At 41.4% G+C, this 115,343-nt stretch carries 106 protein-coding genes and 3 riboswitches (2 of these 109 running past the window's edge); of the genes, 62 read left to right on the forward strand and 44 right to left on the reverse strand.

Annotated elements, in window-relative coordinates:
* Together AC623_RS02350 and AC623_RS02355 are read right to left on the reverse strand one after the other, a co-directional pair.
* Nucleotides 1–511, reverse strand: partial view of a peptidoglycan bridge formation glycyltransferase FemA/FemB family protein gene (locus AC623_RS02350; RefSeq protein WP_049660182.1) — the 5' portion only. Its footprint begins 332 nt before the window's first position; only the first 511 of its 843 coding nucleotides appear in the window; it begins with the start codon at nt 509–511; its stop codon lies off the left edge, out of view.
* A 63-nt stretch (nt 512–574) separates the two neighbouring features.
* Nucleotides 575–1,486 (reverse strand): NAD-dependent epimerase/dehydratase family protein, encoded by a 912-nt coding sequence (locus AC623_RS02355; protein WP_049660185.1) that lies wholly within the window; start codon nt 1,484–1,486, stop codon nt 575–577.
* A 330-nt stretch (nt 1,487–1,816) separates the two neighbouring features.
* Between AC623_RS02355 and AC623_RS02360 the strand changes: the two genes are divergently transcribed.
* The 9 genes from AC623_RS02360 to AC623_RS02405 all read left to right on the forward strand — a co-directional run bounded on the left by AC623_RS02360 (nt 1,817) and on the right by AC623_RS02405 (nt 11,201).
* A complete protein-coding gene (locus AC623_RS02360; RefSeq protein ID WP_049660187.1) occupies nt 1,817–3,253 on the forward strand; it encodes an oligosaccharide flippase family protein in 1,437 nt (478 codons plus the stop codon).
* Nucleotides 3,254–3,404: 151 nt separating this feature from the next.
* Nucleotides 3,405–4,793: a sugar transferase gene (locus tag AC623_RS02365; RefSeq protein WP_049660188.1), complete on the forward strand. Its 1,389-nt coding sequence runs from the start codon at nt 3,405–3,407 to the stop codon at nt 4,791–4,793.
* Between the two features lie 391 nt (nt 4,794–5,184).
* Complete coding sequence (locus AC623_RS02375; RefSeq protein ID WP_049660194.1) at nt 5,185–5,919, forward strand: YveK family protein; 735 nt, start codon at nt 5,185–5,187, stop codon at nt 5,917–5,919.
* Nucleotides 5,909–6,616 (forward strand): CpsD/CapB family tyrosine-protein kinase, encoded by a 708-nt coding sequence (locus AC623_RS02380; RefSeq protein ID WP_049660196.1) that lies wholly within the window; start codon nt 5,909–5,911, stop codon nt 6,614–6,616. Before AC623_RS02375 ends, AC623_RS02380 begins: the two co-directional genes overlap by 11 nt.
* Nucleotides 6,617–6,714: 98 nt before the next feature.
* The gene (locus tag AC623_RS02385; RefSeq protein ID WP_049660197.1) at nt 6,715–7,488 is read left to right on the forward strand and encodes a tyrosine-protein phosphatase; all 774 of its coding nucleotides are present in this window, start codon (nt 6,715–6,717) and stop codon (nt 7,486–7,488) included.
* 107 nt (nt 7,489–7,595) lie between these two features.
* Nucleotides 7,596–8,810, forward strand: a complete 1,215-nt coding sequence (locus AC623_RS02390; RefSeq protein WP_049660199.1) for an O-antigen ligase family protein — start codon at nt 7,596–7,598, stop codon at nt 8,808–8,810.
* A 7-nt stretch (nt 8,811–8,817) separates the two neighbouring features.
* Complete coding sequence (locus tag AC623_RS02395) at nt 8,818–9,732, forward strand: glycosyltransferase (protein WP_049660201.1); 915 nt, start codon at nt 8,818–8,820, stop codon at nt 9,730–9,732.
* Nucleotides 9,733–9,860: 128 nt separating this feature from the next.
* Nucleotides 9,861–10,832, forward strand: coding sequence for a polysaccharide deacetylase family protein (locus AC623_RS02400; RefSeq protein ID WP_082174509.1), 972 nt, complete (start codon nt 9,861–9,863; stop codon nt 10,830–10,832).
* Between the two features lie 96 nt (nt 10,833–10,928).
* On the forward strand, nt 10,929–11,201 hold the full coding sequence (locus tag AC623_RS02405) for a hypothetical protein (protein ID WP_049660203.1): 273 nt from the start codon (nt 10,929–10,931) through the stop codon (nt 11,199–11,201).
* Between the two features lie 54 nt (nt 11,202–11,255).
* Here AC623_RS02405 and AC623_RS02410 read toward each other — a convergent pair whose 3' ends face one another.
* The 3 genes from AC623_RS02410 to AC623_RS02420 form a co-directional block, all read right to left on the reverse strand.
* Entirely contained in the window at nt 11,256–11,771 is a 516-nt protein-coding gene (locus AC623_RS02410; RefSeq protein WP_049660207.1) for a cupin domain-containing protein, read from the reverse strand.
* 29 nt (nt 11,772–11,800) lie between these two features.
* Nucleotides 11,801–13,000, reverse strand: a complete 1,200-nt coding sequence (locus AC623_RS02415; protein WP_049660209.1) for a NupC/NupG family nucleoside CNT transporter — start codon at nt 12,998–13,000, stop codon at nt 11,801–11,803.
* A 486-nt stretch (nt 13,001–13,486) separates the two neighbouring features.
* A complete protein-coding gene (locus AC623_RS02420) occupies nt 13,487–16,531 on the reverse strand; it encodes an efflux RND transporter permease subunit (protein ID WP_049660213.1) in 3,045 nt (1,014 codons plus the stop codon).
* A gap of 396 nt (nt 16,532–16,927) precedes the next feature.
* Between AC623_RS02420 and hemG the strand changes: the two genes are divergently transcribed.
* Nucleotides 16,928–18,313 (forward strand): protoporphyrinogen oxidase, encoded by a 1,386-nt coding sequence (hemG, locus tag AC623_RS02425; protein ID WP_049660216.1) that lies wholly within the window; start codon nt 16,928–16,930, stop codon nt 18,311–18,313.
* A 279-nt stretch (nt 18,314–18,592) separates the two neighbouring features.
* A complete protein-coding gene (locus AC623_RS02430) occupies nt 18,593–18,793 on the forward strand; it encodes a cold-shock protein (RefSeq protein WP_049660218.1) in 201 nt (66 codons plus the stop codon).
* 55 nt (nt 18,794–18,848) lie between these two features.
* Here AC623_RS02430 and AC623_RS02435 read toward each other — a convergent pair whose 3' ends face one another.
* Nucleotides 18,849–19,694 carry an STAS domain-containing protein gene (locus AC623_RS02435; RefSeq protein WP_049660220.1) on the reverse strand — a complete coding sequence of 282 codons (846 nt, stop codon included), beginning with the start codon at nt 19,692–19,694 and terminating at the stop codon, nt 18,849–18,851.
* A gap of 149 nt (nt 19,695–19,843) precedes the next feature.
* Between AC623_RS02435 and AC623_RS02440 the strand changes: the two genes are divergently transcribed.
* A complete protein-coding gene (locus tag AC623_RS02440) occupies nt 19,844–20,032 on the forward strand; it encodes a hypothetical protein (protein WP_049660222.1) in 189 nt (62 codons plus the stop codon).
* A gap of 143 nt (nt 20,033–20,175) precedes the next feature.
* Nucleotides 20,176–21,171, forward strand: coding sequence for a zinc-binding dehydrogenase (locus AC623_RS02445; protein WP_049660225.1), 996 nt, complete (start codon nt 20,176–20,178; stop codon nt 21,169–21,171).
* Nucleotides 21,172–21,234: 63 nt separating this feature from the next.
* Here AC623_RS02445 and AC623_RS02450 read toward each other — a convergent pair whose 3' ends face one another.
* A complete protein-coding gene (locus AC623_RS02450; RefSeq protein WP_049660227.1) occupies nt 21,235–22,032 on the reverse strand; it encodes an arylamine N-acetyltransferase family protein in 798 nt (265 codons plus the stop codon).
* Nucleotides 22,033–22,291: 259 nt separating this feature from the next.
* Here AC623_RS02450 and AC623_RS02455 point away from each other — a divergent pair, with 259 nt between their 5' ends.
* The 3 genes from AC623_RS02455 to AC623_RS02465 all read left to right on the forward strand — a co-directional run bounded on the left by AC623_RS02455 (nt 22,292) and on the right by AC623_RS02465 (nt 26,260).
* A complete protein-coding gene (locus tag AC623_RS02455; RefSeq protein ID WP_049660229.1) occupies nt 22,292–23,686 on the forward strand; it encodes a M28 family peptidase in 1,395 nt (464 codons plus the stop codon).
* A 268-nt stretch (nt 23,687–23,954) separates the two neighbouring features.
* Nucleotides 23,955–24,416: a DinB family protein gene (locus AC623_RS02460; protein ID WP_049660233.1), complete on the forward strand. Its 462-nt coding sequence runs from the start codon at nt 23,955–23,957 to the stop codon at nt 24,414–24,416.
* Nucleotides 24,417–24,844: 428 nt separating this feature from the next.
* Nucleotides 24,845–26,260 carry an amino acid permease gene (locus tag AC623_RS02465; protein WP_049660235.1) on the forward strand — a complete coding sequence of 472 codons (1,416 nt, stop codon included), beginning with the start codon at nt 24,845–24,847 and terminating at the stop codon, nt 26,258–26,260.
* Nucleotides 26,261–26,343: 83 nt separating this feature from the next.
* Here the strand turns inward: AC623_RS02465 and AC623_RS02470 are convergent, their stop codons facing one another.
* On the reverse strand, nt 26,344–27,084 hold the full coding sequence (locus AC623_RS02470; protein WP_049660237.1) for an IclR family transcriptional regulator: 741 nt from the start codon (nt 27,082–27,084) through the stop codon (nt 26,344–26,346).
* Between the two features lie 159 nt (nt 27,085–27,243).
* Here AC623_RS02470 and AC623_RS02475 point away from each other — a divergent pair, with 159 nt between their 5' ends.
* The 3 genes from AC623_RS02475 to AC623_RS02485 all read left to right on the forward strand — a co-directional run bounded on the left by AC623_RS02475 (nt 27,244) and on the right by AC623_RS02485 (nt 30,674).
* Entirely contained in the window at nt 27,244–28,116 is an 873-nt protein-coding gene (locus tag AC623_RS02475; RefSeq protein ID WP_049660240.1) for a dimethylarginine dimethylaminohydrolase family protein, read from the forward strand.
* A gap of 108 nt (nt 28,117–28,224) precedes the next feature.
* Entirely contained in the window at nt 28,225–28,986 is a 762-nt protein-coding gene (locus AC623_RS02480) for a dimethylarginine dimethylaminohydrolase family protein (RefSeq protein ID WP_049660243.1), read from the forward strand.
* 71 nt (nt 28,987–29,057) lie between these two features.
* Nucleotides 29,058–30,674, forward strand: a complete 1,617-nt coding sequence (locus AC623_RS02485) for a M20/M25/M40 family metallo-hydrolase (protein ID WP_049660244.1) — start codon at nt 29,058–29,060, stop codon at nt 30,672–30,674.
* A 163-nt stretch (nt 30,675–30,837) separates the two neighbouring features.
* On the opposite strand, the gene AC623_RS02490 is transcribed toward AC623_RS02485, so the two are convergent.
* The 8 genes from AC623_RS02490 to AC623_RS02520 form a co-directional block, all read right to left on the reverse strand.
* A complete protein-coding gene (locus AC623_RS02490) occupies nt 30,838–32,031 on the reverse strand; it encodes an MFS transporter (RefSeq protein WP_082174307.1) in 1,194 nt (397 codons plus the stop codon).
* Nucleotides 32,032–32,257: 226 nt separating this feature from the next.
* A complete protein-coding gene (locus AC623_RS02495; protein WP_049660246.1) occupies nt 32,258–32,602 on the reverse strand; it encodes a hypothetical protein in 345 nt (114 codons plus the stop codon).
* Nucleotides 32,603–32,699: 97 nt separating this feature from the next.
* The gene (locus tag AC623_RS02500) at nt 32,700–33,542 is read right to left on the reverse strand and encodes a prohibitin family protein (RefSeq protein ID WP_049660248.1); all 843 of its coding nucleotides are present in this window, start codon (nt 33,540–33,542) and stop codon (nt 32,700–32,702) included.
* Entirely contained in the window at nt 33,514–33,675 is a 162-nt protein-coding gene (locus AC623_RS21680) for a hypothetical protein (RefSeq protein ID WP_197090935.1), read from the reverse strand. The genes AC623_RS02500 and AC623_RS21680 overlap by 29 nt, the downstream gene beginning before the upstream one ends.
* Before the next feature lie 157 nt (nt 33,676–33,832).
* Nucleotides 33,833–35,077 (reverse strand): PucR family transcriptional regulator, encoded by a 1,245-nt coding sequence (locus AC623_RS02505; RefSeq protein WP_049660251.1) that lies wholly within the window; start codon nt 35,075–35,077, stop codon nt 33,833–33,835.
* A gap of 123 nt (nt 35,078–35,200) precedes the next feature.
* The gene (gene putP / locus AC623_RS02510) at nt 35,201–36,682 is read right to left on the reverse strand and encodes a sodium/proline symporter PutP (RefSeq protein WP_049660253.1); all 1,482 of its coding nucleotides are present in this window, start codon (nt 36,680–36,682) and stop codon (nt 35,201–35,203) included.
* 189 nt (nt 36,683–36,871) lie between these two features.
* Nucleotides 36,872–38,419, reverse strand: a complete 1,548-nt coding sequence (pruA, locus tag AC623_RS02515) for an L-glutamate gamma-semialdehyde dehydrogenase (RefSeq protein ID WP_049660257.1) — start codon at nt 38,417–38,419, stop codon at nt 36,872–36,874.
* A 132-nt stretch (nt 38,420–38,551) separates the two neighbouring features.
* On the reverse strand, nt 38,552–39,520 hold the full coding sequence (locus AC623_RS02520; protein ID WP_049666171.1) for a proline dehydrogenase family protein: 969 nt from the start codon (nt 39,518–39,520) through the stop codon (nt 38,552–38,554).
* A gap of 386 nt (nt 39,521–39,906) precedes the next feature.
* Here AC623_RS02520 and AC623_RS02525 point away from each other — a divergent pair, with 386 nt between their 5' ends.
* The 4 genes from AC623_RS02525 (at nt 39,907) to uvsE (ending at nt 43,566) form a co-directional block, all read left to right on the forward strand.
* On the forward strand, nt 39,907–41,556 hold the full coding sequence (locus tag AC623_RS02525; protein WP_049660261.1) for a PhoX family protein: 1,650 nt from the start codon (nt 39,907–39,909) through the stop codon (nt 41,554–41,556).
* An 11-nt stretch (nt 41,557–41,567) separates the two neighbouring features.
* The gene (locus tag AC623_RS02530; protein ID WP_049660265.1) at nt 41,568–41,762 is read left to right on the forward strand and encodes a twin-arginine translocase TatA/TatE family subunit; all 195 of its coding nucleotides are present in this window, start codon (nt 41,568–41,570) and stop codon (nt 41,760–41,762) included.
* An 87-nt stretch (nt 41,763–41,849) separates the two neighbouring features.
* Nucleotides 41,850–42,596 (forward strand): twin-arginine translocase subunit TatC, encoded by a 747-nt coding sequence (gene tatC / locus AC623_RS02535; RefSeq protein ID WP_049666174.1) that lies wholly within the window; start codon nt 41,850–41,852, stop codon nt 42,594–42,596.
* A gap of 85 nt (nt 42,597–42,681) precedes the next feature.
* A complete protein-coding gene (gene uvsE, locus AC623_RS02540; RefSeq protein WP_049660267.1) occupies nt 42,682–43,566 on the forward strand; it encodes a UV DNA damage repair endonuclease UvsE in 885 nt (294 codons plus the stop codon).
* Between the two features lie 44 nt (nt 43,567–43,610).
* Here uvsE and AC623_RS02545 read toward each other — a convergent pair whose 3' ends face one another.
* Nucleotides 43,611–45,272 carry a glutamine--tRNA ligase/YqeY domain fusion protein gene (locus AC623_RS02545; RefSeq protein WP_049660269.1) on the reverse strand — a complete coding sequence of 554 codons (1,662 nt, stop codon included), beginning with the start codon at nt 45,270–45,272 and terminating at the stop codon, nt 43,611–43,613.
* Between the two features lie 137 nt (nt 45,273–45,409).
* Here AC623_RS02545 and recQ point away from each other — a divergent pair, with 137 nt between their 5' ends.
* On the forward strand, nt 45,410–47,548 hold the full coding sequence (recQ, locus tag AC623_RS02550; protein ID WP_049660271.1) for a DNA helicase RecQ: 2,139 nt from the start codon (nt 45,410–45,412) through the stop codon (nt 47,546–47,548).
* Between the two features lie 178 nt (nt 47,549–47,726).
* On the forward strand, nt 47,727–48,104 hold the full coding sequence (locus tag AC623_RS02555) for a DUF2512 family protein (RefSeq protein WP_049660274.1): 378 nt from the start codon (nt 47,727–47,729) through the stop codon (nt 48,102–48,104).
* A gap of 518 nt (nt 48,105–48,622) precedes the next feature.
* On the opposite strand, the gene AC623_RS02560 is transcribed toward AC623_RS02555, so the two are convergent.
* Nucleotides 48,623–49,450 (reverse strand): TrmB family transcriptional regulator, encoded by an 828-nt coding sequence (locus AC623_RS02560; RefSeq protein WP_049660275.1) that lies wholly within the window; start codon nt 49,448–49,450, stop codon nt 48,623–48,625.
* Nucleotides 49,451–49,592: 142 nt separating this feature from the next.
* On the opposite strand from AC623_RS02560, the gene AC623_RS02565 reads away from it, so the two are divergent.
* The gene (locus tag AC623_RS02565; protein WP_049660276.1) at nt 49,593–50,222 is read left to right on the forward strand and encodes a homoserine/threonine efflux transporter; all 630 of its coding nucleotides are present in this window, start codon (nt 49,593–49,595) and stop codon (nt 50,220–50,222) included.
* Between the two features lie 199 nt (nt 50,223–50,421).
* Here AC623_RS02565 and AC623_RS02570 read toward each other — a convergent pair whose 3' ends face one another.
* A complete protein-coding gene (locus tag AC623_RS02570) occupies nt 50,422–50,784 on the reverse strand; it encodes a DUF948 domain-containing protein (protein WP_049660277.1) in 363 nt (120 codons plus the stop codon).
* A 278-nt stretch (nt 50,785–51,062) separates the two neighbouring features.
* Here AC623_RS02570 and AC623_RS02575 point away from each other — a divergent pair, with 278 nt between their 5' ends.
* On the forward strand, nt 51,063–51,659 hold the full coding sequence (locus tag AC623_RS02575) for a DNA-3-methyladenine glycosylase (protein ID WP_049660279.1): 597 nt from the start codon (nt 51,063–51,065) through the stop codon (nt 51,657–51,659).
* Between the two features lie 26 nt (nt 51,660–51,685).
* On the opposite strand, the gene AC623_RS02580 is transcribed toward AC623_RS02575, so the two are convergent.
* Both AC623_RS02580 and AC623_RS02585 read right to left on the reverse strand, forming a co-directional pair.
* Nucleotides 51,686–52,603 carry a DMT family transporter gene (locus AC623_RS02580; RefSeq protein WP_049660281.1) on the reverse strand — a complete coding sequence of 306 codons (918 nt, stop codon included), beginning with the start codon at nt 52,601–52,603 and terminating at the stop codon, nt 51,686–51,688.
* 81 nt (nt 52,604–52,684) lie between these two features.
* Entirely contained in the window at nt 52,685–52,897 is a 213-nt protein-coding gene (locus AC623_RS02585) for a hypothetical protein (protein WP_049660283.1), read from the reverse strand.
* A gap of 138 nt (nt 52,898–53,035) precedes the next feature.
* Here AC623_RS02585 and AC623_RS02590 point away from each other — a divergent pair, with 138 nt between their 5' ends.
* A complete protein-coding gene (locus AC623_RS02590) occupies nt 53,036–53,602 on the forward strand; it encodes a general stress protein (RefSeq protein WP_231603338.1) in 567 nt (188 codons plus the stop codon).
* A 1,034-nt stretch (nt 53,603–54,636) separates the two neighbouring features.
* Here the strand turns inward: AC623_RS02590 and AC623_RS02600 are convergent.
* A complete protein-coding gene (locus tag AC623_RS02600) occupies nt 54,637–56,631 on the reverse strand; it encodes an alkaline phosphatase family protein (RefSeq protein WP_049660287.1) in 1,995 nt (664 codons plus the stop codon).
* 162 nt (nt 56,632–56,793) lie between these two features.
* Between AC623_RS02600 and AC623_RS02605 the strand changes: the two genes are divergently transcribed.
* Nucleotides 56,794–57,963: a DEAD/DEAH box helicase gene (locus tag AC623_RS02605; protein WP_049660290.1), complete on the forward strand. Its 1,170-nt coding sequence runs from the start codon at nt 56,794–56,796 to the stop codon at nt 57,961–57,963.
* Nucleotides 57,964–58,120: 157 nt separating this feature from the next.
* On the opposite strand, the gene AC623_RS02610 is transcribed toward AC623_RS02605, so the two are convergent.
* The 3 genes from AC623_RS02610 to AC623_RS02620 all read right to left on the reverse strand — a co-directional run bounded on the left by AC623_RS02610 (nt 58,121) and on the right by AC623_RS02620 (nt 62,583).
* The gene (locus AC623_RS02610) at nt 58,121–60,058 is read right to left on the reverse strand and encodes a SpoIIE family protein phosphatase (protein WP_049660291.1); all 1,938 of its coding nucleotides are present in this window, start codon (nt 60,056–60,058) and stop codon (nt 58,121–58,123) included.
* 28 nt (nt 60,059–60,086) lie between these two features.
* A complete protein-coding gene (locus AC623_RS02615) occupies nt 60,087–60,752 on the reverse strand; it encodes a diphthine--ammonia ligase (protein WP_049660293.1) in 666 nt (221 codons plus the stop codon).
* Between the two features lie 274 nt (nt 60,753–61,026).
* Nucleotides 61,027–62,583, reverse strand: a complete 1,557-nt coding sequence (locus AC623_RS02620) for an ABC-F family ATP-binding cassette domain-containing protein (protein WP_049660295.1) — start codon at nt 62,581–62,583, stop codon at nt 61,027–61,029.
* A 308-nt stretch (nt 62,584–62,891) separates the two neighbouring features.
* Between AC623_RS02620 and AC623_RS02625 the strand changes: the two genes are divergently transcribed.
* Nucleotides 62,892–64,205, forward strand: a complete 1,314-nt coding sequence (locus AC623_RS02625; RefSeq protein WP_049666180.1) for a hemolysin family protein — start codon at nt 62,892–62,894, stop codon at nt 64,203–64,205.
* Between the two features lie 65 nt (nt 64,206–64,270).
* Here AC623_RS02625 and AC623_RS02630 read toward each other — a convergent pair whose 3' ends face one another.
* On the reverse strand, nt 64,271–64,720 hold the full coding sequence (locus AC623_RS02630) for a C40 family peptidase (RefSeq protein ID WP_049660297.1): 450 nt from the start codon (nt 64,718–64,720) through the stop codon (nt 64,271–64,273).
* A gap of 258 nt (nt 64,721–64,978) precedes the next feature.
* A complete protein-coding gene (locus AC623_RS02635; RefSeq protein WP_049660299.1) occupies nt 64,979–67,189 on the reverse strand; it encodes a GDYXXLXY domain-containing protein in 2,211 nt (736 codons plus the stop codon).
* Between the two features lie 182 nt (nt 67,190–67,371).
* On the opposite strand from AC623_RS02635, the gene AC623_RS02640 reads away from it, so the two are divergent.
* Nucleotides 67,372–69,534, forward strand: a complete 2,163-nt coding sequence (locus AC623_RS02640) for a DNA topoisomerase III (RefSeq protein ID WP_049660301.1) — start codon at nt 67,372–67,374, stop codon at nt 69,532–69,534.
* Between the two features lie 140 nt (nt 69,535–69,674).
* Entirely contained in the window at nt 69,675–70,583 is a 909-nt protein-coding gene (gene metA, locus AC623_RS02645) for a homoserine O-acetyltransferase MetA (RefSeq protein ID WP_049660303.1), read from the forward strand.
* Nucleotides 70,584–70,681: 98 nt separating this feature from the next.
* Here the strand turns inward: metA and AC623_RS02650 are convergent, their stop codons facing one another.
* Entirely contained in the window at nt 70,682–71,467 is a 786-nt protein-coding gene (locus AC623_RS02650) for a carbon-nitrogen family hydrolase (RefSeq protein WP_049660305.1), read from the reverse strand.
* 97 nt (nt 71,468–71,564) lie between these two features.
* Between AC623_RS02650 and AC623_RS02655 the strand changes: the two genes are divergently transcribed.
* Both AC623_RS02655 and AC623_RS02660 read left to right on the forward strand, forming a co-directional pair.
* Nucleotides 71,565–72,761 carry a pyridoxal phosphate-dependent aminotransferase gene (locus tag AC623_RS02655; RefSeq protein ID WP_049660307.1) on the forward strand — a complete coding sequence of 399 codons (1,197 nt, stop codon included), beginning with the start codon at nt 71,565–71,567 and terminating at the stop codon, nt 72,759–72,761.
* Between the two features lie 103 nt (nt 72,762–72,864).
* A riboswitch (SAM riboswitch) is annotated at nt 72,865–72,974 on the forward strand.
* 80 nt (nt 72,975–73,054) lie between these two features.
* Nucleotides 73,055–73,597 carry a methyltransferase domain-containing protein gene (locus AC623_RS02660; protein WP_049660308.1) on the forward strand — a complete coding sequence of 181 codons (543 nt, stop codon included), beginning with the start codon at nt 73,055–73,057 and terminating at the stop codon, nt 73,595–73,597.
* Here AC623_RS02660 and AC623_RS02665 read toward each other — a convergent pair.
* On the reverse strand, nt 73,578–74,390 hold the full coding sequence (locus AC623_RS02665) for an aminoglycoside N(3)-acetyltransferase (protein WP_049660309.1): 813 nt from the start codon (nt 74,388–74,390) through the stop codon (nt 73,578–73,580). The two genes, AC623_RS02660 and AC623_RS02665, sit on opposite strands and share 20 nt — an antisense overlap.
* 156 nt (nt 74,391–74,546) lie before the next feature.
* Between AC623_RS02665 and pabB the strand changes: the two genes are divergently transcribed.
* Genes pabB through pabC form a run of 3 tightly spaced genes read left to right on the forward strand, consistent with a single transcriptional unit; the run spans nt 74,547 to nt 77,414 of the window.
* On the forward strand, nt 74,547–75,971 hold the full coding sequence (gene pabB / locus AC623_RS02670; protein ID WP_049660311.1) for an aminodeoxychorismate synthase component I: 1,425 nt from the start codon (nt 74,547–74,549) through the stop codon (nt 75,969–75,971).
* Entirely contained in the window at nt 75,968–76,555 is a 588-nt protein-coding gene (gene pabA / locus AC623_RS02675; protein WP_049660313.1) for an aminodeoxychorismate/anthranilate synthase component II, read from the forward strand. The genes pabB and pabA overlap by 4 nt, the downstream gene beginning before the upstream one ends.
* Before the next feature lies 1 nt (nt 76,556).
* Entirely contained in the window at nt 76,557–77,414 is an 858-nt protein-coding gene (gene pabC / locus AC623_RS02680) for an aminodeoxychorismate lyase (RefSeq protein ID WP_049660314.1), read from the forward strand.
* 114 nt (nt 77,415–77,528) lie between these two features.
* Here the strand turns inward: pabC and AC623_RS02685 are convergent, their stop codons facing one another.
* Together AC623_RS02685 and AC623_RS02690 are read right to left on the reverse strand one after the other, a co-directional pair.
* Entirely contained in the window at nt 77,529–78,500 is a 972-nt protein-coding gene (locus AC623_RS02685; protein ID WP_049660316.1) for a YsnF/AvaK domain-containing protein, read from the reverse strand.
* Nucleotides 78,501–78,586: 86 nt separating this feature from the next.
* Nucleotides 78,587–79,105 carry a general stress protein gene (locus tag AC623_RS02690; RefSeq protein WP_049660319.1) on the reverse strand — a complete coding sequence of 173 codons (519 nt, stop codon included), beginning with the start codon at nt 79,103–79,105 and terminating at the stop codon, nt 78,587–78,589.
* Between the two features lie 151 nt (nt 79,106–79,256).
* Here AC623_RS02690 and rraA point away from each other — a divergent pair, with 151 nt between their 5' ends.
* Complete coding sequence (rraA, locus tag AC623_RS02695) at nt 79,257–79,751, forward strand: ribonuclease E activity regulator RraA (protein WP_049660321.1); 495 nt, start codon at nt 79,257–79,259, stop codon at nt 79,749–79,751.
* Between the two features lie 142 nt (nt 79,752–79,893).
* Here the strand turns inward: rraA and AC623_RS02700 are convergent, their stop codons facing one another.
* A complete protein-coding gene (locus AC623_RS02700) occupies nt 79,894–81,168 on the reverse strand; it encodes an MDR family MFS transporter (protein ID WP_049660322.1) in 1,275 nt (424 codons plus the stop codon).
* Between the two features lie 94 nt (nt 81,169–81,262).
* Nucleotides 81,263–81,829, reverse strand: a complete 567-nt coding sequence (locus AC623_RS02705; RefSeq protein WP_049660324.1) for a biotin transporter BioY — start codon at nt 81,827–81,829, stop codon at nt 81,263–81,265.
* Nucleotides 81,830–81,929: 100 nt separating this feature from the next.
* On the opposite strand from AC623_RS02705, the gene bioD reads away from it, so the two are divergent.
* A complete protein-coding gene (gene bioD, locus AC623_RS02710) occupies nt 81,930–82,661 on the forward strand; it encodes a dethiobiotin synthase (protein ID WP_049660327.1) in 732 nt (243 codons plus the stop codon).
* Nucleotides 82,639–84,000 (forward strand): adenosylmethionine--8-amino-7-oxononanoate transaminase, encoded by a 1,362-nt coding sequence (gene bioA / locus AC623_RS02715; protein WP_049660329.1) that lies wholly within the window; start codon nt 82,639–82,641, stop codon nt 83,998–84,000. The genes bioD and bioA overlap by 23 nt, the downstream gene beginning before the upstream one ends.
* Nucleotides 84,001–84,102: 102 nt before the next feature.
* Here the strand turns inward: bioA and AC623_RS21335 are convergent, their stop codons facing one another.
* Nucleotides 84,103–84,276 (reverse strand): hypothetical protein, encoded by a 174-nt coding sequence (locus AC623_RS21335; RefSeq protein WP_156186988.1) that lies wholly within the window; start codon nt 84,274–84,276, stop codon nt 84,103–84,105.
* Between the two features lie 191 nt (nt 84,277–84,467).
* A riboswitch (cobalamin riboswitch) is annotated at nt 84,468–84,610 on the forward strand.
* Nucleotides 84,611–84,745: 135 nt separating this feature from the next.
* On the opposite strand from AC623_RS21335, the gene AC623_RS02720 reads away from it, so the two are divergent.
* Genes AC623_RS02720 through AC623_RS02780 form a run of 13 tightly spaced genes read left to right on the forward strand, consistent with a single transcriptional unit; the run spans nt 84,746 to nt 95,194 of the window.
* Complete coding sequence (locus AC623_RS02720) at nt 84,746–85,720, forward strand: ABC transporter substrate-binding protein (protein WP_049660331.1); 975 nt, start codon at nt 84,746–84,748, stop codon at nt 85,718–85,720.
* Nucleotides 85,683–86,744 (forward strand): FecCD family ABC transporter permease, encoded by a 1,062-nt coding sequence (locus tag AC623_RS02725; RefSeq protein WP_049660334.1) that lies wholly within the window; start codon nt 85,683–85,685, stop codon nt 86,742–86,744. Before AC623_RS02720 ends, AC623_RS02725 begins: the two co-directional genes overlap by 38 nt.
* Nucleotides 86,741–88,210 (forward strand): adenosylcobinamide amidohydrolase, encoded by a 1,470-nt coding sequence (locus AC623_RS02730; protein ID WP_049660337.1) that lies wholly within the window; start codon nt 86,741–86,743, stop codon nt 88,208–88,210. The genes AC623_RS02725 and AC623_RS02730 overlap by 4 nt, the downstream gene beginning before the upstream one ends.
* Nucleotides 88,207–89,172 (forward strand): adenosylcobinamide-phosphate synthase CbiB, encoded by a 966-nt coding sequence (gene cbiB / locus AC623_RS02735; protein WP_049660340.1) that lies wholly within the window; start codon nt 88,207–88,209, stop codon nt 89,170–89,172. The genes AC623_RS02730 and cbiB overlap by 4 nt, the downstream gene beginning before the upstream one ends.
* Nucleotides 89,147–90,217: a threonine-phosphate decarboxylase CobD gene (gene cobD / locus AC623_RS02740; protein ID WP_049660341.1), complete on the forward strand. Its 1,071-nt coding sequence runs from the start codon at nt 89,147–89,149 to the stop codon at nt 90,215–90,217. The genes cbiB and cobD overlap by 26 nt, the downstream gene beginning before the upstream one ends.
* Nucleotides 90,199–90,783 carry a bifunctional adenosylcobinamide kinase/adenosylcobinamide-phosphate guanylyltransferase gene (locus tag AC623_RS02745; protein WP_049660343.1) on the forward strand — a complete coding sequence of 195 codons (585 nt, stop codon included), beginning with the start codon at nt 90,199–90,201 and terminating at the stop codon, nt 90,781–90,783. The genes cobD and AC623_RS02745 overlap by 19 nt, the downstream gene beginning before the upstream one ends.
* Nucleotides 90,780–91,652, forward strand: a complete 873-nt coding sequence (locus tag AC623_RS02750; protein WP_053104059.1) for a cobyric acid synthase — start codon at nt 90,780–90,782, stop codon at nt 91,650–91,652. Before AC623_RS02745 ends, AC623_RS02750 begins: the two co-directional genes overlap by 4 nt.
* Entirely contained in the window at nt 91,643–92,440 is a 798-nt protein-coding gene (locus tag AC623_RS02755) for an adenosylcobinamide-GDP ribazoletransferase (protein WP_231603341.1), read from the forward strand. Before AC623_RS02750 ends, AC623_RS02755 begins: the two co-directional genes overlap by 10 nt.
* Complete coding sequence (locus AC623_RS02760; RefSeq protein WP_049660345.1) at nt 92,398–93,024, forward strand: histidine phosphatase family protein; 627 nt, start codon at nt 92,398–92,400, stop codon at nt 93,022–93,024. The genes AC623_RS02755 and AC623_RS02760 overlap by 43 nt, the downstream gene beginning before the upstream one ends.
* Nucleotides 92,976–93,422 (forward strand): bifunctional adenosylcobinamide kinase/adenosylcobinamide-phosphate guanylyltransferase, encoded by a 447-nt coding sequence (locus tag AC623_RS02765; RefSeq protein WP_049660348.1) that lies wholly within the window; start codon nt 92,976–92,978, stop codon nt 93,420–93,422. The genes AC623_RS02760 and AC623_RS02765 overlap by 49 nt, the downstream gene beginning before the upstream one ends.
* Nucleotides 93,419–94,018 (forward strand): cob(I)yrinic acid a,c-diamide adenosyltransferase, encoded by a 600-nt coding sequence (locus AC623_RS02770; protein ID WP_049660352.1) that lies wholly within the window; start codon nt 93,419–93,421, stop codon nt 94,016–94,018. Before AC623_RS02765 ends, AC623_RS02770 begins: the two co-directional genes overlap by 4 nt.
* Nucleotides 94,008–94,496, forward strand: a complete 489-nt coding sequence (locus AC623_RS02775; protein WP_049660354.1) for an ECF transporter S component — start codon at nt 94,008–94,010, stop codon at nt 94,494–94,496. Before AC623_RS02770 ends, AC623_RS02775 begins: the two co-directional genes overlap by 11 nt.
* The gene (locus tag AC623_RS02780) at nt 94,493–95,194 is read left to right on the forward strand and encodes a hypothetical protein (protein ID WP_049660356.1); all 702 of its coding nucleotides are present in this window, start codon (nt 94,493–94,495) and stop codon (nt 95,192–95,194) included. The genes AC623_RS02775 and AC623_RS02780 overlap by 4 nt, the downstream gene beginning before the upstream one ends.
* Nucleotides 95,195–95,320: 126 nt before the next feature.
* Here AC623_RS02780 and AC623_RS02785 read toward each other — a convergent pair whose 3' ends face one another.
* The 3 genes from AC623_RS02785 to AC623_RS02795 all read right to left on the reverse strand — a co-directional run bounded on the left by AC623_RS02785 (nt 95,321) and on the right by AC623_RS02795 (nt 97,320).
* Complete coding sequence (locus AC623_RS02785) at nt 95,321–95,920, reverse strand: TetR/AcrR family transcriptional regulator (RefSeq protein WP_049660359.1); 600 nt, start codon at nt 95,918–95,920, stop codon at nt 95,321–95,323.
* 14 nt (nt 95,921–95,934) lie between these two features.
* Nucleotides 95,935–96,651, reverse strand: coding sequence for an MBL fold metallo-hydrolase (locus AC623_RS02790; protein WP_049660360.1), 717 nt, complete (start codon nt 96,649–96,651; stop codon nt 95,935–95,937).
* Nucleotides 96,652–96,744: 93 nt separating this feature from the next.
* Nucleotides 96,745–97,320, reverse strand: coding sequence for a beta-class carbonic anhydrase (locus AC623_RS02795; RefSeq protein ID WP_049660363.1), 576 nt, complete (start codon nt 97,318–97,320; stop codon nt 96,745–96,747).
* 666 nt (nt 97,321–97,986) lie between these two features.
* Here AC623_RS02795 and AC623_RS02800 point away from each other — a divergent pair.
* The 5 genes from AC623_RS02800 to AC623_RS02820 all read left to right on the forward strand — a co-directional run bounded on the left by AC623_RS02800 (nt 97,987) and on the right by AC623_RS02820 (nt 102,729).
* Nucleotides 97,987–99,186 carry an ABC transporter substrate-binding protein gene (locus AC623_RS02800; RefSeq protein ID WP_049666186.1) on the forward strand — a complete coding sequence of 400 codons (1,200 nt, stop codon included), beginning with the start codon at nt 97,987–97,989 and terminating at the stop codon, nt 99,184–99,186.
* Nucleotides 99,187–99,270: 84 nt separating this feature from the next.
* Nucleotides 99,271–100,152 carry a branched-chain amino acid ABC transporter permease gene (locus tag AC623_RS02805; RefSeq protein ID WP_049660366.1) on the forward strand — a complete coding sequence of 294 codons (882 nt, stop codon included), beginning with the start codon at nt 99,271–99,273 and terminating at the stop codon, nt 100,150–100,152.
* 5 nt (nt 100,153–100,157) lie between these two features.
* A complete protein-coding gene (locus tag AC623_RS02810; RefSeq protein WP_082174310.1) occupies nt 100,158–101,210 on the forward strand; it encodes a branched-chain amino acid ABC transporter permease in 1,053 nt (350 codons plus the stop codon).
* A complete protein-coding gene (locus AC623_RS02815; protein ID WP_049660367.1) occupies nt 101,210–101,995 on the forward strand; it encodes an ABC transporter ATP-binding protein in 786 nt (261 codons plus the stop codon). Before AC623_RS02810 ends, AC623_RS02815 begins: the two co-directional genes overlap by 1 nt.
* Nucleotides 101,995–102,729, forward strand: coding sequence for an ABC transporter ATP-binding protein (locus tag AC623_RS02820; RefSeq protein WP_049660370.1), 735 nt, complete (start codon nt 101,995–101,997; stop codon nt 102,727–102,729). The genes AC623_RS02815 and AC623_RS02820 overlap by 1 nt, the downstream gene beginning before the upstream one ends.
* A gap of 126 nt (nt 102,730–102,855) precedes the next feature.
* Here AC623_RS02820 and AC623_RS02825 read toward each other — a convergent pair whose 3' ends face one another.
* Entirely contained in the window at nt 102,856–103,176 is a 321-nt protein-coding gene (locus AC623_RS02825; protein WP_049660372.1) for a thioredoxin family protein, read from the reverse strand.
* A gap of 95 nt (nt 103,177–103,271) precedes the next feature.
* Here AC623_RS02825 and queF point away from each other — a divergent pair, with 95 nt between their 5' ends.
* Nucleotides 103,272–103,772, forward strand: coding sequence for a preQ(1) synthase (queF, locus tag AC623_RS02830; RefSeq protein ID WP_049660373.1), 501 nt, complete (start codon nt 103,272–103,274; stop codon nt 103,770–103,772).
* A gap of 251 nt (nt 103,773–104,023) precedes the next feature.
* Here the strand turns inward: queF and AC623_RS02835 are convergent, their stop codons facing one another.
* The 4 genes from AC623_RS02835 to AC623_RS02845 form a co-directional block, all read right to left on the reverse strand.
* Complete coding sequence (locus tag AC623_RS02835; protein ID WP_049660375.1) at nt 104,024–104,224, reverse strand: cold-shock protein; 201 nt, start codon at nt 104,222–104,224, stop codon at nt 104,024–104,026.
* Between the two features lie 384 nt (nt 104,225–104,608).
* Nucleotides 104,609–104,785: a hypothetical protein gene (locus tag AC623_RS21685; RefSeq protein WP_197090936.1), complete on the reverse strand. Its 177-nt coding sequence runs from the start codon at nt 104,783–104,785 to the stop codon at nt 104,609–104,611.
* A 209-nt stretch (nt 104,786–104,994) separates the two neighbouring features.
* On the reverse strand, nt 104,995–108,444 hold the full coding sequence (gene metH / locus AC623_RS02840) for a methionine synthase (protein WP_049660376.1): 3,450 nt from the start codon (nt 108,442–108,444) through the stop codon (nt 104,995–104,997).
* The gene (locus tag AC623_RS02845; protein ID WP_049660377.1) at nt 108,422–110,287 is read right to left on the reverse strand and encodes a bifunctional homocysteine S-methyltransferase/methylenetetrahydrofolate reductase; all 1,866 of its coding nucleotides are present in this window, start codon (nt 110,285–110,287) and stop codon (nt 108,422–108,424) included. The genes metH and AC623_RS02845 overlap by 23 nt, the downstream gene beginning before the upstream one ends.
* 88 nt (nt 110,288–110,375) lie before the next feature.
* A riboswitch (SAM riboswitch) is annotated at nt 110,376–110,487 on the reverse strand.
* A 145-nt stretch (nt 110,488–110,632) separates the two neighbouring features.
* Here AC623_RS02845 and AC623_RS02850 point away from each other — a divergent pair.
* Both AC623_RS02850 and AC623_RS02855 read left to right on the forward strand, forming a co-directional pair.
* A complete protein-coding gene (locus tag AC623_RS02850; RefSeq protein WP_049660379.1) occupies nt 110,633–111,535 on the forward strand; it encodes an EamA family transporter in 903 nt (300 codons plus the stop codon).
* A gap of 77 nt (nt 111,536–111,612) precedes the next feature.
* Complete coding sequence (locus AC623_RS02855) at nt 111,613–112,695, forward strand: nitric oxide synthase oxygenase (protein WP_049660382.1); 1,083 nt, start codon at nt 111,613–111,615, stop codon at nt 112,693–112,695.
* A gap of 51 nt (nt 112,696–112,746) precedes the next feature.
* Here the strand turns inward: AC623_RS02855 and mreBH are convergent, their stop codons facing one another.
* Together mreBH and AC623_RS02865 are read right to left on the reverse strand one after the other, a co-directional pair.
* The gene (gene mreBH / locus AC623_RS02860) at nt 112,747–113,754 is read right to left on the reverse strand and encodes a rod-share determining protein MreBH (RefSeq protein WP_049660384.1); all 1,008 of its coding nucleotides are present in this window, start codon (nt 113,752–113,754) and stop codon (nt 112,747–112,749) included.
* Between the two features lie 264 nt (nt 113,755–114,018).
* A complete protein-coding gene (locus tag AC623_RS02865; RefSeq protein ID WP_049660385.1) occupies nt 114,019–114,528 on the reverse strand; it encodes an acyl-CoA thioesterase in 510 nt (169 codons plus the stop codon).
* 186 nt (nt 114,529–114,714) lie between these two features.
* Here AC623_RS02865 and argF point away from each other — a divergent pair, with 186 nt between their 5' ends.
* Nucleotides 114,715–115,343: the 5' portion of an ornithine carbamoyltransferase gene (gene argF / locus AC623_RS02870; RefSeq protein ID WP_231603344.1), read on the forward strand. Its footprint extends 325 nt past the window's final position; only the first 629 of its 954 coding nucleotides appear in the window; the start codon lies at nt 114,715–114,717; its stop codon lies off the right edge, out of view.

Here is a 115,343-nt window from a genome sequence, read left to right on the forward strand (position 1 = left end):
AAGAAGCAGAATAGAGCATGATGGCCCTTTGCCCATCAAAAATATAACCATGATAACAGAGTGGTTTATTCTCATGCTTTACCGCGGCAATGACGAAAGAATTTTTATCACGCAGTGCTTGGAGTTTATCGGGAAGACAAGGAGGAATTTTCTTCGCTTTTGCAAATTTATTAAAAAATTGAGCAAATTCTTTAATGTCTTGGTCAGTAGGATTGCTAAGTTCGGAATAAGTTAATCCTTCTCTGATAGCCCTATTTATTTTGTATCGTGTGTTCTTGTGAAAATCATAAAAAATATCATTTTCTTCCTTCCATAAATCTATAACAAGAGTCCTGAAGGTTCTGTGTAAAATGAAAGGGGTTTTCTCATCAGAAAGTAAGGGTTTTTGCGCTCCAGAAACTTGGAGACAGGAATGAAGGTGAAGATCTCCTGCCTCTACGATAGCTCCTGATTTGTTGCTAAATGTTTCCACAAATTGAAAAAACATGCGCTTATAGAGAATAGTAAGCATTTTGACACTCCTTATATCTTTTTCATTGAGACTGTAAGCGAGAAAGCAGAAGGGTTTGTTGGATTATGTGGTTTTATAGTAATGTATTGTTTTTATTAATCCCTCCTTTAATGAATATGTAGGACTCCATTCAAGCTGCTGTTTAGCTTTTTCATTATTAAGAAGGCTGTGCAAAATATCCCCTGGCCGTTCTCTTTTATAAATAGGATCTAAGTCTTTATCCATTAATAATTTAAGTTCGTTACACAGTTCATTAATCGAAATGCTAGAAAAGTTTGAGATGTTTAATACCTGCCTATCAGCTTTTGATAAGGCTGCTATATTGGCAGCAGCAACATCTTTAACGTAAATAAAATCCCGTGTCTGTAAACCGGAGCCCAAAATAACAGGAGGCTGATTGTTAAGCAGGGAATGAATAAAAGTAGGTACTACCCCACCTTCTGATTTAAAGCTTTGCCGATCACCATAGACGTTAGAATAGCGAAGAATTGTATAGTTAAGTCCATATATTTGTGAAAAAAGTTGAAGATAAGTTTCAGAGACACTTTTGGAAAGGCCATAGAAAGATATAGGGTGTACACGAAGGTCTTCCTGGCTGTCGGACATTCCGACAGTTCCATATACGGCGGACGAGGAGGAATAGATGAATTTGCTAATGTTATATTTCATACAGATCTTGAGCAACAATAGTGTTCCGATAATATTAATATTTGCATCATAGACAGGATCGTTCATTGATTGCTTCACATCTATTTGGGCTGCCAGATGAAAAACATAATCAGGTTTTTCATGTTCAAAAACTTCCTCCAATTGAGGATCTAGGATGTCTAGTTGATACATTTTAGCTTTCTCATTTACATGTTTCGATTCCCCGATGAGCGAGTCAATAATAACGACTTCAAACCCTTTCTCGATTAATAAATCCACAATATGTGAACCAATAAAACCGGCTCCTCCCGTGACTAATGTCTTCAAACAGACTCCCCCATTCGTATTGTCTAGTTGAAATGTACTTCGGATAAATTGTATGCATCACGCATAGGAGGAATGACATGAAATAAGGATAAATGGTCCTGGTTAGTTTTGTGGGAACGGGTAGAAATATATATAGTTACTTAAAGGAAGTTGTTTCAATTAATGTAAAAAGTTATGGGTGTATTGATCGGTTGTTACAGCATATACACAAATGTTCTTATTGTTTTATTTCAAAAAAGATAGCATTTTTATCTTTTTATGAGAGTAAAGATGACTAAAGGTCTGTTCGTAATATAAGAAAAAAGAAAGGTGCTATTCAGGTGATGAGAGATGGGAGCTGAAAGAAAAAACTCTATTAGTAAAAACGTATTTCATTTATTTTATAGCACGGCTTTTTCTAGTGGGCTGAATGCTCTCTCACTTGTGATTTTAGCGAGTTATCTTGGGTCTCAAAGCTATGGAATGTTTAGTGTTGCACTTGCTTTTGCTCTAATTATGGGCTATTTCACTGACACTGGAATAAGTGTAGCAGCACTTCGGGAAGGAGCAAAGAGAGGGGTAAGTGTGCCTGCCGTTATTTCTTCGTATATCAAAATCAGGCTTGCGCTGTTAGGAATAACGTTGATTGGGGGTTTCTTTCTTATTCAATTGCTCTATCAGGGGAGCACAGAACTAATACGAATGATGTATTGCTTGATTTTTCCTATGGTAACAGGACTGGCTATGCAGGGCATCAGCGTTACTTATTTTCAATTAACAGAGGAAATGCAATATCTAGGGTTCATTCGAATCAGCTCCGCTTCACTTTTGATCATTTTTATTTGCTTAGGTATGACTTTTTCAATGGAGCCAAATGTCATCTGCTTCTTGTATGGGAGCTCTTATTTACTAGCAGGAATAGGAGGATTATGCTTAACCGCTATGAGGGTCACTATACGCTTTAGAAGCGCTTTTCATAAAGGGCTGTTAAAGAATATAGTGCCCTTTATTATAAGTGGCTTACTGATCGTTATTCTGCCTCAGTTAGGGCCAATTTTGTTGGAAAAGACCCTAACCTTGAAACAAGTTGGCTTGTTTGCTGTAGCTTATCGCATTCCTTCCGCTTTATATCAAATTCCGGGTGTATTGGCAGGAGCCTTTTATCCGGCTTTATTTAAAAGCTATAACGGCAAGGGAGCGACAGAGCATTTACAGTTAAATCTTACACAACTAAAAATAATGGCATTACTAGGTGTAACAATGATGGTTCCATTATATTACATGCCGGAAATTATCATCAGTGTCCTATTTGGTGACAAATGGCTATCAGCGTCTATTGGCCTGCGAATTTTATCTTTTTTGCTTTTATTGCAGAGCATCAATATAGCTTTGGCTGATGGGATGACGACAAGAAACTTGCAATCCCGACGAACAATTGTTCAGGCTATGGCTGTAGTAGGCGGAATAGGACTTTACACTTTTTTCAGTCAGAAGTATGGGGTCACAGGAGCGGCTTTCGCAGGAGCAGCTATTGAGCTTCTTTCTTTAGCCGGTTTCTGGTTATTAAATCCGGCAAGAGTAACAATAGCTAAAAAAGCTTTGCTTCCTTACCTCTCTTTTTTCGCCCTTATATTCGTTGTTATTACATACTTTTTTTCTAAGTGGCCATTTCTGGCTGCCATTCTCCATTTGCTATGCCTTCTCTTTTTTGCTGCCTCAGATAGAGAATTATCACACAAACTAATAAGTATTATGCTTAAAAAGCTGCATTTTAAAAAAAGAGGATAGGATACGAGAAAAAAGATGACCAGCCAAAAGAAACTATATCATGGCAGCTTTTCTGTATAGCATTCAAGTGCATATTTCCTTCCTAGCAAAGGCTTTTCTGCCGCTTAATGTGGAGTAAAGCCAAATAACAAAATAGAAAAGAGGAATGTTAATGATTAGCAGCGTTGAAGGTCGTGTTTGTAAGACCATGCTCATTTTATCCGATCTTGCTCTTGTTCATCTGGGCTATTTAATTGCATATTCGATCTTGTATAACTCTTTCATCCATGCTCAATACATAAACATAGCCCCTTGGATTTCAGGAATGTTTTTTCTGATTTTCTATTTGTTTAACCTTTATACAGATTGGAAAAGAACAAACTTTCGCCAGATTGTATATACCATTGTGCTATCAATCGGGATATTTACCATTTTAACTATAGGAGCTGCCAATTTTTATTCCCATTCCATTTTTTCATTAAAAGCGGTTATGCTTGCTTTTGTTGTTCAAACAATTCTGCTTATTGTAAGTCGTTTCTCCATTTGGCAAACTGCGAGAACCATATATGGAAAGAAGAAAGTGTTAATTATTGCTGAAAATGAAAAAATTGGTTTATTTTTAGCTGATAAAGTGCTTTCTCATAATAAAGGATGGTTCATCATCAGCAGCTTTCTGACTTTAAGTAAAAATCATAAACTGCACAATCGTTTAAAAGAGACGGATATTGTGCTTATTAGTCCTACAATAGAAAAAAAGCAAAAAAGCGAACTTATCGGTTTATGTAATGAGCATGGAAAGGAGGTACTCATTGTACCTGAACTTTTCGAAATATTTGTCCAGGGGTCTGGGGTTCAGCAAGTGGATGACATGCTTGTATTCTCTATCCGACCAGCGAAGTTTAGTTTAATTCAGCGTGCAGTTAAACGGGGGTTCGACCTTATGGCAGCTACAATTCTATTAATGATTGCTAGTCCCATTATTATTTTCTTATGGATACTGATTCCACTAACTTCTAGGGGGCCGGCTCTCTTTAAGCAAGAGCGCATTGGAAGGGATGAAGAACCCTATCAAATTTATAAATTCAGAAGTATGGTACAAGATGCGGAGAAAAACACAGGCCCCATATTGGCAACAGTAGATGATCCGCGAGTCACAAGAATCGGCAGGATGATTCGGTCCACGCGTCTAGATGAATTGCCGCAACTATTCAATGTTCTTAAGGGAGAAATGAGTTTAGTTGGACCGAGACCTGAAAGAAAGTTTTTTATTGATCAATTCACTCAGGAGGTAACCAATTATACTCAGAGATTGACTGTAAAACCAGGTGTAACTGGTCTGGCACAAGTAATGGCGAAATACAACACTACTGTTGAGGATAAGCTGCGATTCGATTTAATGTATATCCGCCATTATTCACTGACGTTGGATATTAAAATTTTCCTCCAGACCATCCGGGTAATGATCCAAAGGGAGCAAGCTGAAGGTGTAGAAGAGAAGAATGAACAGCGGGAGGAACAGTTATTACAATTGTTAAGAGAAAATAAGGCTGTAGGCCAATAAGTACAAAGACTAGCAAGCATGTGCAGAGCTCTCTTTAAAGAAAAGATTATGGAGGAAATCCTTCAAGTCATTTCTTCTTTAAAGATTATTTTCTCCCCTGCTATAAGCATAAAATTACTGGTTATTGATACGCCAAGCTCCATCATTATAGTAAATCTGCTTGTCACAGGTATTTTGGCGATTCTTGTGCATAGATACACAGCAGTCTTGCATAAAATTCAATAGTTAGTATGTCTCATGCATCAGTAAGGCTATTTTCCTCATACTTACTAATGCTCAACATCTATTTTAAGGATTTTGCTAGCGTTTAGAATAATCGGGAGCCAATTTTCGGATTCCGGTACTAAATATAATAATAGAAACGCGAATCATCTACTATTGGGAGGAGACCATGGACGAAACCATTACTCTGCATGATTTAGTAGGCACGCTCCGCAAACATTTAAAGTTGCTTTTATGTATTGCCTTTGTATCTGCTCTAGCTAGCGCCATCATTAGTTACTTTGTTCTTACACCGATTTACCAGTCAACAACGCAACTACTTATTAATCAGACAAAGACGGATCAGCAGCCTTATAATCCGATGGAAGTTCAGGCAAATCTCCAATTAATTAATACGTACAATGTAATTATTAAAAGCCCGGTAATTTTGGAAAAAGTAGCAGACAACTTGAACTTAAAATTAACGGTAAAAAAGTTGAGCAATAAAATTACCGTACAAAACGAAAAGGATTCTCAAGTGGTCAATGTATCTGTTGAAGATCCTGATCCAAAGCAAGCTGCAGCGATTGCTAATGAGATAGCTGCAGTTTTTCAAGAAGACATTGTCAACATTATGAACGTAGACAATGTCAGCATTCTGGCAAAAGCGGAAGCAACGAAAGGCATTTCGCCTGTGAAGCCGCAGCCATTATTAAACATCCTTATTGCATTTATTATTGGCTTAATGGCAGGTATAGGAGTAGCTTTTTTGCGGGAATATTTAGATAACACAATCAAAACGGAACAGGATGTAGAACGCTTACTGGGGTTATCCGTGCTTGGAAGCGTAGCACCAATTACTGTTCAAGAAGCTATGTTAGAGACAAATAAAATCGCGGCAGGAGGTGAACGCAGTGAGGCTTAGAAGAAAAGAGAGGAAAAAGGCAGCGCGAGGTTCAGCTTTGAGAAAACTAATCGTTCAAACTAACCCAAAGTCGCCGATCTCCGAACAATACCGGTCCATACGCACAAGCATTTCCTTCTCCAGTGCAGACCAGTCTGTTCGCTCTCTGATGATCACTTCCGCCGGTCCCGGTGAGGGGAAATCAACAGTTGCTGGGAATCTTGCTGTTGCATTTGCACAGCAAGAAAAAAGAGTCTTATTAATTGACGCGGATATGCGCAAGCCTACAGTCCATTACACTTTTAACTTAGCAAACTATAATGGTTTAACGAATGTATTGACAAAACAAATGGAGCTTTCTCAAACAGTAAATGAAACAGATATTCCTTTTTTACTTGTCTTAACCTCTGGACCAATTCCGCCGAATCCCGCTGAGCTGCTTGGTTCGAAAGCAATGGATGATTGTTTGGAAGAGGCCTGCGAAAATTTTGATATAGTGATTTTTGATACCCCGCCACTGCTGGCTGTTACTGATGCCCAAATATTGGCGAACCGGTGCGATGGTACAGTGATGGTTATTAATAGCGAAAAAACAGAAATTAACGATGCTTTAAAAGCAAAAGAGCTTTTGCAATCAGTTCAAGCAAAAATAATTGGGACCATCCTCAATAATAAGAAGATGAGTAAATCGAATTATTATTACGATAGTGATGAGTGAAATTTAAAACAGCGTTTTAGAAGGAGGCAACAGCCGCGTTTACCAGTAGTTTCACAAATTTACTATAAGTCATAATAATCGCAGGAGGAGACGATAAAGTGATCGATCTTCATTGTCACATATTACCAGGTTTGGATGATGGGCCGGCAACACTAGAAGAGAGTTTAACGATGGCGGAAGAGGCGGAGAAAGAAGGGATTACAACAATTGTGGCTACCCCTCATCATAAAAATGAATCGTTTTATAACGTGAAGAAAGCAGTCACAGCCAGTACAGCCGTTTTAAATAAGGAGTTAAAGTCAGCAGGTATAAATGTTCAAATTCTGCCTGGTCAGGAAATCCGCATTTACGGAGAAATAATCAGAGATTTAGGAAATGAAGAGTTGTTGACGCTTGGTGGAAACCCATTGTATCTTTTGATCGAGTTTCCCTCTAATTACGTTCCCCGATACACAGAACAGCTGTTTTTTGATATTCAAATGAAAGGCATCATCCCCATCATTGCTCACCCGGAACGAAACAAAGAGTTCATTCAATACCCAGATAAGTTATACAGGCTTGTAAAAAACGGAGCCGCTACACAAATTACCGCGGCCTCCTATGCGGGGCGATTCGGAAAGAAGATCCAACGATTCACAGACAAGCTTATTGAGGCTAATTTAACACACTTTGTTTCATCAGATGCTCATAATGTAAGCAGCCGTGGTTTTCACATGGCAAAAGCATATGAACGCTTACAAAAAAAAGCAGGGACTGACTTTGTGCATTACTTTCAAGAAAACGCTGAGCGGATTGTGAACGGTCAGCATATCCACAAAGAGCCGCCAGAGAGGATCAGCATTAAAAAAAGTTTTTGGGCTTATTTTAAATAATGATATCGTTGCTGATTCGTTCCCTTCAGATTATTTCTTAGGTGACAAAACAGACTTTTTTGCAGAGTCTGAAAAAATCCAATGACTAAACAAGTGGGTAGATCAATATGCATGTTTTATTAAAAAACGTGAAGTTTTCTTTTATTTGTCTCATCCTTCTTTTAGGACTCTTAAGCTATGTTCAGCCTATCGTACAAATGATTTCTTATTCTATCATAGCCTTGGTTATGGGAGTATTCTGTTTTTTATTAATGAAGGATACGTCCAAACAAGAGTTTAAATATTTAATTCATCAACAAGTTATAATTATTGCACTCTTGTATGTGATTATTTTCATTCAACTGATCAACAGTATAAGAGGAGACTTAGACGCTGTCAGCACATTAAAACTAATGTTTTATCCAATTAGTTTTTTTTACAGTTGTTTGTTCGTACCCTGGTTTATATTAAAGGCAAAGATGGAAATGAAGTTTTTACACCTGTTAATCTACACAGGGCTATGCTTAAGTATATATACGCTTATATATTCCATTATCATGACCGGCGGCTCTTTAAATATTCCTTCTTTACAAACTGCTCAATTTCTCTATATTCACCCACTCATTGACTCAAATTACCAGGGAGCGGTTGTTTCAATAAGCAGCGTTTTATGTCTTTATATGCTGTTTATAAAACGTCGGCTGAAGATTATTTATGCTCTCTTTTTTATAATAAACTTTTTTAATCTGATTATTTTATCTTCTAGAGCTTCTATGTTGGCAGTAATCATATGTTTATTCCTATTAATCTTATTATTAGGCTCCAAATTATTGAAGGTATTAACAGTGTTAACGGGAGTCTCTCTTATAGCCTTTTACCCGCTTTTAAAAAATTTCATCTATGCTAACAGTATTTTATACAACAATATTTTTGATGCTGAGAGAGGCAGTACTGGGAGGCTAGAGATTTGGGGAGAGATCTGGAGAAGAGTTTCCCATAGCCTTTTGACAGGCATTGGCACCAATAAAATTGAAGTAGAAGTTGCAGGTTATTATGTGCAATCTTCTCATAATTCCTTTTTAGACTTTTTAATGGTAAATGGTTTGGTGGTTTTTTGTTTATATGTAGTCATTTTTATGATTGCTGTATTCAAATCCATATTAAAAATTAAGTACAACCCATTTTTTTTCGTGTTGATTTGTATATTGGTCATAATGAATTTTACTACTCACAATATTGGCGGTGTATCTTATATTCCTCAAATATTAGGGATTTTATTAGGATTAATTTATATTCCGAAAGAATCAGAAGAAAAACAATGGGTGCTTTTGAATAGGAGGTGAGGAGTTTATGGATGTTTTACTTATTCACAAAAATAAAGCTTATTTACCGGAAGTTCCTGCTTATAAAGAGTATTTTAATAAGAACTCTCCATTCAATTTTCATGATATCAACGACATTGGAGAAAGAGATCTGCACGATTTTAAAGTATTGTGGACTTTCATGGGAATAGATAAATTGCGACGGCTTAATCAAAATCAAATTATTATACACGAATATAACTCCTTGTCTGTTGGCAAATATGCACCTTTAAAAGATTTTCTAAAGAAGCATTTAAATATTCAACCAAATTTAAGAATATTTCTTAATCATCAAGTGAGGGAAAAATATAATTTTTCTGAAAGTACTCCCTATTTGTATAGGGACATGGGCGTACATGAAAGTTTTTTTGTAGCAGAGAAAGCGAAGAAAGAATATGATTTTACTTACGTAGGGGTCATATCAAAAGAAAGAAAAACCTACAATTTATTAAATTATTTTAAATACAAGCTGAAAAAACAAACCATACTTTTGATTGGTCAGCCCCCAGATGACATTTATCAGGAGTTCAAGCAGTGTTCGAATATCATATTTACGGGCCGTATAGCGTATAGACACGTATCCTCCTTAGCTTCAAAAGCAATTTATGGGATTAATTATATACCGGATAGTTATCCTTTTAATTTGCAAACCTCGACTAAACTTATTGAATATTTTGCCATGGGATTAAAAGTGGTAACTACAGATTATCAATGGGTGCAATGCTTTGAAAAGAAAAATAACATTAAAATATTTAAAATTAATGAAAATCTAGATAACTTTAATATGCACTCTATAAATAATTTCGATCATCAACAAGTGGACGTTACTAACTATAGATGGGAGAAAATAATTGAAGAATCTGGAATTATTCAGTATTTGAATAGGGTGGTATGCCAGGATTAGCTATATTAGAGAACTTATCAATTATATTTAAGTGGAAAATTAATAGGGATGGGGTGTAGATCGTGAATTTGCATGGCACACTTGTCATTTCTCTTGATTTTGAGCTTTATTGGGGTATCCATGATGTAATGGACGTTGATGAATACCGGGAAAATTTACTTGGAGTGCATGAAGCGCTTCCTAGAATTCTGGACATTTTCGAAGAATATGGTATTCATGCGACTTGGGCAACGGTGGGATTTCTCTTCTTTCATTCAAAAGAAGAATTGATGGATGATCTTCCATCTGTCAAGCCGAATTATACATCTGAAAATTTTTCTCCTTATGGAAAGCTCTTGTCAATCGGTCGGAATGAGGCAGAGACACCGCTGTATTTCGCACCGTCTCTTATTGAAAAAATTGTTGCGAGTCCTAATCAGGAATTAGGAACCCATACGTTTTCTCATTATTACTGTCTTGAGTCAGGCCAAAGCTTAGAAGAATTTGAAGCAGATTTAAAAGCAGCTATTTGTATAGCAAAAAAGTATAATCACACGCTGAATACTCTTATTTTCCCACGCAATCAGGTAAATAAATCATACTTAGCTTTATGCAAGAAACATGGAATTATTGCTTTTAGGGGCAATGAGTCTCATTCAGTATATGAGGCAAGCCCGTTCAAACGCAATCAGACCTTTGCTAAGAAATTGGTTAGATTAGCTGACTCATATATCAATTTAACCGGACATCATATCTATTGTGCTGCTAATCTAGAGCGATGTCCGATTATAAATATTCCATCAAGCCGATTCTTGCGTCCTTTTTCGTCCTCATTAAAAGCGCTGGAGCCTTTGCGTTTAAAAAGAATTACTGACAGCTTAACTCAGGCAGCAAAAGATCATAAAATATTTCATTTATGGTGGCATCCGCACAACTTCGGAAAAAATATAGATGAGAATATGGACTTTTTAAGGGGAATTTTAGATCACTATCGGTATCTGCAACAAAAGTATGAAATGAGAAGCTTACATATGAGTGAAGTAGCTAAGCTAATTGCTAAACGATCAGGCAGTAAGAGGAATATGTTCCCGCTTATTAAAGATCTTACACCAATAAGTTGAAAATTTTTCTATAGGCTATTCTTATGTATAAACGAGAAGGTAGATTGCCATAGTAAGGACATATCACTAGTAGAAGCCAAGAGGGAGGTCTTTACGATGGATCATACAAAAGCCAGCTGGAAAAATGAAAATGTAATTTCACAATTGCGCAATTCGGTAGATAATGTCATAGCCGCCATGGGCCAGGCGCAATCAAACCCTTCAGAGCAGGCGATTCAGCAAGCGCAAAATACGATCAATCAAGCAGAGGATGCTTTAGCGAACGCTCTTGAAAAAAGCGAACAAATTGAACCGATTCACCGGCTTCAAGAGCAATTGAATCGAAACAAGCAGCAGTTCGATCAGCTGAAGCCAAACCATTCGTCTTAGGCAGACAACATGAAAGGACGGTTTCTCCATAAAGGAGAAACCGTCCTTTCATTGTTACTCTGGAATTTTTTCGTAGGCTAGTTTCACAATAATATCCTTGTGTTCAGGATATTGCTGCAAAAGTTTGTCTTGAGTAAATAATTCAAAGTCTGTAAAGTCGAACCCTGGTGAAACCATACAGCCGACTAAAGAATACGTATCTTCTTCCATCACGGATGAACCGAAAATAGCGTTTTTCGGCACAAGCGCCTGTGGAACTTCCCCTTTTTCTAAATGAATGCCTAATTTAATTTCTTCATATTCTCCATTTTCATGAATGATATGAATGGTTAAAGGACTTCCAGCATGAAAATACCATAATTCATCAGACTTTAAACGATGAAAGTGGGAAACATCATTGGATGTCAGGAGAAAATAAATGCTCGTATAAAGCTTTCGCTGCCCTTCGAAATGAACGCTTAATTCCTTATCGGTGATTTGCTCCCCGGATGCAAATGTGCTTCTGTAATAGCCTCCTTCTGGGTGAGGAGCAAGTCCCAACTTTGAAACAAATGATTGCCATTCAGTCATAGTACAATGAACCTCCTGTTGTTGTCTCATTACCAAACGAATAATCCTATGATCATCGCAGTTAAGCTAGAGACTAGAATACCACTAAATAATAGCCGCCATGTATTATTGGCGATAAAAGCCGTTCTCTCTTCCCCGAAGAGCGAACGGATACTGCCGAGGATGATCCCGATAGTCGGGAAGTTACAAAAAGAAATAAGAAAGGCTGAAATAACAGCTTCTGTATGAGCATTTAACGTTGCAAGTACAGGTTTTAAATGAGTCATCGCAATAAATTCATTCGCTGCTAATTTTTCTCCCATAAATTGAGCCACTTTAAAGACATGAGGCCATTCAACTCCCATTAAGAAGCTTAACGGAGAAAAAATCACAGCAAAAATGTTTTCAAGTGAGAGCTGGCTATGAATGAGTCCTAATGCACTGTTGGCAGCGGTGATCAGCGAGACGAAGCCGATAAGCATCACCGCAATGATTAGAGCCAGCTTTCCTCCGGTTAACATACTATTTGAAATCACATCAAAGAAATTTCCTTTTTCTGTTTTAGAGGGAGCGTAGACAATATCTTCTTCTTTTGAAACTGTATAAGGGTTTAACAGTGAGGTAATCATTAAGGCCCCAATGGCATTTAATGGGATAGCCGTTAAAACATACTTTGCATCCAAAAGCTGCAAGTAACCGCCAAGCATGGCTGCACTTACACAAGACATGCTAATCATCGAGATCGTTAATAGTCTAGTGTTATTCATTTTATTTATTTGTTCACGGGTAACGGCCAATGCTTCGTTGTTTCCTAAAAACATGACCTGAATCGAATAAAAGCTTTCAAAGCGGGGAGTTTTAGTGAATTTAGAAAAGAACCAGCCGATTCCGTTGATGATGAACGGTAAAATCCCGAAGTAAGTTAAGATATCAAAAAACGTCACGACAAAAATAATTGGCATTAGGACGTTCATGAAAAAAGTGAAGGCTGAACTATCAATAGGCGCCAAGCTTCCAAATACAAAATTGACTCCGACCATAGAGCTATTGATGAGCCACAGAAAAAAATCAGAAATTAATGTAATGCTCTTTCCGCCGATATTAGTCGACAGCATAAACCAAGTAACGGCCAACTGCAGGACGAACAATATGATAATTGGCTTAACATTTATCTTCGCCCGATTAAGTGAAAAGAGATAAGCAAGGCCTAATACCACCAAAATTCCAACTACATTAATAATAAAATACATTTTTTTACTCCTTTTATTAATAAGTGTGTGTATTTCTTCGATGCCTAAAAAGTATAATGTATTCTTTTAGAAACCGCTGTGCTACTTTAGAGCGATAAATCATAGGAGTGTGTTAGTGGTAAATAGGAAATTTGTACAAGCAAGGAGGCGGCTTCATTTCACTGCCTGCTTAGTATGTAGGTTAATTTTTATACTTCTGTAAAATGGAGATATCGGTATGTTATTTAGTGCTCTTTATTAGGGTGTTCAATTTATCTGAATGGCAAACTATATTAAATTTCCATTTGGTGAGGTTTTTTGGAGTAATAAACTCTTCCCGTTATAAAGCTTCCTTTATCCTTTTAAACTGATAGAGAATCTTGAGTTTTTTGATTGTGGATGGACACTAACAAGGGGTATAAAGTCAGGATAGTTGTATAACTGTGCCTGTTTTAAAATAGGTAAAAGCCCCTGTACCGTTTTAATTGGGTAAGGGGCTTTTAGTGATTAGATTACATATTTAGAAAGGGAAGGATCGTCTCCCTGCTCTTTTTCATCTTTTGTTTTGTGGCGTCTGCTAGTAAATAAGCGGTATACAGCTGGTATGAGCAGCAATGTGATAAAAGTTGCAAACAGTAGACCGCATATAATGACCGTTGCCATCGGGGCTTGGTAGTTGCCGGAAGTGCCGGATGCGAGAGCTAAAGGAAGCATGCCGCCAACTGTCGTTAATGTAGTCATGAAAATAGGTCGAATTCGGTTTTTTCCTGCTTCTACAAGAGCTGCTTCGACAGAGAAGCCTTCTTTGCGAAGCTGGTTCGTACGATCAATAAGGAGAATCGCATTATTTAACACAATTCCAATGAGCATGATGCTGCCGATTCCTGACATGAGATTTAGTTCTCTTTGGGTAATAAACAGTCCTAGAAGAACCCCGGTAATTGTCATTGGAATAACAGACATAACAATGAGCGGGTGGCCTAAATGGTTAAATTGAACGGCCATTACTACATAGACGAGGAAAAGCGCAATCGCGAGGACGAGAGCCATATCCATCATTAATTCTTGCTGCTGCTCAAGATCACCTGCGACAGAGACTGTATATCCTGCTGGTGCTTTAAAGTTTTTAATGAGTTTCTGAACATCGCGATTAACCGCTCCAAGATCTTTTCCTTCTGTATCGGCTGAGATAGAAATGAAGCGTTCACCGTTAGCATGAGAAATTTCATTAGGTGTTTCTACATTCTTTAATTCTACAAAATCAGATAATGTTTGTTCTCCGTTTTTGCCAGGCACTTTTACATCTAACAGGGAAGCTTGCGTATCGGTCTTTTTCGCCCACTTCATAATCAAAGGCACATTCTGGTCCTCGATTTTCATTTCACCGACAGGCATTTGTAAGAGAGCTTGCTCAATTAACTGTTTGATTTGCTGCTCTGATAATCCAGCTTTTTCGATCTCTTGCTTTTTGAGAGCAACTACTTTCTCTTGAGACGTGCGCTCCATCGAGTTTGTGACCCCGACGATTCCATCAATTGAATAAAGCTCTTTCATAAAGTCATTTGCAACAGTTTGCAGCTCGTTGAAGTCTTCTCCTGTAATATCGATTTGAACAGGTGAGCCGCCACCGCCGCCCATAGCGCTTTGAACATTTTCAATTGGTTCTGTTTTTTGGAGGCTTCGCAGTGATTTTAAAATGTCCTCATTGACTTCTTTTTGTTCTTTTGTAATGTCATCGCCCTTTGTCATGTTGATGATCGTATAGAACATTCCGCCATTATCCATTACGTAGTTGGAGTCCACATCGTCAACTGAATGCAGTTTTTCATTTATTTGCTCTGCGACTTTTTCTTTTTCTTCAATTGAGAGTCCCGTTTCTAGATTCACCATCAGTTCGGTATAACGATTATACATATCAGGCATGATTGTCATCGGAATCTTTGTTGTCAAAGTTAATGAACCAGCAAATAGGATGAAAAAGATAACGATGACGGCAAGGCTGCGGCGCTTTTTCTTGATCGTCCAAGCGACCATCCGGCTGTAGTTGCGCATGACAGGTCCTTCTTTAAGCGTCTTTTTCGGACTGCGGAGTGTCATTAATTTTTCCGAGAGAGACGGAATAAGAGTAAACGCTACGATAACAGAGCTGATCAGTGTAATAGCGACTACTGTAGACAACATAATCATGAACTGCCCCATTTCGCCGCCGATCAATCCTATCGGCAAAAATACTACAATGGTTGTTAGCATGGAGGCAATGACAGCTGCCGCCACTTCTTTTGTTCCTGTTAACACGGCTTCAAGATTGGCTAAGCCGAGCTCTTTCTTTCGGTAGATTGACTCGAGAATAACGATGGATGAGTCCACCATCATTCCGATTCCGAGTCCAAGTCCGATTAACGTTAAAATATTGAAACTATAATCAAACATCCACATAGCTGCAAAGGTAAGTAAAACAGAAGTTGGGATCGATAGGCCAATAATAAAGGTAGCCCGCAGGTTGCGTAAGAAAATTAAAAGCACAGCAATTGCGATGACGCCGCCAATGAGAATATTATCTGTTACGCCATCAAGAGATTCTTTTACATAGTCAGCCTGTGCGACGATTTCATTTAATTCAAAGCCTTTAACGAGGTGTTCATCTTGAATCCGTTTAATCTCTGCCCGTACCGCTTCCGCCATTTCAATTTGCGTAACGTCCGATACACGGCCGATTTGGACAAAAATAAAATCCTTTGTGCCGTTCTTCCAGACGAAAGAAGAGTTTTCTAAAGGCTGCAAGGAAACGTTTGCCACTTCTTTCAATTTAATAAAGCCAGTTGGAGTGGGAAGGCTTATGTTTTTGAGATCCTCCATGCTTGTTAAGGTTGTATTCCAACGCAGAGAAGGGGAGTCCTTGTCGCCATTTAATGCACCTAAAGTCGCTTCGTTGTTTGCCAGCTGAATGGCTTCAACCACCTGCTGGATAGTGAGTCCATTCTTTGTTAGCCTTTCACGGTTAAATTCAATAACCGCTTCGTGCTCCAGCATTCCTGAAAGGGAGACATCTCTTACTTCCGGCAATGCTTCTAAGCGGGGTTCTAACACATCTTTAGCAAAAGCAGACATTTCTTTCATGTTTCCGCCGGACACATCCATGAAAAACTCGTAATTCTGGCTCGTTCCGTATTGTCCTGATGAGATATCCGTAATACCGGGAACGTCTGATTTTAAGGAATTGGCGATGGACTCAACTTCCTTATATAATTCTTTTCCACGTCCACGTTCGAAGGTGATTTGAACAGAACTGCGGCCGATATTTGTCGTTGACTGAGTCTTTTCGATGCCGTCAATGGCTTCGAGCTTTTGTTCTAACGGATTCGTAATGGTCCGTTCAACCTCAATGGCAGACAGTTCTCCCGCATTAATTTCCACATAGGCGCCATCCATCCCAATGGAGGGCAGCAATTCTTTGTCTAACTTAAGAACCGAATATCCTCCGATGATAGCGATTAAAACTGTTAATAATCCGATTAAAATTTTCCTTTGAACGATAAATTTTATGAGATCCACAATCATTCTCCTTTGATTTTGATTTTATAATGAACACCCCAAGTTTTAATGATATGCACAAGAACGAGAAGGATTACTCCAGCGCTGTAATCCATCGAAAGCTGTTTCTATGAAAAGTGATAAGACTTAGCAGTATGTAATGGAATAGGGTGTAACTTATGTTTCCATCTTATCCCTGTTATGGGATCTTCATAATGAACTGGAGACAGATCTTTTTCTAAGACTTTAGACTGAGAGCTTCGTAAAGAAAAACAGATTAAAGGCAGCGTAAGTGTTTCTTTTTTATTCACAAATAAAAGAAAATGACGCCGCGTGCTAGCAACAAATGATTCAATGAAAGCTCAGTGTGGTACACTAAAAGAGAGTGAAAACGGATCATAATAGAGGTGTGCATAAGTGAAAACAGTCTTAGTCATCGGCGGTGGCGTTACAGGCCTATCCGCTATGTACGAGTTGCATAAATGGAAGCAAAAAAATCAATCAGATGTAAGGCTGGTACTGGCAGAAGAGACCGCGGAGCTTGGCGGTAAGATCCGAACGGTGAAACACGACGGCTTTATTATGGAAGCGGGAGCAGATTCGATCGTGACCCGTAAGGCGAGCGGTATGTCATTTATTGAAGAACTCGGTTTGCAAGAGGAAGTGGTCTACAACGCAACCGGGCGCTCGTTCATTTATACAAATGGGGAATTAAAGCCAATTCCGGCTGATGCTGTATTTGGCATTCCTGCAAGTATTGAGTCACTGGCAAAGAGTACACTAGTATCAGCAGAGGGAAAGGTAGAAGCGCTGAAAGACTTCTATGTAAAAAATGAAACCTTTACAAAGAATGATTCTGTCGGTGCTTTCCTTGAATACTTTCTTGGAAAGGAATTAGTGGAAAAACAAATTGCTCCTGTTCTCTCAGGTGTATACTCAGGCAAGTTAAGTGATTTAACGATTGCGTCTACGCTTCCTTATTTACTCGAGTATAAAGAACAGTACGGCAGTATTATTAAAGGATTGGAAGCTAATAAAGAAAAGTTCCAAAGCAGCGGCAAAAAGTTTTTTTCTTTTAAAAGCGGCTTAGACAGACTGATTGAATCCTTTGCCAGCAAGCTGGAAGAAGTAGAGATTTGGAAGAATGCGAAAGCAGCTAAAGTTGAAAAGATCAGCAGCCGTTATCGCGTATCTTTTACAAACGGGGAAGCGCTGGAAGCCGATTGCGTAGTGCTCAGTATTCCTAATACAGCGGCTGAAAAACTATTTGATGATGAACAGTTAGCCAAAGAGTTTGCCAGCTTAAAAAACAGTTCGATGATTAGCGTCTATGCCGGCTTTGATGTACCTGACAGTCTTCTCCCGGAAGATGGAACAGGTTTTATTACAGCGAATAATGATGAGCTGTCATGCAACGCTTGTACATGGACGAGCCGGAAGTGGGAGCACACGTCAAAAAGCGGCAATTTACTCGTTCGCTTATTTTATAAAAGCAGTCATCCATCATTTGCTGCTTTGCAGAAAATGAATAAAGAAGAGCTGCTTCAAGTAGCCATGGAGGACGTTCGCCAAGGTCTAGGCATGAAGCTTGAGCCAATTGTAAGTGAAGTAACGAACTGGTCCGGCAGTATGCCAAATTATTTGATTACCCATCCGCAAACGGTAAAAGCACTTGAAGAGCAGCTAGCGGCTTCTTATCCAGGTGTGCTGCTTGCCGGCTGTTCTTATTATGGCGTGGGAATCCCAGACTGCATCGAAAACGGAGAAGCAACAGCCGAAAAAATTATTAGATGTCTCTCATAAGAAAGGAGCCTGCCAACACGTTTGTGTTGGCAGGCTTTTTTAGGCGCTGTTCAAGATGAATACTGTTTTTTTTAGCGGCTGATTAAAGCGGAAAGTGTTCGTCTGCAATGAAAATCAACAACCAAGTAAAAGGAGTTTTTTTAAAATCATCTTTGTTGGGAACAGCCTCACTTTCCGAATGCATATTTTTTTGTTAAATAAGAGTTTGAAAAATAAATAATGGGATACAATAAGTACGTAAGATTAATTTGCTATTTAAATGCTAGGAGGCAACAAAAAATGGAACACGGAAAAGTAAAATGGTTTAACAGCGAAAAAGGATTTGGATTTATTGAAAGAGAAGACGGGGAAGATGTATTTGTTCATTTCTCAGCTATTCAAACTGAAGGATACAAGACTTTAGATGAAGGCCAAGAAGTGACATTTGACGTTGAGGAAGGCCAACGTGGCCTGCAAGCGGCAAATGTAACTCCGGTATGATTCATTTAATCCATATAAAAACAGACTCAACAGTGTGTGGAGTCTGTTTTTTCATTTACCGGGCTTCTATTTTTTTAAAGCCTAGATTTTTTAATGCTTCTTGAAGATTAACGCAAGGGTTGAGTTCATCAAAGTGAATACCGAGATTCACAATCGTTTGGGCAATTTCGGGCCGAATACCCGTTAAAGTAGCCTTTACCCCTGTTAATTTTAAAGCCCGAATGACTTGAAATAACTGGTCAGCGACCATCGTATCGATGATGGGAACTCCAGAAACGTCGATGATCATATGAGATAAGTTCATACGGGCGCCCTCATTCAAGGCAACCTCCATGACCAATTTGGCTCGGTGTGTATCAATGGCTCCTACGAGCGGAATCGCTGCGACTCCTTCTGCGACCGGAACGACCGGGACGGACAATTCTTCTAGAGCGGTGTAGGCAACTTTCATAAGCCGCTCATTATGAGCCTCATAGACTTCACCAATAACTTTGAACACTTGGTCAATTAAAGGATCGATCATTTTGGACACATCAAGCATTGTAATCGCTGCAAACTTTCGCTGTTCCAATTCCTCTGTGAAGACATCCCAAATGACGGTACGATAAGTGGCTACTTCTCTTAGAAGATTATTTAAGGATATATTATATTGGATGGCCAATTCCGCTGTTCTTCTCCCCCATTTTTTAACTTCTTGGGCGATAAGTTCCGTATCTTCGTACAATGCTTTTCCGAAACATACGATTAATTGGGCTCTGTATTTTCTGCGTTCCGCAAGAGTAGCGTTATTCTTTACCCCTGTTTTTTTATTTTCAGCTGCAATGGTTCCTTCGATTCTCTGTGCCAACGTCAGATGGTTATCTACAATTTTCTTACCTATGTACCGTAGTTCATCCTTCATTCATGATACCTACCCTTACATTAGTCTTGTTTTCATTATAATCCATTTTTAACAAATAAACAGAAATCCTTCATTTTTTATGGAAATAGTTTAAGATAGAAGATAGTAGCTTCATATACAGAAAAAACTAGTAAAGGGGGGAGGGGCGAATGGCTATAATTGTTGTGTTTATTGTGTTGTTATTAATAGCTGGGGCTTACGCGACTGTTTTTATTAGCACAAAAGGAGACGAGGAGTATAGAAAGGCAACGAAGGGAAATATTGCTCGTTTATCATGGATTTATGTTGTGGTCATAACACTTTCCCTAGCAGCGGTAGGCGTTTATATTGTTCTCTAACAAAAGGCTTGTGATGGGACCTCGATCAGTCTATTGTACCTATAAGGCAGGGGGATAGCTCAGAAAACAGTCTAGCTCGTCTGCTGCGAAGACGGGTTTTTATTTTCTCAAAGAAAAGAAGCCATTTTCAAGGAGGGATTGAAGTGAAAGCAGTTGTTCATGAGAAAGTATCGGGGATGGAAGGACTTACATGCAGGGAAATAGAGGAAATTCAACCGAAGGCCGGAGAAGTGCGTATACGGCTAAAAACAGCGGGATTAAATCATCGGGATTTGTTTGTTCTTACTCGTCATAAACCGACTGATCCGCCGCTAATTGTCGGTTCAGATGGAGCCGGAATTGTAGAAGCTATAGGGGAAGGAGTAGAAGGCATCCAGGCGGGGGATGAAGTGATCATTAACCCAGGGCTTGGCTGGCAAAAAAACAGTGAGGCACCCCCAGCGGGATTTGAGATTGTCGGTCTTCCTGATCATGGCACTTTCGCAGAAAAAATTATCCTGCCGGCTGAAAATGCAGTAAGAAAGCCAGCCCATTTAACATGGGAGGAAGCCGGTGTCCTGTCGTTAGCGGGACTGACGGCTTATCGTGCGTTATTCACTCGAGGCAAGATCCAAAAAGGAATGAAGGTATTAATTCCGGGTATCGGCGGCGGAGTAGCGACTTTCCTTCTTCAATTTGCTAAAGCTGCCGGTGCAGTTGTCTATGTGACTTCCCGTTCAGAGAAAAAAGCCAAAAAGGCATTAGAACTGGGAGCAGATAAAGCAATTGACAGCAACGAAGATTGGCACAAAGCGCTTGATGGCGAAAAGATGGATCTCGTGATTGAATGTGTTGGAGCAGCAACCTTTAATAAATCGCTTGAACAGTTACGTCCGGGCGGAACGATCGTTACGTTCGGTGCTTCGACAGGAGATGAAGTCACGATTAACTTGCGTACCTTTTTCTATGGCCAATTCAATTTGCTTGGTTCGACGATGGGAAGCGCTGAGGAATACGAGGAAATGCTCAAGTTTGTCGAAATGCATGAGTTAAAGCCAATCATTGACACTGTTTACCCGCTTAGTGAATTTGAACAAGCTTTTAAACGATTAGAAGAGGCTGAACAGTTAGGGAAGATTTGTTTTTCTATTCCTGAATGATAAAAAAACCTCCAACCATCTGTTTGCGGTAGATGGTTGGAGGTTTTTAATAGATTACTGTTTCTATTGTGACTGTGTCTTGTACTTTTCTATTTCCGATGCTAAGGCAGGAGAACAATCATGACGAACAGCTTCAAGAAAAGACGCTGTATCTTGGAAAGTAATCGTTTCTTCACGACCATTCCCCCATCTTCTGTGCTGCCGCTCCTCATTAATGGATTGCGTTCCATCTGGAAAAGTCCGAGCTATTAACAGCTGTTTATTAAATGGAGAATGAGGATGAGAATGAATTGTACGTTTCATAACAGACAGTTTTTCCCATGGTGTCGGGTTCCAATCAAAGGCATACTGAACGGCCCATTCCCCTTGATCATTTAGGCATTCCATCGCAATGGTCCCTTTTTCTGTCTGATGAGTGCGAAGTCTGAAAGTGCCTGCAGGAGAAATGACCGCTTCTCCATCCAGCAGCAAAGGAGAGAGTGCCAGCCGATTGCCAAAACCACCATCTGCGATGTAATGTTGCCCGCCGATACACAAGAGCACCAGAGCATGTGTGCGATCGAGTGCCCACTGACCATCCTTTTTAATTGTTGCCGCTCCAAGCTCAGCATCAAAACCAAGCTCCTGCAACACAAGCAGCAAGAGGGGATTGATTTCGTAACAAAGTCCTCCACGTTGCTTCTCAACCATCTTATCCATTAAAAACTCCGGCGTAACATCTGCCTCATTTCCAGTAAGAACATCCACATTTTCAAATGGAAACCACTCCGCAAACTTCCGCAGTATAAATGCTGCCCGCTCTACTGGCGGCCACGACTCAACATATCCACTCTTTTTTAACTTTCTCACTAAACGCTCCATGTTTTCCTCCTAATGGGGGCTGTCCCCAGTTACGGTATGCACTGAAGCACTATTATTAGTATAGCAATCGAAAAATTTTGGAACAAGCAAGACGAGTTCATGGACATTTGTCCTGGGTGAAAGAGCCTTTCTTTCTAAATTACGATGATTTCAACTGAAAAATATTGGAATATATAGTAATTACTGCTCTATTTATAATATTCGAAATATTATACTCTACCTCTAGAGAGACAAATCAATTCATTGGAGGGAACAAGGAATGAAGAAACCGATCGTTAAAATCGCGCTTGCAGCTTCATTAACTTTTAGCGCATTTGGCACTCAAGCTGTGTTGGCCAAGCCTGCCAATACAACGCAATCCCAGCCTTATAAAGTGTTTGACCATAAGATTGTGAACCAGATTAACGTTGATAATATTTACAACAATATTGATTATTTGGCGAAGGTGCCGCGTGTAGCAGGTACGCCGGCAGAATACAATGCTGTTCAATTTATTAAAAATGAATTCAAGTCGTATGGCTACGGTGTTAAGATTCAGGAATTTACTTTTACTGGCTATACACCGCCAAACAGCATGACATTATCTGTAGAAGGATTCACTGAAACACTAAATCCCTCTGCCTTTACATACACACCAAGCGGCGATGTAACAGGGAATATTGTTCTTGCCGGATTAGGGAAAAAAGAAGAGTTAAATAACACGGATTTAACGGGTAAGATTGCGCTCATTAAGCGTGGTGAAATTTCTTTCGGTGAGAAAGTGCTAAATGCCGCAGCTGCAGGTGCTGTAGGAGTGATTATTTATAATAATGCGGAAGGCGCAGTCAATGGGACACTTGGTGAAGCAAGCGATCAATATGTTCCAGCTGTAGCGTTGAAAAAGACTGAAGGAGAAGCCTTAGCGGCTCACGTGCAGAATAACACTGTAAGCGCTTCCTTGAAAGTAGAAGGAGCTGTAACAGAAGAAAGAACTTCTCACAATGTGATTGCAACGAAAAAACCGACCAACAAAAACAAAGCGAATAACAATGTCATCGTGATAGGTTCCCACCATGATTCTGTGGAGCTGGCCCCTGGAGCGAATGATGATGCTTCCGGAACAGCAATGACGCTTGAGCTTGCCCGTGTGTTGAAAAATGTGCCAACCGATACGGAAATCCGTTTTATCACATTCGGTGCAGAAGAATTAGGATTGCTTGGTTCTGAGCATTATGTGGACAACCTTCCTGAAGCTGAGCTAAATCGTATTATTGCCAACTTCAACCTTGACATGGTAGGCAGTAAAGATGCTGGTGATTTAGTCATGAACACAGTAGACGGGAAGCCGAATCTTGTTACAGAGCTAGCTCAAGCATCCAGCAAACGATTAAATGGTGTACCAACTCCTTATGCTGAAGGCGGCAGAAGCGACCATGTTCCATTTGGGGAAGCAGGTATCCCGGCTGCGCTATTCATCCATGAACCGACTGAACCATGGTATCATACTCCTGAAGATACCATTGATAAAATTAGCAAAGAAAAGCTGCAAGATGTAGCTGAAATTGTCGGAACAGCTGTGTATGATAGCGCCCGCTTTGATAACATGGGACCTAAAGAGAAAAAAGTGAAAAAGGAAAAGAACAAAGCGCTTTATCACAAAAAGTCAGTAAAATAATCTTTAAACCTTGCTAATTCAATAGAAAAAAAGACGGCTTTCCCGATAAGAAGGAGAGTCGTTTTTTCTTTGTAAATCTTCCAAGTATTGTGCTGTAACCCTCCTAGAGAAAATAAATCTAATCTATAAGGGATTATAAGTTAGAGTGACGAACAAGCGGAAGCTCTTTTAGTTATCGTAGAAATTGTTAAATGTCTTTTATTCATCGCGGATCAGCTGATATTCTATTTATAAGTCATTAGAGTAGATAAAAATAGGAGTGGTTTAGATGTTTCAGTATCATGTATGGGCAAGTAAAAAACTGTTTGATTATTTGCAGAGCGAAGAGGTTAAACCGTTATTTTTTAGAGAAGTGCAGTCTGTGTTTCCTTCTATTTCAGAAGTAGCAGCCCATATGTTAACGGTCGATCACTTATGGTTTGAGCGTATAAAGGGAGTGGAAAATGAAGGGGGGGTACCGGTTCAGTTTACTAGTGTAGGGGAAGCAGCTGAAAAGATGCTGCAGCTGCACGAGGACATATCCACTTTTCTAGCCCAAGCAAATACCAATCAGCTCATTGAGTATCAAACTTCTGAAGGAGAACCCTATACTAACACCATTGGTGAAGTGATTATGCATATCGTGAATCACGGGACGTATCATCGGGGGAACATAACAGCTATTCTCCGTCAGCTTGGAGGCAAAGGTGTGTCAACGGATTATATCTATTTCCTTAGAGAAAGAAAGTAAAATCTCAGGCTGTTGACAAACGCTTGCAATCAGCCTGACAGCATATAAAGTAGACTTTGTCTACAACCTTATCTTTTTATATGTTAAGGCGCATACTATTTTACGCTTCTTTTTTAGTTATCATGAGTTGTATAGATGATCCATCAACTATTAAAAATAACTGATCCACAGTGAGAAAGTTAACCTTGCTGTGGATTTTTTATGTTAAAAATATATAGCGTTTACAAGTTAGAGTATTCGAAAAATATTGACACGTTTCCAGTTTGTTATTTATAATTTAGAAAAGATATTTCCTTTTAACAGAAATACATTCCGTTATGCGGAAAAAGAGAGGAGCTAATCAACTAAAAGAATGCACAAACAGCTGAGTAATAAGTAGCGATAGTCTCTTTGAGAAGCTTTTATATTTTAGTTAGGGGGTTCGGTTAATGGAAGGGATGCAATCTCACGAACAATTAAACCGTTCTATGAAAAAACGTCATTTATTTATGCTTTCACTTGGAGGAGTTATTGGTACCGGGCTTTTCCTGAATGCTGGTTATACAATTAATCAGGCTGGCGCAGGGGGAGCCATGATAGGGTATTTAGTCGGTGGTGTCATCCTATACATGGTCATGGTCTGCTTAGGTGAACTTGCTGTTCATATGCCAGTTACAGGTTCATTCCAAAAATACGCCGCCAAATACATCGGACCTTCCGCTGGTTTTGCCCTCGGGTGGATGTATTTTGTAGGGTCAGCAGCGACCGCCGGCGTAGAATTTACAGCAGCAGGAATTTTAATGAAACAATGGTTTCCGCATACTCCTGTTTGGATTTGGTGTGCTGCATTTATTCTCCTGTTATTTACTTTGAATGCGCTAACAACGAAAGGTTTTGCTGAAGCAGAATACTGGTTTGCCGGGATAAAAGTTGTGGCGGTGATTGCCTTTATCATCATCGGAATGGCTGGTATCTTCGGATTTATTCCCTTATCGGATCGTCCAGCTCCTTTCTTTGATAACTTGGCACCTTCTGGATTATTCCCAGCAGGAATTGCTATTATCTTTGTGACGATGATGAATGTTATTTTCTCCTATCAAGGATCAGAATTAATCGGGATTGCAGCAGGGGAGAGTGAAGAGCCTGAAAAGAATATCCCTAGAGCGATTCGTAACGTACTTTTCAGAATTATTGTATTTTATATTGCTTCTATCATTATTTTATCTGCCATATTCCCTTCTTCTGAATTAGGTTTGTTGGAAAGCCCATTTGTTACATTAATGAAGCTGGCAGGGGTTCCATATGCTGCCGGAATTATGAACTTCATCATTTTAACGGCTATTCTGTCTGTTGGAAACTCATGTCTATATGCTTCTACACGTTTGTTATGGGCGATGGCTCATGATGGAATGGCGCCTAAATTGTTTGGAAAGCTGTCTAAAAGAAAAGTTCCTTTTAATGCTCTTCTTTTTACGATCTCTTTCTCGCTTTTGTCCTTGTTAACAAGCTTTATTGCTGCAGATACGGTGTTCGTGCTGCTCATGTCGATAGCGGGTATTTCTGTTACGATCTCATGGATGGGAATCGCTTTATCACAATATATGTTCCGGAGAAAGTTTATAAAAGCAGGAGGGAAGCTGGAAGAACTGAAATATAAGGTTCCTCTTTACCCATTTGTTCCTTTATTCTGTGTGGCATTCTGTTTCGCTATTCTTGTCTTCCTTGTTTTCGATCCGACTCAGAGAATCGGTGTCTTGTACGGTACAGGCTTTTTAGTTGCCTGCGTATTGTTCTATAAATTTAGATTAGCAAAAAAAATAAGTTCATCAGAAAGTATAGATGCAGGTGACAAAGATATAATCTAACTATTTTTGATGATTGATTAAATATAAAAAAGCAATGGATGCCTATCGGTTTTAAAGAGCCGAGCATCCATTGCTTTTGTTCATTAAGAGCCGTTGTATCCTAATTTAGCAGAAATGCGCTTGCCGGTTTCTACCACATTTTTAACTAGAAAATCCAGTCTGTCATCTGTGAGGTTAAAGCTGACAAATCCAACACTTACCGCTCCGTGGACTTCTCCGAAATGGTTCAGAATCGGGGCAGCAACAGAAGAGGTTCCTTCTGTTCTTTCACTGTGGCTAATGCCGTAGCCTTTCAATTTTGTTTCTTTCAGCACTTCCCAAAAAGCAGGTCTTTCTTGTTCTGGCAGAAGTGTATCGATAATACTTTTTACCTGTTTGTACGGCATGTAGGCAAGCATGATTTTATTAGCAGCTCCTACGCTCATCGGAATTCGCAAGCCAAGCTGGTCAAATACACGGATCGGATTTTTCTCGCTGTCGATCCGTTCGATGATCATGGACTCTGTTCCTGCTGGCTGGCTAAGATAGACGCTTTCTTCTACTTTGTCCATCAGCCTTTCTAATTCAGGTCTGATCTGGCTGATGTAATCCAGCTTGTCATACATGCGAAGGCCATATTCCAGCCAAATGTTGCCTAAACCATATTGTTTGGATTGCTCGTCTTGTTGAATTAAGCCGTGCTTGGACATCGCTTTTAACAAGCGATGCATGGAACTAACAGGGAGATCACACTTCTGGGAAAGTTCCGTAATGGACAGCCAGTTTTCCGATTCATCAGAAACTAGCACTTGAATAACGTTCATAGCACGATCAATTGATTGCATAAATTAGTCACCTATCTTTCAAGACAAAATCATAAAATAAAATTTTCTGAAAAAATTTAAAACATTATTGACAGTATATCACATTCAATTTTATAATTTAAGAAACTTTCCTACTAACGGAATTAATTTTCGTATAGTGGAAAAAGGAGGAGAGAGAAAATGACATATTGCTCGTCTATGTATAAACCATTAGAGCGTGTAATTGTAAAACATCCGAAAGAAGCTTTTGTTAGCCAAGAACAAATAAATAGAGAATGGCAAAAGTTTAACTATGTAGAAGCACCAGATTTTAATGAAGCCCTAACTGAGTACGCAGACTTCATTTCTATACTGGAAAAACACGTTCCGCAAATTGATTATTTACCTGCATCCTCGAAAGTTGGAATGGACTCCTTATATGCGCATGATCCGGTGAAGTTCACAAGCAAGGGAGCTATTATTTTAAAATCTGGAAAAGAATTGAGACAGCCTGAGGCAGGCATATATAAAGAATTTCTTACAGAAAAGAACATCCCGATTATTGGTGAATTAACAGGTGACGCAGTAGCAGATGGCGGCGACATCGTCTGGCTGGATGATCGTACTCTTGCTGTTGGACGTGGTTATCGTACGAACGATGAAGCGATCCGACAGTTAAAAGAAATGACAGCTGACCTTGTAGATGAATTTATCGTTGTTCAGCTTCCTCACGATCAGGGAGAGGCAGAATGTCTTCACCTAATGTCTTTCATTAGCATGGTGGATCGTGATTTAGCTGTTGTTTATTCTCGTCTTATGCCTGTTTTCTTCAGACAGCTTCTACTCGAGCGCGGTATTCAGTTAATTGAAGTACCAGATGATGAATATATGAACTTAGGATGCAATGTGCTTGCACTAGCTCCGAGAGTATGCGTGATCGCTTCTGGAAACGATTGCACCAAACAGAAATTGCTTGAGGCAGGCGCTGCTGTATACGAGTACAAAGGAAATGAAATCAGCTATAAAGGCACTGGCGGACCAACGTGCTTAACTTGTCCGGTTGTGCGCAGCTAACAAAGTTTCTTTTTAATAGGTTCCTATTTTTTAATAAATTTTGAGAAAGCAAACCGCAACAAAGTGTATAAAAACACCCTTAATAAAAAATCATTGGAGGAATCACTTATGTTTAAAAACGTCATTGTAAAAACACCAGGAAAAAGCTATGTAAATGGATTAACAACATCTGACCTGGGAGAGCCAGATTATGATAAATTACTTGAGCAGCATGCTGCTTATGTAGAAGCTTTGAAGAAATGCGGCGTAGCTGTTACACACTTGCCAGCAAGTGAAGAATTTCCAGATTCCACTTTCGTTGAAGATACGGCTGTTTTGACTCCGGAATTTGCTGTCATTTCAAATCCAGGAGCTGATTCAAGAAACGGAGAAATCAAAGAAATGGAGCCGGTTTTAAAAGAATTCTACGACAAGCTTCACTACATTAAAGCTCCAGGCACATTAGATGGAGGGGATGTTCTTCAAGTGGAAGATCATTTCTACGTTGGTATTTCTGAACGCACGAATGAAGAGGGAGCTCGTCAATTTAAAGAAATTATGGAATCAGAAGGCTATAAAGCAACAATCGTTCCATTAGAAAAGTTCTTCCACTTAAAAACAGGGATTGCTTACCTTGGCAACAACTTGATCGTAGCTGCCGGTGAATTTATCGGTCATCCAGACTTTGCCCAATACGACCAGCTTACTGTGTCGGCTGAAGACGAATATTCAGCAAACTGCATCCTTGTAAATGACTATGTCATCATTCCAAAGGGATACGAAGAAACAAAACGCAAAATGAATGAAGCTGGATATAAAACAATCGAATTAGAAATGTCAGAATTCCAAAAGCAAGATGGCGGGTTAAGCTGCTTGTCCTTACGCTTCTAAAGATTACAACAACACTTCCATCAGTAGAGGATTCTCTGATGATGGACAAACAAATTGGAAAGGTGATTTGAATGAGCCAACTATTATGGGGAACTCCTGAAACTCTTCGGGCGTTGTTATGTGAGCTTGTCAGCTGGGATAGCCGCACTTTTACAGATGGGGAAAGAAAATTTGCTTATAATGTTCGAGAAAAATTAAGCGAGCTTGACTATTTTAAAAAACATCCAGACTATCTATCCCTTCATCCAGCCGATCTTGGCCGACATTTCGTTACGGCATTTTACAGACATCCTGAAGCAGAGGATACAGTTGTATTAATTAGTCACTTTGATACAGTCCAGACAGAAGAATATGGCGATCTTGAACCTCTTGCTTTTAGACCAGAAGAACTTACAAAAGAATTGCTTAATCGAAAAAAGAATCTGCCAGAAGGAGCACGCATTGATCTTGAGTCAGGAAAGTACCTATTTGGACGAGGAACAATGGATATGAAAATGGGGCTCGTCCTTCATATGGCTCTAATCGAAAAAGCAAGTATTGAACAGTGGCCGATTAACCTAGTGCTCTTAACGGTTCCTGATGAGGAAGTAAACTCCTCAGGTATGAGAGCAGCGGTTACAGAGCTTGTAAAGATGCGCGATCGATACGGGATCTCCTACAAACTATTTCTAAATAGTGAACCGTCTTTCTCACAAAAACCAGGTGACGAAAAACATTATATTTATTCCGGAACACTAGGAAAAATTATGCCGGCTGCTCTTTTCTACGGGAAAGAGACTCACGTTGGGGAACCTCTAAAGGGAATGACCGCTAACTATATTGCTTCTTTCCTGACACAGATGATGGAATGGAATCCTATTTTCCATGAAAGTGATCTTGGAGAAAATACGCCTTTACCAGTTTCATTGCAACAGAAAGATTTAAAAACACAGTATTCAACTCAGACGCCTTATCGTGCGGCGGCTCTGTATAACGTATTTTTAATGAAAAGAACAGCTTCCGAGATTATGGAGCTGTTTGAGCAGATTGCACAAAAAGCAGCAGAAAAGTGCAATGAAGCGTATAAGGTGCTTTGTCAAAGTGAACAAATTGATGGAGTCGGCGAAGTACGAGTGCTGCGTTATGAAAGGCTGCTTGCCTACGCTACAGAAAAGCTAGGAAGCGAGCTTGTTGAGAAAATAAAAAGCGAGGTTCAAGGTAACACAGAGTGGGATGAGCGGGAAAAATCACTGCGAATCGCTGATAAATTGTTAATCCAGTGTCAAGAGCTCGCGCCAGCCATTGTCTTATTGTTTGCTCCTCCATATTACCCAGCCGTTAATACATCCAATGACTCGCTTGTGATGGAATCTGTTCAGCTGGTAAAGAAAGTAGCAAACAACTTTGGTGTAGAAGTCGAGCAAATTCATTATTTCAATGGTCTTTGTGATTTAAGCTACGTTCATTATAAAGATGAAGCGAATGGGTGGGAAGCTTTTGAGCGTAATACACCGGTTTGGGGAGAGGTTTACAGCATTCCTTTTGCTGATATGCTTCAGCTTCAGGCACCGGTGCTTAATGTAGGCCCGTTTGGAAAAGACGCCCATCAGCTTACGGAGCGTCTTCACATTGAGAGTGCTTTCGTTCACACTCCTGCTATGCTTGATCAGTTAATAAAGAGCATGCTAAAAAAAACAGTTGAAGTGTGATAGGTGATTCTATCGCATCTACACCATTCTAAACGAGCTTATCTAATCCGCTAACCGAGTAGTTGAAATAGATTGTCTCTAAGAACGCCGATAAAACAACTAAAATGAAGGAGGCTGCACTCAAACGGGCGTTTGAGTGCAGCCTCTTTTTTATGAAGAATTATTATAGTACAGCTGCATTACGGCCGGCAGCTTTTTGTTTCCTTTGCCATGTTATAGAGACGAGCAACGTAAGGACAAGGACAACGAGGCCAAGCAGGAACGGGTAATATAAATGAACATCGTATAGAAGTCCGGCGAGTGTTGGACCGAGAACGTTGCCGATGCTCATATAAGCATTATTCATGCCCATTGCAAAGCCTTGTTCATTGCTGGCAAGCTTTGAAATGAGTGTGTTCAGCACAGGGCGTAAAATGGATGAAGCAAGAAAAATCACAAGGGTGACGATAAAAAATAAGGCGTAGCTAGAAGCGAACAGAGAGGCGAGAAAGCCGATCGCTGTCACCGCGAGAAATACATTCATAATGGCTCCTTCGCCGTACCGGCGTACAATCAGGTCAACGATAAATAACTGTACGACTACACTGACAATTCCGGTTGCGGTCACCATGATGGCAATCTCCTGCGGAGTAGCCCCGAATTTATTGTTAATAAAAAGTCCAATTACTGATTCATAGGCCATTAAACCAAAACTCATGACAAGTGTAATAACAAGGGGGATGAAGTAAGGTTTCTGGACAGACTGGACAAGCTTCTTGACTAGTGGATCTGTATCTACGTTAAGCGAGGAGCTGCTTACTTCTTTGCTTTCTTCTAACCAAATAGCAGAAAACACAACAGCCGCAACGCCGATAATGGCCGAGACGAGAAGAGGCATTTTTAAACCGTAGTCAGCTAAAAATCCTCCTACGCCGGGACCGACAACTATTCCGAGAGACATGGCGGCAGAGATGAGACTATTTCCTTTAGCGCGCTGCTCCATCGTCGTAATATCAGCTACGTAAGCGAAGATAGCGGGAATTAATAAAGCCGCTCCCACTCCGCCGATGACACGCGAAAAGTATAAAATGTCAATCGTGTCTGACCAGTAAAAGACAAACATGGAGAGAGCCAGTCCGCTGAGCCCGGCAATAATCATAATTCGACGGCCATATTGATCGGCCCATTTTCCAGCGATCGGGGACATGACGAGCTGGGCGCCAGCAAAAATGGCGATGACTAGCCCGGCAGCTGTACCTCCTTGGCCGATAGACAGCAAATAAGCAGGTAAAATAGGGATAATAATGCCAAAGCTGCCAACGGCTATAAACATGTTAATCATTAAGATAATTAATTTTTTTCGCTGTTCAGGTAGCAAAAGAACACCTTCTTTCTCTATGCAATTTCTTCAGAAAATGCTAGTTATTTAATATAACTACAGTTTACAAAAATGTCAATTAGAGATGGACTGTTTATTTAATAAAAAGTCGAGAAGCGTGAAAAAGATTTTCGGAACGATGAACAAAAAGTGAGGGAAAGTAAGAAGACATAGTAAACAATGACACAGAAACAAATAATCCCCTGCGTAAAAGCAGGGGAGAGGTTTAGGCATGGAAGCCAATAAGAGTAGCTTTTTTATCAAGCCCAAGAGTGTCTTTATTAGGGAATGTAATAACAGAGCTGATATATTCCCATCTAATAAAGAGGTGAACAGCACAGGTTTCTTCTTTTTGGTGTTCGGAAGGAATTTCTTCTCCTGTCTCATCGATGACTTCTGTTCTCTTATGACAAGGATTCTCGACCCAGATGCCCATGCTTTCGGTATGCATTAGCTTGACCATATACCATTGATCAGGATGGTATATGCCGGTAATCGAACCAACAAGCTCCTCAGGGAAATTGCGAAGCCTAATTTGGATTTTTTGGTTAACAAAATTATCTAGATACACGTAATCACTCCTTCAAATGAGTCTCACGTTTTTCTAGTTCCCTTGTATTTGACAAATAAAACAGAAAAAGCTGCCAGACTAATGGCAGCTTTTGAAGTTATTGACCTTGTTGAGAAGGGGTTTCATCGATTGGAATTTCAATTAACTGATTAGAACCCGTTGCCTTTGGCATTTTTCCGTCCCATTTTTCAATCCATTTGTTTTGAATGACTTCTTTGGAAATAGATTTCTTAATGATTTCGTTGTATTTGGCAATTCCTTCTGCTTCAATTTTTTTCTTTTCAGCTTCCGCTTTGGCAATTTTTAATTCAATTTGTTTTCGTTCCAGTTCTTGTGCCGCTTCTACACGCTTATCGATTGCTGCTTGAGTAGATTTGTCAGGCTTCGGTACCCCAAGTGTTAAGTTATCAACTGTAAACCCTAAGCGGCCCACGTCATCAGAAAATAGGTCTTGCACCTTCGAAGCTGCTTCGGATGATTTCTCACCGTATGTATCGATAACCGAGTATTTAGCAATCGCTTTACGGCCGGCAGCCCAAAGGCGCGTGCGCAAATAGGACTCTTCGATTTGCTCTACTTCTACTGGTCCGAATTTGTTGAAGACCGCTACGACTTTATCAGGTTGAATGCTATAGTTATAAGCAAAGTCAACGGTAACACTTTTGCCGTCTGATGTAGCTACTTGAATGTCCTTATAATTAACGGTTTGCATTCTAACTGGATATTTGGTTACTTTGTCAAATAAGCCGACAAGGTGCCAGCCTTGGCCAAGTGTTTCATTTTGAACACCGCCGTTTGGACTGTACACAACGCCTACATAGCCATTTGGAATTTTTTCGATAAACATGGAGAGCAGAGCTAACCCGATCACTAAAGCAACAGCAATAATGGCTCCTCCTAGAATCTTACGGTTATTTGTTTTCTTTTTTGTTTGTTCCATTTTCATCCTCCCCTAATTTTTCTTTCAGTCGATGAGCCGTGTCTCCAACTTTTTTAAAGGAAGGAGAAAGCATTAACCAAATACCAAAGCAAATAATAAGTATAATGATGACTGAACCTATAAATACTTTCATTGTATCGCCCCCTCTTCTATTCTTACATTGATTGGCAAATTTGTCATCCGCCTCACCCCTATTTATAAGAATTCAGTCTCTACATACCTATGTAGGGAGTGAAGGGGTTAAGCTGATTTTTTCTAGGTAGATAGAAAAAAACAAACAGCAGAACGCTTTATTCGTGTTCTGCTGTTTGTTTTTTTCGTTTCATCAGCTGCAGGTCGATAAACAGCTGGCAATTCATATTAAAATCCTCAAAATCGATAGAGGTTAAGTCAGTAATTTGTTTAAGACGGTATTTTAGTGTATTGGTATGAATAAAAAGCTGCTCGGCGGCTGGTTTAATTCGGCAATTATTTACTAAATAAACTTCCAGTGTCTGCAATAAATTCGATTGGCTTTCCTTGTCTTTTCGCTGCAGCTTCAATAGATCCTCGTTCACATACTGTGTTTCGCTGTTAAAGCGGGCAGCTGCTTCGAGATAGCGGAGAACCCCCAGCTTTTTATAATTAAAAGTTAGGAGGGAAGGGGAACCAAGGAATTCGGCTGTATGAATGACTCTCAATGCCTCTAGGTAACTCGTACGCATTTTAAGAATAGAAGTATATTCATTGCCAATTCCAGCGTATACCGCTTGCGACTTGCATTGGCTTAGCACTGTATGGACTAGCTGTTCGGCACTTTCAGACAGTTCGGCAGCAGGAGAGTTGCTGCCGATGATGACAATGATTTTTAGTTCATCTGTGAATAGGTGGGCAGGCTGATCAAGCGCATTAACAAACAGTCGGATCGTTTCACCTAACTCTTCAAATATAACCTCATCAATTTGGGTAATGGTAAACACCGTAACGAGAAAGTTAGCCGGCAGCACGACGTTAACATTAGCAGCTTCCCATTTAATTTGATTTTCCGTTCGGTAAGTCTCATCCATCACTTTTTTATAAAATTCATTTTTCTTTTCGTCTTTCATTACCTTTAATTGATTTTCTTTGTAAAGGATTCTTCCCACGTGGACCGATACCATTTGTAAAAACTCCATTTGCGCATCTGTTAAGGGCGGGTCTATTTCTTGAACCCAGATATATCCAAAAATTTGATCTTTATATTTGGCGCTGACAACCACACGCGGGTTTAAGCCGATATCTTTAATAGGCGGAACATGAAAAGGGACGGGAATGCTTTTTAGCTGTTCAACAACGCCCTGCTCCATGAATTTTTCCAATATGGGAATAGTCCAGCGTTTCGCGAAAATCGTTTGCTGGTTTGCCTCGTCGAACTGTTCAATATAATAAGAACTGTAGGCCAGTAATGAAAATTGATCACTTTCCACAACGACAGGTTTTTTCAAATACGTACTGACCATTTCAGTAATATCATTAATATTTGTCAATGCAAGAATCTTTTCCAATGGCTGGCTCATTCAGCTCCTCCTCCGTATTCATATGTTCATCAAATTAATCATACTGGTAAAAAGGGCTGATGTATAGGGCAGAGCAGCAAAAAGGACTGGATGAGAGTAACCTTTCATCCAGTCCTTTTATAATTAACGTTCTCTTTCGAGAAGTTCAATTGCTTCCGTGAATTCTTTGTCAATTTCAGCATTTGGTTTATATGTGGCAAGACTTACAAAATACGTGACAAGCCAACAAATGATGAAGCCAGGAACAATTTCATAAAGATTACTTGTCAATGCCTCAACGTTGCCCCAAATCATAACGGTGATCGCACCGGTAATCATTCCCCAAAGGGCCCCTTTAGCTGTAATTTTGCGCCAATATAGAGAAAGCAAGATGATTGGTCCGAATGATGCACCGAATCCAGCCCATGCAAACGAAACAATTTTTAACACCGTATCACTATTTGGCCAAGCAAGAATCATCGCGATAACAGAGACGACAAGAACCGCTATTCTTCCGTAAAATACATATTGCTTATCTGGTGCATCTGTCTTAATGACAGCTTTATACAAGTCTTCAATTAATGCTGATGATGTAACGATCAGTTGGGAAGAAATCGTACTCATAACAGCCGCCAGCACCGCCGCGAGCATAATACCGGCAATGAACGGATGGAAGATAATCTGTCCAAGGGTAATAAATATAGTTTCTGCATCATGAAGGGTAGCATTATGCTGTTGATAATAGGCAATTCCGACAAGAGCCGTTGCGACAGCTCCAAATAGGCTGAGGAACATCCAGCCAATTCCGATGCGGCGTGCCCTTTTCACGTCTTTAACCGAGCCGATTGCCATAAAACGGACGATGATATGCGGCTGGCCGAAATAGCCCAGCCCCCATGCAACCGCTGATAAAATTCCGAGGAAAGAAGCGCCGGAAACGAAGTTCAGCAATTGTGGATCCACTTCCCGGATACTTGTTGCAGTTCCTGAGAAACCACCTGTAAGGAATAATCCGAATATTGGAATGAGTATAAGTGAGAGAAACATAATAAGTCCTTGAACAACGTCTGTATAGCTAACCGCTAAAAATCCACCAAACAATGTATAGAAAATAACGACAGCAGAGACGATTAACAGACCAGCATGATAATCAAGCCCGAATGAGCTGAGGAAAAATTTTCCGCCGGCAACCATTCCTGAAGATACATAGAAAGTAAAGAAAATAAGAATAACGATACCTGAAACAATACGTAAAAGACGGGATTTATCTTTCAGACGACTTTCTAGATAGCTTGGAATTGTAATGGAATCACTCGATACTTGTGTATAGACACGAAGGCGAGGGGCAACGAGTACATAGTTCAAATAAGCTCCGAGCGTTAATCCGACCGCGATCCAGGTTTCAACAAGACCATTCAAAAAGATGGCACCTGGCAGCCCCATAAGCAGCCAGCCCGACATATCCGCAGCCCCGGCACTTAAAGCCGTAACAGCTGGTCCAAGTGAGCGCCCGCCGAGCATGTAATCAGTCAAGTTGGATGTACGTTTAAATGCATACCAACCGATGAAAACCATGGCAGCCATGTAAATAATAATAGCAATTAATTGGTACATTTCATTGGACATGGTAAAACTCCTTTAAAGTTGTTTTCATAATATTTATTTATTCAATATTTTCATCAAACAAAGTATGGAATGCAGAGGCTGTCCCATAAGCAGAACCAGGCATCTCTTTCGACAAAACGCACTGCTTTACCGAAGGGATAGGAGGGCCTGGCCTGGCGGGGCAGCCTCCTTTGTAGCTTAATTCTTTTTTTAAAACATTTCAGATGTTGTTTTCGCTTGCATGTGAAGCTGCAAATAGCCTGGACCGCCAGCTTTAGAATCTGTACCTGACATGTTGAAGCCGCCAAATGGCTGGTAACCAACAATCGCGCCTGTACAGCCGCGGTTGAAGTACAAGTTTCCAACGTGGAAGTCTTCACGTGCTTTTTCCATGTTCATGCGGTTGTTTGTAATGACCGCACCTGTTAAGCCGTATTCTGTGTTATTCGCAATTTCAATTGCATGATCAAAGTCTTTTGCTTTCGCAAAAGCAACAACTGGGCCAAAGATTTCTTCCTGCATCAGGCGTGCTTTTGGATCAACGTCCGCTACAATGGTTGGTTGAACGAAGTAACCCGTTTCGCTGTCGCCTGTACCGCCTGCCACGATGCGGCCTTCTTCTTTGCCGATCTCTACGTAGCTCATGATCTTATCGAATGATGCTTGATCAATAACCGGTCCCATGTAATGGCTGTTATCCACTGGATTGCCGACTGAGATTTCTTTCGTTAATTCGATTGCCCGGTTTAATACTTGATCATACACGTCTTCTACGATAACAGCACGGGAGCAGGCAGAGCATTTTTGTCCGGAGAAGCCAAATGCAGATTTGACGATTGATTGAGCTGCCAGCTCAAGATTTGCTTCTTTGTCCACCACAATGGTGTCTTTTCCGCCCATTTCTGAAATCACGCGCTTTAGCCAAAGCTGACCGTCATTTAACTTGGAAGCACGTTCGAAAATACGTAAACCAACATCACGAGAACCTGTGAAGGAGATAAAACGTGTTTTCGGATGGTCAACGAGGTAGTCGCCTACTTCGGCACCGCTTCCTGGTACGAAGTTAAGAACACCTTTGGGAAGACCTGCTTCCTCTAATACTTCTACAAACTTCGCTGCCACAATGGGTGTTGCTGAAGCTGGCTTTAATAACACTGTGTTTCCGCTTACAAGTGCAGCCACAGTTGTACCTGCCATAATAGCGAAGGCAAAGTTCCAAGGAGAAATAACGATTCCAACGCCTAATGGAATGTAGCCGTAACGGTTGTCTTCGCCTGGACGGCTTTCCACTGGCAATCCGTCTTTGATTCTTAGCATTTGACGGCCGTAATATTCCATGAAGTCGATTCCTTCTGCTGTATCAGCATCGGCTTCATTCCAAGGTTTTCCGGCTTCTTTTACGAGAAGGGCAGAGAACTCATGCTTGCGGCGGCGAACAATCGCTGCAGCTTTGAACAGCACGTCTGCACGAATTTCTGGCTTAACTTTTTTCCAAGATTCAAACGCTTTCACAGCTGCTTGCATGGCTTGTTCAGCATGTTCACGGCTTGCTTTAGAGACACGGCCAATCACTTGTTTTTTATCAGCAGGGTTGTAGGAGACAATTTTGTCTTCTGTCGTGATTCTTTCTCCGCCGATGACAAGTGGGTAATCTTGTCCAAGATAACCTTCTACAAGCTGAAGCGCTTCTTCAAACACTTTCTTGTTTTCCGGTTTTGAAAAGTCAGTAAATGGTTCGTGTTTATACGGAATCATCATATCTGCCTGCTCTCCTTGCGTAATGTAGTAGTAAAAGCTAAAAGCTTACTTTTATATTGTAAATCGTTAAGCGGCACCTTATCCCAAGTTATAAAGATAGATGACGCTTAACGATTAACTACCCTTTAGAAATTATTTTCTTTTAGTCAATCTTCCTAACAAGAATGCTCCAGCTGCAAGACCAAGCATCGTATTTGTCTTTTTCGTAAATACTTGCTTCGCCACAAGATTTAAGTTTTGTGGTCTTTCAGCAAGGCGGCGCATAAAGTAGCCGTACCAGTCTTTCCCGAATGGTACATACGTAGTGAAGTTGTAGCCTTCCTTTGCTAATTGGAGCTGCATATCTTTTCTGAATCCATACAGCATTTGGAATTCAAATTTATCATTTGGAATGTTGTTTGCTTTCACAAATTCTTTCACATGGTTAATGACGTGATGGTCATGTGTAGCGATAGAGGTGAATTTACCATTTAGCAAATGCCATTCAATGAGCTTAACGAAATTTGTATCAATGTCTTTTTTATCTTGGTACGCATATTCTTCAGGCTCTTTATAAGCGCCTTTAACGATGCGCAGGCGATAATTTTTATATTTCTTAATATCTTCTTCAGCACGGTAGAAATAAGCTTGAATAACTGTTCCTACGTTGTTGTATTCCTTTGAAAGCTCATCAAGAAGGTCGAAAGATGGCTGTAAATGAGAATAATCTTCCATGTCAATATTGATGAACATGTCATATTTGCTCGCTCTTCCTACAATCTCCCGTAAGTTTTCCAAACAGAAGTTATAATCAATATCTAATCCGAGTTGAGTTGGTTTTAAAGAAATGTGAGCGTCTGCTTTATTCTCGTGAATGGCTTCGATAACCTCAAGAATTTGCTCCTTTGCTTCTGTTGCTTCTTCTCTTTTATAGACAAACTCTCCTAAATTATCCACAGTACAAGAAATCCCTTGAGCGTTCAGTTCTTTGATGCTTCGAATGGTTTCCTCAATGTTTGTTCCAGCTACTACGCTTTGGGCACCGAGTTTCAAACCGTATTTCTTTGCTGCACTGTTGAGGAATTGATTTTGAGACAAGCCTATAAAAAGATCTTTTAACATAGACATAGCTATACTCCTTTGTTTTTGTTTATATTCGCATTATCCGCGATTTCTTTTAAGTTATTCACAATCGGCATGTGTTTTTCATATTACCCAAATAAAATAAAAGAAATCTGTAATCGCTTCCGGCTTTCCTAACACCTTAACGAAAGTAAGTATGGATTTCTTCTTAATTTTACAATTTTGTGACAGAACTCGACAATGTTCGCGTAATACAATAATCGATCCGTTCTTTTGTCGGTAAGTGACAAAATGATGAATGGTTAGTTAATAATCTTTACATTCATTTACTAAAGTATAACAAAGAAGGAAAATGACCTTAATAATTTCTCTTTACGATAGGAAGAGGCAAGGGAGCCAGAACAACATAAAGAGGTGAAGGAGTAATGGGGGAAGAATTAAATCGCAGAAAATTTTTGACGTATGTTGGAACAGGCGTTACAGCCCTGACAGTCGCTTCCGCAGGACTCGGAGCTTTTACGCCAAAAGTGGTGGAAGCAAAGGGAGCGAAGGCTGCCTCTCACTTATTCGGAAGAAATAAAAAAGTATCAGGGGTCCATTTTACGCCGATTAAGCCAACAGACAAGGATGACCTTGTTTTGCCACGCGGCTTTAAATACGATGTCATCGCTGCTTATGGTGATGTCATTAATAAAAAAGGGGAAACGTTTGGTTATAATAATGACTTTACTATGTTTTTCCCAATCAAGGGGTCGAATGAACGGGGATTATTATGGGTCAATCATGAGTATACAAGTGATTTGTGGGTAACGGGACCGAAGGATAAAAGCGGGAATTATACGAAGTCGCAAATAGAAAAGCTCTTATACAATCAAGGCGGATCAATTATTGAAGTCTATAAAGATGAAGACGGGGCATGGAAGATGGATACCGCTTCTCAATTCGCCCGCCGCATTACAGGGTTAACGCCATTTAGATTAACAGGACCAGCTAGAGGTTCTAAAGCTGTAGGAAGCACCGATATTGTGCAAGGGACTTTTGCTAACTGTTCAGGCGGCAAGACGCTTTGGAATACGGTTCTGTCTGCGGAAGAAAATTATGAATCGACTTCAGAAGCGGCTTCTTTAAATGAAACTCATTATGGCTGGATCGTTGAGGTAGACCCATTTAACCCAGGGTTTGCACCGCGGAAGCATACGGCGCTTGGCCGCTTTCACCATGAAAATGCTGCCATGGGGCTAACGAATGACGGACGTGTAGCTGTTTACATGGGAGATGACAAAACAGACGCCTGTGTCTATAAGTTTATTAGTAAAAATAAATACATAAAATCACGTAAGCAAGCGAACTCGGATTTGCTGGAAGAGGGAACACTTTATGCAGCGAGTCTAGCCAAAGGTGAATGGATCGCTTTAACCATTGAGGCTGTTCGAAAAAAAGCAGCTGGCAATCAAGCGCTGCTTGATAAATTCCAAACACAGGCAGATGTATTGGTCCATGCGCATGAAGCGGCCATTTTGCTTGGGGCTACTCCGACGGACCGTCCAGAAGATGTAGAAATCAGCCCATTTGATAAATCGGTGTTTATCGCTCATACGAATAACTCAAAACATGGAAATATTCATGGGCATATCACTCGCTTTTTAGAAGCGAATGATGATTTAGGTTCATTAACTTTTGACTTTGAAATCTTCGCATGCGGCGGGCGTCAGAGCGGATTTAGTGCGCCGGACAACTTGACATTCGACAGTGAAGGGAATTTATGGACAGTGACAGACATTTCGTCCAGCTCGGTCAATAAAGGAGTATTCTCCTCCTTTAAAAACAACGGGGTATTCGTGATCCCGACGACAGGAAAAAACGAGGGAGAGGCTTTCCAATTTGCTTCGGCCCCTGTTGAAGCAGAGTTGACAGGTCCTTGTTTCACAGATGATGAAACGACTTTGTTCTTGGCTGTACAGCATCCAGGTGAGGAAACAACTGATATTTATAAGCCGACAAGCATGTGGCCGCATCGCAAAGGCGATAATCAGCCGCGCCCTGCTGTTGTGGCGATTACAGGATTTCAATATTAGGAGGTTAGTTCATGCTGCAAAATATAGGAGTACCGGGGTTAATCTTAATTCTCGTTATCGCTTTAATTATTTTCGGGCCTTCCAAGCTGCCGGAAATTGGACGGGCCTTCGGTACAACATTGAAGGAATTTAAAAAATCTACACGAGATCTCGTATCAGATGAACAAGACGAGGCGGAAAAAAAAGAAAAGAAGAATCTGGCTTAATTTAGTGAATAAACAAAAAGCTGTCTTCAAAAGGCTCGCTTCAGACCTTTTTGGAGCAGCTTTTTCCTTATGGGAGGGAGAAAGATGATGCAAGATCGTGACATGAAAGCAGTAGAACACTTTGAAGAGCTAAGAAAAAGATTAATTATCACGCTGGCTGTTTTTCTGATGTTCTTATGCCTGTCTTTTACATTTGTTCAAGATATCTATCATTACTTAGTCAAAGATCTGCCCTTCAAGCTCGCTTTGCTCGGACCGGGAGACATTATTGTCGTTTACTTAATGATCGCTGCGATCGTTGCAGGAGCAGGTACCATCCCTGTGGCCGCCCATCAACTGTGGCTTTTTATCAAGCCGGCTTTAACGCCTGTGGAAAGAAGAACGGCTCTTGCTTATGTTCCAGCCTTATTTCTGTTATTTTTGGCCGGCCTTTCGTTTGGCTATTTTGTGCTGTTTCCTATCGTCTTATCTTTTCTCATGTCTCTATCCGGAGAAATGTTTCAGACCTTCTTTACGACCGAAAAATATTTTAAATTTTTACTGCACATGACACTTCCATTTGGTATATTGTTTGAAATGCCAGTTGTCATGATGTTCTTAACGAGTTTAGGATTAATTAATCCTTATAAGCTGCGTGCTTTCAGAAAATATTCCTACTTTTTATTGATTGTTGTATCCGTATTGATTACACCGCCTGATTTTATATCAGATTTTCTAGTAATCATTCCACTTATCTTACTTTATGAAGTGAGCGTGAGTCTCGCAAAAGTGGTATATAAAAGAAAACGGGCGCAGCAGGAAAACGAAAAAACTGAATTGAAAGCACTTAGTTAATCAATTATAAGGGAATAAATACTGGGTATCTAAAGACAGTAGGAAAAGAAGCAATCTAAAATTTATGGCAAAAAGAGGCGGACAAATGAAACTTGGATATGCATGCATTAATACTACTCTGCCTTCAAGGTTCAAAACATGCCGGCTAAAAACAGTCGAAATAGAAGGCATCAAAAAAGTCAAGGAGCTCTCTATTCACAATCTAACAGAAGTCCTTCGTGTAGTGCGCTGGAATATTGAAAATGGTATTTTCTTTTTCCGATTAAGCAGTGAACTCATTCCTTTTGCGAGCCATCCTAGTGTAATGTGGGAGTGGGACAAAGATGAGGATATCATTGCTTTAACAAATGAAATTAAGCATATGGGGGAGCAGCATAATGTAAGATTTTCTGTTCATCCAGGCCAATATACAGTTTTAAATTCCCCTAAAGAGCAAGTTGTGACGAATTCTGTGGCAGAACTTGCGTATCATCAAAAAATATTGGATTTAATTGGCGGCACCGATATGATTCTTCATGTCGGAGGGGCTTACGGTGATAAAGTAACAGCAAAAGAAAGGTTCGTACAAAATTATGACAAGCTGTCTGAAGGAATAAAAGCCGTGTTGCGGATTGAAAATGACGATAAGACCTATACGGCACTAGATGTATTAGAGCTTCACGAACGGACAGGAGTGCCCGTTTGCTTTGATATTCATCATCATCGCTGCAATCACGAAGAAGAAAGCGATACGGAAGCGATTTTAACCCGTGTGTTCCAGTCCTGGCCTAGCGGGCAAACACCGAAAATGCACATTAGCTCCGGCAGAAATGCAGCGGCTGATCCAGCCCATCATGACTATATTCTAGAAGAAGATTTTGAAGCTTTCGTACAAATGCTGGGCGGAAGAGACGTGGATATCATGTGCGAAGCAAAAATGAAAGAGCAGGCAGTGCTGCGGCTACAGCAGCTATACCCTGAATGGCAATAAAGATAAAACAAAAAGCCGCCCTCTATGGGTGGCTTTTTGTTTTATTATTTTAATTTAAACGAACTTTTCAAGGAAACAATCCGATTAAAGACAATCTTTTCTTTTGTCGTATGCTTTGGATCGACATTAAAATAACCGTGTCGGAAGAACTGGAATTTATCGTGTGGCTTGACGTTCTCCATATTTGGCTCAATAAAGCCTTGAACCACTTCTAACGAATTTTTGTTCACGTAATCAAGGAATGTTTTTTCTTCTGCTTCATCAGCCTCTGCATCAGCGTCTGAAATAAGCGGTTCATACAGTCTGAACTCTGCCGGCAAAGCGTGTTTGGCATCGACCCAGTGGATCGTTCCTTTTACTTTTCGGCCTGTAAAGCCGGAGCCGCTCTTCGTTTCTGGATCATATGTGCAACGAAGCTCGATCACTTCTCCGTTTTCATCTTTAATGACTTCTTCGCATTTGATGAAATAAGCATGCTTTAGACGGACTTCATTGCCAGGGAACAGACGGAAGTATTTCTTCGGCGGATTCTCCATAAAGTCTTCTTGCTCGACGTAAATCTCTCTGGAGAATGGGATTTTTCGCATGCCCATTTCCGGGTTTTCTGGATTAATTTCTGCATCCAGCCATTCCACCTGATCTTCCGGGTAGTTCGTGATAACGACTTTTAAAGGCTTTAAGATGCCCATTGTGCGCGGTGCCGTCAGCTTGAGGTCTTCTCTAACGAAGTGTTCAAGCATCGCTTCATCCACGACACCAGAGCCTTTAGATACGCCTGTTTCCTTTACAAACTCACGAATAGCAGCAGGCGTGTAGCCTTTCCGACGAAGACCTGAAATAGTTGGCAGGCGGGGGTCATCCCAGCCATCGACAATTCCTTCATCAACGAGCTGCTTTAGTTTTCGTTTGCTCATTACTGTATTAGAAATATTCAGGCGGCCAAACTCAATTTGCTGTGGTTGGTGCTCCATCTCGCATTCTTCTACCACCCAGTTGTAAAGAGGGCGTTGATCTTCAAATTCTGTTGTACAAAGAGAGTGAGTAACTCCTTCAATAGCATCTTCCAATGGATGAGCAAAGGCATACATCGGATAAATGCACCACTTATCGCCAGTATTATGATGGGATGCGTGAGATACACGGTAGATAACAGGATCACGCAAGTTAATGTTTGGTGAAGCCATGTCAATCTTCGCACGCAGAACTTTTTCTCCGTTTCCAAATTCACCTTTGCGCATGCGTTCAAATAAGTCGAGATTTTCTTCAATTGTCCGATTGCGATATGGACTTTCTTTTCCTGGCTCTGTAAGAGTTCCGCGGTATTCACGAATTTGGTCAGCTGTTAAATCGTCTACGTACGCTTTGCCTTTTTTAATAAGCAAAATAGCGCGGTTATACATTTCCTCAAAATAGTCAGAAGCAAAGCGGAGTTCTTCCCACTCATACCCGAGCCATTGGACGTCTTCTTTGATCGCATCTACATATTCTTGGTCTTCTTTTAACGGATTGGTATCATCAAAGCGCAAGTTTGTTTTGCCGTTAAAATCATCTGCTAGTCCAAAGTTAATAACGATTGATTTGGCGTGTCCGATATGAAGGTAACCATTTGGCTCTGGCGGAAAACGGGTAACGACGCGGTCGCGTTTTCCTGATTCTAAGTCTTCTTTTATAATCGTTTTAATAAAATTTGATGAATTGTGTTCCAAATTGCTACCAGCCTTTCTGTTTTTCCTATAGTTATTTCTCATTATAGTGAAATCAACCACATAAATCCATCATGAAAAGCGAAGGGAGACTCAGATAACATGTTATAATTGGGAAAAAGAACGAAGGAAGTGTGAGTATGCTCCAACAAGCGCGGCAATTATTACAATCTTATTTTGGCTACTCTGCTTTTCGCAGCGGGCAGGAGCAAGCAATTAGCCAAGTGCTTGAGGGGGAAAATACGATTTGTGTAATGCCAACGGGGGGCGGCAAATCGATGTGCTATCAAATCCCGGCTCTTGTTCTCCCTGGGATGACCGTCGTCATCTCTCCGTTAATTTCACTAATGAAAGATCAAGTAGATGCTTTGCTGGCGGCAGGGGTTCCTGCTGCCTATATTAATAGTTCCCTTAGTGCGGCTGAAGTACGCGACACGATGATCGCCGCGAGACAGGGGGAGTACAAGCTTTTATACATTGCTCCCGAACGGCTGGAATCTTATACGTTCATAGAAGACTTGAAGGAGATGCCGATTCCGCTCGTGGCCGTGGACGAGGCTCACTGTATCTCGCAGTGGGGGCATGACTTTCGGCCAAGCTACCGGCAAATTCAGCGCTTTACGGAGGCTTTGCCGCAAAATCCGGCTGTTCTGGCCTTAACGGCTACCGCCACTCCGAGAGTACGTGAAGATATTTGTCGACTGCTAAATATTAATGAATCCAATACAGTGATGACCGGGTTTGAAAGAGAGAATTTATCATTTTCTGTTATTCAGGGACAAGACCGTCTCGCTTTTATAAAAGACTACCTGGCGAAAAATGAAAAGGAAGCAGGCATTATTTATGCTGCTACAAGAAAAACAGTTGACCAGCTGTATGAGAGATTAAGTAAGAATAATATTTCAGTTGCCCGCTATCACGCGGGAATAAGTGATGAAGAGCGAGCGAGTGAACAGGACCGGTTTTTAACGGATCAAGCTGCTGTTATGGTCGCAACGAACGCTTTCGGCATGGGAATTGATAAGTCGAATATTCGTTATGTGATTCATTACCAGCTTCCAAAAAACATGGAAAGCTATTATCAGGAAGCAGGAAGGGCAGGAAGAGACGGACTAGACAGTGAGTGTATTTTGCTTTATTCATCACAAGATGTGCAAACGCAGCGTTTTTTAATTGACCAATCCCTTGAAAGAGACCGGATTCCTCAAGAGCTGGAAAAGCTGCAATCGATGATTGATTATTGCCATACAGAAAGCTGTCTGCAAAGTTATATTGTAAAATACTTCGGCGATGAAGCGGCAGAACCATGCGGCCGCTGCAGTAACTGCACGGATTCACGCACGGCAGTAGATGTAACGACAGAGGTGCAAATGGTATTATCGTGCGTCATCCGGATGGGGCAGCGTTACGGGAAATCAATTACTGCCCAAGTATTAACGGGATCTAAAAATAAAAAGATTATCGAATTTGGCTTTCATACGCTGTCAACATACGGCATTATGAAAGAAAAAAGTGTTAAAGAAGTCACCAATTTTATTGAGTTTTTAATTTCGCAGGAGCTTCTTGGTGTCGAGCATGGCACGTACCCTACTATTTTTGTAACGAGTAAGGGAAAAGACGTGCTTCTCGGTGAGCGGCGTGTTGAAAGAAAAGAAGCTGTACAGACAAAACAAATTACAGCGGATGATCCGTTGTTTGAAGAATTGCGAGCTTTAAGAAAAGCGCTCGCCGATGAAGCGGGTGTTCCGCCCTTTGTCATTTTTTCGGACCGGACACTAAAGGATATGTGTCTAAAGCTGCCACAGACAGAAGCTGAATTTCTTACAGTAAGTGGAGTTGGCAGCACGAAGCTTGAAAACTATGGACAGCTCTTTATGGAGGCGATCTCTGACTTTTGTAAAAACCATCCTGAAAGAGAAAAGGATACAGAAGCTGAAGTAGCTCCTCCAAAGAAAAAAGCAGTCGGTCAATCTCACTTGGACACATACGAACTACATCTTCAAAAGTTGACAGTAGAAGAAATTGCCGAACAAAGACAGCTCACCGTCAGCACCATTGAAAATCATTTACTGCAATGTGCCGACGAGGGGATGAAGGTTGACCTGTCACTGATGGTCCCTGAAAAAGATTGGCCGTTGCTGCAGGAAGCTGTACAGGCAGCAGGAAGAGAGAGATTAAAGCCAATTAAAGAGCAGGTGCCCGATCATATAACATACGGCATGATTAAAGCGTTCCTTGCTATAGGGACTCCAGAAGGGGCAATGGCAAGGAAAGAATAAAACAGAAGAAACTGCTGCCGGAAGTGATGGGATCATTTCCGGCAGCAGTTTTTTATTGGTTTTAATGGATTATTAGGTATCCTTTTTATAAAAGTCGAGAAAAAATAGGAATAATTGTCACCAATGAGGGAAATGTGTAATTGTAACGGAGCATTAACCCGGGAAAGGAGGCGAGAATATGAGCAGACATCATCTAACTGCGGTCCTCATAAAGTTTGTAGCTCTCACGGCTATTCTGTATATTGCTTTAGGAGTGATTATGGATACTCCAGTAACAGATATCCTTATTATGGGAGTAGTATTAACAGCCGTCTCGTATATCCTCGGCGATCTGATGGTCTTGCCGGCTGCCGGAAATTCACTAGCTGTTCTTGGTGATATTGTTCTAGCAACGTTACTTTTATGGATAATGGGTAACGTAATGGATAATAGTGCTGGCGCCTTGGTTAACGCACTTGCTGTTGCCTTCTTTTTAGGAGTCGGCGAATGGTTCTTCCACAATTACATGCAAGAGAAAGTGTTGGAAACACGATATAAAGATCCAGAGCATGTGTAAAGATCAGAACAGCCCGTTGGGAAGTAGAATGGGCTGTCTTTTTATTTGAATGATAGTTGACAAAAAACAAAAAGAATGATAAGATTATTTGTTCAAGGATAAAGTAACTTATGACGTTTATATATAATTGGCGTTCTGCTATGTTTTAAATGTAATACTTACTCACACTGGAGCGGCTTCGGAGCCGCAAGGACTTAAGAGAAGGCAGGGCTTAGGTCGTTTAGGTTTACCATAAACGACGATGTAGAATATAACCGCGGCGGTTCATTTCACAAAGAAATTTGTTTCATGGGAAGCGTTGTGAGTTACAAATAAATGAAAAACAATCTGATGAAGCCTAGGCAGTTCGGTTTTGGAGTATAAAATCGTATTGGAAAGGTAACATCACAAAAGATTTAAAAAACGCTCAGAATGAACACTTCTTCTCTGAGCGTTTTTTTTATGCCTTATAATAGAATAACTGATTAGCTTCTATTAGCTGATTTAATTCAAGAAGAACAGGCAAAAATAGCACCAATCTATTTGATATAATGTTTTTTAAAGTCTGGATGGATGGAAAATTTGCGACGTAAATTGACGAGGTTTTTCCCAAAACTTTCTTCTAAAAGGTCTTTGTGTTTCTCCATAATTTCCATGAGATACAAATCGTGAATCATGAATTCTGTAATAGGCATGACTAAACCTACATGCATCGTCCAGGCTGCACGGCTATCCTTGCCTAACGAGACGATCCCTGCTACTACTTCTGAATCATCCCCGCTAATAACAATCCATCTTCCACCATACTCTTCTGTAATTTTATGCCCCATATAATGGAGATAGACGTTAGCAAAATCAGAGACGATTTCTCCATAAGCAATAATGGTTACATCGACCCCTCTTTCTGATGCTTGTCTTAGTTCAGACTCCAACTCTTCAAATTCTTCTTTCCAAACCTCTAAGAGAATTCTTTTTTGAGCAGATACTATACAAGCTTTTACCTTATCGAGTATTTCATTGCGTCCCGTGATATTCCAGATGTTCTCACGATCATTTGCAGAACGTTCAAACTCCGCCAATGATTTTTCAGCCAGTTGAAGGTTTGCTTCTGCTTTTATTCGACGGCTTTTAATTAGCTCCTTGGCAGGAACAGGCGTATATTGTGGTGTGCTTCCAGGACTAACTAGAATATCTCCGCGCATAGCGAGATTGTCTAGAACTTCATAAATTTTTGAACGTGGCACACCAGAGTTTTTTGCTACTGCATAGCCGGTTAGCGGTGATTCTTCCAGCAAAGTAAGATATGCTTTCGCCTCATATTCAGTAAAATCTAGATTTTTTAATATTGCTAAAATGTTTCCTTTCATAAGCCCTCCAACACAAACTTAGTTGCACACTTTGTAATTGATATTCTAACAAAATCTGTTGATTTTTTCCAAGAGCATCTGATATACTTTCAAAAAAGTAGTTACCTAAGTAGTCACTATAAAAAAGGGAGGGAGAAATAGTATGGGTAGCTTACTAACATACATATCAATTGCTGCAATGATGGTTATTATACCTGGAGCAGATACTATGCTCCTCGTGAAGAATACGCTTCGCTATGGAAAAAAAGCTGGGCATTATACCGTTCTTGGAATGGCAGCAGGACTTTCTTTTTGGACGTTAATCGCTATTCTCGGATTATCTGTTGTCATTGCAAAGTCTGTGATTCTTTTCAATACTATTAAATATTTGGGGGCTGCTTACTTAATTTATTTGGGTATCAAAAGTTTTTTTGCCAAAAGCGCCTTCTCTTTAAAGGAGATTCAAGCTCAAGCCAATGCCCCTATGGAGTTTTCAAATCGGCATAATAAAGAGTCCTTTATGCAAGCACTGCTTAGTAATGTTCTTAACCCAAAGACTGTTTTAGTTTATATAACAATCATGCCGCAATTTATTAATTTGAAGGAAAATGTAAATCAGCAATTGATTGTATTGGCCTTAATTCTAACGCTGCTCGCTGTATTGTGGTTTTTATTTCTTGTTAGTTTAATTGATTACGCAAAAAAATGGTTGAACAACTCTAGATTCCAGAAGGCATTCCAAAAATCAACGGGCTTGCTTTTAGTAGGCTTTGGTATAAAAACAGGCATTTAAATTCCACTGCTAACACGTATATCAATAAAATAAGCAGCCCAATTCTATTGCTGATTGGACTGCTCTTTTATGTGCCATGCTGTTGAGAAATGCTCGCTTTCTTGCGGTGTGCAAGACCCGTATAGTCATCCTGTTACGTACCTTGAAAGACGATTGCTTCAATACAGAATGGAAGAAAATCAACATTGCTATATCGAAATTACACGCTTTCCGGCTGCTTTTTTCGCTTAGGGATTGGCAGTTTCAATTTTACATTCTCCGCCATGATGTTAAGGGCTGTTCCGAGCTGTTTAAGCGACTCTGGTGTCCGCTTGGCTGCATCTACTGTAAATAAAACAGCTTCCTTTTTTTCTTCCATATCTTGCTTAATGTTTTCTTGTGTCGCTTTTAATTTTTCTGCTTCTGCCTGAATCACCTCTTGCTTCGTCTTCAGACGATCTGATACCGCTTGCAGGTGATCGATTTTTGGCTTCATTGATTTATAAATGCTAAATCCGGAAATGCCGAGGTAAATAAGCGCCCCGATTACAATAGCTAAACTGATCCATCCGATAATTTCCATCTATGTTCCTCCTCTTCATTCCATTATGTATTATAAACTCTACCCTTTATTGTAAACGATCTAACGAAAAAATATCGGTAAAAAAGTTCGAACACTTTACTTTCGAATTATTTTAGATTATTTTTGATGCGAAAAGCACAGCCTATTCACGAAGAAAATAAAACACGCTATATAGACTAGAAACAAAGAATAGTTTAAACACTGGAAAGGTTTGTTTTTTTATAACAAGGCAAGGGAAAAGCTGAATAACGAAACATAGAGAGAAGAGAGGAGTTAACATGGAACAGGAAGTAGAATTTATTCCAGTAGAGAAGTCTTTTTTTCAGCAGCCTACGCTGCGATTAGCTGAGTCGCTGCTAGGCTGTTTATTAGTAAAAGAAACGGAAGAGGGAGTAGCAGCTGGATTTATCGTAGAAACGGAAGCCTATAAGGGGCCTATGGATCGGGCTGCACACAGCTTTAATAATCGCCGGACGAAGCGAACAGAGATTATGTTTCATGAAGCAGGACATGTATATACGTATGTTATGCATACACACTGTCTTGTGAACGTTGTATCCGCAGAAAAAGATGTACCTGAAGCGGTGCTCATCCGAGCAGTAGAGCCCTATGAAGGAATTGATTTAATGATTGAAAGAAGGGGAGGAACCTCGCTGAAAAACTTAACGAGCGGCCCGGGAAAATTAACGAAAGCATTAGGAATCACAATGGAGGATTACGGCCGCCGCTTTGATGAACCGCCCCTCTATATCGGAAAAGGGTTCACACCTAAAGACATTTCAACAGGTCCGCGCATCGGCATCGACAACTCGGGAGAGGCAAAGGATTATCCGTGGAGGTTTTGGGTAACAGGCAATGAATTTGTGTCAAGGTAAAAAGGCAGCGCATCAAGCGCTGCCTTTTATCGTTGCTGCCATTTTCTTCGCCGGCGAAGCATCCATTCCTCTAGTGAGCCGGAGCCGAGCAGTACACCGGGAACAATGAGCAGTAAGCCGATGAAATGAGCCGGCAAAATGGCCTCTCCAAGAAATAGGGAGGCGCCGATTAAAGAGAAAAAGGTATTTAGATTTAAAAAGATAGAGGCCTCTGCGGCGCCAATTTGTCCAATGGCCCGGTTGTAGACCATGTGGCCGAGCGCGGTCGCCAAAATAGCAGAAAAGAAGAAAGCAGTCCAAACAGCAGGGGTTCCATTCGTCAGACTTTCTAATCCCGATGGCTCTTTCCATAAGCTGATTAGAAAGAGAATGACAGAACCAATTAGCAGCATGTAACCGGTTAACAGCCGCGGATCTAATGTTTCGGCGGCCTTTTTAATGACGATAAAGCTCAGTGCTTGCGATAAAATCGACAAAAAAACGTTAAAATCCCCTGTCGAAGCCGCTGTAACGCCTCCACTGCCGGCGAGAACAGTAAAGCTGACTCCGGCACCACCGAGAAGAAAACCGAGGAAGCGGATTTTGGTTGGCCGCTGTTTTAATAAAGCCATGGACAGAATAGCTGTCAGCAGGGGACCAAGCCCAAGGATTAAGCCGCCATTAGCCGCTGTTGTTTTCGATAGGCCCTCTGATAAAAAATAATGATGGCCCACGACGCTAAGGAAGGCTCCGCCAACTATGTAAATCCATTCATTGTGACGAGGCCTGCGAACTTTGCCAAGTATCCCAAGCGTAAGAAAGACCGTGATCGCTGCTGCAAAAATTCTGCATGCTGTAATGGTAACGGGCGTAAAGTGCTCCACTAGTATTTTAATAATGGATACGTTGATTCCCCACATTAGCATGATTGCCGTTAAAATGAAATAAACTCTGGAACCACTCACAATAAGCCGCCCTTCTTGTATAAAAACTTTACTAGTTATTATAGCAGGAAAAAAGAAAAATCTGCCGAATATCCGGCAGATTTATCCAGGGAATTTTTCTTCACTTGATGAGTTGTCTTTCGTGGCGTGCTCGTTCTTCTCTTCTTCTTGTTCCATTCGTAAATCTTCTAACGGAATAGAATCTACTGTTTGTTCACTCTTAAATTTATCGTATAGGCTTTCTTTATCGGTTTTCATTTGATCCGGGTTATCCATATTGCTTTTACCGAATCCTTTTTTAATTTCTTTAGCCATCAGGCCACCTCCATTAGTATTTAATGAATAAATACCCGTTTTTAAAGGAAGGTTAAACCTTTGAATATTTTTGTTTAGGTTTTAGTGAACGGGGAAAACAGGAGATGTACAACGAAAAAACAAAGGAGTGAATGCAATATGATGAATCATGGTAATGAAAAACAAATTGTTGGTGTTTATGATAATCATACAGAAGCTGTAGAGGCAATTGAGGATTTAAAACGCCAAGGCTATCGTGCAGATGAAATCTCCGTTATTAGTAAAGAGCGTGATGATGTAGAGTATGTAGAAGAAACAACTGATACAAAAGCTGAAGAAGGAGCAGCAACAGGAGCGGCTACTGGAGGTATCCTCGGTGGTTTAGCGGGTGTAGCTGCTGGTGCCGGAGCACTTGCTATTCCTGGGATCGGCCCCATCATAGCAGCTGGTCCAATTGTAGCGGGTCTGACAGGGGCAGCCGCTGGAGCTGGAGCTGGAGGATTAACAGGCGCTCTGATCGGCCTGGGTATTCCAGAAGAAGATGCTGACCGTTACAATGAGTATGTAAAAGAAGGAAAAATGCTCGTATTAGTAGACCGTGATGCTGGTATGGTCAACAGAGATACCCATGACTTAGGAACAGGCGCAGATCGGATGGTCGTGCGCGGAGATCATGATCTCGACGGCTTGAATTCAGACAATCGCCTCGACAATAGAGGCTTATAATAAATATAAAAGGACAGGACTATTCATTTAAGTAGTCCCGATACAGTGAGGAACATGTAAAAAAACAGGTGAAATAACATACTAAAACGGAGTATGTTTAGCACCATAAATAGCAGTACAAGCAGCAAACCAAGAACGCTTGGATTCTAATGTCCGAGCGTTCTTGGTTTGCTTATTTATTGTCTTGTTCAGCTAGCCCTCGTTAATTTAAGTGAAATTCCTCACCATCGTACAAGAAAGCAGCCTTCCGCAGTTCTCTAATACGCTTTTATTTTCTTGTAAAAATTCATACAAAAATTTTCTTTGGTATGCTAAATTATCAATATAATTGAAAAAATGAGGGTTGGAAATGCAGTATATAATTTTTGCTTGCAGTTTAGTGTTTGTTTTTTTTAACAACACTGTTATAAGTAATTTACTCTTGGCAAATCAAAACACTCAACATTTAAGAACACGTTTTTTTAGGCTTCTGCATTTCGTGAAGTTTACTCCAGTTATTGCCTTTACCATATTACTGTTTTTAGTTTTAACATATTTTCATAGTAACACAGAGATTAGGTTATCCCACGCTTGGTATGATTCACAATTTTGGGCGTATACTGCTCTTTTATACTGCTTCTTTAAATTAACTAAAAATAAACTTAGTCTTATTTTTGCAGCGATGTCGTTTTTTATTGCCGTTTATAATACGCCGCTTTTTCATTATGAAAGCTTATTTTATGGTCGCTATATTATAGTTTCTGACCTTTTTGGAATATTGATGTTTCTTTCTATGTGGATTACAATTTCAAAAGTTACTGCTAGAATACGGTTTTAAGAAAGCTTGGTTTAATCCAAGCTTTTTCATATTTGAAAACAATGTTATTATTTAAATCTATTTTTGATTCCTAAAGTAAATTGCCTGTTAATTTAAAAATATTTCTTCACACACTCCGTACATATTTTAATACGATATTATAATTACCTGCTTGATGTCTTGAAAAACAAGTTATCTCCAAAGAGACTTTATCGACAACATAAAAAGACAGACCCAATTAATGGGTCTGTTTTTTTACTAATGCTTTAATCGGTTTTCCGTCTATGAAAGCAGGAGGTTGGAGATCCATTAATTCATAAACAGTTGGGGCAATATCGATAGTAGATATATGCTTCTTTATCTTGCCGTGGCTGAGTCCTTTTCCATAAGCATAGAAGACAGGCTCAAGCTCTTTTCTCTCTGGATTGCCCCCGTGACTGCCAAGCTTGACTGTTGGTTCAATAGCTTTTTTAGCATCTTTGCCCATCAAATAACCAGGAGCTGCTGCTAACACGATATCTCCAGCATTTGGATCATTGAAGCTGTCAGCCTTTTTTCGGTCTGTTTCCATAATTTTTTCATAAGGATTTTCTTTCTTATCTCGTAAGATGTCAAAGAAGCTAACGAGCGTATCCTTTGTTTCATCCCATCCATGTTCGCTGTGACGCCATTCTTTATAATGACTCTTTAATAATTCTTTCCGGGAAGCTAATTTTCTTTCGTCTTTAATCTCTTTAAATGCCTGTGTGATTCGGTTTTGGACGTCCTCGTATTCTTTCGGATCAACAATCCCGCCTTTTTCTCGACCCTTTAAATTAATGTATACATGAGCGATAGATCCGCTGGCTACAGCGTATGCTTTTGATTTCGAAAGGTCGACGTGTCCCTTTTCATCAACCTGTAGAAGACCAGCTTTCTTCAACTCATAGTTAGGTGATAAGCGTGAATGAATGGGCTCCATCCCATGGTCTGAGACGATAAATAATTGATCTGCCTTTGTCATAGCATCCATCGTTTTCCCAATTACGTCATCGGCTTGCTTATACGCCCATTTAATGTGAGACTCATATTGTTCCACTGTTTTTTTACTGTAGCCAGGCTGGCGGGGGTCCGTTAACAAGAAAGTATGCTCTTCCAAGTCGATATGCGGCTCGTAAAACATAAGCAAATCTGGCTTGTATTTTTCTTTAATAAATAACGAGGTTTCTAGCATCCAATTAGAGAAGTTTTCATTAATTTCTTCATATTCCTTTCGTGAAATCCATCCCTTCTGATAGGAAGGGAGGTCATCTTGATCAGGAAAGAAGCCGAACTGCTTAACAATTTCTTGTTTAAACCCATCGGGACCCTTAATCTGCCCAGTCGTCACCGCTGTTCGATAAAACTTAACATCATTTAGTGTTTTTTTGCTGCCTTTTACCTTAAATATAAATCCAGCTGTATCGGCATTTTTAACGTACAAAGGCATATGCCCCCATTTATTGAGACTAGCGGAAGCTGACTGTTTCGAAAAAGCTAGATTCTCAGACAAATAGAAATGATCATAATCTTTTTGGTTATTATCTGAAGAATCAATGGCTAGAATATGTAAAAGAACATCCTTCTTTCCTTTTAACTTTATTTTTATCGCTGCGGCTTGAGGTTCGGAAAAGCTCTTAGGTGTGTTTTTTAAGTGCTTCACTGGTTTAAAATGGAGCTTGCGATAATCACTTTCAGCAAGCACGTTCCCATAATAAATGGAATAGTCAGCCTCATTTTTCTGTTTTGGGTTGGAGCCAGGGAATCCGACCGCGGCTGTTACTTTTCCTTGCTGCTTAGCTTCTCTCCAAAGAGGAGCTACCTTGATTGTTGCGTTGAAAGCATCTTTCGTATTCGTTAATTTACGTCCCTTATAATGAAATTCGTTACTGACGAAGCCCGTTTTTTCCGGCTTAGCCCCCGTCGCAATAGAGGCATGAGAAGCAGCCGTCAAAGAAGGGAAAACGGTTGTTATGTTTTCAGCATAAGAGCCTTCTTTTTTTAACTTTTTTAAGTGGGGCATGCTGCCATCCTCTATATATTTCTCCGCAAAGTCATGCCGCATTCCATCAAAGGAAAGAATCATCATTGTTCCCTTTTCAGAATCTGCCGACACAGTCACTGGAAGAAGGGTAGAGGTGAACAGTAAAAAAACTGTGAGTGTTTTTTTAAGAAAGCGACAGTGCGGTATTTTGAATGATTTCTTGTTGTCCATTGCTTTTTCTCCTTTAGTTGATAATCTAAAAAACTGCCTAAACATTCATTCCACTTTTTTTAGGAGTTAAAACCTTTTAGCCGGGGATTGCGAAATCCACAAAAGTTTTTCATAATGGAAGAACAACGACACCAGTAAGAGCGGTGAAGAAAAGGAGTTTATATGACTATACAATTTTCTGTTTTAAATACAATGAAGCCATTTTTACAAGAAGCTTGGGAGAAAGCGGGCTTTCCAGCACCGACGCCTATTCAGGAAAAAGCAGTGCCTGTTATTCTTGAGGGGGCAGATGTCATTGCAGAGTCGCCGACCGGTACAGGGAAAACGCTTGCCTATTTACTGCCGCTGCTTGAAAAGGTGGACCCTGCTAAAAAAGCTGTACAAGCAGTTATTCTCGCTTCTTCAAGGGAGCTTGTTATGCAGATTTCTGATGAAATTCGCCAGTGGGGCGGCGGCATTACGAGTGCTGCTTTTATCGGTGGAGCGAATGTTAAACGTCAGCTGGAAAAGCTGAAAAAACAGCCGCAAGTCGTCGCTGGCACACCAGGACGAATTCACGAGCTTATTCAAATGAAAAAATTAAAAATGCATGAAGTAAAGCTATTAGTTCTAGATGAGGGGGATCAATTGCTCGTTCCAGAGCATATAAAGGGGCTAGAAGCCATTATTAAGTCCACCATGAAGGATCGTCAGCTTGTTCTATTTTCAGCGACGATGCCGGAAAAAACAGCTGTTCTGGCAAAAGAGTGGATGAAAAATCCTCTGATGATTAAGGTTGAAAAGAAAGATTTGCCTGCTTCTCAAGTGGACCATTTTTATTTTGTGTGCGACCGCCGGGAGAGAAACCTATTCGTCGAGCGGATTATGCGCGGCTTCGATCCAGAGAGAATGCTGGCATTTGTTAAAGATATTGGCGAAGTGAATGTTTTTTCAGAAAAGCTTGCCTACAAGGGGTTTACCAATGGTATTCTTCACGGTGAATTAGGGAAACAAGAACGGGCAAATGCCTTAAAGCAATTTCGAGAGGGCAAGCTAACGTTACTATTTGCGACAGACGTAGCAGCGAGAGGTTTAGATATTAAAGGATTAAGCCATGTGCTGCAGTTTGATATGCCCAAAGATGCAACGCAATATACACATAGAGCGGGGCGGACAGGGCGTTCTGGCCAGGCCGGCACTGTTATTACACTTATAACGGAAAGAGAAGAGCGGGACTTAAAGAAAATAGCAAAAGAACTAGGCATTCAGCTCGTCAAGAAAGAGTTTTTTAAAGGAAAGCCTGTTGATGCAGTAGAAAGACCAGTAAGCAACAAAAGAAGAGCCGACAAATAATTGTCGGCTCTTCTTTTGTTGGCAAGCGCTCGCTTTCTTTGTTGCTCGCCTGCCTGCAGTGCTCATGACCTTGATGGTCACTTTGCTCCTTGTCAGGTTTCGCTCCTTGAAAGACAAGCGTTTTCAATCAGCCTGATGGTATATAACTATTGATTCTTTATAGTTTCTTGAATATCAATAACGTCTGGTCATCGGTAATAGGATGACCGTCTTGATTCATTAAGCGCAGAAGTGTTTTTGAAAGTTCTCGCGCAGAAAGTGTGCGGTCGGCGTGGAGTAAAAGCCGCCGCAGCCTTTTATTATCATCAGGAGAATTAGAAGCTCGATTTTCTGTTAAGCCGTCAGTATAAAGAAGCAGAAGGTCGCCAGATTCTATATGAATTTCTTTCGTTTCATAGACGGAATTTTCCATGATACCGAGAATGGGATTGTTGGTCGACAATTCAAAAAACTCGCCGGTACGCTCTCTAAATAATAATGCTGGTTCATGACCAGCATTGCTATATGAAAAAATAGAGGTGCGGATATCGTAATTGCCGAAAAACATCGTGACAAAGGAAGAATCACTCATATATTTGACCGCAAAGCGATTTAAGCTTTCCATTACATGATGCGGCTCTACCTTCAGATGGTTAAACTGCTCCATGGAATAAGTCATCATTGCCATTTCAATAGCCGCGGGAACCCCTTTGCCGCATATGTCCGCTACTCCGAACACAAGCTGGCTTCCTTGAAACACGGCCTTATAAAAGTCTCCGCTTAATTTTCGATACGGTACGCTAACTCCACCGAGGTCTATACCTGGAGGAATATGTTCAAATTTCGGAAGAAGAGACTGCTGCACGGTTGCGGCGAGTTCAAGTTCAACATCAACGGCCTGTTTTTCTAACTCAAGCTTTTTTAGCTTTCGGGTTTCTGTTAAGTCTGTAAATGTCGTGACTGTGCCGATAATATCGTCATCTTGTAATAGAGCACGAGCTTCTAAAATAACAGGAAAGCCTGTTCCATCTTTACGCCAGAAATAAGATTCCTGTCTGCGGTTACGGCCATCCAAGCTCGTTCTAAAAACAGGGCATTCCCTAGGTGGTGAAGGGAATCCGTTCTCTTTTTTATGATGGATCAAATAATGGAGTTTTCGGCCCATTACTTCTTCTTCCGTATAGCCGAGCATGCGAAGGGCAGATTTATTAATAAATATCGTTCGGCCTTCACTGTCAAGTCCATAAATTCCTTCTCCTACACTATCAAGCAGCAGCTGATTTCTTTTGCTAAATTCCTTTACTTGCTCAAATGGATGTTCAATGTTGACTTTAAAAATAATGTTCACAAGAAAAAGATAGCCTAATACTTTAAAGACATGACCAGCAAAGCTGCGATAGCCATCAGGAGAATGATAGATGGTCATGAGCCAAGAAGAAAGAATTAAAGAGTAGGAGGAAAGGATAATAAGTAGAAACTCTATCTTTTTTTCTTTTCTGTAAATGGTGAAGGCTTTTATTAAAACTAAAATGTGAATCATGATAAAAAAGTACTCGATTGCCGTTTTAACTAGTGTGGGCCTTCCGTCTTTTAAAAGAAGCGGCAAATGATCGGCGTACAAGATGACGATGATAGAAGTGACAATAGCTAACAGCAGGAAGCCGTTATAGGTTAGCCAGCGCAGTGAGCGCGGGGCGGCCCCTTTACAAGAATAAACTACAATAAAGGTAAGGGAAATAGATTCAACTAGCCGGCCAAGTATCAAAAACCACACTGTTAAGGAAGTAACGTGAATTTCGATAAAGGCTGTCGTTCCATCAAACGTCAAAATGTGCATTAAATTAAAAAAGGCTACAGCGATGAAGGCGCTTGAAAATAGCAGGCGATTCATAGCGAGAGTATGGGTAAAGGCCACCCAGCCATTGCTTGCGATAATGGCTGAGACGGCAATACTCATAAGCTCCAACACTAAATGAATGACTCTGAAATTGCCTTTTAAGGGCTCATATATAGAAGTAAAGAAGTCAAAAAAACTAATGAGCGAAATAAATGAAGCAAGGGAAAACAGGATATAAAGAAACGCTTTTTTTTCTGTCTGTTGTATACGTTTTGGCATCGCCGAACCCCCTTTGCCTACCGATTCATCAAACGAGCGGATGGATCTCTAGCCGCTTGCTGGCACCTTCTGAAAGAACTTGCCCGCGAGTAAATGATACAGGGGACTGAAAGAGAGGTCCGTCATAAACAAATGTATGATATTCCCCGTTTTCTCCAAGTGGGCAAACAGTTTGCTTCTGAATGTTTTTAAAAAAGTCATCATCCAGTTCTTTACCAAGCCACGAGTCATCCAGTGAGTCTTCCCGTATGCGGATAACGGCTGCTTTGTGCCCGGATTGAATAAAGGAGGCAAGCAGGCTAAGGCTGTCTTGTTGTTGGCACCAAAGGGGAAAGATAGCTTCTAATCCAGCAGCGGCGGCCACATTTTCCCCCCATTCCCGATGTCCCTCAAGATAAATGTCCCCAAAAGCGACACTATTTAAATGATGTTGATTTTTTAATTGAATTAAGTCTTGAATAAACGATTCGGTATAATCATCGAATGAACAGCGAATAAAGTGCACAGGAATGGATAAAGAATTACTTTGTTTTTGAATCATTTCTGTTTTTTCGCCATGAGCAAATGTTCGTTCCAGCTCTTTAGGAACCGTTGTAATGAGAGAAACCACTTGATGATTGGCGTCTACTAGTTTTTTTAAAGCCATGCAGCTGTCTTTGCCGCCGCTCCAAGAGAGAGCAATTTTTTTTGCCATTTAGCACACCTCTATACAGGTTGTTTAATCGTTTTGCAAAGGTTGATATATGTTCACTTTCTTCAAAAACGGTTACCTTCACAGCCACTCTGCTTTTTAACAGGGGACGTCTTAAGAGACTTTTCAGAAGTAAAAGGAAAGCTGATTAGTTATTCTCAATTTTGTTTATTTTTCCATCATTGTATCGAAACACGATGGTGAATATTGTCGAATTTTGTTGCAATAACTAAAATAAGCGTTTAGACATGCATCTTTTCGTTTAGATATTCAAGGTTTAAAAAACTTTCGTTGTCCACGATTCGCAGTTCCAAACTTCTGTTGCGACTTGCTGGTAAAACTCAGGTTCGTGGGAGATAAGTAAAATACTGCCTTTATATGCTTGAAGAGCTCGTAGCAGTTCAGCTTTTGCATCTACATCTAAGTGGTTTGTCGGCTCATCGAGAACGAGTAAGTTTGTATCTTTATTAATCAATTTACAGAGACGGACTTTTGCTTTTTCTCCACCGCTTAAGACACTTACCTTGCTTTCGATGTGCTTTGTCGTTAATCCGCATTTAGCAAGAGATGCACGAACTTCATATTGAGTGAAAGAAGGGAACTCGCTCCATATTTCTTCGATACACGTACGACTGTTGTCGGATTTGATCTCTTGTTCAAAATAGCCAATTTCCAGTGATTCACCGCGTTCCACTTTTCCTGACAATGGTTGGATCTCGCCAAGTATACTGCGCAGCAGCGTTGTTTTTCCGATGCCATTTGCGCCGGTTAAAGCAATTTTTTGTCCCCGTTCCATACGCAGGTTCAATGGTTTAGATAGCGGCTCATTATATCCAATCACTAGATTATCTGTTTCAAAGATCAATTTGCCGGATGTTCGGCCTTCTTTAAAGTGAAACTCAGGCTTAGGGCGTTCCTGGGCAAGTTCAATGACTTCCATTTTGTCGAGCTTTTTCTGCCTAGACATGGCCATATTTCTAGTGGAAACCCTTGCCTTATTACGAGCTACAAAGTCCTTGAGGTCCGCAATTTCTTGCTGCTGTTTTTTATAAGCGGCTTCGAGCTGCTGTTTCTTCATTTCGTATACCTTCATGAAATCATCGTAAGAGCCAGCATAGCGGTTTAACTCTTGATTTTCCATATGATAGATCAAGTTAATGACACTGTTTAAAAAAGGAATATCATGAGAGATTAAAATAAAGGCATTTTCGTATTCTTGAAGATACCGTTTTAACCATTCAATATGTTGTTCATCCAAGTAGTTTGTTGGTTCATCGAGCAGGAGAATGTCGGGTTTCTCTAACAATAGCTTAGCTAGCAGTATTTTCGTCCGCTGACCGCCGCTTAAATCGTGGACATCGCGGTCAAGTCCAATTTCATCAAGACCAAGCCCACGGGCGATTTCTTCTACCTTGGCATCAATAACGTAAAAGTCGTTATTTTTTAGCAAGTCTTGGATAGTACCTGTTTCTTCTAGGAGTTTTTCTAGCTCTTCAGGTGAAGCTTCTCCCATTTTGGCGAATAAGTTGTTCATCTCTGTCTCTAAGTCAAATAAATACTGAAAAGCTGTTTTTAGCACATCACGAATCGACATTCCTTTTTGAAGGACGGCATGTTGATCTAAATATCCGACGCGGACATTTTTGGCCCAAGAGATTTTCCCTTCATCAGGCTGAAGCTGCCCAGTGATAATATTCATAAATGTGGATTTTCCTTCACCATTGGCTCCAATTAGCCCAATATGTTCGCCTTTAAGAAGCCGAAAGGATACATTATCAAAAATAGCCCGGTCTCCAAAGCCGTGACTCAAGTGTTCAACTGTTAAAATACTCATTTTAAAACCCTCTCATAATGAAGTGAATTGCTTTTATTTATTTTACTATGAGGGCTTAAAAATAGAAACTGTCCCTTTTTAGGTTAAAATAAGAGGGGAAGGCTATTTTACGCATAGGTTAGTGGAATCAGTAAAACAATAAAGAAAATGGAAACAGCTGAGCCATCAGCAAATTCTTTTCTTTTTGTTATGGATGATTTTCAAATGGGTAAAGGTAGTTATAAACTTGCACGGGAGGTGAAAGAGGAAAGTAAAGAAGGGAATAAGAAAATGTTATTGCCTTTTGTTCTTCGCTTTCCTTGCCGTCTTTGATTATCGTGAATTTTTTGCTTATTGGTGTCCTAATTGCATTCTCCGGCTTTTTCGTATCTTCGGAATTTGCCATTGTAAAGGTGAGAATGTCTCGCATTAATCAGCTCATTGCTGAAGGAAATAAAAAAGCTGCTGTTGCAAAGAAGGTTGTCTCCAGCATGGATGAGTATTTATCAGCCTGTCAGCTTGGTATCACAATTACTTCACTTGGCTTAGGGTGGCTTGGTGAGCCGACTGTTGAGCGGATTCTGCACCCGCTATTTGAAAGAATGAATTTGACACCGTCTTTAGCAGGGGTATTATCATTTATTATCGCGTTCGCTTTTATTACGTTTCTTCACGTCGTAATAGGGGAGCTGGCACCAAAAACGCTCGCTATTCAAAAAGCGGAATGGTTGACGTTGACTTTTTCACCAGCGCTCGTCTTATTTTATCGAGTGATGTACCCTTTTATTTGGCTTTTAAATAGTTCAGCACGCTTTTTTACTGGTTTATTCGGATTAGAGCCGGTATCTGAACATGAAGTGGCCCATTCTGAAGAGGAATTGCGCATTATTTTGACCGAAAGTTACAAAAGTGGAGAAATTAACCAGTCTGAATATAAATATGTCGACAACATCTTTGAATTTGATGAGAGAATCGCCAAGGAAATTATGGTGCCGCGTACAGAAATGATCACATTAAATAAGGATTTAACGTGGGCTGAAATTACTGAAATCTTAAAGAGTGAAAAATATACCCGCTATCCGGTAGATGATGGGGATAAAGATAACATCATCGGGATGGTGAACATTAAAGAAATTTTTTCTTATTATTTAAATAAGAACAACTATGATGAACAGCCGCTAGAATGGTTCGTCAAACCAGTCATTAGTGTTATTGAAACGGTGCCTATTCATGATTTACTGTTGAAAATGCAGAAAGAGCGGATTCACATGGCGATTTTATTAGATGAATACGGCGGTACGTCAGGTCTCGTAACAGTAGAGGACATTTTAGAAGAGATTGTTGGAGAGATTCGTGATGAATTCGATTTTGATGAAAAACCAGAAATACAAAAAATGGCGAACGGCCAATTTATGTTAAGTGCCAGGGTATTAATTTCAGAGGTAAATGATTTATTAGGCATTCATTTATCTGAGGATGATGTGGATACGCTTGGTGGTTGGTTCCTGACACAAAAAATTGACGTAGCTCTAGGAGACACGCTTGAGCAGGAAGGATATCAATTTATCATTAGGGATGTGGATGGGCATCATATTCACATGATCGAAGCTAGAAAAGCTAAAAAAGAAAAGAAGGAATCATGATACAAGATTCAGTTATACAGAAAACCGGCTCCTCTTGAAGAGGAGCCGGTTTTCTATCGGCATATTCAGTCAACAATTCGCTTAGAGCCTAAATATCTCTTTTGGTAGTAAGAGTTGCTTACTTTGTCAATGCGAACACCTTTAGAAGCAGAATGGATAAATTCATTATCCCCAATGTAAAGGCCGACATGTGAAGCGCCCTTGCTATATGTACTAAAAAAAATTAAATCACCTGGTTCCAGTTCACTTTTGCTGATAACTGACCCTTTTTGATACATTTGTGCAGCTGTTCGTGGCAATGAAAGACCGACTTGCTTATGTGCATATTGAATAAATCCAGAGCAGTCAAAGCCTCTCGGCGTCGTGCCACCCCATTTATATGGCGTACCAATATATTTTTTTGCTTCAGCAATGACAGAGTCTGCAGAATAGGCTGCATCTGCTGAATGTACTGGCACTAACAAACTAATACTTAAAATCAAAGAACTCATGATTGCAGTTAACCACTTTTTCATCCTTTTCCCCCTGTTACCCTTCCGCTTCGAAATTATATTTTTTGTTGGAATATGTTTATCTGAGGCTAATATATCAGAAAATTGTTATAAGTGCTGTTACATTTTATCGTATAATATTACAATTGCATTACAAAAGGCCGGGTAAGTACCCGGCCTTTTGTCTATTAATGTATCTGTTTTGTCTTTTTATTAGCCGTTTTAGACTGAGTTTTACTTAAAATATGGTATAAGCTTAGTGCATATTTAGCTAGTTCTTATTTACTGTTTCACTAATGTTTCTAGGATAGCATCTCCATTTTTAGATACACGGACGAGGGCAATATTTTTCTCTTCCCAATCCCTTCCTGTATTTTCAGGGATAAAAAAGTGTTCAATCCCGAGATCAAGGTTCCCATAACTGCTTTTTCCAAGGAGGGTGACCGTTTCATTATTCACGATCACAGGCTGGTTGGTTCCGGTAAAATGAACGGGCTGATAAATGGTTACATCCTTCCCGCGGTAAGAAACGTGTTCTTTCGTTTTCTCTAATTCGACATGAAGCTTGCCTTTTGGAAGGCTGCTGCTATTTTTATTCTGTTCTTGCTGATAAGCACGATGAATAGCATAGTTAAGCTGAACATAGTCCCCTTGCAGCAAGGAACGCGGATCAATCGGTTCAAGTTTAAGGGCAACGAGCTCTCCATTTTGAAGCAAATGTTCTTTTTGCCATGAAGTAAAGCCAATAAAGGAAAGTTGTAGAATCAAAACAATAGCGACACGTTTCCAGTTCCATCTTGTAATATTTCTTGCTGCTTCTGTGTTCTTCTTTCCCCACAAATAAAAGAGGAGGAAAAATAAAGCACTCACAATGAAAAAAGCAAGAGATTTGTGCAAGAGTTTCCAAACGTACTCATAATACTTCCAGATGAGAAAAGCCGTTACAGCTGCCCAGGTGGCCCAGCGATAAAGCCTCGAATGGCTTTTTGGATAAGCTAAGTGAAAGTAGAAATAGGCGGCAAAAACAAGGTGAAGAAAAATCGCTAACGCAATGGACTGTTCTTCCGCGGCGGTCATCGTAAAAAAGTAATAAAGAGACAAAAGATAAGCAAGCAGGCCGATACGCTGTCCAGGTTGGTTTAGAAATAAAATGGCGTTTAGTACACCTAACAAAAGAAAAACGAGATGCATCTTTGCTTCAAAGAGGCCAATATCTGAAAAGAGAGCGATAAATGCACTTACAATAGCACCGTTTGCTGCAACATAATAGAGCAAGGCATCTCTTAGGCGAGAAAAGAAAATGGTCATAGCCGCAAACAGAACGGTTAATAGCCAAAAGAACCATGTTTCTCCATGGGTGTAAGAAAAGAAAAACAAAAAGGCAATCCCCGTCACTTGCAGAGTGAGCCGAACGACAATCCATTCTTTTTTAGAGATAGCAAGACTAGCAGCGATAGCGATAGCTCCGACAAAGAGGAAACTATATTTAAAGGCACCTCCCACACCAAATACAATCGCCAGAAATGAGCTAATAGATGTAATGGCAATGATTGTGCCTAAAAAAGAAAGAATACCGACAAAAAATCTATACGTGTAATGGCTCCATTTTTTATCAGATTCCTTTGCTATTTTTGCCAGCTTCTGCAAAAAGTAAATACTAAAGCCAAATACAGCAATCAATAAAAGAAAACCGGTGTAAAAGATGGATTCCCCAAATACCATAATATAAATGAGAAAAGCATTATACATAACATATACACCGAAGAAAAGCAGGTGAATGGCCATAATCACAGGGTGGCTTCGCCGTTCGTGAATAAATTTTCTCCAGAAAAGAATCATAGACCCGAGATAAATTATATGAAAAGCAAGATACACAACAGAAAGGGTAGAGAACTCAGCAAAAATATGATAGAGAGAATGCTTTATTAACAAAAAGACAGTACAATATTGCGCCATGACTAATGTAAGAAATCCAATTTTCTCAAGCTTCGCTTTTGACAATACATAAAATAAAAAAAGGTGGAAAACAATTAATGACACGTACAAGATCGCTTCCTGGATATCTGAGTACTGAACCCATACACCAACAGGATAAATTTTCATCCAGATGGTTAGTTCTAAGAGCAGGAAGGCCAGCCAGAAAAATGGCTGATATGCCGTAAGAGCAGCAAGCAGGATAACGGGAATAAGCCAAATAAGAAAGAGTAAATAGGAATCGGCATGAGAATTATACGTTTGCCCGATGAGAGCGACGCTGACCCCGAAGGAAACCGCCGAGACGAATAACCACCAATTACTCAAATAGGAAAACGTTGTGCTTTTTTTATAAATAAGTGCCATACCAAAGCTGGCAGCAATCATGAGCATGCTGAGTCCGATTTTTACAGGACGATCTAAAAGCGGCCAGTTGGAGGCAAAAAAGTAAATAACTCCGGCGACTAAAAAAATCAAGCCGAGAATATAGGGAATGTCACCGCGTTTTTGCAACAGCATGACGATCACTCCTTTCTAGATAATAGATAAATATGCTAAAATATTATATTTTTACCAAATATAAAGGAAAAAGAGAAAGAAGTCACGAGTTTTACTAGTTCGGCTAGATGACAGGTAACGTGACCGCCACTTAGCGAAACAATGGTATAATACGAATAGCGTAAAAATGAAAGGATGTTACTATGAGTAAAACAGTCGTATTAGCTGAGAAGCCGTCTGTTGCCCGTGATATTGCCCGCGTGTTAAAGTGCGGCAAAAAAGGAAACGGCTTTTTAGAGGGAGATCAATACATCGTGACGTGGGCACTTGGACACCTCGTCACTCATGCTGACCCAGAGGCGTACGGTGATCAATATAAAACGTGGAACTTAGCAGATTTGCCATTAATGCCAAACCAATTAAAAACTGTGGTGATTAAGAAGACGGGCAAGCAGTTTCAAGCAGTGAAAGCACAGCTGAACCGTAAAGATGTGAAAGATATTGTGATTGCTACAGATGCCGGACGTGAGGGAGAGCTTGTTGCCCGCTGGATTATCGATAAGGCCCATGTGAAAAAGCCAGTAAAGCGTTTATGGATTTCTTCGGTTACTGATAAAGCGATCCGTGAAGGCTTTAAAAAGTTACGAGATGGGCGGGAGTACGAGAACTTATACCGTTCGGCAGTAGCACGGGCGGAAGCTGACTGGCTTGTCGGGATTAATGCAACTCGGGCTTTAACGACAAAATTTAATGCCCAGCTTTCCTGTGGGCGTGTCCAGACACCGACATTGGCGATGATTGCAAAAAGAGAAGAGGAAATTAAACAATTTAAGCCAAAAAGCTATTATGGAATAACAGCGATTGCCGGCGATATGAAGTTAACATGGAAAGACGAAAAGTCAAATGATACAAAGACTTTCTCTGAGGAGAAACGAGATCAGCTTTTAAAGGCAATCCGTGGAGAAAAAGCTGTCATCACCTCTGTCAAAAAAGCGGCGAAAAAGTCTTACGCACCAGAATTGTATGATTTGACAGAGCTCCAGCGTGACGCTCATAAAATCTTTAACTACTCAGCGAAAGAAACGCTGTCTATTATGCAGAAGTTATACGAACAGCATAAGCTCGTCACATACCCGCGGACTGATTCTCGTTATTTGTCCAGTGACATGGCTGACACGCTAAAAGAACGAGTGGAAGCTGTCGAAATTAATCCGTATGCGAAATTTGCTGCTAAAGTCAAAAAGAATGGCATTAAGCCCAATAAATCATTTATTAACGACGCCAAGGTAAGTGACCACCATGCGATTGTTCCTACTGAGCAGACCGCTATTCTTAGTGATTTAAGTGATAAAGAACGAAAGATTTACGATTTAATTGTAAAGCGCTTTTTAGCTGTATTACTGCCGCCGTTTGAGTATGAGCAGACAACGGTGGAGGCAAAGATTGGATCAGAAATGTTTACCGCAAAAGGAAAGGTCATTGCCTCCCTTGGCTGGAAGGAAGTATACGGAAAAGAAGAAGACGATGAGGCTTCACTTCCTCCTGTTAAAGAAGGAGAGGAATGGGAAGTCACAACGTTAACGGCTACTCAGGGTGAAACGACTCCGCCTGCTCGCTTTAATGAAGGGACACTTCTATCCGCCATGGAAAATCCGGCAAAATATATGGAAGAAGAGAATAAGCAGTTAAAACAAACATTGAGCCAAACCGGCGGGCTTGGAACAGTTGCAACAAGAGCTGATATTATTGAAAAGCTTTTTAATACCTTTTTGATTGAAAAAAAGGGGAAAGATATTTTCATCACTTCTAAAGGCAAACAGTTATTGGAATTAGTACCGAGTGAATTACAGTCGCCGGCTTTAACAGGTGAATGGGAGCAGAAACTAGAGGCGATTGCTAAAGGAAAACTGAAATCACAGGATTTTATGAAAGAGATTAGCCATTACACGAAAGCGGTAACGAACGAAATTAAAAACAGCGAGAAAAAGTTCAAGCATGATAACGTAACAGGCAGCCAGTGCCCGGATTGCGGGAAATTATTGCTCGAGGTCAATGGGAAAAAAGGAAAGATGCTCGTCTGTCAGGACAGAGAGTGCGGCTATCGCAAGAACGTAGCTAAATTAACGAATGCCCGCTGTCCGAACTGCCACAAAAAGCTAGAGCTGCGCGGGGAAGGAAAGGGCCAGATCTTTGTTTGTAAGTGTGGATATCGAGAAAAACTGACAGCCTTCCAAGAGAGAAGAAAGAAACAATCAGGAAATAAAGCAACGAAGCAAGATGTGAATAAATATTTGAAAAAGCAATCAAAAGACGAACCGATGAATACGGCTTTAGCGGATGCTTTAGCGAAATTAAAATTGAAGTAATCCACCCGCCTGCAAAGAAAGATTTCTTTGCAGGTTTTTAGTGCTCATTCGTTTGTCCATCAAAAACAATTCTTGTATTTTTTTAAGAGTGCTGTCTATAATAGTTTATTGAAAATTCAAAACTAAGAGGGGGTAGACAAATGCCGATTAATATACCGCAGGAATTACCAGCACGGGAAATTCTAGAGAGAGAGAATATTTTCGTGATGGATGTTGACCGGGCACGCAGCCAGGATATCCGTCCTTTAAATATTTTAATTCTAAATCTGATGCCAGAAAAAGAGAAAACAGAAGCACAGCTTTTGCGGCTGCTCGGCAATACACCGCTTCAAGTAAACGTATCGTTCCTGCATACGGCGACACATGAATCGAAAAATGTAAGCAAGTCTCACTTGGAACAATTCTATACAACATTTGATGAAGTGAAGGACAGACGAGTGGATGGAATGATTATTACCGGAGCCCCAATTGAACTAATGGAATTTGAGGAAGTCAACTATTGGGAAGAGCTCAAAAAAATTATGGATTGGGCGAAAACAAATGTTACTTCCGTGCTCCACATTTGTTGGGGGGCTCAGGCAGCACTGTATCATTACTTCGGCATTGGTAAATTTGAATTGCCGAAAAAGTGTTCCGGTATTTTTAGTCATACAGTCAATGAGCCGACTGTTAAATTAATGCGAGGGTTTGATGATATTTTTTATGCCCCGCATTCTCGTTATACGGACGTAGAGAAGGAAAAAATCAAGGCTCATAAAGATTTACAGCTGCTTGCCTCTTCCGAAGAAGCAGGAGCGTTTATCATCATGTCAAAAGATGAGCGGCATATTATGATTACGGGGCACTTAGAGTACGAAGTGCAAACACTGGCTGAAGAATACGAGCGGGATTTAGCGAAGGGGCTCGACATTGACATGCCAAAATATTATTTCCCGGACAATAATCCGACAAAAAAACCTGTTAACAAATGGCGTTCACATGCTCATTTATTGTTCTCCAACTGGCTGAACTACTATGTCTATCAAGAAACCCCATACGAGTGGGATTGAAAGCGAAAGGGGCGACGCCTGATCTATTCTGGCTAGCTTTCTACAATATTGCTACACTATGAAAGAAGCCTGGGAAATTTCCCAGGCTTCTTTCGTGATTAACGATAAAACTCTGCGCGGCGATCTTCGAAAACAGGAATGCGTTCTCTTATTTCCGGCACTTTTGCTAAATCAATTTCACCAATGAGCAGTTCTTCTTCTTCGCCCGCTTCGGCAATAATTTCTCCCCAAGGATCAATAATCATAGAATGGCCAGCAAACTTATTTTTTGGATCTTCGCCGCTGCGGTTGCAGCCGACAACGTAGCTTTGATTTTCAATGGCTCTGGCAATAAGCAGTGTCCGCCAATGATCTGTGCGGGCAAGCGGCCATTCAGCAGGGATAAACAAGACATTTGCTCCTGAAAGCACATGTTTTCTTAACCACTCAGGAAAGCGAATATCGTAACAGATAAAGGCGGCCATTTGGGCATTTTCTAGTGTGAATAGCCCGTCACCTTCACCAGCCTTCAAAAACTTTTCTTCCTCCATCAAGCGGAACAAATGCAGCTTGCTATATTTTTTTAACAATTCGCCTTGTTTATTTATAACAAGCAGAGTGTTTTCAACACCATTCGCTGTTTCGTTCGCTACGGATCCGCCGATTAAGTGCATTTGGTGCTTTTTAGCTTGCTCTGATAAAAAAGCAATCGTTTGGCTTGCTTCTCTATCTGCAATTTCATCGAGTCTTGTTAGATCATAGCCGGTCGTCCATAGCTCAGGCAGTACTGCTAGTTGACAGCCTTCATTTGCCGCCTTTTGCAGCCATCCTTCTGCCCGTTTATAGTTTTCCTCCGGATGACCGTACGCAATATCCATTTGGATAATAGCCGTTTTTAATTTCATGTCAGCCCCCACATTCCTTTCCGAAAATTCTTACTTTACTTTCTTTCTCTTTCGTTATACCATTATTAACTATAATTTGAAAGCGAGGGCTGCATACATGAAGACTTTTGAAACGGCTAATCGGCTTCAGGCTCTGCCGGAGCAATTCTTCGCTAAATTGGGCCAGAGAATAAATAATGCCTCAGCTGGAGGGCGTGAAATTATAAACTTAGCACAGGGAAGCCCTGATCAGCCGGTATTTAGTCATATAAAAACAGCGCTAAAAACAGCTGTTGATAACCCGGTTAATGATAAATACTCACCCTTTAGAGGGTATAGTCATGTCAAAAAGGCTTGTGCTGAATTTTATCAAAGAGAATATGGCGTCGAGCTTGATCCAGAAAGAGAAGTGGCGCTCATCATTGGTGGAAAAGCAGGACTTGTTGAGCTGCCGCAATGCTTATTAAATCCAGGAGAAGTGGCGCTTGTTCCAGACCCAGGCTATCCAGATTATTGGTCGGGCCTTGCGCTTGCGGGTGCTAATATGCATATGCTTCCGCTTAAAGAAGAGAACGGGTTTCTTCCTCGATACGAAGAGATTCCGAAAGAAGTATTAGAAAAAGCAAAGCTTTTATTTATTAATTATCCTAATAATCCGACCGGAGCAATGGCGGATTCCGCGTTCTTTGAGAAAACAATCCAATTTGCCGATGAACATGGAATTTGCATCGTTCATGATTTTGCTTATGGAGCGATTGGTTTTGACGGCAAGAAACCGGTTAGCTACCTTCAAGTTGAAGGAGCCAAAGAGAATGGGATCGAAATTTATACGATGTCAAAAACGTATAACATGGCGGGATGGAGAGTTGGCTTTGCTGTTGGCAATCCAAGCGTCATTGCTGCTCTAGAGCTGATTCAAGATCACTTGCACTGCAGTTTGTACGGCGGCATTCAAGAAGCTGCAGCTGCAGCCTTACTCGGGCCGCAAGACGAAGTACATAAGCAGGAAGCCATGTATGAAAGGCGCCGTAACCTTCTGATTAGCGGTTTGAATGAAATTGGCTGGAAAGTGACAGCACCAGAAGGATCATTCTTTGCTTGGCTAAAAGTGCCAGAGGGATACACATCGGAAGAATTTAGTGATCTTTTGCTAGAAGAGGCAGGCGTAGCAGTTGCACCGGGGATTGGCTTTGGTGAGCTTGGGGAGGGATACGTACGTGCTGGTCTCGTAGCCTCTGAAGAAAAAATTAAAGAGGCGGTCCATCGTCTCGCTCAACTTGAAATTTTTAAAAAGCAGGTTGACAGCCGATCATAAACATGCAATAATTCGAATGAATTGAAAAACTAGTTCGTTCATTCAGAATACAATTAACCTTATTTTAGACACATAAAGTCTACTTAAATTGAATAGAAACGATGTCTTATCAAGAGCAGGTGGAGGGACAAGCCCTATGAAGCCCGGCAACCGACTCGCATATAGAATGCGAGCACGGTGCTAATTCTTGCAGCGTCAGCTGACAGATAAGAGAGTGGAATAGTTCGCAAACCTCTTCTTATCTGAAGAGGTTTTTTATTTTGTCTTGATCGTTAGAAAGGGAGGAATGGGAAATGACAGTAATCAATCAAAGGAAATTCACAAAAGAAAGTGTATTAGAATGGACGGTATCAGCAGAAAGCTTTTTACAAACAATGAGTGTTCAGCCAAGTGAAAGGATTTTATGGCTAGGAGAAGCTTTGTCTCCTGCCTTAACAAGCCTCACAACGGAAAAAGCGGAGATTACGACGATTTCTCCTTTTCTTTTCACTTCCAACGAAGAGCAGTTTGATGTCGCTGCCGCTCAGCTTGACATCCATTTTCTTGATGAAGGGGAAGCGTGGTTGAGAAAAAGCTTTCACTTGTTGAAGCCGGGAGGTCGCCTCGTCATTGATTTGGCTGAAACGGCTACGTTGCAGCATGCAAAGGGAGCAAGGTATGTAAGAAATCTCCCAGATTATTGGGATTTCTTAAGAGAAATCGGTTTTGAAGCAATTTTTGTTCAGCAAATAACCGCCCTCTCTCTTGCTGAAGCTGTCGAACAGGGGTGGACAGAGCTGATTGACGGAGCTGCTTTTCCTGCTGCGGTGAACCGTTTTATTGTTTTGAAAGGTTAGTAAGATAACGAGAAGTAAAATCGACGAGCGGACGGATCTGAATAAGCTTGCAAGGTGATTGGGCAACCATCCCATTTGTTACGGCAGCTTCTTTCTCGAAGGCTCGGCCAATATCATTAAATTGTTCGGAGTTTTCTTCAAGTTCCATATATGTTTTCCATACTCGCTCACCGTTTTCCATCATAGCTGAACCTTGTTTAAAAGCTTTGCGCCCATCATTGGCGCGGAATTCGCCAAGGTGCATCGCTGTACATGTGCTGTAGTCCGTGCCAATGAACAAAATAGAGGCATCAAGGTCATACAGCCGCGCAAGTGGAGATTGTTCCCCAAAAGCAAAATTAATCGAATGGTTATCAATGATAAAGGAAGCGTATTTCCCCCAGGCAGCAAAAGAAGCGGAAGGGTGCAGACTGCGCTTTACATCTGGAAACGTACGAAATGCTTCTGCGATCCGGCCCATCCCAATAGTTGGGGTAATATCCGGTAAATAAGCAGGCATGAAATAACGGATACCGGGCCACCATTCTTCTGGAACAGGAGGATTCTGCCAATACTTAGGGTCAGAATTATGAGTCGTTTGCGTCGGCATGACGATGGTGCCATTATCCGTAACGGCTGCCATCAAGGCTTGAATGACAGTAATTTCTCCCCCCGCTATCCACCCGAGTGATCGCAGGGAGGAGTGGACCATCAGAACTGTATCCGGCATAACTCCAAGAGAATGCAAATCCTTTTTTAATGTTTCGGTTGTAATAAGGGATGTTGTTTGACGAACTAAATGGCTGCCTGTCATCGCTTTTCTCCTTTATTTTTATTTATTTTCCTTCTATTATAAAAGATCAAAAATTGCATGCATAGAGCTGTAACAAAAAATGATCTTTCTCTACTTTTTTCTTTCTTCTCTGTTTAGTATGATGAGAGAGACTACGACGAAGAAGGGTGAAAGCTAGTGAATGAACGCCGTGTATTTTCTCGAACCATTCCTTATGATAACGAAAAATTTTTTGATCAATATAAATGGTTAACCAAGAATGAGACTCATCATGTATTGCTTGAAAGTGGGAGGGGTGGCCGTTATAGCATAGCCGGACTGGCACCTTTCGCGGTTGTTTTTTCTAATAGAAATGGTATTGAAATACAGACCGCCGAAAAAACAGAAGAAAGAACAGGATTGCCGCTATTAGAATTGGAGAGCTGGCTGAAGACGTTTGAGATCCCCAAACAAGAGAGGCTGCCCGACTTTCAAGGCGGGGCTATTGGGTATATTAGCTACGATTACGCTCGTTATATTGAAAGATTACCCGAATGTGCTAAAGATGATCTTGATCTTCCACTTCTTTATTTTCAAGTGTTTGATGAATGGGCTGTATTTGATCATCAAACAACAACGCTTTGGCTGCTGGCTATTGAGAAAGATCAAACAGAGGCAGAAAGAAAGCTCAAGGAAGCAGAAGATAAATGGATGGCTGCTATTAAGGAAGAGGAACAGGCAGCTGGGAAGGTCGTTACAGGTGAATTGAAAGTGTCTTTTTCAGAAGAGGCTTTCCAGGAAGCAGTAGAAAAAACAAAGCAATACATTGCTGCTGGAGATGTATTTCAAGTGAATCTATCTGTCCGGCAGTCTAAGCCGCTTTCTATTCCGGCAATAGCTGTTTACGAAGAATTAAGACAGTTAAACCCATCTCCTTATATGGCTTATATTCATACACCTGATTTTCAAGTTGTGTCTGGATCACCCGAACTATTAATTAAAAAGGCTGGAGAAGAATTGAGTACGCGGCCGATTGCCGGTACCCGCTCACGCGGGAAAGATGATGCGGATGATTTAAGGCTGGCCTCTGAGCTGATTGAAAATGAAAAAGAGCGGGCGGAACATGTGATGCTCGTTGATTTAGAGCGAAATGATTTAGGCCGGGTGAGTGAGTACGGATCGGTTGAAGTAGACGAATTTATGGTGATTGAAAAGTACTCACACGTTCAGCATATTGTTTCCAATGTCCGTGGAAAGCTGGCTAAAGGAAAAAGCAATACAGATGTGATTCATGCCGTGTTCCCAGGTGGAACGATTACGGGAGCTCCAAAAGTGAGAACAATGGAGATTATCGAGGAGTTGGAACCAGTTAGACGCGGTTTATATACTGGCTCCATTGGTTGGATCAATTTTAATAAAGATATGGAGCTAAATATCGTGATCCGGACGATGATCGCAGAAAATGAAATGTGCCACATTCAAGCAGGGGCGGGGATCGTCATTGATTCTGATCCGCAGAGTGAGTATAAAGAATCTCTGAAAAAGGCAAGAGCTGTTTGGAAAGCAAAAGAGTTGGCAGAAGCAAAGTGGACACCTGTTGGAGCAGGAGGAGGACGTTTATGATTTTAATGATTGATAACTATGATTCTTTTACTTATAATCTTGTTCAATATTTAGGGGAGCTAGGCGAAGAGTTGATCGTCAAAAGAAACGACGAGATTACAATAGAAGAAATAGAAAAAATGAACCCCGATTTCTTAATGATTTCACCGGGGCCTTGTACACCAAATGAAGCGGGAATCAGCCTGGAGGCTATTCGTGCATTCGCTGGCAAAATCCCGATCTTTGGCGTGTGCTTAGGCCAACAGTCGATCGCTCAAGTATTCGGGGGAGAGGTGGTTAGAGCAGAGCGGCTTATGCATGGCAAGACTTCTCCGATGTTTCATGATGGCCAAACGATCTTTGAAGGGCTCCCTAATCCATTTCCGGCTACACGCTATCATTCCTTAATTGTTCAAAAAGAAACTTTACCAAGCTGCTTTGAAATTTCTGCTTGGACAGCGGAAGGAGAGATTATGGCGATCCGTCATAAAGAATGGCCGATTGAAGGAGTTCAATTCCACCCGGAATCGATCATGACGTACGGCGGAAAAGACATGCTCCGAAGCTTTATTCGACATTATCGGAGAGTGCAAGTGGAGGCATGACATGTTTATTTATGTAAATGGCGAAATGATACCGAGAGAACAAGCGAAAATCTCTCCTTTTGATCATGGGTTTTTATATGGGCTTGGTGTATTTGAGACATTTCGGATCTACAATGGCCATCCATTTTTGCTTGATGACCATTTAGAACGCTTGAATCGCAGTTTACGAGTACTCATGATTGAAAAAGAATTTAACCGTACAGAAACAGCAGAGCTGCTGCAAAATCTGTCAGAGGCTAACGGCTGGGAGCATTCTTATATCCGTTTTAATGTTTCGGCTGGAGAAGGGGAGATTGGCCTGCAGACAGGTGCTTATGAAAAGCCGAATGTCATTGTGTTTCAAAAGCCGCTTCAGTCTCCTGGAGAATTGCTAGAAAAGCAGGGGAAATGGCTTGTTACGAGACGTAATTCCCCTGAACTGAAGGAGAGGCTGAAATCCCACCATTATTTAAATAATATAGCAGGAAAAAGAGAAACAGGAAGCGATGGGGCGATTGAAGGGATTTTTCTTAATGAAGCGGGAGAAGTGGCTGAAGGAGTCGTTTCTAATCTGTTTTGGATTAAAGAAAATACGCTATATACCCCTGCTGTAGAGACGGGAATTTTAAATGGGGTCACTCGGCAATACGTAATCCATACTGCAAAAGAAGAAGGACTAAAAGTGAAAGAGGGTTCCTTCTGTCCTGAAGCAGTCGAAACAGCTGACGAGGTATTCTTTACGAACTCAATCCAGGAAATTACCGCCGTTCATCAAATTGATCATCAGACCTTTCCAGGCAAGCACGGAGCCTGGACGAATAAACTCTTTTCTCGTTATGCAGCCGATCGAGAAATTCTGTGGAGCAGGCAAGAAAGATAACGCACCAGCATGCCAATTGAATAATGATTTAACAAATAAAATAGCCCTTTCTAAGAAAGGGCTATTTTTCATCTTAGGGGTGCCAGTGGGGCAGGGCACTCCCGCTTTCTTCTATTAATAACGGTCGTGGTGATCTAAATGGTCTGTTGAGTCGTCATCGCGATATTTGTTTAAAAGAGGATCACGATCGTTCAAGTCGTAATCTTCTACTTCAATATCGCCTTCTTTTGCAATGTGAGCTTCTTCGCGTTTAACCGTGTCACTCACTGTTTCGGTATCCTGCACTTTACGTTTGCCGATAACAAGTTCCTCTGACACGACCGGTCTTTTTGTGACTTCAACACGTTCCTCGGTAATTGGAATGCGAATCGTATCGTCATCGCCAACGATCGGGGATGAATCTTGTGCTGAAACAGCATCATCTACAGGACGGCGTTCTACATAGACTTCGTCCCGCTCTACGTTGACGTTAATTGTCCGCGGTTCTTCTACAACATCTTTTTCTACATACACTTCTCCTTTTTGAACCCGCTCTTTGTCTACTTCTAGACGTTCCTCGCGTAGACGAAGGCGCTGTTCATCAGTGAGGTCTGCATTTGTATCCAGGCCAGTTGTATCAAGATTTGATAATCTGTCCGCTTTTACACCTTCTACGTAGCCGTCTGCGGTCGTGTCATTCATGCCAATTGTGTTAGCTCCAAGGTTAGGATCTGCTTCATTCGTTAAGGTACGGTTACGATACAATTGATCATATTCTCTATCTACATATAGAAGGATTTTTCCGTTGTTGATATCATTGCAATAACGATCAACCTCCATGTCGTTTAATCCCATATTGCGTAATCCGCCTCGTACCTCGTCTTCTCCAGACAAGAATGCCATGAATTTGTCCATCCAAGAAGCGCCTGTGTCTGCAGATTCTACTTCAACTCCTGTCCGGCCTCTTACCATTGAAATGTTGTCTGCATCTTTCGCTACCGCATAAATATCTGCTTCTGCATAACCTTCTAATTTTAGTTGCTCGATTTTATCAATAACCTCTGCTTGATTATCAAAAACACCAATAAATTTTTTATCGTTATTCATAGTATAACCTCCTAGTATAAAATAAAGTTCTAATGACTCATAGTTTTTTAATACCCTTTGTGATATAATTAAAACTTTAAATTAATTTACAAATAATCCCTGTGGAGCGGCTGCTGATTAGGTGGAAATAGTGAACCGTCTGTGACCCTCTCCGTCTTCCTATTCAGCTCGTCCTGTTCTTGGATCCGCTGTCTTCTTTCGGTTTCTTCTTTATCAGGAAGGGGAGCCTCCTCTAAACTTGCGGCTGTTTCATTGACCGAATGGCCTGTTGCTTCATCGTCTGCTTCATCCGCTACGAGCAAAATTAATTCTTCCTCCAGGCTTTTGTAGTAAGCTTCTGCATCCTCTTCGGATAATCCAAATTCAAGTAAGGACTCTTTAACGGGTTTTTCTTTTGTAAACATTGCTTTCACTTTTTCAGCTAGCGATGGCCCAGCAGAAGTGACCTCTGCTCCTGAACGGTTTTGAAGCATCAAATAAAGATCAGCATCTTTTGTCACTGCGTACAGTTGATCCGTTGTATACCCCTCTACTTTTAGCTCTTCAATTCGTCGAATGGCATCAATTTCGCTGCTACATAAACCAATGACTTTTTTATTGGACATATTTAATCCTCCTAATGTTCATGCAGGGTCATCACTTTAATCAATACCCGTTGACTATAGATAAAAACATGCAAAAAAAAGAGGAAGAACAGGAAATGATAGGGAGAATGTCGAATGGAAATAGGGAATAGGCTGGAAAGGGGAGAAAACGATGATTGACACAAGTGTGAAGACGGCAGATTTATGTGATGACTTTTCGGAAGAATTGCAAGTATGTTATTTGGAGCTAAAGTCTTACGGCGGAAAAAGACGTTTTTCAGGCCCGATTTCTACGGTGAAAGTATTTGAAGATAATGTGCTTGTTAAAAGAGCGCTGCAAACCATTCCAGAGGGGCATGTATTAGTAGTAGACGGGGGCGGATCAAAACGATGCGCACTTCTTGGCGACCGCTTAGGGGAAATTGCTGAAGAGCGAAAGTTGGCTGGTGTCATCATTAATGGCTGCGTACGTGACACGGCTGAACTAGCCAAATTGGACGTTGGGATTCTCGCTCTAGGCAGCAATCCGTTGAAGAGCATTAAAAGGGGAGCAGGAGAAGAAAATATCTCCATCACATTTGGCGAAGTGAAGTGGATACCTGGACACTATGTCTACGCGGATGAAGATGGAGTAGTCGTAGCTGAAAAACCTTTAGTGAAACAATGATAATAAAAAGGACTGTCTAATGTAATAAAAAGACAGTCCTTTCAGCCTGTTGTCAAACGCTTGTTTTCTTCGTTGATCGTGACCTGATAGTCACTCCGCTCCTCGTCAGGTTTCGCGCCTCGAAAGACAAGCGCCCGCTTTTTTACTGTGCGGGCGTATTGTCTTTTTGCCGGCCATATAAGATGAACATATAATAGTAGAAAGCGGCACTTGCCAAGGAAAGAAGGGCAATAACAGAAAACGTCCAGAAATAACCGATCCAAATCGTCATAGGTATTGCCACAGGAGCAATCATGCGTCCCATCGTATAACGGAGGCTGGCAGCTGCAAAGTATTGTCCCCTCATGTGCTCCGGAGCAAGTACAGAAATAAAGCTTTGCTGCAAACCGACAATTAATAGCTCCCCAAGAGTAAAGACGATCATTGCTAGAACGAAGCCCCAAAACCAATCCGTTAATCCAAACATCCACATTGAAACCGCATACAAAATAGAAGAAATAGCAAATACATTTTTTTCGTGAAAGCGAGTGACCCATTTAGAAACCAGAACAGTGAAAAGGGCTACGAGAAATCCATTTTCAGAAACGAGAATCCCAAAGGCTTTCTCCCCATTAATCGATACGATCCAATCACCAAGCGAAAAAATCGTTTGAACATCGATGGCTTCCTTTGTATAGACGGGAATAAGCAGATCGAGCTGCATAAAGGTTTGTGAGCTTAAGATTCCTGCAATGATAAATATCATGAAAATCTTATCTTTCACAATAATATGGTAGTCCTTTATTTGCTCTACAATCACACCAATCCAATTTTTGTTGGCTAAGTTTGTTAACGAAGCATTCTCAGGAACTGTTTCATCTGTCCATTTAAAAAGAATAAAAGATAGTAAGAAGCAAGTAAACGCGGCAAACAACATGAGTTCAAATCGATAGGTAAAGAAGAAAATGCCTCCTAGAATCGGTCCGATGACGACCGCAATATTAATGGACGTGTAAAAAACAGCAAAGACATCGCTGCGATCTTTCTCCTCTACAACATCAGCCACCATTGCCTGGCTAGCTGGCCAATAAAGGGCGCCAAACACACTTGCGACTGTAAAAGCGAAAAATCCAATTAATGCCGACTCATACCAAGGTGAATTAGCAAAAGAAAAAAGCAGGAAGGAAAGCCCTTGTCCAAAGGAAGACAACACCATCATTCGCTTTCTGCCAAAGCGATCTGCACAATAGCCGCCGATTAAGTTAGCGATGACGGAGAACACTTGCGAAAGAATTAAAAGCAGCCCGGCTTTTCCTTTTCCGAACTCCTCAGCAAAATAAATAGCAAGAAAGGGAAAAAACATCCAGAAGGTAATGTTCATAATGCTTTCCCCAATGAGGCGGACCTTTAAGCTGTGATCCCATTCTCTTATTTTCATCAGTCTCTCTCCTCAATTGTGACAATACATTTACTATACACAAAATATGGAAAAGGATGAAGAGAAACGATGAGATAAAGATAAAAAGTTTTGATTAGTCTCTTACTGGATAAACCTTTCGCTGGTTTAACGCTGAACGAATTTTAGGAATAACAGCAAGAGATACAACGGTTATTCCGAGATCAAGCGGAAAATAGACAGCCATCCAAGACCAGGCCATTGCATAACTAAAGTCACTTGGTGCTTCAGCCCACCATTTGAACGCTGCGTACATGTAATTTGTACCGATGACATAATTTAAGAGAATAGCAGCTGCACCGGCATAGAGGTAAGCTGTTTTTTTGCGTGAATGTCCAAGAACCTTGCCTGTCGCATAAGCAACGAGAATAAAAGAAAGGATGAATCCAAAAGTGGGACTGAAAATACTTGCGGGTCCCCCTTTAAATTGGGCGAACACGGGTGCGCCGGCAAGACCGATAAAGAGGTAAGCAGCCATGGACAAAGAACCAAGGCGGCTGCCGAGCAATCCACCGGCTAGGATGGCAAACATTAATTGCAAAGTAACAGGAACACCGCCGATCGTTAAAAAAGGTGATACATTTGCTCCAACAGCCATAAGGGCTGCAAAAAAGGAGCAAAGAACAATCTCGTAAGCTTTCAATGATTTTCCTCCTCTTTTATAAAATATAATTGTTTATCATTTTTTCATATGTTAACATTTTTGTAAATAAGGTTTACTAAAATTAAAAAGGAGGATTTTTATGCCCGGAATCTTTATCACAGGTACAGATACGGATGCAGGAAAAACAATTACGACACTTTTGCTTGCCCATGGACTAAAGGAAAGAGGGGTAGATGTCATTCCATATAAGCCGGTACAAAGCGGTGCAGAATGGAAGGATGGAGAATGGAAGGCGCCGGATGTAGAAATGTATCATCTGCTCCCAGATATTCAAGAGGAAAAGCTCTATACATACTTATTTAAAAAAGCGAGCTCTCCTCATTTGGCCGCTGAGGAGGAAGGAGCAGCGATTGATGAAGAAGCTATTATAGAAGAAATAAAAGAGCGGTCATCAAGACCCAAACTGTTACTGACAGAAGGAGCTGGCGGGTTATACGTACCGCTGAATCGAAAGGGAAGATGCTTGATTGATGTAATGGAAGAAGTGTCCTTGCCGGTGGTCATCGCTGCCAGAACGGGGCTCGGAACGATCAATCATACGATGCTGACAATTGAAGCGATAAAGCAAAGAAAGCTGCCCATCGCTGGACTTGTTTTCTCGAGTACTTCACCTGGAGAGAAGGACATGGAGGAAGATAACATGAAGGTCATTTATGAACTGTCCAGGATACCTATTATTGGGCATATTCCCTTTATCGAAGACCTTCCGAATTCTCTTAAACATGATCGTTATCGTTCTGAAATAGTGAAAGACTGGCATTTCAATAGATTAATGGAGGGGATAAAGAATGGATACAAAGCATTTGTATGAGATCAGCCAAAAGCATATGTGGCTTCCATTTACGCAAATGAAGGATTATGAAGAAGCCCCGCTTATTATTGAGAGCGGTGAAGGTGTCCGCTTGAAAGATATTCATGGCAATGAGTACCTTGACGGCTATTCTTCCCTGTGGCTGAATGTGCATGGCCATCGCTGTCCAGAAATTGATGACGCCATTAAAGAGCAGCTTGATCGAATTGCCCATTCAACGTTGCTTGGAGCAGCGAATGTGCCCTCTATTCAACTAGCTGAAAAGCTTATTCAGCTGACACCTGAAGGATTGACGCGTGTATTTTATTCGGATAGTGGAGCAGAATCAGTCGAAATAGCGATCAAGATGGCTTATCAATATTGGCAAAACCAAGGCATCACGGAAAAAACAAAATTCGTCACGCTGGCAAATGGCTATCATGGCGATACAGTCGGTGCCATCAGCGTAGGTTCTATCGATATTTATCACCGTGTATATAGTGCCCTCATGTTTAATTCATTTGCCGTCCCATTTCCGTCAGCAAGCTGGCATCCGTCAGGGGATGAACAAACAGCGAAAGAAGAATCACTTGCCGCCATGCGTACATTATTTGAGGAACATCATGAACAGATTGCTGGACTTATCGTTGAGTCGATGGTACAAGGTGCAGGCGGTATGCATATGATGCCGGCCGGCTATTTAAAAGAGCTTGAACGTCTTTGCGGGGAGTTTCAGATTCTTTTTATCGTAGATGAAGTGGCAACCGGATTTGGCAGGACTGGAAAAATGTTCGCGGTAGAACACGAAGGTGTATCTCCAGATATTATGACTATTGCTAAAGGAATTACCGGGGGATATTTACCGATTGCGGCTACTGTAACGACGGAAGAAGTGTACGAAGCTTTTTATGGAGACTATAAAGAGATGAAAACCTTTTTCCACGGCCATTCTTATACAGGAAATCAGTTAGGCTGTGCGGCCGCTTTAGCGAGTTTGGCTATTTTCGAGAAAGAAAACCTTGTTGAACAAGCAGCCCGTAAAGCAGAATACGTGAAGAAGCTTTTAACTGAAATCAATACATTGCCGCACGTCGGTGAAATCCGGCAGCTTGGTTTAATGTGCGGCATCGAGATTGTTAAAGATAAAGCGACGAACGAGCCTTTTCCAGCTGAAGAAAGAATGGCTTATCGAGCAACATTGCGCATGAGAGAGCTTGGCATGCTGACAAGGCCGCTTGGGGATGTGATTGTTTTTATGCCGCCCCTTGCTTCAAGCTATGAAGATTTAGATGAAATGGCTGCTATCATGAAACAAGCTATTCGCGAGATTTCGAATGAAAAAGTATATGCAGAGAGCTAAGCTATTTTACTGAGGAAAACCATAAAATCCGCCTGAGGTCCAGGCGGATTTTATGGTAAGTGAATCCTTTTTTCTTATGATTCTTTGTCATTCAAAAACAAGTTACAGATTGCGATCATGTGCAGAGTCCCGATCGTTTAAATAAGAATCGTCTTCGGGAATGGCATCTATTCGATGTGAATCATTCGCATCGAATGCCTGACGAAGAAAGTACACTAAAATAAGACCAATACAAAGCAGCAGAACAACCAATCCAATTAAAGCAGCAAGGTTCATCGTTAGCCGCTCCTTTCCTTTTCTTTATCCTATTCCACTTTTGTTCTATCTAAAACGTAAAGATCGTTGTATTGTGCAAAAAATTTAATTTATTCCATTTATAGACACGATGAAAATCAGAAAGAATGGTTTTCATCTTAAAATTGTATGAAAGGAATCTTTTTTTTGTGTATAATGAAGCTAGGCGGAAAACTACATACATTGAATCAGGTAAAGCTGAACAAAAAAGCTTTTTAAAAGGGCAAGCTGGTGCAAGTCCAGCGCGGTCCCGCCACTGTAAGTGAAATAGATCTATTTCACAAGCCAGAAAACCTGCCTGATTTAGAGCACCGGTAACCTACGCGGATAGGGTGGTGTAAAAGCGGCTCGCTGGCTCATTATGCCCGCATGGCTCTTTTTCACTGCATCTCTTCAAAGCGTAGAGGTGTTTTTTTATTGATATTTTTAAGAAGTAAAGGGAGAGAAAGAGATGAACAAAGTATCTAAGTACACATTATCTTTCGTGTTGGCTGCCGGATTGCTGGCTGGCTGCGGAACAGATAAAGCAGCGCCAGAAAAAGAAGAAAAAGCAGATCAGCCAAAAGAAAGCCAAGAAGCGGCCTTTCCAGTAACGATCAAAGATGCAGAAGGAAAGGATGTCGTTATTGAGGAAAAACCTAAGAAAATCGTTTCCCTCATTCCGAGCAATACCGAAATCGCTTATGAGCTCGGGCTAGGAAAGGAAATTGTTGGCGTTTCCGATAATGATAACTACCCGAAAGAAGTAAATTCTAAAGAAAAAGTCGGCGGCATGGAATATAACATTGAAAAAATTATCGGACTCGACACAGATCTAGTATTAGCCCACGCCTCCAGTGCTCATAATGCAAAAGATGGCTTTAAACAGCTGGAAGAAGCAGGAATTGATGTGCTTGTCGTTAACGATGCCCAGAATTTTGATCAGGTATATGATTCAATTGAAATGATTGGGAAGGCTACTGGGACGAGTGAAAAAGCTCATGATGTAGTAAAAGACATGAAAGAAGATTTGGCAGAGGTAGAGGAAAAGGCAGAAACGATTAAAAAAGAAGATGAAAAAAGCGTCTTTATCGAAGTGTCACCAGCACCTGAAATCTATACATCTGGCAAGAATACCTTTATGCAAGAAATGCTTGATCTGATTCATGCCAAAAATGCTGCTGCTGATCAAGAAGGATGGATCCAAATGACAGAGGAAGCAATTATTAAGAAAAATCCGGATGTCATTATTACAACACACGGCTACTACACGAAACAGCCGGTTGAAGAAGTGCTGAAGCGTAAAGGCTGGGAAAACATCACTGCCGTTAAAAACAAGGACGTTCATGACGTGCAAGCTGACTTAGTCAATAGGACAGGTCCACGTCTTATTGAAGGAGTAGAAGAACTTGCCGAAGCGATCTATCCAGATGTTTTTAAGAAATAAAATTTCGGCATATATAATCGTTTTTGCTTTTTTTATGATCGCTTTATTTGCGGGTATCTCGATCGGAACGATGCGCGTTCCGTTTCGGGATATCGCTTTCTTATTATCTCATCATTTTTTCGGCACTTCTCTTCATGGAGTGGACCCATCCTTTGATAATATCGTATGGAAAATTAGATTTCCGCGCGTCTTGCTAGCAGCTCTCGTAGGCGCTTCCTTAGCTGTAGCCGGTGCTGCGTTTCAAGGACTGCTGCGCAATCCGTTAGCCGATCCCTATACACTCGGCGTTTCATCGGGCGCTTCGGCAGGCGCGGTGATGGTGCTGTTTTTTAATGTGCAGCTTTCATGGCTATCCGGCTTTACGCTGCCTGTCATCAGTGTCATAGCTTCGATTGCCACCATCTTTATTGTTGTTTTATTTGCCCAGGCGATTGAACGGTCGTTAAAAGTAGAAACGATCATTTTAACAGGCATTATTTTCAGTTCTTTTCTGGGAGCTGTTATCTCTTTAATGATTGCGCTGACAGGTGAGGAGCTAAGACAAATTATCGGCTGGCTGCTTGGCAGTGTTTCGATGAGAGGCTGGGATTATATTCAGCTGATCCTGCCGTTTTTCCTCATTGGTACAATCTTGTTAATCATTCATGCGGCTGAATTGAATGCCATGTCGTTCGGCGAGGAAAAAGCCCAGCACTTAGGAGTAAATGTTCGCCGGAAAAAGCTCGTTGTACTAGTCGCTGGCTCTATTTTAACAGGAGCAGCAGTTGCTGTTTCGGGCACGATCGGATTCGTCGGATTGGTCATTCCTCACTTTATTCGATTGATATGGGGACCAGATCATCGTCATTTGTTGTCATTGTCCATGTTCGCCGGTGCTGGTTTTCTAATTTTAGCTGATCTCGTAGCCCGCACCATTATCTCTCCAACCGAATTGCCAATTGGCGTGATTACTTCTATTATTGGCGCTCCCGTGTTCGCTATCATTTTGCTTCGTAAGCACAGGAAAGGAAGAAGAACAGCATGATTCAGGTAATAAAGCTCAGTGGTGGTTATGATGGCAAGCTGATTGTCCGTGATTTATCTTTTTCTGTTCAAAAAGGAGAGCTTTTTGGCATATTAGGTCCTAATGGCAGCGGCAAAACAACGCTGCTAAAAATGATGAGCGGCATTGTCCCTGCAAGCAGCGGCTCGATGCAGATCGAAGGAAAGGAAATAAAAAGTTACAAGCCAAAAGAACTGGCGAAGCGGCTAGCTGTTCTTCCCCAGATGACTCCTCAGGCTTTTTCTTACACGGTGAAAGAAACAATTTCTCTCGGCCGCTATGCTCACCAAAGTGGTCTTTTTCCGATATGGACAGAGGAGGATGAACAGGCCGTAAACAAGGCAATGGAACGAACAGGTACTATACAGTTTGCTGATACTTCTCTTGAAGAACTGTCAGGTGGTGAGCGGCAGCGAGTGTTTCTCGCTCAAGCTCTTGCCCAGGAACCGGAGATTTTACTTTTAGATGAACCAACGAACCATTTGGATTTATCCTTTCAAAAAGAGCTGCTGGACCTGCTCAAGAAAATGGCGAACGAAGCAGGGTTAACTGTTATTTCGATCTTTCATGACTTGAACCTCGCGTCTCTGTATTGTGACAGATTATTACTGATGGAAGATGGAACAATGCGCGGCTTGGGCATTCCAAGTGAAGTGTTAAAGGAAGAGCCAATTCAGCAAGTCTATAAAACGGCGATCCATCAGCGGCCGCATCCGGAAGTCCCTAAACCGCAAATGAGCATTCTTCCTGAGAAAACAGCTAAGGAAGAAACAGAGATCATCATCGATGGAACATGTATTACACATAAAGATGAATTTATTGCTCTAGAGGCTCCTGTATTATTAAAAACATTATCAGCAGGCGTCATCGGAGCGGGATGGGGATGGCACCGCAGCTTCGTGAACCGACATGTCGATAAAAATTATTGGCACGACTCTTACAAGGAAGATATGAAGGAATTTTTGAAACAGCGCCATTTTGATATAAATGAGACAGTCGGAATGATGACAGCCGTTCACCTTCATAAAGCTGCTTATCGCTTTGTAGAAATAGAAGATGTGTCTGTGTTTGTCGTTGTTACGGCTGGTGTGGGGAATGCGGTTGATGTATCGCGGGCTGTGGAACATAGCCGTGCCTTTTTACCGGGCACGATCAATACATGGGTATTTACGAATGGCTATTTGTCAGAGGAGGCATTCGTTCAATCAGTGATGACAGCTACAGAGGCGAAAGTAAAAGCTTTATTGGATAAAAAAGTAAAAGACCCGTTAACGTATTCACAGGCGACAGGCACTTCCACTGATAGTGTTCTAATTGCGGCGACCCAGCGCGGCGCGCATCAGGCATTTGCAGGCACTATTTCGCCGCTAGGCCAGGCGATTGGAAAAGCAGTCTATGAATGCACAATAGAATCGTTAGAAAAAAGCGGACCGGGAGAGAGGGCATGATGATCTATCATCTCCTAGCTGCGACCATTGCTTTTTTTATTGATCGTTTAGTTGGCGATCCCCCGCATCTTCCGCATCCGGTTCGCTGGATTGGCTCACTTATTCATTTTCTAGAGCAACGGCTGAATAAAGGAACGGGCCGGCGGAAAAAAGGGGTGTGGATGCTTGCTATCACTCTCCTAATTACCGGCGGAGTTAGTTTTTTGTTCGTTTTTATCTTCTATTGTATCCATCCGGCGGCCGGAGTAGCAGCCGAGGCCCTGATGATCGCTTCTGCCATTGCCTGCCGCAGCTTAAAAGAAGCAGGGGTGAGTGTGTATGAACCGTTACGAAGCGGAGATTTACCAGAAGCACGTACAAAGCTTTCTTATATTGTTGGCCGCGACACGGATCAACTAGATGAAGGAGAGATTACGAGAGGGGCCATCGAGACCGTTGCTGAGAATACGAGTGATGGTGTGACTGCTCCGCTTTTCTGGGCTTTTCTAGCCGGCGCGCCTGGAGCTATGATGTACCGGGCGATTAATACGTGTGACTCAATGGTTGGATATAAAAATGATCGGTATGAACAGTTTGGCTGGGCTTCTGCCCGTCTGGATGATGTAGTGAATTGGCTGCCTGCCCGTCTGACGAGCTGGCTCATGGTTATATCTTTTCCAGAGACTAGGTATTCCAAAAAACATGTATGGCACATTGTCCGCCGTGATGCGAAAAAGCACCCAAGCCCAAATAGCGGCTGGTGTGAAGCAGCTGTTGCTGGTTTGCTCGGCATTCAGCTAGGCGGCGTGAATGTATATAAAGGCCGTGTCTCCCATCGTGCTGAAATGGGTGATCCGTTAAAACAAAAAACGGCAGAGGATATCCTGCTTGCGAATCAGATTATGGAGCGTTCTTCTTTTTTATTCTTGCTTGTTATGTGGATAGGAGGCATTTGTTATGAAATGGCCCGCACATGGTTCTAACCCGGCACACTTATATGAAGGTGTAGGAATAGAGCAACCAGATTCTATCGTAGACTTTAGCGTCAATATTAATCCCTATGGACCACCGCAAAGCATCCAGGATCAATGGAACAGCTGGTTTTCTGTTATTTCTGATTACCCTGATCCTTATGGGAAATCGATAACAAGGCAAATTGCTCAGTTAAGCCAGGTGGATGAACAACAAGTGGTGTTAGGGAATGGAGCGGCAGAAATCATTCAATTTCTCGGTCAGCTGTGGCGTGGATGTAAAGTGATCATTGTTCAGCCGGCATTCTCTGAATATGAAACGGCCTGCCGGGCATATGGCTGCGAAATCGAGTATGTGCTTATCAATGAAGATTACACTCTTCCAATAAAGGAATTAGCCGTCAAAGCCGAGGGAGCTGCTGCTGTTTTTATTTGCACGCCGAACAATCCGAGCGGGGTGGCTTTTTCTGAAGGGGAAATGGTTGAACTGTTAGATCGTCTATCATCGACTAGCTGCTACGTTGTAGTGGACGAGGCCTTTTATGATTTTGCCGGCTCCTTTACCGTTGCGGGGCTCATTCAGAACTATTCAAATTTAATTGTGTTAAGATCCTTAACGAAAATGTATGCTATTGCCGGCTTGCGTCTCGGTTATCTACTGGCAAATGAATCGCTCGCTTTACAGGTTGCCCGCTTTCGTCCGCATTGGAATGTGAACGCTCTTGCCCTGAAGGCAGCTGAAACCATCTTAGCGGACCGGGAATTTGTCGATTGGTCACGAGAGAAAATTAAGGAAGAGCGGGAGAATATGTTTTCTTTCTTAGAGAAGGAAGGATTTCAATTTAGCCGGTCGGTCGTTAATTTTTATCTGCTGCGTGATCCGAAATTAGCAGATCAAAAGCCGCTCTTTTTCTTTTTACTAGAAAAAGGAATAGTTCTCCGCCATACATATAATTATCCTGGGCTTGCCGGCAAATGGCTCAGGGCAGCAGTGAAAACAGAAGCAGAGAATAACCAATTGAAAGAGGCTTTACAGCAATGGAAAAAGCAGAGCTAACCGTAATCCTTGGGGGTGTGCGCAGCGGGAAGAGCGGAGAAGCAGAAAAGCAGGCTGTCTTAGAAGTGGAAAGACTAGAAGGCAGCCTTCATTATATAGCTTGTGGAAAAGTAACCGATGAAGAAATGGCCGCCCGTGTTCGCGCTCATCAACAAGAAAGAGAAGGGTCTGGGAAAGTATGGACAACGTGGGAGCAGCCCGTTCAAATAGGGGCTTTATCAAGCTGCTTCACAAAGAAGGATGTTATATTAATTGATTGCCTGACGACATTATTAACGAATGAGTGGTTTGCCAGTGACTTAACGGATGAGGAATGGGGTCATCCCGCTTTTCAGGCAAAGGTGAAGCAGAATATTTGTACAGGAATCGAGGAGATCAGAAAGTCAGCAGGGGCCGTTATTGTTGTCTCTAACGAATTGGCCTATGAGCCTCTGAACAGTTCGCTTGTATTTTATTATGCTAAAACATTAGGGGAACTTCATCAATATCTGATAGAAGAAGCGACGCTTGCTGTGCTAGTGGAGCACGGGTGCCCGCTTATAAAGAAAAAGGGGGTGACAATATGAAAGGGATTATGATTCAGGGAACGGCTTCCGATGTAGGGAAAAGTCTGATCGTAACGGCACTATGCCGGCTGCTTCTCCAAAAGGGCTTCCAGCCGGCACCTTTTAAGTCACAAAACGTCACGAACTATTCTTATATCACTGAAGACGGCAAAGAAATTGGCAAAGCGCAAGTACTGCAGGCGGAGGCGTGTGCGCTTGATCCGCTTCCTGAAATGAATCCTATTTTGTTAAAGCCAGCGGAACCTGGCCGCTCAGAAGTCGTGTGGCTGGGTGAACGAATAGATGTAATTGCCGGGATGAAATATCGGGGGCAATATTATGACAAGGCGATAGAAACGATTAGGTATTCATTAGAAAAGCTGAGTGAGCTAGCTGATTTTCTCGTTATCGAGGGGGCAGGCAGTCCGGTGGAGATGAACTTAAAGGACCGGGAAGTTGTTAATATGAAGGTAGCTGAACTAGCCGACGTGCCAGTCATACTAGTGGCAGATGTGCAACGTGGCGGCTTGTTTGCCAGTGTCGTCGGCACGCTGGAATTGCTTGAACCGCATGAACGCAGCCGTGTTAAAGGAGTCATCATTAATAAATTTCATGGTGATCCGCTTTTATTTGAAGCAGGAAAAAGCTGGCTGGAAGAGCGGACGGGTATCCCTGTCTTGGCTGTTCTTCCTTATTTGGCTGACCATCAGCTTGAAGAAGAGGACGTGTTGTCGCTTTCAAACAGAAAGGAACCGTCATTAGCAGAAAAAACAAAGATGAAGGACAAAGACGCTACATATAATCAATTGGCGAGCCATTTACAAACGTACCTGAACTGGGAAAAATTTATGGCCATTTTGGAACCAGAGGAGCACGATTCATGCAATTGAAAATGTATGTGAACGGCTTCTTGCTGAATGTGCAATTTTTTTCTGCTGTGCCGATTCATAAGGAGCTGCCGGTAGATCCTCATTACTTACGGGCCGCATTACGGGTATTTCCGTTGTTTGGTTTAGTAAAAGGGCTGATCTATGGCGGTGTATTTTGGATGTTGCTTGAATGGTCCCCGCTGTCGTCTCTCGGCAATGCTTTTCTTTTTTGGCTACTGTTGATTATTTGGACAGGAGGGCTTCATTTAGACGGCTGGATTGACACGAGCGATGCTTTTTTTTCTTACCGGGATATAAATAGACGCCTAGAAATCTTAAAAGATCCGCGTGTTGGGGCATTCGGTGTTCTCTCGCTTATTGTGCTTCTCGCTTCTCGCTTTCTCTTTATATATGAAATTTTCTTATTTGGAGATAGTGCACTTGCTCTTTTGATTGTCCTGCTTCCTTTTTACAGCCAATTGATGACCGGCCTTTTATTAAATAGTGTAAAACCGGCGAAACAAGAGGGGATTGCTTATTTTTTTCAACAAGGGAAAGATGCCCGTCTTGCCGTTTACTACGGCTTTTGGTTAATGGGGAGTGGACTGCTTTTTCTCTTTATAAGCGGCAGTCTGTTTCTGTTTCTATTCCTGACTATGATCGCGGTATGGTTCTTCTTGTTTGCCCGTCGGGGTGCACTGAAACATTTTGGCGGCATTACAGGAGATATACTTGGTGCCAGTCTGGAAGGAGCGGAACTACTCTTATGGATGACCTTGTGGTTGTTGGTCTCTATCGGCATGGCGTAACAGTCGATAATGAAAGACGAGCGTTTAGCGGCTGGACAAATTCACTATTAAGCGAAGCGGGAAGAGCAGCCTTACAGCAATATAAAACCCATATCCCTTCTTATGAAAAAGTGATTGCAAGTGATCTAAAACGTTGTATAGACACGGCCGCTATCTTTTTCCCGAACAACCAAATTGATGTATGGCCGGAATTTCGTGAGCTGAATTTTGGGCGCTGGGAAGGAAAAACTCATCAGGAACTGGAACATTTAGAAGAATACACTACTTGGCTGCAGGACCCATTTTCTAATCCGTTGCCAGAAGGAGAGAATTATCAGCAGTTTGGCAGCCGCATTAGCGCAGCGTGGGAAAAGTGGCTGGATATTCTCGCTCAAAATCACCTAAAACGAACGGCTATTGTGACTCATGGAGGTGTGATTCGCCATTTGCTGGTGGAGCTCGCGCCTGAGAAAAAAGAATTTTGGAACTGGCAAATAGAAAATGGCTGCGGTTATGAGCTGACTGGTTCACTTTCTGCATTAAGGAGGGGCGAGAGATGCATCTCATTACAGGCGGTGCCTTCAATGGAAAAAAGAAATGGGTGAAAGAAGCATACGAACTTTCGGTAAATCCTTATCATTGGCACTCATTTTATGAAACAGAAGAAATAGAAAGATGGACAGAACCCATCCTAGTATTTGAAGGGATCGAGCGGCATGTTCGCCGGCTTATTGAGAAAGAAGAAGACTTAGAGATGGCCCGGCAAGCATGGAATAGAGAGCTGGGGGACTGGCTGAGATGGGAAAAGGAAAAAGAGGCTCGACAAGTCATTCTTATTGGTACGGATATCACAAAAGGTGTAGTACCGATAAATGCGTTTGACCGAATGTGGCGGGATGCGGCTGGCTGGTGCTTTCAAGATGTTGCCAAGCAGGCATGCCAAGTTATTCAAGTGTGGTACGGCATACCGCAATTTATTAAACAGAAGGAGGAAGAAAAATGAGACTTTATACGCGAACAGGAGATAAAGGGGAAACGAGCATTATTGGAGGCCGTGTTGGAAAAGATCATTTGCGTGTAGAAGCGTACGGTACAGTAGATGAGACGAATTGTTTTGTCGGCCAGGCAATGGCGGAGCTCGAGGCGGATAAGGAGAAGTTTACTGATATTCTTGCAGATTTGGAGACGATCCAGCATGAATTATTTGACTGCGGGGGAGACTTGGCAACTGTTTCAGGAAAGCGGGAGTGGAAGCTGCAGCCTGAATCGGTCAGCGAGCTTGAAAAGAAAATTGACGACTATATAAAAGAAGCACCAGAATTAGAGCGCTTTATTTTACCTGGCGGATCGAAAGCATCAGCTTCTATTCACATTGCCCGTACGGTAACACGCCGCGCAGAGCGTCTTGTTGTCGCTCTTATGCGCGAAGAAGAGGGAATTCATCCAGTTACGCTTCAATATTTAAATCGTCTTTCTGATTATTTCTTTGCGATTGCCCGCGTGATTAACTTCCGGCTAGGGGTAAAGGATGTGGAATACATTCGGAGTGCAAAGGTCTTTCGTGATGGAAAAAGAAAGGAAGATAAAAGTGAGGATTAAAAGGATCTCCTGGCTCGCTTTATTTACCGCTTTATCGGTTGTCGGCGGGATGATTAAAGTGCCAGCCATCCTAGCGAGTGTCGCGCTAGATTCTTTTCCAGCTTTACTGGCAGCCGGATTTCTAGGAGCCGGGCCGGGTGCACTCGTTGCCGCCTTTGGCCATTTGCTTTCAGCGCTGACCGGAGGAATGCCGATGGGTCCTTTCCATTTCTTAATAGCTGCTGAAATGGCGGGGGCTGTTTGGCTATTCGCTAAAATCTATCATTCTCATAAACGAATAGCTGCTATTATAACGTTCATTGTGTTGAATGGATTTGTTCTGCCTGTTCCGTTTGTTTTCGCTATGGGCTGGGAATTTTATGTGACCATTGTTCCTTCACTCGTTGTTGCTTCTGTTCTAAATAGTGTGCTTGCTTGGGCAGCCCTGCCTCGCTTGCAAACGCTATTTGAAAAACATTTCGGTGGTGTGCACGTGTGAAGCGGGATGTTATTTATACGAATGGACTTGTGATTGCAGCTGACAATAGTGGCTCCATCGGGGAAAAGCCGAGTGATCATGTAAAGGCAGATTATGAGACAGTCGGCTATTTTTCCGCGCGTGTTGCGCTTATGGAATGTTTGGCTGCAGGGGGAGAACCCCTTGCCGTCGTACTCCAGAACTTCGCGGGTGAAGCAGCCTGGGGAAAGTTAGCGACAGGTGTGAAGCGTGCTGTCCATGAAGCGGAATGTACGGCTGAACTAACAGGCAGCACCGAAACAAACTTTACGATGAGTGAATCAGCCATAAGCATTACGGTGATTGGCCGTCACGTACGAGAGGTAGACCAGCTCGACGAGAAAACGGTCTGTTACGGTGTAATGGGGAAACCGCTCGTTGGTCCGGAAGTGATTTCTGAAGCAGAGTCGGTTGCTTCGCTTTCATTATTTCGGCAAGTGCTTGAAGCAGAAGGGGTTTATAGTGTTTTGCCTGTTGGTTCAAAAGGAATTATTCATGAGATAAAAACCTTAGTCGGCAGGAAAAAGCGGCAAATAGGAGCTTTTTATTGCTCCCTTAACCTAAACAAATCTGCTGGGCCGGCCACTTGTTTTTTAGTAGCAGCTAATCATAACAGTGTGCCAAAGCTGCGAGAAATGTCTAATGGCTTGTATACCCCTTTGGACATTCAATTTGAATAGACTAATGAAGAAGGAGAACGCTTAAAGTGTTCTCCTTTTTATAACGCTTTGCTAAAAGCATCTGTTGTTTTATTAACTGACCGCAACAAACTCAACAACTAAAATAATAGAGCCTTTATAGCCATTTCATTCTTCTGATTGTATCTCATCTTTTTCCCTCATAGCCATTAAATGAATGCCTTCAATAAACGTGTTAATGAGAAGGGAAAAGCTCTCATCGACGTTTAGTGACATCGCGAATCCGCCCATTTGCTCCAGCGAAGAAAAGCCATGCAGTATGCTCCGCAGCCCTCTGACTAAATGAACAGCTGTCTCTTTCTTCAAATGATATACCTCTAGTACTTTAACCGCAAGGTTGACTACAGCCTGCTGTGCCTGCTGCAGCTCCTTGTCTTCAGGGTCAGGAAAGCGAGTAGCTGCCTCGTAAAGACCGGGATGTGTTCTGACAAATTGAAGATAAGTTTTGCTAAGTGCGCGGATCGCTTCATCACCCGAACGCCCTGCTGCCTCTTGAAGCATACGTTCATACAAGGCTTTGATGCCGTGAATAGCTAATTTCTGTTTTAACTCATCTAGTCCGCTAATATGGTTGTAGAGTGAAGGAGGGCGCACTTGCAGTTCTTTGGCTAATGAGCCGATTGAAAGGTATTCCATTCCGTGTTGATCAATGAGTTCTATCGCTGTTTGCAGAATAACAGACACATCTAACTTCATACGGGGAGACATTGTATTTTCACCTCTTAAGATCCTTGATATAATTTTTGCTCTGCTTCTATAATGGCCTTTTTCATTAAATCATTAGGCTGTTCCATCATTTTTCCGTGTCCGATCGCAAGTAAGCTTGGGTTAAGGCTTTGCAGTTTTTTAGCACTTTGAAGTGAAGTCGCTTTATCCCATGTGCCGAATGCAGGAAAAGGAAAGAAAGGTTTCATGACTCCGGCCACTGCCGCTCCGCCTCTCGTCTGAAAAGCATCTCCGGCAACTAAACTCCGGTTGCGAGTATCCAGAAGGGCAATAGAGCCTGGGGTATGTCCTGGTGAAGCGATTACTTCCAGCGATCCAATCCGATCGCCTTCTTGAAGGAAAGAGTCTGGCCGGGTTTTAATCCTTTTTGGAACTCCTCCGCGTATGGGGGAAGTTGCTTCATTTTCCAACAAACGTATATCACCGGAAAATAATAAAGAATCCCTTGTCGAAATGCTGACAGGTACATCCGGCAATGCTTGTTTTAACGTATCGAGAGCCCCAACGTGGTCATCATGAGCGTGTGTTATAACGATCCTTGTTATTGGCTTTTCAATGAGCTTGGCAGCATGTAGAATTCCTTTTCCGCTATAAGAAAGAGCTGCATCGATAAGGGTAAGTTCCTGTTCTTCTTCAACTAAATAACAATTTACAGGAAATAGACGAGGCATAAACGTTAATTGAAATACGGTGCCGTTCTTCGTTATTTTCATTTTTATCATACTCCCATTCTGCTAATGTTATTAATATTTTAACTAATGTCGTTAGTTTTTGCAATAGAGCTATTTATAAAACAGAAGCAGCTCTTAAAGAGCTGCTTCTGTTTCATATCCATTCACAACAAGATCCAGTTTTCCAGTTTGAGGGTCAATGACAAGCCCATGTACTGGGATGTCCTTTACCATAAGTGGATGATATTTCACCATACCAACACTATGCTTTACACTTTCTTCTACACTGCTGAAGCCCTCAAGCCATTGGTCTACCTCAACGCCTGCATGGCGAAGTGTATCAATTGTAGCTTCTTTAACACCGCGCTCCTTCATGGCTCCCAGAATCGCTTCACTAGATAACGTACTCATTCCACAGTCATGATGACCAACTATTAGTACTTCATCTGCCTGCAGCTGATAAACGGCTACCAGTAAACTTCTCATAATACTTCCGAACGGATGATTCACGATTGCTCCAGCGTTGCGAACGATTTTAACATCACCATTTCTAAAATTCATGGCTTTCGTAACTAGCTCTACAAGGCGTGTATCCATACAAGTTAAAATGACTACACGCTTATCAGGGAATTTGTCTGTTGTAAACTCCTCATACATTTTATCAGATACAAATTTTTCATTGTACGTTAACACATCATGTAATAAAGTCATCTAATCAATCCCCTTTTTTGGTTTTACTTATTTATATGGTTTCTGCAAAATAGCAGCATCTGTCTATGTAATAAATTATACCGTACCCGATGCCTATTTAATTGAGTTTTTTGTCGAAAATCAAGTCTTTTTTATTGAATTGAACAGAGCAGCATAGCAATAAAATAAAAAAGCAAGAGAGTAAATAGATTCATCATCACAGAATTTATGGGCCAAAGAGATTAGAAAGATGGGGAGAATTCATTTTTCAGTTGATTGTTATTGATTTATAAAGTAGCTAGAAGAGATGAAAAGACAAGAGGAAAACTCATTCTGCAATATAACAAAATAGACAACGATCCACTATTTAAATGTTATAATAATCCAAGTCTGAAAATTTAATATTTTCGTTAAAATTGTCTTGTCATTGTCCATTTTTTAATATATTATTACGTTTAAAGGGATATATGGAAGGGTTTTCAATAAAAATATTACTAATTTCCCTCTTTACAATTGATGTTAAAAAGTATAACAGAAAAAGAAAGCTGATTTAACTTATGATATTACAAGGATTAAATCAGCTTTACTTTATAAAGAAAGAACGGCTTTCCTTCCTATGCTTTACAATCGCAATTTAACTACCTTAGACCTAGAAGGAGTGCTGTAAGTTTGAAGGGAGAGAAGGAAATGAAGAAAAGGATTCTAGCACTTTTAACAGTAATGATGATGATGTTGCTTGCTGCATGCAACGGCGGCGGAGATGCTGATTCTGCATCAGGCAGCGACAGCGGAAAAGACTCTGGGGGAGAAATTAAAATTGGTAGTGTAATTGACGCTTCTGGAAGTGCTTCACCACTTGGTAAAGGGGAAGAGGAAACAATAAAAATGATCGTCGATGAGCTAAATGAAAAGGGCGGTATCGGCGGCAAGAAAATTAAACTTATTTCTATTGATTCAAAATCAGATCAAAATGAAGCTGTTCTCGCTACAAAAAAGCTGATTGAGCAGGAAAAAGTAACAGCTATTATCGGCGGTACAATTAGTGGTAACAGTCTTGCTATGATTCCGCTTATTGAAAAGGCAGGCATTCCATATGTTTCACTAGCAGCCAGTAAACAAGTTAATAATCCAGATGACAAATCGCCGCGTAAGTGGACATTTAAAACAGCTCAAGGAGACGACGTAGTTATACCGAAATTGCTTGAATATTTAGAAAAACAAGGTCTTAAAAAAGTGGCCTGGTTGAATGTAGCAAACTCTTATGGTACGAGTGGTCATGAAGAATTTGCCAAACTTGCGGGTGACCATGGCGTGAAAACAGTTATTGAAGAAGAATTCGAAGCGACAGTAAACGATGCTAAATCTACTTTGACTCGAGTGAAAAAGGCAAAGCCTGAAGCGATTATCGTTTGGGGGACGGCACAAGAGTCAGCTGTTGTAACAAAGAACATTCGTGAAATTGGTATGGACGTTCCTGTAATCGAGAGCCATGGAATTGGAACGAAGCAATTTATTGAATTAGCAGGCAAGGCAGCAAATGGAGTTGTCTTCCCAGCAGGTAAACTACTTGTGCTAAATGGACTGGATGATAACGATCCACAAAAAGAAAAGCTTACTGCTTTTAAAGAAGCTTATGAAAGCAAGTACAACAATGCAGCAAGTACATTTGGCGGCCATGCCTATGATGCGATCCATATCTTAGCAGAAGCTATTGAAAAAGGCGGCACAGATAAAGAAAAGATCCGGGAAGCTCTTGAACAAACGGATGGATTTGTTGGAATTTCTGGTACGTTCAAAATGTCTCCAGAGGACCATAACGGTTTAAAATCTGACAGCCTCGTCATGGTAAAAATCGATGAAAAGGGCGAATGGACATTAGGAGAGTAATCGTCGGTAAACTGAATGAGTGATCAAAGGGAAAGCAGGGAGCGGGCAAATTCCCTGCTTTCCTAATAAGAGGTGGGATTAAGAGTGGAGCTAACTAGTCAATTTATCCAGCTGATTTTTTCCGGTTTAACGATCGGCAGTATTTATGCATTAGTTGCCATTGGCTTTGTTATTACTTATAACATTACAGGTGTTTTGAACTTCGCCCAAGGAGATTTTGCGATGCTTGGGGCGATGCTTGCCATTACATTCGTTTCAATGGATATACCAATGGGTTTAGGCATTATTTTAAGTATTGGAATTGTTGTATTGGTCGGTGGGATCTTTGAGCGGACAGCGATTTATCCAGCACGTAATGCATCACTGCCGACACTCATTATCATCACGCTCGGTGTAGCGATTGCCATACGGGGGCTTGCTATTTTAATTTGGGGAACACAACCAAGATCCTTGCCGCCATTTACGGAAAACAATCCGATTAATGTTTTGAATGCGGTATTGCTGCCCCAAAGCATTTGGGCAGTTGGAATATCAGTAGTCAGCTTAATTGCCATGCATTACTTTTTTAACAAAACATTTATCGGAAAGGCTGTTACAGCCTGTGTAGTCAATCGCTCTGCTGCGAGATTAATGGGAATCAAGCCTGAGTGGATGTCATTTATTTCAATAGCAGTGAGTGCGGGGCTTGGAGCCATTGCCGGCATTATCATTGCGCCAATTTCGGGAGCGACATATGAAATGGGCTTGATGATTGGGATGAAAGCTTTCGTTGCAGCCGTCATTGGCGGATTAACGAATGCTCCAGCGGCTATTATTGGTGCTTTTATGATCGGAATATTGGAATCGTTTACAGAAGGTTTATGGACATCGGGTTATAAAGATGCAATTAGCTTTGCATTGCTTCTCCTCGTCCTATTCTTCATGCCGAACGGACTGTTTGCCAAAGCGACCGGAAAGCGGGTGTAGAGTAGATGAATCATTCAAAAGTAAATGATTTATACAACAGACATTATGGCGGCCTTTTCTTATTTATCGTCGTTCTTGCTATCGTTCCTTTTTTTGTTAACTCCTTTTTCTTGAGTGTCCTGATCTTAGTGGGCCTTTATGCCATCGTGACAACTGGTTTAACGATGCTTATGGGGTACGCAGGACAAATATCGCTAGGGCATGCGGCTTTTTATGGTGTAGGAGCCTACGCTTCAGCTGTAATGACTGGAACCCATGGAATGCCAGGAATTGTCGGAGTGCTCGTCGGTGTCATTCTTTCCATTGTTATTGCCGTTTTAATTGGTATTCCAACATTGAAGCTAAAAGAGAACTACCTTGCTCTTGCTACACTTGGATTTGGCATCATTATATTTACCTTTTTCAAAGAATTGAAAGAAATTACGGGTGGATTAAATGGTTTCTTCGGAATTCCATCTTTCAGCCTGTTCGGTTTTTCTTTTGATACGGATTTGAAGTTTTACTTCTTAATTTGGGTCTTGCTCATTATTGGCATTCTTTTCTCTAAAAATGTCATTGATTCACGTGTCGGCCGGGCTCTTCGTTCCATTCATGGCAGCGATATAGCCGCCAATTCGATTGGAGTGAATATTCAACAATATAAATTAAAGGTGTTTGTATTAAGTGCTGTATACGCTTCCGTTGCCGGCAGCCTTTATGCGCATTATATCACTTTTATCAATCCTAATTTATTTACCGCGATGGAGTCGATTAACTTTCTAATCATGGTCGTCATTGGCGGATCGGCTAATATCTGGGGTGGCATGATCGGTGCGATCGTTTACGTACTTTTAAATGAGCTGTTAAAAGATATTGTTCCTGTATTCTTCCCGAATGTAGGGGGAGAGTTCCAGATTGTCTTCTTTGGTGTTCTTCTTGTTGCGATCTTAATTTACATGCCGCAAGGTCTTGCGCCGACACTTGGAAAGCTGTGGGGACGCTTAGTGGGCCGTAAAAGTAAGAAGCCGGCTGTTACTGGACCACCTAATGCCGATGCAACAGTGGGAGGTAGTAAATAATGAGTAAGCGGCTGCTTGAGGTAAAAGGATTAACAAAAGCTTTTGGAGGAGTAGTGGCGGTGAGTGAAGTTGATTTCCATTTGAATCAAGGCGAAATTGTCGCTGTCATCGGACCAAATGGTGCTGGGAAAACAACGCTTTTTAATATGATCACCGGCGTTTTACCCCCCACGTCTGGTCAGGTATTTTTCGATGGAAAAGAATTAACAGGCAAACAGCCCTATCAAATAGCCGAGGCAGGCATCACCCGGACCTTCCAAAACTTGCAAGTGTTCGAAAATATGAGCGTCATTGAAAATGTTATGACAGGCGTACACTGCCGTTTGAAAACAGGTTTCCTGCAAGCTGGATTACGGCTTATGGGAGTGAAGAAAGAAGAACAGCAGGCGTTTGACATTGCGATGAGCTGTCTAGAAAAAGTCGGCATTGCGGACCTCGCTTTCGAGCCGGCAGAAGTGCTTCCTTATGGAAACCAGCGTCTGCTTGAAATTGCTAGAGCCTCTGCTTCTTCACCGCAATTGATTCTTCTTGATGAGCCAATGGCGGGGCTAAACCCGCAGGAGTCAAGACAGCTCGTTGACATTATTAAGAAAAAACGGGAGGAAGGCATGTCCTTTCTTTTCGTTGAACATGACATGGAAACAGTAATGGGCATTTCGGATCGAATTGTCGTTATTGATTACGGCAAGAAGATTGCAGAGGGAACCCCGGCTGAGATCTATGAAAATGAGAAGGTAATAGCCGCTTATCTTGGAACGGAAGACGACGAGGAGGAGGCGATTTGATGTTACAGGTTAAAGATGTTCATACGTATCACGGTTTCCTCCACGTATTAAAAGGGATTTCTTTCGAGCTGAATAAAGGGGAAATCTTTGCGATCGTCGGATCAAATGGGGCCGGGAAAAGTACGCTGCTTGGCACTATTGCAGGGATTTATCAGCAGCGCGAAGGAAGCATTATGTATGAAGGAGAAGATATCGGTAAACAAAAAGTAGAAGCGATTGTCAAAAAGGGCATCTGCCTTGTACCGGAACGCCGGCAGATTTTTGATGCTTTGTCGGTAAAAGACAACATGATGCTAGGCGCTTATCACCGCTATCGACACAGTAAAAGAACGCTTCAAAAGGATATCGACCGTTGTTATGAATTGTTTCCGAAATTGAAAACGATGGAAGATCGTCCCGGCGGTTTATTAAGTGGGGGGGAACAGCAAATGCTCGCAATCGCGCGTGGGTTAATGTCCAATCCAAAGCTAATGATGCTAGATGAACCGTCACTAGGTCTGGCCCCGCTTATCGTAAAGGATATTATGAATATTCTTGATCAGCTGCGTGAAGAGTTTGGCACGACCATTATTTTAGTAGAGCAAAACGTAAAAGCTGCCTTAAAAGTAGCTGACCGTGCATGCGTTATGGAGCGCGGTGAAATTGCAATTGAGGGAGAGGCGAAAGTGCTGATGAAAGATCCACGAGTACGCGATGCTTATCTCGGCGGCAAGAGTCAGTCTGTTCCTGTTTAATTAAAGTAGGGACACTGGAATCCTCAGATTGCAAACAAGGCCTACTTTACTGCCATCAGGCTGATTGCAAGCGTTTGTTAGCATCCTAGGGATACCACGGAATAAGTGGTATCCTTTTTGGTGTTTTCAAATCAGATTCAACGCCTGTTCTATATCTTCTTCAAGCTCGTCTATCAGAATAAAGCGTGCTTTACGAAATATTTCTTTCCCGTGGATGAAAAATAGCACAGCTGGAACGGAAAAAACAGTATACTGACCGGAAATTTCGGGGGCTTCTGCTATGTTGGCATGAACCGCATAGACAGCAGGGAACTGTTCTAATAATTCCTCTACACGCGGTTGAATCGCATGGCACACAGAGCAGTTGGGTCCTGAAATAAATACGAGTGCGGCATCATGCTGGTCAACGGCAGTATGCAGATCTGCAAGTGACGAAATCGTATGCAAAATAATCACTCCTTTCTTTTATTGTAAATCTTTTTTGATTATCACAGCAAGCACGCTTATAATGGAAGATAGTTTGAAGAAGGAGGAATCTTCTAATGGCAGGAAGAAACGAAGAAGAATTGAAAAAAGATATTTCACTTTTAGGCAATCAAGGAACAAAATATACATTCGAATATGACCCATCCATTTTAGAGTCATTTGATAACAAGCATCCAAACCGCGATTACTTTGTAAAATTCAATTGCCCGGAATTTACAAGTCTTTGCCCTGTAACCGGCCAGCCGGATTTTGCGACTATTTATATTAGCTACATTCCAGATATTAAAATGGTGGAAAGCAAATCACTGAAGCTGTATTTATTCAGTTTCCGCAACCATGGAGACTTCCATGAGGACTGCGTGAACATTATTATGAATGACTTGATTGAACTAATGAACCCGCGCTACATTGAGGTATGGGGCAAATTTACACCGCGTGGCGGCATTTCCATTGACCCGTACTGCAATTGGGGGCGACCGGGAACAAAGTTTGAAGAAATGGCGAACTACCGCTTGATGAATCATGATCTGTATCCAGAAAAGGTAGATAATCGTTAAAAACAAAAAAATGATTAGTGGTTAGAGGAATACTGTGCTATACTGAGTCTACCATTTACTATTACTTGTTTCGTTATTCCCTGCTCCTATATGAGCAGGGAATTTTTACGTTGTGTCCATTAAGGCTCTGTACTTGGCAACGGGTGTCCACTGCAATCAACTCTTGAAAAACAACCTTCAACTTTAACAGAGCCTAAATAAAAAAAACAGACTCTAGTTTTAGAGTCTGTTTATATACGTTAGGTTTAAAATTATGCTTTTTGAACGTTAGTCGCTTGTAATCCGCGTTGACCTTGTTCAATGTCAAAAGTTACAGCTTGACCTTCGTCTAAAGATTTATAGCCTTCGCCTTGGATAGCAGAGAAGTGAACGAATACATCGTCTCCACCTTCGCGCTCGATGAATCCAAAACCTTTTTCTGAATTAAACCATTTTACTTTACCTTGTTCCATGTGTGTTTCCTCCTCGTATGCGGTGCATACATTGTGGTACTATCCTTGCTCTAAATCTTCCAGACGAAAGTTATATCACTTATCAATCCTTACCGAACAAAAATAATTCTTTTTAAATATAACATTAAAAGTTTCAATATGCAAGTGGAATTAAAATATAGTGTGTATAAATACAAAAGAACATTTAATTTAAGGATTTAATATTAAAAGCACAGGTTAGACAGCTGGTGAATGTTTAGGGTGAAACAGTGTAGTGACGCGCCATAAAAATTCCATACTGGAATCATGGTAAGAAGGAGATGAAAGCCAGTCGTTTATCTAATAGATAAACGACTAGTGTTTTTAAAGAAGTGGCTCGATCAATAAATGCGAGTCCGCAGGCAGCTACAAGTTATTATGCTGCTGGCCAATTTCCTTGCGGCCGATCAGTTCGTTGGCGACTTCAAGGTTTGCATGTGCATCAACAGATTCGCCAGGCAAGTATTCGCTTGCGTCTGTATGAAGAGTCATTTCAGGCTTAGCTGGAACAAGCGATGGGCTCTTCGCTTCTTTTTTCTTCATATGATCATCTCCTTTACTCTTAATGTGGCTTAGAGGAAGTGGGTTATACAAAATAAATTAGCAGTCATAAGCCAAAGAGAAAAAGGATGATACAAATAGCAAGGTGGTAAATAAAGCCGCTTAAGTGATAAAGAAAGCGCCGCAAAAGTGGGGGAATCAACTTACAGAAAAAGACAGCCTCTATTCGGAGAGCTGTCTTATCTTTTATATTAATCGACGTTAAAGTATCTGGCATCAGGGTGAGCAAAGACGATAGCAGAAACGGATGCTTCTGGTTCCATCATGCACCCTTCTGTTAGGCGGACGCCGATCTCCTCAGGTTGAAGAAGTTTAAAGAGTTTTGTTTGGTCATCCAAGTTTGGACAAGCCGGATAACCGAAGGAGAAGCGCTGGCCTTGATACTTGGCAGCGAAGCGTTCTTTCATCGTAAAGTCGACTGAATCCGGGAAGCCCCATTGGTCGCGCATTTCTTGGTGAATCCGTTCAGCAAATCCTTCCGCGAGCTCTAAAGCGGTTGCTTGAAGAGCGTGGCTTTGGAGAAACTCGCCTTTTTCCTTTAATTCTACAGACTGTTCACGAACGCCAAATCCAGCACTGACCACGAAGAATCCAACATAATCCATTTCGCCGCTGTCCACGGACTTTAGATAATCAGCAAGACAAAGGAACGGTTCTTTTTGCTGACGAGGGAATGTAAAACGTTCAATTTCTGTTTTGCTGTCAGCCGGATCGTAAATAATCACATCGTCTCCATCAGACTGGGCAGGGAAGAACTGATAGACGCTTGCGGTTCTTAAACGGCCGGATTGCAGGAAGCCGTCAACTGTTTCTTTTAAAGCAACGGCTCGCTCGTCTCGTTCAGCAAGTAGTTTTTCCACTTTCCCTTTTAACCCGAGGTGATGGCCAATTAGTGTTTGCATATTGACATAAGGCTCTAAGTGAGCAACAGGGTAATCACGCTGAGTGCGTTTCTGCAAGTCGCGTGGTACGAGGACAGGAACATCCTGGCGAACCGTTTTCTTTGGTCTTTCGAGCACGGCGACAGAAGTCGTTGATTTCATCGTCTCCCGATAAGCTTCTACTTCTTTACGTTTTTCCTGCTTCTCTTTCAATTCATTTAAGAGCTCCGTTTTTTCTTCGGCATCTTGCAGGCGGCCAGCAATAGCCAACCCGTCCATGGCGTCTTTTGCATATAAAACCGGACCTTCATATTCCGGAGAAATTTTAGTTTCCGTAAAGCGGCGGGAAAGAGCAGCACCGCCGACTAAAATTGGCAAATCAATGTTTGCAGCCTTCATGTCTTGGGCTGTGATCACCATTTGCTGAGCTGATTTAACGAGTAATCCTGAAAGTCCGACCATGTCAGGATTTTCTCTTTTAATAGCTTCAATTAATTCAGCCGGTGTTACCTTAATGCCTAAATCGACTACTTTGAAACCATTGTTGCTTAAAATAATGTCGACAAGGTTTTTCCCGATATCGTGAACGTCGCCTTTTACCGTCGCAAGGACAACTTTTCCTTTGCCGTTGTCGTTTTCTTTTTTCTCCATGTAAGGTTCTAAAAAGGCAACAGCAGCTTTCATGACTTCGGCGCTCTGCAGCACTTCGGCAACGATAAGCTGATTGTCATTGAACAGCCGGCCGACTTCCGCCATGCCTTCCATTAACGGACCGTTAATAATATCAAGCGGCGTATCGAACATTGTTAGTGCTTGTTCCAAATCCGGAATTAAGCCTTCTTTTGTTCCTTCCACGACATAGTAGCTAAGCCGTCCTTCAACTGTTTTTGGAATATCTTCTTCTTTCTTTTCTTTCTTTTTGTCGCGGTAAAAATCAGTAAATACGGCTAGTGTTTCATCGTTCGTTTCAAATAAAAGCTTCTCTGCCATCGTAATTTCTTCTTTTGGAATAGAAGCAAAGCGTTCTAGTTTTTCCGTGTTAACGATCGCATAGTCAAGCCCGGCCTGCGTACAGTGATATAAATAAACGGCATTCAGCACTTCACGGCCGACAGGAGGGAGGCCGAATGATACATTACTTACACCAAGGACGGTTAATGACCTTGGCATTTTTTCTTTAATCAACCGGATGCCTTCCACTGTTTCTTCAGCTGAGCCGATATACTGCTCATCTCCAGTGCCGACAGGGAAAACGAGTGGGTCAAAAATGATATCTTCAGGTGGGAGGCCCCATTTGTTGACGAGCAAGTCGTAGGAACGTTCTGCTACTTCTAGCTTTCGTTCGCGGGTAACCGCCATGCCTGTTTCATCAATCGTACCAACGACAACAGCTGCACCGTATTTTTTGACGAGTGGAAGCACAGCATCAAAGCGTTCTTCGCCATCTTCTAAGTTAATGGAGTTAATAATCGCTTTCCCTTGAGAGTACTTCAATGCTTTTTCAAGGACTTTTTCATCAGTCGAGTCAATAACGAGCGGCACTTTCACTTTTTTTACAACTTCCTGCATAAACGCTTCCATGTCCTCAAGCTCATCACGATCAGGGTTGGCAAGACAAATATCAATAACGTGAGCGCCGCCTTTTACTTGGGCACGAGCGATCTCCGCTGCCTCTTCGTATTTGCCTTCGATGATGAGACGCTTGAATTTACGTGAGCCGATTACATTTGTCCGTTCTCCAATAAATAATGGTCTCATGGAATCATCGTAATGGAGTGGTTCAATTCCGGAAACGACGTGATCATGAGGGTGCTCCGGGCGTTTGCGTGGCGGGATATTTTCAATAGCCGCTCTCATCGCACGAATATGATCCGGTGTCGTTCCGCAGCAGCCGCCGACAATATTTAGCCAGCCTTTTTCAGCAAAGCCTTTAATTTTTGCTGCTAAAGAATCCGGTGATTCATGATAACAGCCGTTTTCATCTGGGAGACCTGCGTTAGGATAGCAGCTGACGAAGCTTTTGGATAAGGCAGAAAGCGAACGGATATGATCCGTCATGAATTCAGGTCCCGTTGCACAGTTTAAGCCGACTGATAATGGATTGATGTGTTCAATAGAGATATAAAATGCCTCAATATTTTGCCCGGCGAGTGTTGTACCCATCGGCTCAATCGTTCCAGAAATCATAACAGGGAGCTTTTTTCCGGTAGCTTCAAAAGCACGCTCAATACCCAGGATGCCTGCTTTGACGTTCAACATGTCCTGGCTTGTTTCCATTAAAATAACATCGCAGCCCCCGTCAATTAGCGCCGTTGCCTGAAGTTCAAAGTTTTGGCTTAATGTATCAAAATCAATGCCGCCTGTTACGGATAATGTTTTAGTTGTTGGGCCAATGGCGCCCGCTACAAAGCGAGGGTGATCAGGTGTAGAAAATTCATCGGCACACTTACGGGCAATTTCGGCTGCCCGTTTGTTAATCTCGTAAGCCTGGTCACCGAGGCTATATTCATTTAATACGAGAGGGGTGCCGCCAAATGAATTCGTTTCAATAATATCGGTACCTGCTGCCAAGTAGTCGCGGTGAACTTTTTCAATCACATGAGGAGCGGTAAGGTTTAAGTATTCATTACAACCGTCGTATTCTTCACCGCCGAAATCTTCCTCTGTTAAGTTGGCTTGCTGGAGCATCGTGCCCATTGCGCCGTCTAAGAAAAGAATACGTTTTTCGAGTTCCTGTTCAATTGAATATTGTTTGGACATGAGCGATCCCTCTTTCATTCGTTTTTCCATCTAATTCTTCGATGTAATGGATCAATTCAATGGACATTTCATAGCGCATAAATGGCGTAATAATATAGATACCGTTAAACAGCTTGGCTGCTGTATCGATTAATTCTTTTGCAATGGCGAGCCCTTCAAGTGCTGCCGCTTCTTTATCATTCTCATGTGCCTTCATTCTGGCAAGTGTTTCTTCCGACAGCTTAATGCCAGGGACCTCATGATGAAGGAATTCAGCGTTGCGCGAGCTTGTTAGTGGCATAATGCCAAGGAAGATTGGAGTCGGTAAATGCTTCGTCGCTTCGTATACTTCGACGATTTTTTCTTTTGTAAAAATCGGCTGTGTAATAAAGTAATCAGCCCCACATTCAATTTTCTTCTCTAGGCGCTTCACAGCCCGATCGAGTACGCGCACATTTGGATTGAAGGCGGCTGCAACGGAAAAGTTTGCTTTTTGTTTTAACGGCTTGCCTGAAAAAGAAATTCCCTCGTTTAGCTGTTTGATTAATTGGATAAGCTCCATGCTCGAAACATCATATACAGAAGTGGCCCCTGGGAAGTCGCCAACTTTCGTCGGGTCCCCTGTAATGGCAAGTACATCATGAAGTCCAAGAGCATGTAACCCCATTAGATGAGATTGTAAGCCAATCAAGTTCCGATCTCGGCATGTAATGTGGACAAGCGGGCGGATCTGATGCTGCATTTTGAGTAGAGAGCCCATTGCCAAATTGCTGACGCGCGGGGAGGCAAGGGAGTTATCGGCCATTGTGATAGCCGCCATCCCTGTTTGTTGCAGAGCCTTAGCCCCCTTAATATAAGTAGCCGTATCTAAATGTTTCGGCGTATCAAGTTCAACGATAATGGTCCGTTCTTTCTTTACCTGCTCATGGAGCGGCGGTACCACTAGCGGGGCCGGCTCTTTAATAATAATCGGTTTTTTAGCAACTACTTTTTTCTCTGTAATCGGTGCAAGGCCAGCGAGTGCTTTTTTGGCTGCCTCAATGTGCTTAGGCGTTGTGCCGCAGCAGCCACCGATGAGACGGACACCTTCGTTGCGCAAATGCACCGCTGCCTGGCCAAAATAATCAGCTTCCGATTCGTAGACAATACGCCCGTCTTCAACATCAAGAAGGCTGGCATTCGGGTACGCTGACAAAAAGGCTTTTTCAGGCAATGTCACTTCTTCAAAGGCTTGAATAGTATGATAGGGGCCGAGTCGGCAGTTCACACCGACAACATTGGCACCGAGTGCTTCAAGCTGTTTGAAAGCATGATTTAGTGAAAGGCCATTTTGCAGAATACCCGGCTCGTGCATTGATACTTGGGAAATGATAGGCAAGTCTGTCATTTGGCGGAGCAGCTGTAAAACGGTCGTTAATTCTTCAAAGTCATAATAGGTTTCAAGGAGGAACCCATCAGGCTCTTCTAATAAGATGGCTTCTGCCTGCTGTTGAAAGGACGCTTTAATATCCGCGAGGGAAACGCTGCTTTTGCGGATGCCGCGCATGCCGCCGATCGTTCCGAGTACAAATCGCTGATCAGGCGCTGCGGCTTTTTTGGCAATGCGCACGGCTGCTTTGTTCAATTCTTCTACACGATCTTCCATTCCATACCTTGTCAGTTTCAAAGCATTGGCACTGTACGTGTTTGTTTGAATAACATCTGCACCTGCTTTTATATATTCACGATGAATTTTCTCAATAATCTCGGGTTTTTCTATATTGAGCTCCTCATAGCAAAAGTCAATCCCATAGGAATAGAGGAGAGTACCCATTGCCCCGTCAGCTATTAGTACTTCGTTTTGCAGCCTTTCTAATAACGTCATATTTTCCGTCCTTTCCGAATCGCTATTCTTATCATAAGAAAAAGCCTTCTTACAATTAAGAAGGCTTTACATTGTGAATGTTTAATCCTTCTTATCTCTCAAACTGACAAAGCAGTTTGCTGGATTTAGCACCTAGGCCCGCTAGCGGCTGGTTGCTGAAGCTTCACAGGGCCAGTCCCCTCAGCTTCTCTTGATAAGAATAAATATATATAGATTTAGTAAGATAATTGAACATATCATATCTCTTTAAGTGGGATTAGTCAATAGAAAATTTAGAATATTTGAGAGGGATTGTCGAACAGAAGACAGCGAGCTATACTTTTAACAGATAAAGGAGGAATCAGGTTGAATCAGCTTCGTTATTCGTTATTTATTTTAGCAGGGGCATGCAGCTATGGTTTTCAAGCTTCAGTCGTCAAGCTGGCAACCAATGCAGGTTATCAGGCCGGCCAGATGACAGGTTCACAATATGTCTTTGGACTTCTGCTAATGCTGATCCCTTTCATTATAACAAAACGTAGTAGGCTGCAGTTTAAGCAAATCGCATCATTGCTTGGGCTTGGTGTGCTGCTTAGCTTAACGGGTGTTTTTTATGCGACAAGCATCCAGGAGCTGTCAGCTTCTATTGCCATCGTCCTGCTCTTTCAATTTACTTGGATGGGAATTCTCATTGAATCGATTTATTTAAGAGCGTTTCCGTCAGCTGTAAAGATTGTTTCGGCTGTTGTTTTATGGGCTGGCACGTTTCTAGCTGCTGGAATATCTTCAGAGGGAATTAACTTGTTAAGCGATCCAAAGGGGCTTATTTCCGGACTTTTAGCTGCTTTGATGTTTGCTTTATTTATTTTCTTCAGCGGAAAAACAGGAACAGAAGTACCGGCTATTCAGAAAAGCTTTATCATTTCTCTTGGCGGCTTATTGACCGCTTTATTGTTCGTATCACCGGCTTTTATTGTAGATGGGACGATGACAGGCGGTTTATGGAAATACGGGCTGCTTGTTGGACTGCTAGGTGTCCTTGTACCCGTTATCCTTTTCGCTCTCGGTACCCCGCACGTTGATTCCGGGGTGGCTACTATTCTCGGGGCAGCAGAACTGCCAGCCGCTATGATTGGTGCCATGCTAGTCGTTGGCGAGCACTTGACCGCTGAACAAGTTTCTGGGATTATGATTATCTTAATTGGCATTGCCATACCGCAGTGGCCGCGAGGTGGAAGGATAAAACCGAAGCATTTGTACAGCAGTTAGTTCTAGAAGTCGTCACAAAGCAGAAAGCAGAAAAATGCTATACTGTGGGTAAATACTACTTACAGGACGGTAAATAAATGAATACACAATTGTGGAAGCAAGCGAAGGAATTTATTACAGTTTGTTATCAGGAATTGAGTAAACCGAGCGAAGAAATGAAAGCCCGTCTTCACGAAATAAGAGAGCAAATTGAAACAACGGGCACGTACACGCAAACGTATGAAGAACTTAGCCATGGGGCAAAAATGGCATGGCGCAATAGCAACCGTTGTATTGGGCGATTATTTTGGCAAATGCTTCATGTATTTGATGAAAGAAAAGCCGAAACTGAAAAAGAGGTATTTGAAGCTTTAAGCCGTCACGTTGAGTTTGCGTCGAATGAAGGGAAAATCCGCCCAACTATTACTATCTTTCGTCCATCCAAAGAGGGACAAGAGGACATTCGTATTTGGAATCATCAATTGATTCGGTATGCTGGCTATAAAACAGAAGAAGGAATAAAGGGTGATCCGGCTTCCATTGACTTAACGGCTAGGTGTCAAAAGCTTGGCTGGAGAGGAGAGGGGACGGATTTTGATCTATTGCCTTGGGTTGTGCAAATAGGCAATCGTCCACCTGAGCTGCAAGAATTGAATAAAGAGCTAGTGAAGGAAATTTCCATTGTTCATCCAGAATATGATTGGTTTGCCGAGCTGCAATTAAAATGGTATGCCGTTCCTATTATTTCTGATATGAAGCTGGAAATAGGAGGAATTGAGTATAAAGCAGCTCCATTCAACGGTTGGTATATGGGAACAGAAGTTGGAGCCCGTAACTTGGCAGATGATTTTCGTTACAACCAGCTTCCTGTTATTGCGGAGCGAATGGAACTAGATATGAGCAGAGCTTCATCTATGTGGAAAGACCGAGCGCTCGTTGAATTAAATATAGCTGTTCTTCACTCATTTAAGAATGCAGGAGTGAGTATCGTCGATCATCACACAGCCGCTCAGCAATTTAGAACATTTGAGCAAAACGAAGAGCGAGAAGGAAGAGCCATAACAGGGGATTGGACGTGGTTAATTCCGCCGGTATCCCCAGCGGCTGTCCATGTTTTCCATAAAGAATATAATAATTCTATCAAAACACCTAACTATTTTTATCAGGAAACGATTTACTAACAAAAAAGCAGCCGAAAAGGCTGCTTTTTCTGTTTCTTGTATTGATTATTTTCAGCTCGTTACTTTTTGTAAGCTTTTCATCACGTGGAGTGAACGTCCGGTACCGATGGCCACAGACTCTAATGGATTTGGTGCCAGGTGAACAGGAACGATAATTTCCTGGCTGAGCCATTCTTGCATGCCATTCAACAAGGAACCGCCACCGCTGATTACCACTCCTCTATCCACGATATCACCGCTTAATTCAGGAGGGGAATTTTCAAGAGTCACGCGAATCGTTTCTAAGATCGCAAGCAAAGATTCTTTAATGGCTTTTTGGATTTCATAAGAGCTTACTTCAATGGTTTTCGGTAAGCCGGTCACAAGATCGCGTCCGCGTACATCCATTAAACGCTCTTCATGATCAACTAAAGCATAGCCAATCTCCATTTTTACTTTTTCTGCTGTCCGCTCTCCGATAAGGAGGTTATATTGCTTGCGGATATATTGAATAATATCCTCATCTAATTTATCGCCGCCAATGCGAATAGAGTTGCAAGAAACGACTCCTCCGTAAGAGATAATCGCAACTTCCGTTGTGCCGCCGCCAATATCAACGATTAAGTTGGCAATAGGCTCTTCTACAGGCAAATCAGCTCCGATAGCAGCGGCAACAGGCTCTTCAATGAGATGAACAGTCTTCGCGCCGCTGCTCTTTACTGCATCCTGGATCGCTCTTTTTTCGACAGAAGTGGCACCGGAAGGAGTACACACGACTACATTTGGCTTACGAATATTAAAACCTAATACTTTTCCAGCTTTTTTCATTAACCCTTTAAGCATTTCAGAGGTAATATCAAAGTCGGCGATGACGCCGTCCTTCATTGGACGTGTAGCAATAATCCGCCCAGGGGTTTTTCCGATCATATTTTTAGCATCTGTGCCAATAGCAAGCACTTTTCTTGTTTCTGTGTCGATCGCTACTACAGATGGTTCATTGACGATAATACCTTTATCCTTACTGTAAACAAGCAAGTTGGCTGTACCTAAATCTATTCCAATTTCAGTTTGTCCAAACATGATTCATTCCTCCAAATGGCAATCCTCTTAGGTTTCTTCCATAAGTATAAGGATGAACAAATCATACTGTATATGGGACAAAATATGGAAAGATGAATGTTACAAACTAGCTTCTATTATTACAGTGTTTTTCCGTTCTTCCAATAACTATTAATCAGATTTTAAAGGAAGGGAGCAGATCGGATTGTTAACAAATCTTAATCTTTGTAAACTAAAAAACCGCTAAAATTCAGCGGTTTTCACAGTTTATTCCATCCTATCCGTCTATTTTCCCGGTCTAGAGAAAAACTCAACGAGTTCTTTGCTATATTTTTTACGGGCTTTCCGATGATTGGCTCGGTTGACGGCCGTTTCATTTAACCATTTCTCATCCTCTGTTTCGGGGATCACTTCTGGAATAGCAGTTGGTCGTCCTGACTCGTCTAAAGCGACGAAGGTTAAAAAAGAAATAGCGGCGACTTCTTTTTCACCTGTCATTAAGTTTTCCGATAAAACTTTCACAAATACTTCCATACTTGTTGTCCCTGTATAAGTGACCATCGCTTCAAGCGTAACTGCATCCCCAACACCGATCGGCTTCAGGAAATCAACGGAGTCGGTAGAAGCAGTAACAACTGGCTTTCTAGCTAGTTTCGTTGCTGAAATGGAAGCTATATCATCTATATAAGCCATTAGTTTACCACCGAACAAAGTGCCGTGATGATTTGTGTCAGGAGGGAGGACATAACTTGTTTTAATAGACAAAGTGTCTTTCATTGGTCTCTTTTCTCTCATATACAGCACCTCACTAATTACTTCAGTATACGTAGTATACCCTATGTAAACAAAATTCTGTTGTTTTCTTAAAAAATAGAAGAATTCAGAAATTAATGTTGTATTTTAATTAGTTTTAATGTATAAATATTAATAAGATCATTAACAGGGAATGAAATTCTAAAATTGGTGTACGAGGTGAACAGAATGATAGCAACGGATATGCAAAACATTGAAGCGTTAAAGGGAAAAGATTTACTAAAGCTTGCGGATTATACTCCAGAATTAATCGAAACACTTATTTACCTAGCGGACGACATGAAAAAAAATAAAGAACACTATTCTGAGGCTCTGAAAGGACAACTGCTCGGAATGATTTTTGAAAAACATTCTACACGGACACGCGTTTCTTTTGAAGCAGCTATGATTCAACTTGGAGGCCATGGCATGTTCTTAAGCTCGAATGACATGCAAATTGGGCGTGGGGAAACAATTGAAGATACAGGAAAAGTGTTATCCGGTTACTTAGATGGAATCATGATTCGTACACATAGCCATTCAAGGATTGAAGCGCTGGCAGAAGCGGCCAATATTCCAGTTATTAATGGCTTAACGGATTTATACCATCCGTGCCAGGCGCTGGCTGACCTTTTAACGGTTTACGAAGTAAAAGGGCAATTTAAAGGGGTAAAAATGGTTTATGTTGGGGATGGGAATAATGTTGCCCATTCATTGATGATCGGTTCATTAATGGTAGGAATGGACTTTACATTGGCCGCACCAGCAGGCTATGAGGCGGCACCGCAAATAGTGGAGATTGCCAAGGGAATCAGTGA

This window comes from Bacillus sp. FJAT-27231 (assembly GCF_001183975.1).
GTDB classification, from domain to species: Bacteria; Bacillota; Bacilli; order Bacillales; family Domibacillaceae; genus Pseudobacillus; species Pseudobacillus wudalianchiensis.

Coding starts and splice junctions, on each gene's coding strand:
- AC623_RS02360 (WP_049660187.1), top strand. CDS start 1,817: ATGGGAGCTGAAAGAAAAAACTCTATTAGTAAAAACGTATTTCATTTA.
- AC623_RS02365 (WP_049660188.1), top strand. CDS start 3,405: ATGATTAGCAGCGTTGAAGGTCGTGTTTGTAAGACCATGCTCATTTTA.
- AC623_RS02375 (WP_049660194.1), top strand. CDS start 5,185: ATGGACGAAACCATTACTCTGCATGATTTAGTAGGCACGCTCCGCAAA.
- AC623_RS02390 (WP_049660199.1), top strand. CDS start 7,596: ATGCATGTTTTATTAAAAAACGTGAAGTTTTCTTTTATTTGTCTCATC.
- AC623_RS02395 (WP_049660201.1), top strand. CDS start 8,818: ATGGATGTTTTACTTATTCACAAAAATAAAGCTTATTTACCGGAAGTT.
- AC623_RS02400 (WP_082174509.1), top strand. CDS start 9,861: ATGGACGTTGATGAATACCGGGAAAATTTACTTGGAGTGCATGAAGCG.
- AC623_RS02405 (WP_049660203.1), top strand. CDS start 10,929: ATGGATCATACAAAAGCCAGCTGGAAAAATGAAAATGTAATTTCACAA.
- AC623_RS02410 (WP_049660207.1), bottom strand. CDS start 11,771: ATGACTGAATGGCAATCATTTGTTTCAAAGTTGGGACTTGCTCCTCAC.
- AC623_RS02415 (WP_049660209.1), bottom strand. CDS start 13,000: ATGTATTTTATTATTAATGTAGTTGGAATTTTGGTGGTATTAGGCCTT.
- AC623_RS02430 (WP_049660218.1), top strand. CDS start 18,593: ATGGAACACGGAAAAGTAAAATGGTTTAACAGCGAAAAAGGATTTGGA.
- AC623_RS02435 (WP_049660220.1), bottom strand. CDS start 19,694: ATGAAGGATGAACTACGGTACATAGGTAAGAAAATTGTAGATAACCAT.
- AC623_RS02440 (WP_049660222.1), top strand. CDS start 19,844: ATGGCTATAATTGTTGTGTTTATTGTGTTGTTATTAATAGCTGGGGCT.
- AC623_RS02450 (WP_049660227.1), bottom strand. CDS start 22,032: ATGGAGCGTTTAGTGAGAAAGTTAAAAAAGAGTGGATATGTTGAGTCG.
- AC623_RS02455 (WP_049660229.1), top strand. CDS start 22,292: ATGAAGAAACCGATCGTTAAAATCGCGCTTGCAGCTTCATTAACTTTT.
- AC623_RS02460 (WP_049660233.1), top strand. CDS start 23,955: ATGTTTCAGTATCATGTATGGGCAAGTAAAAAACTGTTTGATTATTTG.
- AC623_RS02465 (WP_049660235.1), top strand. CDS start 24,845: ATGGAAGGGATGCAATCTCACGAACAATTAAACCGTTCTATGAAAAAA.
- AC623_RS02470 (WP_049660237.1), bottom strand. CDS start 27,084: ATGCAATCAATTGATCGTGCTATGAACGTTATTCAAGTGCTAGTTTCT.
- AC623_RS02475 (WP_049660240.1), top strand. CDS start 27,244: ATGACATATTGCTCGTCTATGTATAAACCATTAGAGCGTGTAATTGTA.
- AC623_RS02480 (WP_049660243.1), top strand. CDS start 28,225: ATGTTTAAAAACGTCATTGTAAAAACACCAGGAAAAAGCTATGTAAAT.
- AC623_RS02485 (WP_049660244.1), top strand. CDS start 29,058: ATGAGCCAACTATTATGGGGAACTCCTGAAACTCTTCGGGCGTTGTTA.
- AC623_RS02500 (WP_049660248.1), bottom strand. CDS start 33,542: ATGGAACAAACAAAAAAGAAAACAAATAACCGTAAGATTCTAGGAGGA.
- AC623_RS21680 (WP_197090935.1), bottom strand. CDS start 33,675: ATGAAAGTATTTATAGGTTCAGTCATCATTATACTTATTATTTGCTTT.
- AC623_RS02505 (WP_049660251.1), bottom strand. CDS start 35,077: ATGAGCCAGCCATTGGAAAAGATTCTTGCATTGACAAATATTAATGAT.
- putP (WP_049660253.1), bottom strand. CDS start 36,682: ATGTCCAATGAAATGTACCAATTAATTGCTATTATTATTTACATGGCT.
- pruA (WP_049660257.1), bottom strand. CDS start 38,419: ATGATGATTCCGTATAAACACGAACCATTTACTGACTTTTCAAAACCG.
- AC623_RS02520 (WP_049666171.1), bottom strand. CDS start 39,520: ATGTTAAAAGATCTTTTTATAGGCTTGTCTCAAAATCAATTCCTCAAC.
- AC623_RS02525 (WP_049660261.1), top strand. CDS start 39,907: ATGGGGGAAGAATTAAATCGCAGAAAATTTTTGACGTATGTTGGAACA.
- AC623_RS02530 (WP_049660265.1), top strand. CDS start 41,568: ATGCTGCAAAATATAGGAGTACCGGGGTTAATCTTAATTCTCGTTATC.
- tatC (WP_049666174.1), top strand. CDS start 41,850: ATGCAAGATCGTGACATGAAAGCAGTAGAACACTTTGAAGAGCTAAGA.
- uvsE (WP_049660267.1), top strand. CDS start 42,682: ATGAAACTTGGATATGCATGCATTAATACTACTCTGCCTTCAAGGTTC.
- recQ (WP_049660271.1), top strand. CDS start 45,410: ATGCTCCAACAAGCGCGGCAATTATTACAATCTTATTTTGGCTACTCT.
- AC623_RS02555 (WP_049660274.1), top strand. CDS start 47,727: ATGAGCAGACATCATCTAACTGCGGTCCTCATAAAGTTTGTAGCTCTC.
- AC623_RS02560 (WP_049660275.1), bottom strand. CDS start 49,450: ATGAAAGGAAACATTTTAGCAATATTAAAAAATCTAGATTTTACTGAA.
- AC623_RS02565 (WP_049660276.1), top strand. CDS start 49,593: ATGGGTAGCTTACTAACATACATATCAATTGCTGCAATGATGGTTATT.
- AC623_RS02570 (WP_049660277.1), bottom strand. CDS start 50,784: ATGGAAATTATCGGATGGATCAGTTTAGCTATTGTAATCGGGGCGCTT.
- AC623_RS02575 (WP_049660279.1), top strand. CDS start 51,063: ATGGAACAGGAAGTAGAATTTATTCCAGTAGAGAAGTCTTTTTTTCAG.
- AC623_RS02585 (WP_049660283.1), bottom strand. CDS start 52,897: ATGGCTAAAGAAATTAAAAAAGGATTCGGTAAAAGCAATATGGATAAC.
- AC623_RS02590 (WP_231603338.1), top strand. CDS start 53,036: ATGATGAATCATGGTAATGAAAAACAAATTGTTGGTGTTTATGATAAT.
- AC623_RS02600 (WP_049660287.1), bottom strand. CDS start 56,631: ATGGACAACAAGAAATCATTCAAAATACCGCACTGTCGCTTTCTTAAA.
- AC623_RS02605 (WP_049660290.1), top strand. CDS start 56,794: ATGACTATACAATTTTCTGTTTTAAATACAATGAAGCCATTTTTACAA.
- AC623_RS02610 (WP_049660291.1), bottom strand. CDS start 60,058: ATGCCAAAACGTATACAACAGACAGAAAAAAAAGCGTTTCTTTATATC.
- AC623_RS02615 (WP_049660293.1), bottom strand. CDS start 60,752: ATGGCAAAAAAAATTGCTCTCTCTTGGAGCGGCGGCAAAGACAGCTGC.
- AC623_RS02620 (WP_049660295.1), bottom strand. CDS start 62,583: ATGAGTATTTTAACAGTTGAACACTTGAGTCACGGCTTTGGAGACCGG.
- AC623_RS02630 (WP_049660297.1), bottom strand. CDS start 64,720: ATGAAAAAGTGGTTAACTGCAATCATGAGTTCTTTGATTTTAAGTATT.
- AC623_RS02635 (WP_049660299.1), bottom strand. CDS start 67,189: ATGCTGTTGCAAAAACGCGGTGACATTCCCTATATTCTCGGCTTGATT.
- AC623_RS02640 (WP_049660301.1), top strand. CDS start 67,372: ATGAGTAAAACAGTCGTATTAGCTGAGAAGCCGTCTGTTGCCCGTGAT.
- metA (WP_049660303.1), top strand. CDS start 69,675: ATGCCGATTAATATACCGCAGGAATTACCAGCACGGGAAATTCTAGAG.
- AC623_RS02650 (WP_049660305.1), bottom strand. CDS start 71,467: ATGAAATTAAAAACGGCTATTATCCAAATGGATATTGCGTACGGTCAT.
- AC623_RS02655 (WP_049660307.1), top strand. CDS start 71,565: ATGAAGACTTTTGAAACGGCTAATCGGCTTCAGGCTCTGCCGGAGCAA.
- AC623_RS02660 (WP_049660308.1), top strand. CDS start 73,055: ATGACAGTAATCAATCAAAGGAAATTCACAAAAGAAAGTGTATTAGAA.
- AC623_RS02665 (WP_049660309.1), bottom strand. CDS start 74,390: ATGACAGGCAGCCATTTAGTTCGTCAAACAACATCCCTTATTACAACC.
- pabA (WP_049660313.1), top strand. CDS start 75,968: ATGATTTTAATGATTGATAACTATGATTCTTTTACTTATAATCTTGTT.
- pabC (WP_049660314.1), top strand. CDS start 76,557: ATGTTTATTTATGTAAATGGCGAAATGATACCGAGAGAACAAGCGAAA.
- AC623_RS02685 (WP_049660316.1), bottom strand. CDS start 78,500: ATGAATAACGATAAAAAATTTATTGGTGTTTTTGATAATCAAGCAGAG.
- AC623_RS02690 (WP_049660319.1), bottom strand. CDS start 79,105: ATGTCCAATAAAAAAGTCATTGGTTTATGTAGCAGCGAAATTGATGCC.
- rraA (WP_049660321.1), top strand. CDS start 79,257: ATGATTGACACAAGTGTGAAGACGGCAGATTTATGTGATGACTTTTCG.
- AC623_RS02700 (WP_049660322.1), bottom strand. CDS start 81,168: ATGAAAATAAGAGAATGGGATCACAGCTTAAAGGTCCGCCTCATTGGG.
- bioD (WP_049660327.1), top strand. CDS start 81,930: ATGCCCGGAATCTTTATCACAGGTACAGATACGGATGCAGGAAAAACA.
- bioA (WP_049660329.1), top strand. CDS start 82,639: ATGGATACAAAGCATTTGTATGAGATCAGCCAAAAGCATATGTGGCTT.
- AC623_RS21335 (WP_156186988.1), bottom strand. CDS start 84,276: ATGAACCTTGCTGCTTTAATTGGATTGGTTGTTCTGCTGCTTTGTATT.
- AC623_RS02720 (WP_049660331.1), top strand. CDS start 84,746: ATGAACAAAGTATCTAAGTACACATTATCTTTCGTGTTGGCTGCCGGA.
- AC623_RS02730 (WP_049660337.1), top strand. CDS start 86,741: ATGATTCAGGTAATAAAGCTCAGTGGTGGTTATGATGGCAAGCTGATT.
- cbiB (WP_049660340.1), top strand. CDS start 88,207: ATGATGATCTATCATCTCCTAGCTGCGACCATTGCTTTTTTTATTGAT.
- cobD (WP_049660341.1), top strand. CDS start 89,147: ATGAAATGGCCCGCACATGGTTCTAACCCGGCACACTTATATGAAGGT.
- AC623_RS02745 (WP_049660343.1), top strand. CDS start 90,199: ATGGAAAAAGCAGAGCTAACCGTAATCCTTGGGGGTGTGCGCAGCGGG.
- AC623_RS02750 (WP_053104059.1), top strand. CDS start 90,780: ATGAAAGGGATTATGATTCAGGGAACGGCTTCCGATGTAGGGAAAAGT.
- AC623_RS02755 (WP_231603341.1), top strand. CDS start 91,643: ATGCAATTGAAAATGTATGTGAACGGCTTCTTGCTGAATGTGCAATTT.
- AC623_RS02760 (WP_049660345.1), top strand. CDS start 92,398: ATGGATGACCTTGTGGTTGTTGGTCTCTATCGGCATGGCGTAACAGTC.
- AC623_RS02765 (WP_049660348.1), top strand. CDS start 92,976: ATGCATCTCATTACAGGCGGTGCCTTCAATGGAAAAAAGAAATGGGTG.
- AC623_RS02770 (WP_049660352.1), top strand. CDS start 93,419: ATGAGACTTTATACGCGAACAGGAGATAAAGGGGAAACGAGCATTATT.
- AC623_RS02785 (WP_049660359.1), bottom strand. CDS start 95,920: ATGTCTCCCCGTATGAAGTTAGATGTGTCTGTTATTCTGCAAACAGCG.
- AC623_RS02790 (WP_049660360.1), bottom strand. CDS start 96,651: ATGAAAATAACGAAGAACGGCACCGTATTTCAATTAACGTTTATGCCT.
- AC623_RS02795 (WP_049660363.1), bottom strand. CDS start 97,320: ATGACTTTATTACATGATGTGTTAACGTACAATGAAAAATTTGTATCT.
- AC623_RS02800 (WP_049666186.1), top strand. CDS start 97,987: ATGAAGAAAAGGATTCTAGCACTTTTAACAGTAATGATGATGATGTTG.
- AC623_RS02810 (WP_082174310.1), top strand. CDS start 100,158: ATGAATCATTCAAAAGTAAATGATTTATACAACAGACATTATGGCGGC.
- AC623_RS02815 (WP_049660367.1), top strand. CDS start 101,210: ATGAGTAAGCGGCTGCTTGAGGTAAAAGGATTAACAAAAGCTTTTGGA.
- AC623_RS02820 (WP_049660370.1), top strand. CDS start 101,995: ATGTTACAGGTTAAAGATGTTCATACGTATCACGGTTTCCTCCACGTA.
- queF (WP_049660373.1), top strand. CDS start 103,272: ATGGCAGGAAGAAACGAAGAAGAATTGAAAAAAGATATTTCACTTTTA.
- AC623_RS02835 (WP_049660375.1), bottom strand. CDS start 104,224: ATGGAACAAGGTAAAGTAAAATGGTTTAATTCAGAAAAAGGTTTTGGA.
- AC623_RS21685 (WP_197090936.1), bottom strand. CDS start 104,785: ATGAAGAAAAAAGAAGCGAAGAGCCCATCGCTTGTTCCAGCTAAGCCT.
- metH (WP_049660376.1), bottom strand. CDS start 108,444: ATGTCCAAACAATATTCAATTGAACAGGAACTCGAAAAACGTATTCTT.
- AC623_RS02845 (WP_049660377.1), bottom strand. CDS start 110,287: ATGACGTTATTAGAAAGGCTGCAAAACGAAGTACTAATAGCTGACGGG.
- AC623_RS02855 (WP_049660382.1), top strand. CDS start 111,613: ATGAATACACAATTGTGGAAGCAAGCGAAGGAATTTATTACAGTTTGT.
- mreBH (WP_049660384.1), bottom strand. CDS start 113,754: ATGTTTGGACAAACTGAAATTGGAATAGATTTAGGTACAGCCAACTTG.
- AC623_RS02865 (WP_049660385.1), bottom strand. CDS start 114,528: ATGAGAGAAAAGAGACCAATGAAAGACACTTTGTCTATTAAAACAAGT.